100 protein-coding genes, 4 tRNA genes, 3 pseudogenes and 1 riboswitch (1 of these 108 running past the window's edge) are annotated in these 115,068 nt (G+C 59.4%); of the genes and pseudogenes, 39 read left to right on the plus strand and 68 right to left on the minus strand.

The features are described 5' to 3' along the window. The 7 genes from AC54XV_RS17840 to AC54XV_RS17870 all read right to left on the minus strand — a co-directional run. Positions 1-1,144, minus strand: the 5' portion of a protein-coding gene (locus tag AC54XV_RS17840; RefSeq protein ID WP_003404348.1) for a flagellar hook-associated protein 3. Its footprint begins 449 nt before the window's first position; only the first 1,144 of its 1,593 coding nucleotides appear in the window; it begins with the start codon at positions 1,142-1,144; the stop codon falls past the left edge of the window. Between the two features lie 13 nt (positions 1,145-1,157). Beyond that, positions 1,158-3,218: a flagellar hook-associated protein FlgK gene (gene flgK / locus AC54XV_RS17845; RefSeq protein WP_003404346.1), complete on the minus strand. Its 2,061-nt coding sequence runs from the start codon at positions 3,216-3,218 to the stop codon at positions 1,158-1,160. 10 nt (positions 3,219-3,228) lie between these two features. Continuing rightward, on the minus strand, positions 3,229-4,473 hold the full coding sequence (gene flgJ / locus AC54XV_RS17850; protein ID WP_024639346.1) for a flagellar assembly peptidoglycan hydrolase FlgJ: 1,245 nt from the start codon (positions 4,471-4,473) through the stop codon (positions 3,229-3,231). 10 nt (positions 4,474-4,483) lie between these two features. Beyond that, a complete protein-coding gene (locus AC54XV_RS17855) occupies positions 4,484-5,593 on the minus strand; it encodes a flagellar basal body P-ring protein FlgI (protein WP_003404340.1) in 1,110 nt (369 codons plus the stop codon). Between the two features lie 13 nt (positions 5,594-5,606). Further along, positions 5,607-6,320 carry a flagellar basal body L-ring protein FlgH gene (gene flgH / locus AC54XV_RS17860; protein ID WP_011268457.1) on the minus strand — a complete coding sequence of 238 codons (714 nt, stop codon included), beginning with the start codon at positions 6,318-6,320 and terminating at the stop codon, positions 5,607-5,609. A gap of 84 nt (positions 6,321-6,404) precedes the next feature. Continuing rightward, the gene (gene flgG / locus AC54XV_RS17865; RefSeq protein WP_003412455.1) at positions 6,405-7,193 is read right to left on the minus strand and encodes a flagellar basal-body rod protein FlgG; all 789 of its coding nucleotides are present in this window, start codon (positions 7,191-7,193) and stop codon (positions 6,405-6,407) included. 46 nt (positions 7,194-7,239) lie between these two features. Next, positions 7,240-7,980 carry a flagellar basal body rod protein FlgF gene (locus tag AC54XV_RS17870; RefSeq protein WP_003316785.1) on the minus strand — a complete coding sequence of 247 codons (741 nt, stop codon included), beginning with the start codon at positions 7,978-7,980 and terminating at the stop codon, positions 7,240-7,242. A gap of 283 nt (positions 7,981-8,263) precedes the next feature. Between AC54XV_RS17870 and AC54XV_RS17875 the strand changes: the two genes are divergently transcribed. Then, the gene (locus tag AC54XV_RS17875; protein WP_024639345.1) at positions 8,264-8,455 is read left to right on the plus strand and encodes a hypothetical protein; all 192 of its coding nucleotides are present in this window, start codon (positions 8,264-8,266) and stop codon (positions 8,453-8,455) included. On the opposite strand, the gene AC54XV_RS17880 is transcribed toward AC54XV_RS17875, so the two are convergent. The 7 genes from AC54XV_RS17880 to cynS all read right to left on the minus strand — a co-directional run bounded on the left by AC54XV_RS17880 (position 8,456) and on the right by cynS (position 14,542). Continuing rightward, positions 8,456-10,204, minus strand: a complete 1,749-nt coding sequence (locus AC54XV_RS17880) for a flagellar hook-basal body complex protein (RefSeq protein WP_003404337.1) — start codon at positions 10,202-10,204, stop codon at positions 8,456-8,458. Between the two features lie 197 nt (positions 10,205-10,401). Beyond that, positions 10,402-11,730: a flagellar hook protein FlgE gene (gene flgE / locus AC54XV_RS17885; protein WP_003404334.1), complete on the minus strand. Its 1,329-nt coding sequence runs from the start codon at positions 11,728-11,730 to the stop codon at positions 10,402-10,404. Positions 11,731-11,755: 25 nt separating this feature from the next. Continuing rightward, on the minus strand, positions 11,756-12,445 hold the full coding sequence (gene flgD, locus AC54XV_RS17890; RefSeq protein WP_003404333.1) for a flagellar hook assembly protein FlgD: 690 nt from the start codon (positions 12,443-12,445) through the stop codon (positions 11,756-11,758). A gap of 15 nt (positions 12,446-12,460) precedes the next feature. Next, positions 12,461-12,901 carry a flagellar basal body rod protein FlgC gene (flgC, locus tag AC54XV_RS17895; RefSeq protein ID WP_002554316.1) on the minus strand — a complete coding sequence of 147 codons (441 nt, stop codon included), beginning with the start codon at positions 12,899-12,901 and terminating at the stop codon, positions 12,461-12,463. A 3-nt stretch (positions 12,902-12,904) separates the two neighbouring features. Continuing rightward, positions 12,905-13,312: a flagellar basal body rod protein FlgB gene (gene flgB / locus AC54XV_RS17900; protein WP_003370068.1), complete on the minus strand. Its 408-nt coding sequence runs from the start codon at positions 13,310-13,312 to the stop codon at positions 12,905-12,907. A 278-nt stretch (positions 13,313-13,590) separates the two neighbouring features. Then, complete coding sequence (locus AC54XV_RS17905) at positions 13,591-14,064, minus strand: nuclear transport factor 2 family protein (RefSeq protein ID WP_004416966.1); 474 nt, start codon at positions 14,062-14,064, stop codon at positions 13,591-13,593. A gap of 10 nt (positions 14,065-14,074) precedes the next feature. Beyond that, positions 14,075-14,542, minus strand: a complete 468-nt coding sequence (gene cynS, locus AC54XV_RS17910) for a cyanase (protein WP_003404332.1) — start codon at positions 14,540-14,542, stop codon at positions 14,075-14,077. A gap of 73 nt (positions 14,543-14,615) precedes the next feature. Here cynS and cynR point away from each other — a divergent pair, with 73 nt between their 5' ends. Further along, positions 14,616-15,530, plus strand: a complete 915-nt coding sequence (cynR, locus tag AC54XV_RS17915; protein WP_054091707.1) for a transcriptional regulator CynR — start codon at positions 14,616-14,618, stop codon at positions 15,528-15,530. Positions 15,531-15,623: 93 nt separating this feature from the next. Here the strand turns inward: cynR and cheR are convergent, their stop codons facing one another. Both cheR and AC54XV_RS17925 read right to left on the minus strand, forming a co-directional pair. Next, on the minus strand, positions 15,624-16,451 hold the full coding sequence (cheR, locus tag AC54XV_RS17920) for a protein-glutamate O-methyltransferase CheR (RefSeq protein WP_003347319.1): 828 nt from the start codon (positions 16,449-16,451) through the stop codon (positions 15,624-15,626). Between the two features lie 51 nt (positions 16,452-16,502). Further along, positions 16,503-17,429 carry a chemotaxis protein CheV gene (locus tag AC54XV_RS17925; RefSeq protein WP_003316772.1) on the minus strand — a complete coding sequence of 309 codons (927 nt, stop codon included), beginning with the start codon at positions 17,427-17,429 and terminating at the stop codon, positions 16,503-16,505. Between the two features lie 77 nt (positions 17,430-17,506). Between AC54XV_RS17925 and flgA the strand changes: the two genes are divergently transcribed. The 4 genes from flgA (at position 17,507) to AC54XV_RS17945 (ending at position 20,087) form a co-directional block, all read left to right on the plus strand. Next, the gene (gene flgA / locus AC54XV_RS17930) at positions 17,507-18,265 is read left to right on the plus strand and encodes a flagellar basal body P-ring formation chaperone FlgA (protein ID WP_011268462.1); all 759 of its coding nucleotides are present in this window, start codon (positions 17,507-17,509) and stop codon (positions 18,263-18,265) included. Between the two features lie 161 nt (positions 18,266-18,426). Continuing rightward, positions 18,427-18,741 (plus strand): flagellar biosynthesis anti-sigma factor FlgM, encoded by a 315-nt coding sequence (gene flgM, locus AC54XV_RS17935; protein WP_003404324.1) that lies wholly within the window; start codon positions 18,427-18,429, stop codon positions 18,739-18,741. A 49-nt stretch (positions 18,742-18,790) separates the two neighbouring features. Then, the gene (locus AC54XV_RS17940; RefSeq protein WP_003404322.1) at positions 18,791-19,258 is read left to right on the plus strand and encodes a flagella synthesis protein FlgN; all 468 of its coding nucleotides are present in this window, start codon (positions 18,791-18,793) and stop codon (positions 19,256-19,258) included. Between the two features lie 82 nt (positions 19,259-19,340). Further along, positions 19,341-20,087 carry a flagellar brake protein gene (locus AC54XV_RS17945; protein ID WP_003404320.1) on the plus strand — a complete coding sequence of 249 codons (747 nt, stop codon included), beginning with the start codon at positions 19,341-19,343 and terminating at the stop codon, positions 20,085-20,087. Positions 20,088-20,149: 62 nt separating this feature from the next. Here the strand turns inward: AC54XV_RS17945 and AC54XV_RS17950 are convergent, their stop codons facing one another. The 3 genes from AC54XV_RS17950 to AC54XV_RS17960 all read right to left on the minus strand — a co-directional run bounded on the left by AC54XV_RS17950 (position 20,150) and on the right by AC54XV_RS17960 (position 23,981). Then, positions 20,150-21,571, minus strand: a complete 1,422-nt coding sequence (locus tag AC54XV_RS17950) for an MFS transporter (RefSeq protein ID WP_011268463.1) — start codon at positions 21,569-21,571, stop codon at positions 20,150-20,152. Between the two features lie 54 nt (positions 21,572-21,625). Then, positions 21,626-22,867 (minus strand): glutamine synthetase family protein, encoded by a 1,242-nt coding sequence (locus tag AC54XV_RS17955; RefSeq protein ID WP_161633392.1) that lies wholly within the window; start codon positions 22,865-22,867, stop codon positions 21,626-21,628. A gap of 202 nt (positions 22,868-23,069) precedes the next feature. Continuing rightward, positions 23,070-23,981, minus strand: coding sequence for a methyltransferase domain-containing protein (locus AC54XV_RS17960; RefSeq protein WP_011268465.1), 912 nt, complete (start codon positions 23,979-23,981; stop codon positions 23,070-23,072). A 235-nt stretch (positions 23,982-24,216) separates the two neighbouring features. Between AC54XV_RS17960 and AC54XV_RS17965 the strand changes: the two genes are divergently transcribed. Beyond that, complete coding sequence (locus AC54XV_RS17965; RefSeq protein WP_011268466.1) at positions 24,217-25,026, plus strand: glycosyltransferase family 2 protein; 810 nt, start codon at positions 24,217-24,219, stop codon at positions 25,024-25,026. Positions 25,027-25,089: 63 nt separating this feature from the next. On the opposite strand, the gene AC54XV_RS17970 is transcribed toward AC54XV_RS17965, so the two are convergent. The 3 genes from AC54XV_RS17970 to AC54XV_RS17980 all read right to left on the minus strand — a co-directional run bounded on the left by AC54XV_RS17970 (position 25,090) and on the right by AC54XV_RS17980 (position 28,460). Next, entirely contained in the window at positions 25,090-25,785 is a 696-nt protein-coding gene (locus AC54XV_RS17970; protein WP_003404311.1) for a sensor histidine kinase, read from the minus strand. Next, positions 25,782-27,383, minus strand: coding sequence for a tetratricopeptide repeat-containing response regulator (locus AC54XV_RS17975; protein WP_011268468.1), 1,602 nt, complete (start codon positions 27,381-27,383; stop codon positions 25,782-25,784). The genes AC54XV_RS17970 and AC54XV_RS17975 overlap by 4 nt, the downstream gene beginning before the upstream one ends. Positions 27,384-27,785: 402 nt before the next feature. After that, on the minus strand, positions 27,786-28,460 hold the full coding sequence (locus AC54XV_RS17980; RefSeq protein ID WP_003316760.1) for a TIGR04211 family SH3 domain-containing protein: 675 nt from the start codon (positions 28,458-28,460) through the stop codon (positions 27,786-27,788). A 452-nt stretch (positions 28,461-28,912) separates the two neighbouring features. Between AC54XV_RS17980 and ppnN the strand changes: the two genes are divergently transcribed. After that, a complete protein-coding gene (ppnN, locus tag AC54XV_RS17985; protein WP_024659436.1) occupies positions 28,913-30,286 on the plus strand; it encodes a nucleotide 5'-monophosphate nucleosidase PpnN in 1,374 nt (457 codons plus the stop codon). A 51-nt stretch (positions 30,287-30,337) separates the two neighbouring features. Here the strand turns inward: ppnN and AC54XV_RS17990 are convergent, their stop codons facing one another. Further along, positions 30,338-31,207, minus strand: a complete 870-nt coding sequence (locus AC54XV_RS17990; protein WP_024639338.1) for a helix-turn-helix domain-containing protein — start codon at positions 31,205-31,207, stop codon at positions 30,338-30,340. 153 nt (positions 31,208-31,360) lie between these two features. Here AC54XV_RS17990 and pobA point away from each other — a divergent pair, with 153 nt between their 5' ends. The 4 genes from pobA (at position 31,361) to AC54XV_RS18010 (ending at position 38,519) form a co-directional block, all read left to right on the plus strand. After that, entirely contained in the window at positions 31,361-32,545 is a 1,185-nt protein-coding gene (pobA, locus tag AC54XV_RS17995) for a 4-hydroxybenzoate 3-monooxygenase (RefSeq protein WP_060409368.1), read from the plus strand. Positions 32,546-32,749: 204 nt separating this feature from the next. Continuing rightward, positions 32,750-34,075 (plus strand): MFS transporter, encoded by a 1,326-nt coding sequence (locus AC54XV_RS18000; protein ID WP_032656999.1) that lies wholly within the window; start codon positions 32,750-32,752, stop codon positions 34,073-34,075. Between the two features lie 306 nt (positions 34,076-34,381). Next, positions 34,382-37,762, plus strand: coding sequence for a T6SS effector BTH_I2691 family protein (locus AC54XV_RS18005; RefSeq protein ID WP_060409369.1), 3,381 nt, complete (start codon positions 34,382-34,384; stop codon positions 37,760-37,762). Between the two features lie 4 nt (positions 37,763-37,766). Then, on the plus strand, positions 37,767-38,519 hold the full coding sequence (locus tag AC54XV_RS18010; RefSeq protein WP_241490142.1) for a permease: 753 nt from the start codon (positions 37,767-37,769) through the stop codon (positions 38,517-38,519). A 47-nt stretch (positions 38,520-38,566) separates the two neighbouring features. On the opposite strand, the gene AC54XV_RS18015 is transcribed toward AC54XV_RS18010, so the two are convergent. The 7 genes from AC54XV_RS18015 to AC54XV_RS18045 all read right to left on the minus strand — a co-directional run bounded on the left by AC54XV_RS18015 (position 38,567) and on the right by AC54XV_RS18045 (position 46,573). After that, positions 38,567-40,804, minus strand: a complete 2,238-nt coding sequence (locus AC54XV_RS18015; protein ID WP_032657005.1) for an ATP-binding protein — start codon at positions 40,802-40,804, stop codon at positions 38,567-38,569. Further along, the gene (locus tag AC54XV_RS18020; protein WP_011268476.1) at positions 40,801-41,415 is read right to left on the minus strand and encodes a biliverdin-producing heme oxygenase; all 615 of its coding nucleotides are present in this window, start codon (positions 41,413-41,415) and stop codon (positions 40,801-40,803) included. The genes AC54XV_RS18015 and AC54XV_RS18020 overlap by 4 nt, the downstream gene beginning before the upstream one ends. A gap of 351 nt (positions 41,416-41,766) precedes the next feature. Further along, positions 41,767-43,800, minus strand: coding sequence for an LTA synthase family protein (locus AC54XV_RS18025; protein WP_058823128.1), 2,034 nt, complete (start codon positions 43,798-43,800; stop codon positions 41,767-41,769). A 10-nt stretch (positions 43,801-43,810) separates the two neighbouring features. Beyond that, complete coding sequence (locus tag AC54XV_RS18030; RefSeq protein WP_024641199.1) at positions 43,811-44,431, minus strand: hypothetical protein; 621 nt, start codon at positions 44,429-44,431, stop codon at positions 43,811-43,813. Beyond that, positions 44,428-45,726: a sialidase family protein gene (locus AC54XV_RS18035; RefSeq protein ID WP_024640431.1), complete on the minus strand. Its 1,299-nt coding sequence runs from the start codon at positions 45,724-45,726 to the stop codon at positions 44,428-44,430. The genes AC54XV_RS18030 and AC54XV_RS18035 overlap by 4 nt, the downstream gene beginning before the upstream one ends. A gap of 38 nt (positions 45,727-45,764) precedes the next feature. After that, the gene (locus AC54XV_RS18040) at positions 45,765-46,310 is read right to left on the minus strand and encodes a cytochrome b/b6 domain-containing protein (protein ID WP_011268480.1); all 546 of its coding nucleotides are present in this window, start codon (positions 46,308-46,310) and stop codon (positions 45,765-45,767) included. Beyond that, entirely contained in the window at positions 46,310-46,573 is a 264-nt protein-coding gene (locus AC54XV_RS18045) for a PepSY domain-containing protein (protein ID WP_003406383.1), read from the minus strand. The genes AC54XV_RS18040 and AC54XV_RS18045 overlap by 1 nt, the downstream gene beginning before the upstream one ends. Before the next feature lie 167 nt (positions 46,574-46,740). On the opposite strand from AC54XV_RS18045, the gene AC54XV_RS18050 reads away from it, so the two are divergent. Beyond that, positions 46,741-47,403: a response regulator gene (locus AC54XV_RS18050; protein ID WP_003406384.1), complete on the plus strand. Its 663-nt coding sequence runs from the start codon at positions 46,741-46,743 to the stop codon at positions 47,401-47,403. Continuing rightward, positions 47,400-48,773, plus strand: a complete 1,374-nt coding sequence (locus AC54XV_RS18055; RefSeq protein WP_024652803.1) for a sensor histidine kinase — start codon at positions 47,400-47,402, stop codon at positions 48,771-48,773. The genes AC54XV_RS18050 and AC54XV_RS18055 overlap by 4 nt, the downstream gene beginning before the upstream one ends. A gap of 11 nt (positions 48,774-48,784) precedes the next feature. On the opposite strand, the gene amaA is transcribed toward AC54XV_RS18055, so the two are convergent. Both amaA and amaB read right to left on the minus strand, forming a co-directional pair. Next, complete coding sequence (amaA, locus tag AC54XV_RS18060; protein WP_024640428.1) at positions 48,785-50,071, minus strand: L-pipecolate oxidase; 1,287 nt, start codon at positions 50,069-50,071, stop codon at positions 48,785-48,787. Positions 50,072-50,113: 42 nt separating this feature from the next. Beyond that, complete coding sequence (gene amaB / locus AC54XV_RS18065) at positions 50,114-51,604, minus strand: L-piperidine-6-carboxylate dehydrogenase (protein WP_024640427.1); 1,491 nt, start codon at positions 51,602-51,604, stop codon at positions 50,114-50,116. Positions 51,605-51,858: 254 nt separating this feature from the next. Between amaB and AC54XV_RS18070 the strand changes: the two genes are divergently transcribed. The 3 genes from AC54XV_RS18070 to AC54XV_RS18080 all read left to right on the plus strand — a co-directional run bounded on the left by AC54XV_RS18070 (position 51,859) and on the right by AC54XV_RS18080 (position 56,748). After that, positions 51,859-53,106, plus strand: coding sequence for a 2-aminoadipate transaminase (locus AC54XV_RS18070; protein WP_024640426.1), 1,248 nt, complete (start codon positions 51,859-51,861; stop codon positions 53,104-53,106). Between the two features lie 23 nt (positions 53,107-53,129). Then, entirely contained in the window at positions 53,130-54,521 is a 1,392-nt protein-coding gene (gene hglS / locus AC54XV_RS18075) for a 2-oxoadipate dioxygenase/decarboxylase HglS (RefSeq protein WP_060409370.1), read from the plus strand. Positions 54,522-55,419: 898 nt separating this feature from the next. After that, the gene (locus tag AC54XV_RS18080) at positions 55,420-56,748 is read left to right on the plus strand and encodes a DUF3100 domain-containing protein (RefSeq protein ID WP_060409371.1); all 1,329 of its coding nucleotides are present in this window, start codon (positions 55,420-55,422) and stop codon (positions 56,746-56,748) included. Between the two features lie 25 nt (positions 56,749-56,773). On the opposite strand, the gene AC54XV_RS18085 is transcribed toward AC54XV_RS18080, so the two are convergent. Then, complete coding sequence (locus AC54XV_RS18085) at positions 56,774-57,685, minus strand: LysR substrate-binding domain-containing protein (RefSeq protein ID WP_003406407.1); 912 nt, start codon at positions 57,683-57,685, stop codon at positions 56,774-56,776. Between the two features lie 129 nt (positions 57,686-57,814). Here AC54XV_RS18085 and AC54XV_RS18090 point away from each other — a divergent pair, with 129 nt between their 5' ends. Then, positions 57,815-59,191, plus strand: a complete 1,377-nt coding sequence (locus tag AC54XV_RS18090; RefSeq protein WP_060409372.1) for an L-serine ammonia-lyase — start codon at positions 57,815-57,817, stop codon at positions 59,189-59,191. A gap of 140 nt (positions 59,192-59,331) precedes the next feature. Here AC54XV_RS18090 and AC54XV_RS18095 read toward each other — a convergent pair whose 3' ends face one another. The 3 genes from AC54XV_RS18095 to AC54XV_RS18105 are packed head-to-tail and all read right to left on the minus strand — an operon-like array spanning position 59,332 to position 62,905. After that, positions 59,332-60,489 (minus strand): M20 aminoacylase family protein, encoded by a 1,158-nt coding sequence (locus AC54XV_RS18095; RefSeq protein WP_060409373.1) that lies wholly within the window; start codon positions 60,487-60,489, stop codon positions 59,332-59,334. A 4-nt stretch (positions 60,490-60,493) separates the two neighbouring features. After that, positions 60,494-62,011, minus strand: coding sequence for an aldehyde dehydrogenase family protein (locus AC54XV_RS18100; protein WP_060409374.1), 1,518 nt, complete (start codon positions 62,009-62,011; stop codon positions 60,494-60,496). 3 nt (positions 62,012-62,014) lie between these two features. Then, complete coding sequence (locus AC54XV_RS18105; RefSeq protein WP_003406412.1) at positions 62,015-62,905, minus strand: NAD(P)-dependent oxidoreductase; 891 nt, start codon at positions 62,903-62,905, stop codon at positions 62,015-62,017. Positions 62,906-63,066: 161 nt separating this feature from the next. Between AC54XV_RS18105 and AC54XV_RS18110 the strand changes: the two genes are divergently transcribed. Both AC54XV_RS18110 and AC54XV_RS18115 read left to right on the plus strand, forming a co-directional pair. After that, positions 63,067-63,972 carry a LysR family transcriptional regulator gene (locus AC54XV_RS18110; RefSeq protein WP_024660739.1) on the plus strand — a complete coding sequence of 302 codons (906 nt, stop codon included), beginning with the start codon at positions 63,067-63,069 and terminating at the stop codon, positions 63,970-63,972. Positions 63,973-64,076: 104 nt separating this feature from the next. Continuing rightward, a complete protein-coding gene (locus AC54XV_RS18115) occupies positions 64,077-65,312 on the plus strand; it encodes a zinc-dependent alcohol dehydrogenase (RefSeq protein ID WP_011268492.1) in 1,236 nt (411 codons plus the stop codon). An 848-nt stretch (positions 65,313-66,160) separates the two neighbouring features. On the opposite strand, the gene AC54XV_RS18120 is transcribed toward AC54XV_RS18115, so the two are convergent. Together AC54XV_RS18120 and AC54XV_RS18125 are read right to left on the minus strand one after the other, a co-directional pair. After that, on the minus strand, positions 66,161-66,892 hold the full coding sequence (locus AC54XV_RS18120) for an aspartate/glutamate racemase family protein (protein ID WP_003406417.1): 732 nt from the start codon (positions 66,890-66,892) through the stop codon (positions 66,161-66,163). Positions 66,893-66,902: 10 nt separating this feature from the next. Beyond that, positions 66,903-67,622, minus strand: a complete 720-nt coding sequence (locus AC54XV_RS18125; RefSeq protein ID WP_003406418.1) for a GntR family transcriptional regulator — start codon at positions 67,620-67,622, stop codon at positions 66,903-66,905. 344 nt (positions 67,623-67,966) lie between these two features. Here AC54XV_RS18125 and AC54XV_RS18130 point away from each other — a divergent pair, with 344 nt between their 5' ends. The 6 genes and pseudogenes from AC54XV_RS18130 to AC54XV_RS18155 all read left to right on the plus strand — a co-directional run bounded on the left by AC54XV_RS18130 (position 67,967) and on the right by AC54XV_RS18155 (position 75,070). After that, positions 67,967-69,418, plus strand: a complete 1,452-nt coding sequence (locus AC54XV_RS18130) for an NCS1 family nucleobase:cation symporter-1 (protein ID WP_011268495.1) — start codon at positions 67,967-67,969, stop codon at positions 69,416-69,418. Between the two features lie 287 nt (positions 69,419-69,705). Then, complete coding sequence (locus AC54XV_RS18135) at positions 69,706-71,781, plus strand: hybrid sensor histidine kinase/response regulator (RefSeq protein WP_060409375.1); 2,076 nt, start codon at positions 69,706-69,708, stop codon at positions 71,779-71,781. A gap of 1 nt (position 71,782) precedes the next feature. Continuing rightward, the gene (locus AC54XV_RS18140) at positions 71,783-72,106 is read left to right on the plus strand and encodes a hypothetical protein (RefSeq protein WP_032635823.1); all 324 of its coding nucleotides are present in this window, start codon (positions 71,783-71,785) and stop codon (positions 72,104-72,106) included. Positions 72,107-72,268: 162 nt separating this feature from the next. Then, a pseudogene (locus AC54XV_RS18145) lies at positions 72,269-73,303 on the plus strand (HAMP domain-containing protein); the annotation flags it as partial. Between the two features lie 90 nt (positions 73,304-73,393). Beyond that, positions 73,394-74,158: a methyl-accepting chemotaxis protein gene (locus AC54XV_RS18150; protein WP_370661158.1), complete on the plus strand. Its 765-nt coding sequence runs from the start codon at positions 73,394-73,396 to the stop codon at positions 74,156-74,158. Between the two features lie 117 nt (positions 74,159-74,275). Then, positions 74,276-75,070 carry an NYN domain-containing protein gene (locus tag AC54XV_RS18155; RefSeq protein WP_003406424.1) on the plus strand — a complete coding sequence of 265 codons (795 nt, stop codon included), beginning with the start codon at positions 74,276-74,278 and terminating at the stop codon, positions 75,068-75,070. Here the strand turns inward: AC54XV_RS18155 and AC54XV_RS18160 are convergent. Together AC54XV_RS18160 and AC54XV_RS18165 are read right to left on the minus strand one after the other, a co-directional pair. Then, positions 75,040-75,459: a hypothetical protein gene (locus AC54XV_RS18160; protein WP_003406425.1), complete on the minus strand. Its 420-nt coding sequence runs from the start codon at positions 75,457-75,459 to the stop codon at positions 75,040-75,042. The genes AC54XV_RS18155 and AC54XV_RS18160 overlap by 31 nt on opposite strands. A gap of 217 nt (positions 75,460-75,676) precedes the next feature. Further along, a complete protein-coding gene (locus tag AC54XV_RS18165; protein WP_003406426.1) occupies positions 75,677-76,540 on the minus strand; it encodes an alpha/beta hydrolase in 864 nt (287 codons plus the stop codon). A 118-nt stretch (positions 76,541-76,658) separates the two neighbouring features. Between AC54XV_RS18165 and AC54XV_RS18170 the strand changes: the two genes are divergently transcribed. The 3 genes and pseudogenes from AC54XV_RS18170 to AC54XV_RS18180 all read left to right on the plus strand — a co-directional run. Further along, positions 76,659-77,261 carry a TetR/AcrR family transcriptional regulator gene (locus AC54XV_RS18170; protein ID WP_003406427.1) on the plus strand — a complete coding sequence of 201 codons (603 nt, stop codon included), beginning with the start codon at positions 76,659-76,661 and terminating at the stop codon, positions 77,259-77,261. Positions 77,262-77,517: 256 nt separating this feature from the next. After that, positions 77,518-78,306 (plus strand): SDR family NAD(P)-dependent oxidoreductase, encoded by a 789-nt coding sequence (locus AC54XV_RS18175; protein ID WP_024642778.1) that lies wholly within the window; start codon positions 77,518-77,520, stop codon positions 78,304-78,306. Between the two features lie 59 nt (positions 78,307-78,365). After that, positions 78,366-78,569, plus strand: a pseudogene (locus AC54XV_RS18180) (alcohol dehydrogenase catalytic domain-containing protein); the annotation flags it as partial. A 38-nt stretch (positions 78,570-78,607) separates the two neighbouring features. On the opposite strand, the gene AC54XV_RS18185 reads toward AC54XV_RS18180, so the two are convergent. Continuing rightward, positions 78,608-79,749 (minus strand): IS3 family transposase gene (locus AC54XV_RS18185; protein WP_239987110.1). Its coding sequence is split into 2 segments (ribosomal slippage): positions 78,608-79,497 and positions 79,497-79,749, totalling 1,143 coding nucleotides; the frame shifts between segments, so codons are not numbered across the junction. A gap of 65 nt (positions 79,750-79,814) precedes the next feature. Here AC54XV_RS18185 and AC54XV_RS18190 point away from each other — a divergent pair. Next, a pseudogene (locus tag AC54XV_RS18190) lies at positions 79,815-80,618 on the plus strand (NADP-dependent oxidoreductase); the annotation flags it as partial. 64 nt (positions 80,619-80,682) lie between these two features. Continuing rightward, positions 80,683-81,495 (plus strand): oxidoreductase, encoded by an 813-nt coding sequence (locus AC54XV_RS18195; protein ID WP_011268502.1) that lies wholly within the window; start codon positions 80,683-80,685, stop codon positions 81,493-81,495. A gap of 80 nt (positions 81,496-81,575) precedes the next feature. On the opposite strand, the gene AC54XV_RS18200 is transcribed toward AC54XV_RS18195, so the two are convergent. After that, a complete protein-coding gene (locus AC54XV_RS18200; RefSeq protein WP_003406431.1) occupies positions 81,576-82,325 on the minus strand; it encodes an SDR family oxidoreductase in 750 nt (249 codons plus the stop codon). A gap of 193 nt (positions 82,326-82,518) precedes the next feature. Between AC54XV_RS18200 and AC54XV_RS18205 the strand changes: the two genes are divergently transcribed. Then, positions 82,519-83,406, plus strand: a complete 888-nt coding sequence (locus tag AC54XV_RS18205; RefSeq protein WP_475245948.1) for an AraC family transcriptional regulator — start codon at positions 82,519-82,521, stop codon at positions 83,404-83,406. A 16-nt stretch (positions 83,407-83,422) separates the two neighbouring features. Here AC54XV_RS18205 and AC54XV_RS18210 read toward each other — a convergent pair whose 3' ends face one another. After that, positions 83,423-84,397 (minus strand): saccharopine dehydrogenase family protein, encoded by a 975-nt coding sequence (locus tag AC54XV_RS18210; protein ID WP_058398739.1) that lies wholly within the window; start codon positions 84,395-84,397, stop codon positions 83,423-83,425. 102 nt (positions 84,398-84,499) lie between these two features. Continuing rightward, positions 84,500-85,243: an SDR family NAD(P)-dependent oxidoreductase gene (locus AC54XV_RS18215; protein ID WP_496717121.1), complete on the minus strand. Its 744-nt coding sequence runs from the start codon at positions 85,241-85,243 to the stop codon at positions 84,500-84,502. Between the two features lie 138 nt (positions 85,244-85,381). Between AC54XV_RS18215 and AC54XV_RS18220 the strand changes: the two genes are divergently transcribed. Then, positions 85,382-86,290: an AraC family transcriptional regulator gene (locus tag AC54XV_RS18220; RefSeq protein WP_277249318.1), complete on the plus strand. Its 909-nt coding sequence runs from the start codon at positions 85,382-85,384 to the stop codon at positions 86,288-86,290. A 21-nt stretch (positions 86,291-86,311) separates the two neighbouring features. Here AC54XV_RS18220 and AC54XV_RS18225 read toward each other — a convergent pair whose 3' ends face one another. After that, positions 86,312-86,875: a TetR/AcrR family transcriptional regulator gene (locus AC54XV_RS18225; protein WP_024639130.1), complete on the minus strand. Its 564-nt coding sequence runs from the start codon at positions 86,873-86,875 to the stop codon at positions 86,312-86,314. A 210-nt stretch (positions 86,876-87,085) separates the two neighbouring features. After that, positions 87,086-87,787, minus strand: a complete 702-nt coding sequence (locus tag AC54XV_RS18230) for a glutathione S-transferase family protein (protein WP_003406441.1) — start codon at positions 87,785-87,787, stop codon at positions 87,086-87,088. A gap of 335 nt (positions 87,788-88,122) precedes the next feature. Between AC54XV_RS18230 and AC54XV_RS18235 the strand changes: the two genes are divergently transcribed. Beyond that, complete coding sequence (locus AC54XV_RS18235) at positions 88,123-90,534, plus strand: DUF3772 domain-containing protein (RefSeq protein WP_496717122.1); 2,412 nt, start codon at positions 88,123-88,125, stop codon at positions 90,532-90,534. 12 nt (positions 90,535-90,546) lie between these two features. Here the strand turns inward: AC54XV_RS18235 and AC54XV_RS18240 are convergent. After that, positions 90,547-90,623: transfer RNA gene (locus AC54XV_RS18240), tRNA-Arg, on the minus strand. Positions 90,624-90,940: 317 nt separating this feature from the next. Here AC54XV_RS18240 and AC54XV_RS18245 point away from each other — a divergent pair. The 3 genes from AC54XV_RS18245 (at position 90,941) to AC54XV_RS18255 (ending at position 92,158) form a co-directional block, all read left to right on the plus strand. Then, positions 90,941-91,180 carry a hypothetical protein gene (locus tag AC54XV_RS18245; protein ID WP_024639118.1) on the plus strand — a complete coding sequence of 80 codons (240 nt, stop codon included), beginning with the start codon at positions 90,941-90,943 and terminating at the stop codon, positions 91,178-91,180. Positions 91,181-91,216: 36 nt separating this feature from the next. Next, positions 91,217-91,402, plus strand: coding sequence for a PA3371 family protein (locus AC54XV_RS18250; RefSeq protein WP_003406456.1), 186 nt, complete (start codon positions 91,217-91,219; stop codon positions 91,400-91,402). 429 nt (positions 91,403-91,831) lie between these two features. After that, a complete protein-coding gene (locus AC54XV_RS18255) occupies positions 91,832-92,158 on the plus strand; it encodes an Arc family DNA-binding protein (protein WP_002554423.1) in 327 nt (108 codons plus the stop codon). A gap of 186 nt (positions 92,159-92,344) precedes the next feature. On the opposite strand, the gene mgtE is transcribed toward AC54XV_RS18255, so the two are convergent. Then, positions 92,345-93,787, minus strand: a complete 1,443-nt coding sequence (gene mgtE, locus AC54XV_RS18260) for a magnesium transporter (RefSeq protein ID WP_003412626.1) — start codon at positions 93,785-93,787, stop codon at positions 92,345-92,347. Positions 93,788-94,112: 325 nt separating this feature from the next. Between mgtE and bamE the strand changes: the two genes are divergently transcribed. Next, on the plus strand, positions 94,113-94,604 hold the full coding sequence (gene bamE, locus AC54XV_RS18265) for an outer membrane protein assembly factor BamE domain-containing protein (RefSeq protein WP_003406463.1): 492 nt from the start codon (positions 94,113-94,115) through the stop codon (positions 94,602-94,604). A 44-nt stretch (positions 94,605-94,648) separates the two neighbouring features. Here the strand turns inward: bamE and AC54XV_RS18270 are convergent. The 7 genes from AC54XV_RS18270 to ltaE form a co-directional block, all read right to left on the minus strand. Further along, positions 94,649-94,725, minus strand: a tRNA-Arg gene (locus AC54XV_RS18270). Between the two features lie 87 nt (positions 94,726-94,812). Next, positions 94,813-94,889 (minus strand) — tRNA-Arg (locus AC54XV_RS18275). Between the two features lie 109 nt (positions 94,890-94,998). Then, positions 94,999-95,089, minus strand: a tRNA-Ser gene (locus AC54XV_RS18280). A 62-nt stretch (positions 95,090-95,151) separates the two neighbouring features. Beyond that, positions 95,152-95,340: a carbon storage regulator CsrA gene (gene csrA, locus AC54XV_RS18285; protein WP_002554426.1), complete on the minus strand. Its 189-nt coding sequence runs from the start codon at positions 95,338-95,340 to the stop codon at positions 95,152-95,154. Positions 95,341-95,509: 169 nt separating this feature from the next. Continuing rightward, positions 95,510-96,742: an aspartate kinase gene (locus tag AC54XV_RS18290; protein ID WP_003369901.1), complete on the minus strand. Its 1,233-nt coding sequence runs from the start codon at positions 96,740-96,742 to the stop codon at positions 95,510-95,512. Positions 96,743-96,833: 91 nt separating this feature from the next. Then, positions 96,834-99,458: an alanine--tRNA ligase gene (gene alaS, locus AC54XV_RS18295; RefSeq protein ID WP_024642718.1), complete on the minus strand. Its 2,625-nt coding sequence runs from the start codon at positions 99,456-99,458 to the stop codon at positions 96,834-96,836. Between the two features lie 144 nt (positions 99,459-99,602). Then, positions 99,603-100,607: a low-specificity L-threonine aldolase gene (gene ltaE / locus AC54XV_RS18300; protein WP_058398736.1), complete on the minus strand. Its 1,005-nt coding sequence runs from the start codon at positions 100,605-100,607 to the stop codon at positions 99,603-99,605. 212 nt (positions 100,608-100,819) lie between these two features. Then, a riboswitch (FMN riboswitch) is annotated at positions 100,820-100,985 on the plus strand. A 126-nt stretch (positions 100,986-101,111) separates the two neighbouring features. Here ltaE and AC54XV_RS18305 point away from each other — a divergent pair. Then, positions 101,112-101,624: a 6,7-dimethyl-8-ribityllumazine synthase gene (locus AC54XV_RS18305; RefSeq protein WP_003406469.1), complete on the plus strand. Its 513-nt coding sequence runs from the start codon at positions 101,112-101,114 to the stop codon at positions 101,622-101,624. A 106-nt stretch (positions 101,625-101,730) separates the two neighbouring features. Here AC54XV_RS18305 and astE read toward each other — a convergent pair whose 3' ends face one another. The 13 genes from astE to AC54XV_RS18370 all read right to left on the minus strand — a co-directional run bounded on the left by astE (position 101,731) and on the right by AC54XV_RS18370 (position 114,934). Next, positions 101,731-102,738, minus strand: coding sequence for a succinylglutamate desuccinylase (astE, locus tag AC54XV_RS18310; RefSeq protein WP_058398735.1), 1,008 nt, complete (start codon positions 102,736-102,738; stop codon positions 101,731-101,733). An 11-nt stretch (positions 102,739-102,749) separates the two neighbouring features. Continuing rightward, positions 102,750-103,037: a hypothetical protein gene (locus tag AC54XV_RS18315; protein WP_003314741.1), complete on the minus strand. Its 288-nt coding sequence runs from the start codon at positions 103,035-103,037 to the stop codon at positions 102,750-102,752. Positions 103,038-103,098: 61 nt separating this feature from the next. Then, positions 103,099-104,445 (minus strand): N-succinylarginine dihydrolase, encoded by a 1,347-nt coding sequence (gene astB / locus AC54XV_RS18320; RefSeq protein WP_054091886.1) that lies wholly within the window; start codon positions 104,443-104,445, stop codon positions 103,099-103,101. Between the two features lie 48 nt (positions 104,446-104,493). After that, positions 104,494-105,963, minus strand: coding sequence for a succinylglutamate-semialdehyde dehydrogenase (astD, locus tag AC54XV_RS18325; RefSeq protein ID WP_161633403.1), 1,470 nt, complete (start codon positions 105,961-105,963; stop codon positions 104,494-104,496). Next, positions 105,960-106,985, minus strand: a complete 1,026-nt coding sequence (gene astA, locus AC54XV_RS18330) for an arginine N-succinyltransferase (RefSeq protein ID WP_058398734.1) — start codon at positions 106,983-106,985, stop codon at positions 105,960-105,962. Before astA ends, astD begins: the two co-directional genes overlap by 4 nt. A gap of 63 nt (positions 106,986-107,048) precedes the next feature. Then, positions 107,049-108,080 (minus strand): arginine/ornithine succinyltransferase subunit alpha, encoded by a 1,032-nt coding sequence (gene aruF, locus AC54XV_RS18335; protein WP_003404093.1) that lies wholly within the window; start codon positions 108,078-108,080, stop codon positions 107,049-107,051. Between the two features lie 133 nt (positions 108,081-108,213). Beyond that, positions 108,214-109,431, minus strand: a complete 1,218-nt coding sequence (locus AC54XV_RS18340; RefSeq protein WP_011268516.1) for an aspartate aminotransferase family protein — start codon at positions 109,429-109,431, stop codon at positions 108,214-108,216. A gap of 236 nt (positions 109,432-109,667) precedes the next feature. After that, the gene (gene argR, locus AC54XV_RS18345) at positions 109,668-110,660 is read right to left on the minus strand and encodes a transcriptional regulator ArgR (RefSeq protein WP_024639109.1); all 993 of its coding nucleotides are present in this window, start codon (positions 110,658-110,660) and stop codon (positions 109,668-109,670) included. 135 nt (positions 110,661-110,795) lie between these two features. Continuing rightward, entirely contained in the window at positions 110,796-111,560 is a 765-nt protein-coding gene (locus AC54XV_RS18350) for an ABC transporter ATP-binding protein (RefSeq protein WP_003404100.1), read from the minus strand. Between the two features lie 22 nt (positions 111,561-111,582). Then, complete coding sequence (locus AC54XV_RS18355; RefSeq protein ID WP_054091889.1) at positions 111,583-112,695, minus strand: succinylglutamate desuccinylase/aspartoacylase family protein; 1,113 nt, start codon at positions 112,693-112,695, stop codon at positions 111,583-111,585. A gap of 1 nt (position 112,696) precedes the next feature. Beyond that, entirely contained in the window at positions 112,697-113,395 is a 699-nt protein-coding gene (locus tag AC54XV_RS18360) for an ABC transporter permease (protein ID WP_003314733.1), read from the minus strand. Beyond that, a complete protein-coding gene (locus AC54XV_RS18365) occupies positions 113,392-114,081 on the minus strand; it encodes an ABC transporter permease (protein WP_003369874.1) in 690 nt (229 codons plus the stop codon). The genes AC54XV_RS18360 and AC54XV_RS18365 overlap by 4 nt, the downstream gene beginning before the upstream one ends. Before the next feature lie 76 nt (positions 114,082-114,157). Next, the gene (locus AC54XV_RS18370; RefSeq protein WP_003404105.1) at positions 114,158-114,934 is read right to left on the minus strand and encodes an ABC transporter substrate-binding protein; all 777 of its coding nucleotides are present in this window, start codon (positions 114,932-114,934) and stop codon (positions 114,158-114,160) included. Positions 114,935-115,068 lie beyond the last annotated feature (134 nt).

A 115,068-nucleotide genomic window follows, 5' to 3' on the forward strand; every position in this document is an offset into this window, starting at 1 on the left:
TCGAACCAGTCATGGTGCCACTGGACACTGGCTTGCTGCTGCTGGTCAGTGGCGCGGCGTACAGGTCGTAATCGGTCGGGCTGGTGAACTTGAGGATTGCGCCGTCTGTCGGGAAGGTATTGTTGAAAGCAGTCCGGTCCGCAGCGGTATTGCCCACGACAGAGCTACTGACGGTCGCCGTTGACGTATTGCCGGCGCTGCGCGAGGTGGAAACACTGTCCGGTGTCGACGCCAACTGGTAGCTGCGATTGGCCAGCGCCGCATCTGCGGTAGCGTCCGAAACCCGGTCAGCGGCTGGCAGGTTGACGTTGAGGGTCATTTCCACGCCGCGGAAGGTGAACGTCTGGGCATCGAACGAGCCGTGGGAAAACTTGCCGCCAGACGACGTATCGGAACTCACGTCAGTGCCACTGGCGTCAGTGATCTTGAACTGCGTACCGCTGAGAAAGGTCAGCGTGTAGGGCTCACCGGCCTGGTAGCTGGCGTTATAGGTCGGAGTGGACGTCACCAGGCCACTGCTGAGGCCGATCTTGCCGTCATCGGTTGCAGGCGAGAGCAGTGTGGCAGACGTACGGGTTGTGTTGACCGACTGTTCGAAGGCCTCGAAACCTGACGTGTTGCTGGCCATCACCAGACCATCGCCTACCGCCAGATTGACGCTGGTCTGATCGCCCTTGTAGCTGTAGGAGCCGTCGGCGTTCAGCGAGTACGGTGGCGTAGAGGCCTTGGAACCGGAAAATATGTACTGACCGTTCGGGTCCTGGCTGTTCATCAGGCCCAGAATCTGACTCTGGTACTGCTTGAGGGCCGAAGCCTTGGCGAGCCGGTCCGAGTCGGTAAAGGCGCCACTGCCTGCAGAGACGATCTGCTCACGCGCGGCCTGCATCGTGTCGATGATGCTGGTCAGCGTCGTTTCGGTGGTCACCGCATTGGTATTGATCGTGCCGATATTGGTTTCGTACTGGGTCAGCATGGAGTTCTGCTGGGTCAGTTGCAGTACGCGCGCCGCACCCACCGGATCATCGCCCGCAGTATTGAGCTTGATGCCGCTGGAAACCTCTTCGCTGGTCTTGTTCAGGTTCGAATAGTTACGCTGATAATTGGTGTTCGTGGATTCGAAGAACTGGGTAGTCGAGATACGCATGGCTCACGATTCCTTAAAGACTGTTGATCAGCGTGCTGAAAATGGTTTGTGCCGCCTTGATGATCTGCGAAGAGGCGGTGTAGTACTGCTGGTACTTGATCAGGTTGGACGCTTCTTCATCGAGCGATACACCCGAGACCGAATCGCGTGACGACTTCGCCTGGCTGACAACGGCCGCTGTGGCGGTCACATCGTTCTTGCTCTGGCTCGCCAGCGTACCCACAACAGACACCGTATCTGCATACGAACCGGACAGGCTGGTACCCACACCACCGTTGACGACGCCGACAGTCTTGGCAGTCTGCAGGCCGACCACCGCCAACGCATTGCGGTTATCGGACGAGCCGCCGCCGGTCATGCCGATGCTGAACGTGTCATTGGCAACCGGCGAGCCGGAAATGGTCATTTGCAGTTCAAAAGCGGTTTTGCTGCTCGGCGTTGTCGTGGTGTCGGTATAGCCAACGTTCAATTTGACGGTGTTGGCCTGACCCTGAATGATCGAACCACTGACGGCGTTGCCATTCTGGTCAAGCACCGCCCCGCCACTCGCATTGATCAGGGTATAACTCTGCACGCCGGTGCTGCTGACCGCACCCATTACCAGTTTCATCGGGGTGGAGTCTTTGAGCGCATTGCGCAGGTCAGCGGTCTGGGTGCTGTCGTAGATATCGGACTTGGTGTTCAGCACCGGCTGAGTGAAGCCGCCGGTGCCGGAGTTGCTGCTACCCGCGGTTGCCGTCAACGGCGCGGCAGCTGCAATGTCCTTGGCATCGGTCAGCACCACCGAAATCCCCGAGGCGCCAGTACGGGTAGGGATGACCTTGAAACTGTCACCGGCGGCCAGCGTATTGCCGTTGAGGCTCACACTGAAGCCATCGAACTGCTTTGGCGGATTGTCAGCCAGCGAACCGGCACCCACGCTCTCGCCATTGGGCAGACGGCGCACGCTGAAATTCGATGAATCGCTGAACGTCACTTCATAATCGTTGGCGGTCAGCTTGCTGGTGTCGCCGATCGTCACGTTGAGGTTGCCGGAGCCGACACTGTTGGTGGTTTTGCCGACGCTGCGCTGGGTGATGGCATCCGCACTGTTGATGCTGGAGAACAGGTTCGAACCGAAGTTGCCCTTGCTGTCGATACCCTGGCTCATCTGGCTGTTGACCTGATCGGACAGCACCATCGCGGTACGGCCCAGTTCATTGGTCGCGGGCACCAGCACTTCGTTGCGATAACGCAACAGACCACCAATCGAGCCGCCAGTAAGCACCGAGGTCACATCGGTCTGGGTCTGGCCGTAGGCAATCTGCACGTTGTACTGCAACGGATCGGACGGGCTCGGGCTGGCCGACATCTTGTAGGACGTGCCGCCACTGACCAGCGATTGTCCGGTGCCGGTATAAATGTCGAAGTTGCCGTTGTTCTCGACCACTTTCACGCCAACCAGCTCGTTGAGCTGACGAACCGCTTCACTGCGCGAGTCAAGCAGGGTGTTAGGCGTGGCATTGCCCGCCGACGCTTGTGTAATCTGCTTGTTCAGGCTCGCCAGCGTGGTGGTCAGTTCGTTGACCTGTTTGGTGAAGGTGTTGAGCTGCGTGTTGACGTTATCGTTCTGCGTGGACAACTGCGACGACACCGAGTTGAAGCGTGCGCTCAACGCGCCAGCCTGGGTCAGGAACGACGAGCGTTCTGCCGACTGCGTGGCGCTGGTGGCGATGCCCTGCATCTTGGTGAAGAAATCCGCCAGCTGCACGGAGATCCCCGTCGCACTGTCGGACAGCAATGTATCGGTCTTGCTGGCCTGACCGGAATAAGCCACTGCATCCGCGCTGAGGGCGGTGCTCGATTGCAATTGGGTGTCCAGATAGCTGTTGTAGATGCGACGTACGTCGGACAGCGTGGTGCCGGTACCGATGTAGCCCACACCCTGACCAAGAGCGATCTGCGCCGAAGCCGTGGTCAGCACCTGCTGACGCGAGTAACCCGCGGTATCCACGTTGGCCGTGTTGTTACCGATGGTGTTGATCGCGGCACTGCTGGCATTGATACCTGAGAGCCCAATTGAAATCAGCGACATGAGTCAAACCTTATAAAGTCGTGGAAGAGCCCGCTGCAGCGGCGTAAGTCTGGTAACTCTTCATCTGCTTGGCAATCTGCGAAATCTTGCTGGCATAGTCCGGGTCAGTGGCGTAACCGGCTTTCTGCAATTCTTTTACAAACTGTTCCGGTTTATCGGCCGAATTGACCACTTCTTTATAGCGACTGTTGTTCTGCAACAGACTGACCAGGTCGTGGAAGCTGTCGGCATAGGAATCGTAGGAACGGAAGTCCGCGGTTTCCTTGACCATCTTGCCGTCGCGGAACTCGCTGGTGATCGCGCGCGCTTCGGCACCCTTCCAGCTGCCTGCCGCCTTGATGCCGAACAGGTTGTAACTGCTGCTGCCGTCCTGCTGACGCATGATCGATTTGCCCCAACCGGTTTCCAGTGCCGCCTGCGCCACCAGCATGACCGGGTCAACGCCGATACGTGCTGCGGCTTCCTTGGCCAATGGCAGCATGGTTTCGACGAACTGATCGGCGTTGCTGAACGCACGCTTGGCCGGTGCCAGCGGTGGCTGGGCCATGGAACGCACGTACTCGGGCGCTGGCGCCAGGTTCGGATCGAGTGTCCAGTCGCCGTTGTTGCCTGTGCTGCCGGCTGTCGCGCGAGCGGGTACCGGGCTGTTGCTGACGGCGGTTGTAGCGGACGGCACGATGCCAGCCAGCAGACGATCGGTGAGCTTGGCGGGCAGGGACAGACGGCGGGCGTTGAGCAGCGCCATGTCATTGCGCCCTTCTCCGGACGCCGATGCCGCAGCCGCCGCCTGATCGGCAGCCGCCGAGCGCGTGGCCCACAATGGACGCTGGTAGACACTGGTCGCCAGACCGGTCTTGGCCGGCGCAGCGTCAGTAGCGGCCGTTGCAGCGTCGGTCGTATTGACCGGCGCGGCATGGTTTATCCCCTTGTCTTTCGACAATTGGCGCATCAGCACATCCTGCAGACCGATACCGTTGCCACGCGTGGAGAGTGTAACCGCCAGCTGCTGGTCATACATATCCTGATACTGCCGCGTGGCAGGGGTGTTCATCGGATTGTCCTTGGCCAGCACTTCGTTGGCCGAGCGCATGGCCTTGAGCATCTGGCTGACGAACAGCGACTCGAACTCGCGGGCCACTTTCTTCTGGTTTTCCACACTGTCCTTGTCGCCATGCTTCAGCGACGCCAGACGGTTGACGTCGGTGTACGCACCCGAGTCGACCGCTGACGAAATTCCGCTCTTGGGCATATCCATGCTCGAATCCTCAGATCACGATCAGGTCGGCTTGCAACGCGCCGGCCTGTTTAAGCGCTTCGAGAATGGCCATCAGGTCACCGGGCGCAGCGCCCACCTGATTGACCGCGCGAACGATCTCATCCAGCGTGGTGCCTGGACCGAACTTGAACATCGGGTGCAGCTCCTGCTGGGCATTGACCCGCGAGCGAGGCACTACCGCAGTCTGACCGCCGGACAATGCGCCCGGCTGGCTGACGATCGGGTCTTCGGTGATGGTCACGGTCAGGCTGCCGTGGGTTACGGCAGCAGGCGACACCTTGACGTTCTGGCCGATGACAATCGTGCCGGTACGCGAATTGATGATGACCTTGGCAGCGGTCTGGCCGGGATCGACTTCCAGGTTTTCCAGAATCGACAGGTAGTCGACACGCTGACCCGGATCAAGCGGCGCGGTCACACGCACCGAACCACCGTCCAAGGCCTGAGCGACGCCCGGGCCCAACAATTCGTTGATCTTGTCGACTATCCGCTTGGCCGTAGTGAAGTCGGAACGGTTCAGGTTCAGGGTCAGGGTATTGCCCTGATTGAAGCCGCTCGGCACCGAGCGCTCGACCGAAGCGCCGCCAGGAATGCGTCCCGACGACGGGACGTTGACGGTAATCTTCGAACCGTCACGGCCTTCCGCATCGAAACCACCGACCACCAGGTTGCCTTGAGCGATGGCGTAAACGTTGCCGTCGACACCTTTCATCGGTGTCATCAACAGCGCACCGCCGCGCAGACTCTTGGAGTTACCGATCGAGGAAACGGTGATATCGACCGTCTGCCCCGGCTTGGCGAAGGCAGGCAGATCCGCATACACAGCGACCGCCGCGACGTTTTTCAGCTGCACGGTGCCCGAACCCGACGGCACCTTGATGCCGAACTGCGACAGCATGTTGTTGAAGGTCTGCAGGGTGAACGGGGTCTGGGTGGTCTGGTCACCTGTACCATTGAGACCCACGACCAGACCGTAACCGATCAACTGGTTGGCCCGTACGCCAGAGATGCTCGCGATGTCCTTCAGACGCTCGGCGTGGACGCCGAACGCTGTGGACAACAACAAGGTCGCCGCTATCAGTTGCTTGAGCTTGATCATGTCTATCCCGCTATCAGAAAGGGAACAACGGGCTGAGGAAGAACCGGTCGAACCAGCCTGGCTGGCTGGTATCGGCAAAGGCTCCGGTCCCCGAATAGGTAATACGTGCATCAGCGATACGGGTGGACGACACAGTGTTGTCGGTGGCGATATCGTCAGCCCGGACCAGGCCGGCAATCCGCACCAGTTCATCACCGGTATTGAGGGTCATCCACTTTTCACCACGTACCGCCAGAATGCCGTTGGGCAGCACATCCGCAACCGTCACGGTGACCGAACCGGTCAGACTGTTGCTCTGTGCAGCCTTGCCATCACCCTTGGTGGTCCGCGCACCGTTGTAACCGGCATTCAGACTCAGGTCGTTGCCGCCAATCGGGTTGTTGGTGGTCAGACCCGAACCGAACAGCGAGGTCAGACCAATGCTGTTGGTGCTGTCCTTGGACATTGCCGAAGTGGCCGCCTTGCTCGCCGCCATACGCTCGGAGAGCGTGATGGTAATGATGTCGCCAATACGGAAGGCCTTGCGGTCGCCGTACAGGTTCTGCTCGAAACCGGCCTGATAGATGGCGCCATTGTTGGCAGCCGCCGACATGGGCGTACGCGGCAACACCGGAGCGTAATAAGGGTCATTGGGCTTGGCCGTCGGCGCAACACAGCCGGACAGCAGGGTGATCCCGCACAATGAAGCGATCAACACTGAAAAACGCGGAACACTAAGGCGGTTCATGACACTTGAAACCTCGCGGTGTAACAGGCGCTTATCAGGCGCCCCATCGGATTGAGCGGTTCTACGAGCAGCGACATCAAGGCCTTACAGGTTCTGCGTCAGGTTTTGCAGCATCTGGTCAGCGGTCGAGATCACTTTGGAGTTCATCTCGTAGGCGCGCTGGGTAGTGATCATGTTGACCAGTTCCTCAACGGTGCTGACGTTGGAGTTTTCCAGGGTGTTCTGCAGGGTCGGACCCAGGCCGTTAAGGCCAGGGGTGCCGATCTGCGGCGCGCCGCTCGAACCGGTTTCCAGGTACAGGTTGCCACCGATGGCCTGCAGGCCGGCCGGGTTGATGAAGTCGGCGGTCTGGATATTGCCGATGATCTGCGGCGTAGCGGTTGCGCCTGCCAGCGTGACGGAAACAGTACCGTCCTGACCGACCGTGAAGGTCTGGGCGTTCTGCGGAACGACAATCGCAGGCTCAAGGGCATAACCGTTGGCCGTGACGATCTGGCCGTTGGCGTCGAGGTGGAACGTACCGTCACGGCTGTAGGCAATGGTGCCGTCCGGCTGGGTCACCTGAAAGAAACCACGACCGTTGACCGCCAGGTCCAGCGGGTTGTTGGTGGTCTGCAGGCTACCGGCAGTGAAGTTCTTCTGCGTGCCGACAATGCGCACACCGGTACCCAGTTGCAGGCCGGAAGGCAGTTCGCTGTCCTGAGTGGACTGGGCACCCGGCTGGCGTTTGATCTGATACAGCAGGTCCTGGAACTCGGCCCGGTCACTTTTGAAACCGGTGGTCGAGACGTTCGCCAGGTTGTTGGAGATGGTGGTCAGGTTGGTATCCTGAGCGGCAAGGCCGGTTTTGGCGACGTATAGAGCAGGAAGCATGTGTGTTCTCCTCGAGCGCCGGTTTGTCGGCGCAAGCTGTCATTGATTAGCCAAGTTGCAAGACGCGAGCCATAGACTGATCGTCTTCTTCGGCGGTCTTCATCATCTTGACGTGCAATTCGAATTGACGGGACAAGGCCAGTACCGAGGTCATTTCCTCGACCGCATTGACGTTGCTCGCCTGCAGAAAGCCGGACTCGACCTGAACGGTGGCATCTGCGTCGGCAGGCCGGCCGGTCTTGGTATGGATCAGACCGTCAGGGCCCTTCTCCATGGTCTTCAGGTCAGGCCTGACCAGTTTGATGCGGTCGACCTGCGCCATCACCTGCGGACTCTCGCCCAGCGAACGAATGCTGATCGTGCCGTCGGCGCCGATCTCGATCTGCTGCTGAGGCGGCACGGCAATCGGACCGCCGTTGCCCATAACCGGCAAACCGCTGCCGTCGCGCAACACGCCCAGGGCATCGATGTTCATGCCGGAACTGCGGGTGTAGGCTTCACCGCCGTCAGGCGTCTGCACCGCGATCCAGCCATCACCCTTGACAGCGATGTCCAGCTCACGACCGGTCTGCACCATGGCGCCGGCGGAAAAGTCGGTCCCGGGACGCTCGCTCATGGCGTAGGCACGCGATGGCATGACCTCGCCAAACACCGGCATCGAGCGGGCCTGTTCAAGGTCACGCATGAAACCGTTGGTCGAGACGTTTGCCAGGTTGTTGGCATGAGCCTTTTGCGCGATCGCGTTTTCGGATGCACCGCTCATTGCGACGTAAAGCAACTTGTCCACAGTCTTCCTCCTCCGACAGACGCTTGCCGCCTGTAGCTGTTCTGAAAGGGTTAAAGCAATTTTTGAACCAACTTGTCAGGCTCGATACAAATGCCTGATTAGCCAGTAAAAACCGGCATTCGCCGACGGCCTGAGGAGCGCGCGTCAGCCAATAGCGGCGGTGGACTGCCGCCTGCCGCTTGCCAGACCGGAAACACCGCCAAAAAAACTTCATCGAACTGCGCCGAGAACCGGATCGACAGTGATAACCTTGCCGACACCGCAACCCTGAACGGGAACCGTCATGCCTTTTCGTGCGTGCATCATCGGTATCGCGAGCGCGAGCCTGATGACCCTTGCCCTGCTCTCTCAGGCCGATCCCGCCCACTATTACAAATGGCAGGGCGACAGCCGGATCGTCTGCGCCCAGGCCAGCCCGGGCCCAGGCTGGAAACGCTTGAAAGGCCACTTCATCAAAGCCGACTGCTCGATCTGATCAGGTCGACTGAATCAGCGTCTGCATCAACGTCACTTCGGTGGATATCGCCTTGGAGTTGGCCTGATAGGCCGTCTGGGCCTGGATCAGCGCAATCAGCTCATCGGCCAGCACGACGTTCGAACCCTCCAGCGCGCCACTGACGATACTGCCCAGCGTACCGACGCCCGGCACATCATATTCAGCCACTCCGGAATCAGCGGTGGCGGCCCAGCGTGTATCGCTACGCGGCTGCAAGCCATGGGGATTGGCGAAACTGGCGAGCATCACCTGACCGATATCTTTAGTCATGCCATTGGTAAACCCGGCACGCAGAATGCCGTCCCGGCCAACGTCGAGACTTTTCAACTCCCCTGCCGAATGGCCATCCACGTAGGCGGCGGAGCGCGAACTGGCAGCGTTGTGCTGAAGCAGATGGGTGAAGTCGATGGTGATGCCGTCAGCGCTGCCGGCCGCCCCGTTGGCTATCCAGCGCTCACGACTGGTGCCAGGATCAACCGCCATCACCGGCGACCAGCCCGTGAGTTTCAGCTGATTGCCATTGCTGCTGCTCAGACCCGGACTGCCGGTCAACGACGCAACAGTGCCATGCGAATCGAAGACGATATTCGCTGTCAGCGGCGTGGTGGAAGCGGAGTTCTGCGGGTTTCGATCGTCGATCAGCACGTGCATGCGCCAGCTGTTGGTGCCGTCCTTCACGAAATACTGTTTCAGCTCATGGGTGTTGCCCTGACTGTCAAAGATCTGGTTACCGAACATCCTGCTGTAAGTGTTCAGATCTGCGGGATTGAAGTGCGGAACCGGCCGATGCATGACCGTATCGCCCGGGTCGAGCAGACTGGTCCCGGCATCGCTCAACGGCAACGAAACAGCCCCGCCGTTCAGCGAGCCGTTCGCCGCCCACGCGCCATTGATCTGCGTGGCAGGTACCCAACCCTGCAAGGCAAATTCGGTGTCCGAGACTTTGCTCAGGTGCTGATCATTGCCGCTGTACGACAGGGAGCCGTCAGGCTTGAGCTCAAGGCTCACCTGCAACGGCGCTACGCTGTCGGGATCCACCGGATTGCGCCCGTCCACCAGCACATACATGGACCATTGATTAGCCTCGGTCTTGACGAAATACTGCTTGAGCTCATGATCGGCTGCGGGCACCGGAGTGATGCCCACATCCTGGATGGTCCGGGTGGCGACCCGTGTGTAGGTCGCGGGGTCGGCCGGGTCAAAGGTCGGCAAGCGGGCGAGCGAAGGCAGCGAGGCATCCAGATTGATAGTTTCAGCCACCGTGGTCGTGGCCCTGGCACCGACGTTGGACGTATCGATCTGCAGGTCCGTGCGGATACCACTGGCAATCTCGCCCTTGTCGTTTGCGGCGTAACCCTGCAAGCGCCCGCCATCGCTGTCGACGACAAAGTTGGCAGCATCCTTCAAAAAGGCGCCGGCCCGCGTATAGGCCAACGAACCCTGATCACTGACCACAAAAAAACCGTTGCCCTGAATACGCATATCCAGCGCATTGCCGGAACTGATCACGGTTTCACCCTGATTGAAATTCTGCTGCACCGAAGCAAGTCGTACGCCATCGCCGACAGCGTGCTGTCCGGCCCCCAACTGTGCGGACGCATATAAAGCAGAAAACTGCGCACGAGACGACTTGAACCCCAGGGTACCGACGTTGGCAATATTATTGCCCGCCACTTCCAGTCGTTTATTGGCAGCATGAATACCGCTGATCGCTGTATTGAATGACATGAGAACTCCCTTGCCGCACAGGCAATTCATAGAGGAGTTTTATTCTCACATCATCGTGCGTAGGAAGTTTCCAAGTAGGATGCGGGAGTCATCCGTAACTTTCAGTACTAAAAAAGACATAACAAAATACTTTGCAGACACCCATAAAAAAGCCCCTTTTTACAGGGGCTCTTTCAACACGCATCCAACAACACGTGTTACGTCATCTGAATAGTGGTCTGCATGATGGTGCTTTGTGTGGAAATGGTCTTGGCGTTAGCCTGATAGTTGCTCTGCGCCTTGATCAGGTTAACCAGTTCCATGGTCAGGTCGACGTTGGATTCTTCCAGCGCCTGACCGGTGATGTAACCCAGCGTACCCGACTGTGGAGCGCCGCTCACCGGGACGCCGGAAGCGAACGTTTCACGCCAGTTGGTGCCGCCGGCCTGCGCCAGACCCTGCACGTTGGCAAAGCTGGTCAGCGAAGTCTGACCGATCACCTGCGACTTGCCGTTGGTGTAAGTGGCGAACAGGTTGCCGCTCGAGTCAACGTTCATGCCGCTCAGCTGGCCAGTGGCGTAGCCATTCTGATCCTGCTTGAGCAGACCGGATACCGAAGCGGTCTGGGTAGTGCTCGACATGTCCAGCTTGATCGAAGCAGCGCCCGTCGCACCGTTGGCTGCCCAGGTAGCTGTCGTGCCAGTACCGACCTGCACGCCAGGCACCCAGTTGCTCACGGCGAATGTACCGTCAGCGTTGAACTTGATGTTGGCGCTGTCGGTAGGAACAGAGCCGCCGGCAGTGGTCACCAGATTGCCCGAGGAGTCGAATGTCAGGTCATTCTTGTCCGGCGCGGTGGACGTCGGATCGGAAATGCTGCGCCCGTCCATCAGGGAATACATCGACCAGGTATTGGTGCCGGTCTTGACGAAATACTGATCCAGGGTGTGCGCATTACCCTGAGTGTCGTAAGTCGGGGTGCTGTACTTGACGTTGTAGCTATTGGTATCGGTCGCATCGAACGTCGCAACGGTCGGCAACGCAGTCGTCGAGTTCAGGTTGGCGGAGTTAGTGATCGTGGTCGTCGCCTTGGGCTCCAGATTGGACGCGTTCACACGCAGATCGCTGAGCGCGCCGGTCACCACAGCGCCATTGGCGTCAACGTTGTAACCCTGCAGCTTCATGTTGCTGCTATTGACGACGTAGCCTTCCTTGTCGGTGTGGAATGCACCGGCACGGGTATACAGCTTCTCGCCGTTATTGCTCATCATGAAGAACCCGTCGCCATTGATGGCCAGGTCCAGACTGTTGGCTGTTCCGGTGGTCAGGCTGCCCTGAGAGAACTGCTGGGAAACCGCAGCGGTTGTCACACCACTGCCGACGCTGGTATTGCCGGAAGTACCGCGAATCGACTGAGCATACTGATCAGCGAACTCGGCACGTGACGATTTGAAACCGGTTGTCGCGACGTTGGCAATGTTGTTGCCGGTAACGTCGAGACTTTTGTTTGCAGCATAGAGCCCACTAAGGCCGATATTGAAAGACATGTTTCACTCCTGCGCCGTAGCGGCTCTACAATCCGATAGTTTGAACTTTGGACAGGGCAACACTGCCGCTGGCCAGGTTAAGCGTTGTTTCTGCGCCATTGACACCCAGCGTGACACTGTTGACCGTGGCGGGCAGGTAAGTTGAAAACTGTGTGTTCTTGCCTTCGACCGAGCCTTCAGCCTTGAAGCTGTAAGTGCCCGATGGCAGCTGGGTACCGCTTGAGTCCGTACCGTCCCAGGCAAAGCTGGTGGTACCGGCTTTTTGCGTGCCCAGGTCGACACTGTCGACCAGATTCGATTGCGCGTCGTACACCTTGACCGTCGTTAGCGAGCTTTCGCTCGGCACCACGATCGAACCGGTCAGGCCTTTGGTGGTATCGACCGAGGTGCTGCTCGCATCGATGATCACTGAGCGACCGACCAGTGACGAGGCCTGCAAGGCCTGCGACGACTTGTAGCTGCTGGCGATCGTGTCCACCGTCGACGTCAGGTTCTGCATGCTTTCAAGGCTGCTGAACTGCGCCAGTTGCGCCACGAACTGCGTGTTGTCCTGTGGATCCAGCGGGTTCTGGTTCTTCATCTGCGTCACGAGCAACTGCAGAAAAGAGTCCTTGCCCAGCGTGCCGGTAGAATTCGTCGCGGTCGGCGTCGGATTCTGCAGCGTATTCAAAAATGTCGATGAAACGCTGTTTGCTGCGGTGCTATCAACGGCCATAACGTTCGCCTTCTATCACTGACCGAGGGTCAGAACCTTCTGCATCATGGATTTAGCGGTGTTCATGATTTCTGCGTTGGTCTGGAAAGACCGGCTGGCAGAAATCATGTCGGCCATTTCTTCCACGACATTGACGTTGGGGTAGTAGACATACCCGTCCTTGTCAGCGGAAGGATGATTGGGCTCGTAACGTGCTTCCAGGTTCGAGCTGTCTTCGATGATGCCGTTGACCTGAACACCCTGCCCGGCTTCGCCCTGGTCCTGGAACAGCGAACCACCTGTGGACTGCTGACCCTGCATCACGGTGGCGAACACCGGGTGACGGGCGCGATAGGTCTGGTCCATGCTCGAAGACACGGTCTCGGCGTTGGCGATGTTACTGGCCGTGGTGTTCAGACGCGTGGTCTGGGCACTCATGGCGCTACCGGCAATGTTGAACACATTGGCTAGTGACATGAATTATTCTCCGCGAAGGGCTGCAACCAGCCCCTTGAACTTGCTGTTGAGCAATGTGAAGCTGGCCTGGAAGCCCATGGCGTTCTCGGTGTAGCTGGCCTGCTCGACCTGGGAATCAACGGTGTTCTGGTCCAGCGAAGGCTGCGACGGCGTGCGATACATCAGCGTCCCGTCGTCATTGCCCATGCCCTCGGCTTCGATATGGCGGCTGTTGGTCTTGTTCAGCGCGAAGTGACCGTTCTGGACCTTGTCGTTTTCGGCAGCCAGCACCGAAGAGAAGTCCAGATCGCGAGCCTTGAAATTCGGGGTGTCGGCGTTGGAGATGTTGTTGGCCAACACCTCTGCACGCTGAGCCCGGAAGTTCAGAGCCTTTTCATGTATGCCTAGCGCTTTATCGAAGCTGATGCTCATTTCGGGAAACCTTTGCCGGTTGACCTGATTCTGTTGTTACTGACAAAGCAATCGGCGTGCCATGTTGTAAAAGCCAATGTTTGCAGGGTCCACAGGCGGCGGCGAGGCGGCAATGCCAGAAAAGCGGCAAGGCATTTCCGCTGTGGAGGGGTAAAGCGGCAAGGTGGGTGCCGTTTTTTTGCCAGTACCGGCTTGCCGCCTGGCAATCGTGGCCCTTCATCATTGCCTCAACCGGACACCCAATAAAAAAGAGACCCGAAGGTCCCTTTGACGATTGATCAGAGGCCAAGCTCGCTCAACCCCGGGTGATCATCCGGTCGGCGCCCCAGCGGCCAATGGTATTTGCGCTCGGACTCGGCGATCGGCAAATCATTGATGCAGGCAAAGCGCCGTTGCATGAGGCCGTTTGCAGCGAACTCCCAGTTTTCATTGCCATACGAACGGAACCAGTTGCCGGAGTCGTCATGCCATTCGTAGGCATAGCGCACGGCGATGCGGTTATCGGTGAATGCCCAGAGCTCCTTGATCAGCCGGTAGTCCAGTTCCTTACGCCACTTGCGTTCCAGAAAGGCCTGGGCCTCTGCGCGACCATTGACGAACTCGCTGCGGTTACGCCAGTAGGTGTCTTCGGTGTAAGCCAGTGCGACTTTCGCCGCATCGCGTGAATTCCAGCCATCCTCGGCGCCACGGACTTTCTGGACTGCAGTCTCCAGGGTGAAGGGTGGCAATGGCGGTCTTCCTTTATCACTCATCTCAGCGTCCTCAGAACGGTTTGTAGGGCAGGAATTTTCCATCGAGGGTGATCACGGCTCGCTCTCCCCCTTCCGGATCGTCGACTTTCTTGATGTCGAGCTTGAAGTTGATTGCGCTGATGATGCCGTCGCCGAACTGCTCATGCACCAGTGCTTTCAGCGTTGTGCCGTAGACCTGAACCATTTCATGGAAGCGGTAGATGGTCGGGTCGCTGGAGACGTCTTCGACATTGCCGCGCAACGGGATGGTTTGCAGTTCGGCGACCGCGTCCCGGTCCAGTCCGAGACGCTCGGCGACCACCTCGGCCACCGCCTGCGGCAAAGGGTGCTGCCCGAGCAATGCAGCGGTGACATACACCACGCTCAACCCCGTACCTTCTGCAAGTCCCGCCCAGGTCAGGTTCTTCGCAGTCTTGGCCTGCAGCACACGTTCAGTCAGATGCTGGCGCGGCGCTCGGGAAATATTGCTGTGCGGCATAGGTAACCCTCCGGAATGAATTCACATCACTCACAGGATCGGCAACTATCACCATAAGATCCAAGACTGATTTATGATCATCGCCATAACCCTGACTTATGGTGATGCTGTGCTGTTACGCCATATACGTTATTTGCTGGCAGTCGCCGACCATGGCAATTTCACCCGGGCGGCCGAGGCCCTGCATGTCTCGCAACCGGCGTTGTCGCAACAGATCAGGCAGCTGGAAAGCAGTCTGGGTGTGCAACTGTTCGACCGCACCCGCCGCAGCGTCGTGCCGACCGATGCCGGCCGCGTGTATCTGGACCACGCGCGTCGCTGCCTGCTTGAGCTGGATGCCGGGAAGCGTGCGCTCAACGATGTCAGCGACCTGTCACGCGGACAATTGCGCCTCGGCGTCACGCCTACCTTCAGTGAATACCTGATAGCGCCGCTGATCGACCGCTTCAGCGCGCTGTATCCGGGAGTGGCAATCATCCTCACGGAGCTGCCTCTGGAGCAGATTACCGAGGCACTGATCAGTGACGCGCTCGATCTGGCCATCGGTTTTGCCGGCAGTCACGCTGTCGAGATAGACAGCCAGCCGCTGTTCGATGAACAACTGTGCCTGGTCATGGCCAAACCTGCCTCCGAGAAGCAGGCCGCGCTGACACTTGAGGACCTGCAAGCGCTTCGCTTCGCCTTGCTGGCCCCCGGATTTGCCACTCGCCAGCTGCTGGATGCCTGGTGCCAGATGCAGAACTTCAAGCCGATCATTGGCCTGGAAGCGAACTCGATTGCCATTTTGCTCAAGGTCGTCGCCCAGGGCCGCATGGCGACCATTCTTCCCGATGCCATCGTTCGCAAGCAGCCCGGGTTGTGCGAAGTCCAGACGATCCCTGCCCTGCCTGGGCGAACGGTTGCGCTGCTGCGGCGTAAAAACGGCTACCAGAGCGCCGCCGCCAAGGCTTTTGCAAAACTGGTGAACGGCAGTAGTACGCAAACCTGAGCCCGATGGGCAGACGGTCAGAGCTATTTTCGACCGCGCACAAAAAAAGAGACCCGAAGGTCTCTTTGTTCATGACAGGCCACTGACAGACCGTCACTTGGCCTTGTAGATGATCCCGGGGCTGCACTGAACCATCTGATAGTGATCCGGCAAACCATTGAGCGCTTCGGAAGCCCCGAGAAACAGGTAGCCGCCTGGCTTGAGCGTGCCGTGGATGCGCAGCAGGATGTCTTTCTTCACTTCGGCGGAGAAGTAGATCAATACGTTACGGCAGAAAACGATGTCGAACTTGCCCAGCGAGGCGTAGCTGTCGAGCAGGTTGAACGAGCGGAACTCCACACGACTCTTGATCGGCGCCTTGACCACCCAGCGGCCCGGACTTTTTACGTCAAAAAAGCGCTGCAGACGGTCCGGCGACAGGCCGCGACCGATGGCCAGGCTGTCGTACTCGCCGGTCTTGCAGTTATTGAGCATCAAGCCCGACAGATCGGTTGCGACGATCTGCACGCCCGATTTGAGCTGTCCCTGATTGGCTCGCTCGAACTCATCGATGGACATCGACAGCGAATACGGTTCCTGACCCGACGAACAGGCGGCCGACCAGATGCGCAGACGCTGACCAGGACTGGCCTTGATCTGCTCGGGCAAAACCTTGTTCTTCAACACTTCGAACGGATAGGTGTCGCGAAACCACAGGGTTTCGTTGGTGGTCATCGCATCGACCACCTGCTCGCGCAAACCACTGCGCGGCTGGGTCTGAATGCGCTGGACCAACTCGCCAAGCGACTTGATGCTTTGCTGCTCCATCAATTTGTTGAGGCGGCTGGACACCAGGTACTGCTTGTTTTCCCCAAGCAGAATGCCACAGGCTTTTTCCAGAAATACCCGGAACTGATCAAAATCCAAATTACCCGTAGACAAAGTGCCGCCTCTCAAATCATGTGAATCACCGGGGACGACGCCCCCGGCTGGTTATTCTGCTGCCTTGATCCGCGCAACGACCCTGGCCGCCAGATCATCAGGCCTGAATTTCGCGAGAAAATCATCCGCGCCGACTTTCTTGACCATCGCCTGGTTGAATACCCCTGACAGCGAGGTATGCAAAGTGATGTGCATCTTCTGCATGCGTGGATCATTGCGTATTGCTGCGGTAAGGGTATAGCCATCCATCTCCGGCATTTCAATGTCGGAGATCATCATCAGGAACTCTTCTTCAGGTTTTTTGCCTTCTGCGACCATCTTGAGCAGGTAATCCAGCGCCTGACGACCATCGTTGAGCGCTACGACTTCCACCCCGACGGTTTCCAGGCAGCGGCTCACCTGCTTACGGGCCACCGACGAGTCGTCGACCGTCAGCACGCGAAGGGAGACAGCCTTGTGCTGAACCTCGGCGTCAATGACACCGACCGAGATTTCTTCGGACACTGGCGCGACTTCGGCGAGAATTTTCTCGACGTCGATGATTTCCACCAGCTGGTTATCAACCCGGGTCACGGCGGTCAGGTAATGATCGCGCCCGGTGCCCTTGGGTGGTGGATGAATCTCTTCCCAGTTCATGTTGACTATGCGTTCGACAGAATGCACCAGAAAGCCCTGAACCTTGGTGTTGTACTCGGTAATGATGACGAAGGAATTAACCAGCGAAATCATCCCTGTGGAACCTGTCGCCATTGCCAGATCCATGATCGGGATCGTGCCGCCACGAATATTGGCCACGCCCCGAACGATCTTGCTCGATTTGGGCATGATGGTGAGTTTCGGGCATTGCAGTACTTCTTTTACCTTGAAGACGTTGATCCCATAGAGCTGCTTGCCGTCGAGACGGAACAAGAGCAGCTCCAGGCGATTCTGACCCACCAGCTGAGTTCGCTGGTTTACCGAATCCATTACACCTGCCATGCCGAACCCCCTTACAAAATGACCGCCGCCCAGACACCAGATCAACAAGCGGCACGGGCTTTGCTATTTATTACTTCATGAACGCAAAGACGACAATTTCTCGACACCTCGCATTAGAAACCCGCAGGCTTCTGTGCGCAATCGCCCTGCTGTGCCTTTCCAGCACGGTGACCCTCGCTCGTGCCGAGAATTTCACACTGCCTGAGCAGCTTATCGGCGTCACCCAAGGGTTTCTTGAGTTCACAGTAGAAGACTATTTGGCAACCAACCAGATTGACGGGCGTCATGAGATACAGGTCAAGCAGCTCGACCCGCGTTTAAGGATGGGTGCCTGCGACAAGGATTTGACAGCCACACTGGAAAGTCCGCGCCCGGTTGGCCGGGTTACCGTGCGGGTACGCTGCGAAGGTTCTTCGCCCTGGACGGTGTTTGTGCCCGCCCAGGTGTTGCTGTATCGCAACGTCGTGACCGTGATGCGCCCGCTCAAACGTGACGCGATCGTCACCGAAGAAGACGTTGCGATGCGCGAGCGGGATGTCAGCAGCCTGGGTCAGGGTTTCCTGGCATCGCTGGATCAGGCAGTCGGTCAGAAGGTTGTCCGACAGATGGTCATCGACCAGGTCATCACCCCGGTGGCGCTTGAGCAGCCACAAATGATTCACAAGGGCGATCAGGTGGTGATCATCGCCCGCAGCGGCTCGCTGGCGGTGCGCATGCCCGGCGAAGCGATGTCCGATGGAGGCTTCAACGAACAGATACGGGTGAAAAACCTCAATTCCCAGCGGGTGATCAAGGCAAGTGTCACCGGCCCAGGGCAGGTGGAAGTCGCTATGTAGTGCATTGATGGTGGCGCGAAGGGTGTGTTTTTTTTAGACTGCGGGGAATGCCCGACGGCAAATGTCGTCTATTGGGAAGCTTTCTCACAATCAGCCTAAAGTTTGATGGGGGTTGGCCGAAAACAAGGCAAGCGTCCAAACACCCAGAGGTTTTTTCAATCATGGTCATAGATTTCAGTCGCCTTAACAACTCACAGTCTGTTGCCGGTGCTTCACGTACCAGCGCCAGTAAAGACACCGCCAAAACCGATGCTCCAGCCCCTGCCGTCACCGCAGGTGTCAAAAGCACCGGGGAAACTTTTTCCTTGAGCAGTGAGGCTCAACAGTTGCAGAAAATCACGGACAAGCTGACCGATCTGCCAACCGTCAACAGTGCTCGGGTTGCCGAGCTCAAACAGGCCATCGCCGACGGTAGTTACACAGTGGACAGCAACCGTGTCGCCAGCAAACTGTTGAATTTCGAAACCCAACGCTAAGCCAAGGCTGGCGCTGGATATTCTGGACGCTTAAAAACCAGAGCATGCGATGCAAGACACTACTTTGCTGCAGATGATCACTGACGACATGGTTTCGGCCCGACAGCTTCTTGAGCTGTTGCAGGCCGAATCACTGATTCTTCACGGCCGCGACATGGGCGAGATGGAGCAGGTGCTGGCGCAGAAACAGGCGCTGGTCATTCTTCTCGACCAGCATGGTCGCAAACGTAGCCAGGTGCTTGCGGGCATGGGGCTGCCTGCCAATCGCAGTGGTCTCCAGCAACTGGCCAGCCAGTCGGATATCGGTGAGCAATTGCTGCTGGCCGCCGACGAACTGAATACGTTGATCAACGAATGCCAGACGCTCAACGAGCGCAATGGTAGTCTGATCCAGTTGCAACAGGTCAGTACCGCTCACCAGCTTCGCATCCTGAACGGTGGCGATACGCCTACACTCTATGACAGCCGCGGATCGACTGCGCTTAGAGCAAAACCACGCCCTCTGAGCCAGGCGTAACTTCCTGTATCAAGGTTTCGTGCATAGTGGCAGAATGCCTGCTGTTGCGTTGCCGTAGTATTTTGCCTGGAGATTCAAGAACGTGAATGGCTCAAGCGCGGACGATGCTCCGCAGCCCCCGAAGGTTCTCAATACACCTTTGGAAATTGCCGCTAACCTGCGGCTGCTACTCGAGAGTCATGATCCTCTGATCATTACCTTTCACGAGCGTCCCCAGCGCTTTCAGAGTTATCTGCTTGAAGTCGACCGTGACAACAACGTCATGGCCCTCGACGAAATGATCCCCCGCGATGGCGAACGCTTTCTGAGCAACGGCGAATCCTTCCGTGTCGAAGGCTTTCATGACGGCGTGCGGATTGCCTGGGAAAGTACTGCGCAGATGGACATCCTCAGCACCGACGGTCAACGCATGTACCGCGGCCCGATGCCTGAGGAAGTGGTTTATCACCAGCGCCGCAACGCCTTCCGGGCCGCGCTGAAGCTGGCGCAGCTGGTCGACGTCGAAATCGGCGGTGACCGCCTGAAATTCACGCTGGCCGGCAAGCTGCTGGATATTTCTGCCACCGGTTGCAAATTGCGCTTCGAGGGCGACGTGTCCGATCGCATGCAATTGGGCCAGGTATACGAGCGTTTCGTTGCCAAGCTGCCTTTCGGCGCCATGACAGCACCTGTCGAGTTGCGCCACCTGCATTTCGAAGAACGATTCAACACCACCTTTGCCGGCGTGCGCTTCCACAACATGAGTGGGCTGGTGCAGCGTCAGGTCGAACGTTTCGTCTATCAGTTACAGCGCGAAGCACGGCGCTTCGACAAAGACGACGACTTCTGACGCTCACCTGAATCCCCCGGCGATTGCGGCATTGCTGCCGCAATCGTGCACTGCCCTACCCCTCAGGCCTTCCAGGTCTCGCTTTCACGCTCGCGTTCATGCTCATCGGCTTCGGTTGTTTCCGCACCTGCAGCCGGCTCGCTCTGCGCCAGAACCTCGCTTTCTGCCTCGGCCTCTGCTTCAGACACCACCTCGGGATCCGCCTCTGGCTCAGGCTCAACGGTTGCCTGCATCTGCTCCTGAACCACCTGCTCATCGACACGCGGGTCAAGTGCAACCACCAGTGGCGAACTGGACATACTGTCCGGCATCGCAACGTGGTGCAGCGGTGCGTTTTCGACCTGGTGCAGGTGAGTGACCGCCTTGGGCCTGATCAGCAGCACCAGAATCACACCCGCGCCACAGACGAACGCATAGAGCATGTGCCCGCCAAACAGCTTCATCACCACACCTGCGGCCAACGGACCGATACTGGCGCCAATGCCATAGGTCATGAGCAACATGGCCGTCAGCGACACCCGGCGCTCGGCCTCGACGTGGTCATTGGCGAAGGCCACTGCCAGTGGATAGAGGCAGAACTGCATCAGCGAAGCCAGAAACCCGACACCGAACAGCACCTCGACCGGCACGCTGGGAAACACCGCCAGCGGTAACGACGCCACCACCAGGGCGGCGGCAAAGATACGCATCAGTACGGAACGGTCATAGCGGTCGGACAGCAGGCCCAACGGCCACTGCACCAGAAACCCGGCCAGAATGCAGCAGCCCATGAACAGACCGACCTGCTCGGTGGACAGCCCCTGCTCGGCGGCGTAGACCGGCGCCAGGCCGTAGAACGAACCGATTATCAGACCGGCGCCCAGTACCGCCGTCAACGACTGCGGCACACGTTTCATGAAGAAGCGCGGCTCCAGTGGTGCCGGATGCAGAGGCGCCGGGTGAATCGCCCGGGTCATGGCGACGGGCACCAGGCACAGTGCGAAACACAGCGCTACCAGCATCAGCAGCTCAGGCCCCAGTTGCGGGTGAACCACCAGCACCAGCTGACCCAGTACCAGCCCCAGGTAGGATGCAATCATGTAGCCGCTGAAGACCATGCCGCGCTGTTTGGCGGCCGCCTGCTCGTTCAGCCAGCTCTCGATGACCATGTATTGGCACATCATGCCCAGACCGACGATCACCCTCAGCACCAGCCAGGCGGGCAACCAGCTGATCAGGCCATGCCCCAGCACCGCCGCACCGACAATGCCGGCACAGGTGGCGTAGGCGCGAATATGCCCGACACGGCCGATCAGGCGGTGACCGATCTTGCCGCCCAGCACCAGACCGAAATAGTTGGCGGCCATCAACGCACCGACCCACAGGCTGTCAACCTGATCGGCCGCCAGGCGCAGGGCCAGATAAGTGCTCAGCAGACCCGAGCCGATCAACATCATCAACGAGGCAAAATAAAGCGCTCGAAAGGACTTCCAGATTTGGCGCATCAACTTTCCAAAAATAGGGAGTCGCCCGACTGGGCGAGCCCGACACTGCGATTCTTAAACCTGAGCAGCCAGCACGCGCCGTTCCCAGGGGGTTATCTCGTCGAAAAAACTGGTCAGTTCCAGGGCCTTCGACGCAATGTAGCCTTCGATGAATTCATGACCAAACAGTTCCTTGGCCAACTGACTGCTTTTCAGACGCTCCAGAGCAGCGTGCAAGGTACACGGCAGTAACAATTCTTCCGGCACCTCCAGTTCGCCCTGCAGCGGCGGCGTCGGTTCCAGTCGCTGCTCGATGCCGTGCAACCCGGCCGCCAGACTTGCAGCGATGGCCAGATAGGGATTGGCGTCAGCGCCCGGCAGACGATTCTCCACCCTTCTGGCCGCCGCTGCACTCGACGGAATACGTAATCCGGCAGCGCGATTGTCGTAGGACCAGCAAGCGTTGTTGGGCGATGCATAAGGATGGCACAGGCGCTGGTAGGAATTCACATTGGGCGCGAACAGCGCGGTGAAGTCCGCCATGCAGGCTTGCTGGCCGGCAATGAAATGACCAAACGTGTCGCTCGGCTCACCCTGCGCATCACTGAATACATTCACTGCGCCCTCTGCTGCCACCACGCTCTGATGGATATGCATCGAACTGCCCGCCGTATGGGCGAGCGGTTTGGCCATGCACACCACGATGAGCCCGTGTTTGAGCGCAACCTCCTTGAGCAGGTGCTTGAACAGAAAAGTCTGATCGGCCAGCAGCAGCGGATCGCCATGCAGCAGGTTGATCTCGAACTGGCTGACACCCATCTCGTGCATCACCGTGTCACGCGGCAGCCCCAGCGCTGCCATGCAGGCATACACCTCGGCAAAAAAAGGCCGCAAGCCGTTGTTGGAGCTGACGCTGAATGCCGAGTGCCCCTGTTCGCGTCGCCCGTCCAGCCCGGTCGGCGGCTCGAATGGATAAAGCGGCTCGGGATTGGGCGCGAAGACAAAAAACTCGAGTTCGGTGGCCACCACTGGCACCAGGCCCCGCTCGGCATAACGGCCAATAACTGCCTTGAGCTGATTGCGGGTGGAGAGCATGCACGGCTGGCCATCGAGGTCCTGCGCATCGCAGATGGCCAAGGCTCGCGGCGACGTGCTCCAGGGTAGACGGTGGAGCTGCTGCGGATCACTGATCAGTGCCAGATCGCCGTCGTCACTGCCGTAAAAGCGCGCCGGCGGATACCCGCCCATGATGCATTGCAGCAACACGCCGCGCGCCAGCTGCAAACGGCGACCTTCGAGAAAACCTTCAGCCGTCATTACCTTGCCGCGCGGTACACCGTTCAAATCCGGGGTTACACACTCCACTTCATCAATGCCCATCAGCATTTCTTTCTGCGAATGGGGGTCATTGCCTGTCATGGGTCAGTCCTTTTAGTTGAGCAGCAGACGCCAAGCTTCAACCTTCAGACTGCAATCTTCAAGCACCGCGCTCCAGGCTGCCGGCCTGCCGCTAAGCGTGTCAGAGAACCGGGTTATGGAAAGGTGTCCCGGTCACTTCGATGAACTCCTTTCGGTAGTCTTCGTTTTCCGGGTCGACCACAAGGGCCTGGCGCAGGAATTCGACGCCTTCGGCCACATTGCCCAACTGACGACTCAGGGCGCCGGCGAGGTGCAGTCTGGTGGCATCGAAAAAATTGAATGACAGCATGATCTTGGTCAGCGTCAACGCGTTCTCGAGCTTGCCCGCCATCAACAACTGGTTGAACTGGGTGTTGAAGTCGCCGAGATCCTGCCACTTTTCGGCAGACAACCCTTCGACTTTGCGGAGCACGACGGTGTGGCCGTTGCCCACTTTCGAATCGGTCTCTTCGACGCACTCGATGTACCAGCAACCCAGGCCTGACGAGTTAACGTAATTGACCGCGCGGAGCATGCTTTGCAGGGAAAAGACCTGATAGTGACCGCGCCATTCACCTTCCGTGACGGTGGTCATGTCGACCTTGTTTTCATAGTCCTCGATCATCTGCGTCAGCGTCGTCAAACGACGCGCCCGATCGGTCTTGGCTGCCGTGCGCTTGGGAAAGATGCAGAAGAATACCCCGCCGTTCTTCAGCACTCTGAAGGATTCGACGTAGGCAGAAAACAGATTGGGGACGTGCTCGATGACGTGCGAACTGATCAGATAGTCAACCGACGAGTCCGGCGTATGGATGCATTGAAAATCGCCCAGCATGTCGACCTTCGAAACGTCGCCCGAGACTTTCATCTGCTCGACGAAGTACTGCTGATAGTCTTCCATGTCGCGGGGGTGCAGAAAATCCACACCGTTGCACGGCGCAACGTTGAGGCAATTGGCAAGGTTGAACGCGTTGTGAGCCGCTGCGCCCAACTCTATTCCGTGCCCCTGGCAGTACTTTTTAGCTAACAGCATCACCCACCCACCGCTCATCGTGATATCGAATACAGCCTTTCAACTATTTCGGCGGTGCCCGCTAAAACTTTAACCAGCACCACTCCAGGCCTTTGGCGTGCCAGCAATTGGCGCAAATATTGCAGTCCACCGCGTACATACATCGATTTACGTCAGCGCAGGCCTGAACCACCCGCCACGCGGCAACGCAAGTCAACAACAATCACGCTAACGCCCAAGAGAACAGAGGATCACCATGATCAATGGTCAAAAGGTTGGCTGCGGAATCGTCACCTACAATCGTCCTGCGCTGCTGAAAAAGCTTTACGATTCCCTGCCTGCCGAGATCATCGACTGCGTTGTCATCATCAATGACGGCGATGTGTACCCGGAGTTTTCCGCGTATGACAGCGAGGTGTTCTTCAATAACGAAACCAACCTCGGCGTTGGAAAATCCAAGAACAGAGCCTTGTCGCGACTCATGGATGCCGGGTGCGAGCATCTGTTCCTGATCGAAGACGACATCTATATAAAAAGTCCGGAAGTATTCGAGCTTTATATTCTGACCTCGACGCTGACCGGCATTCAGCACCTCAATTACAGCCAGCATGGTCTGATGAACAAGACGCCGTCGGGCGAGGCCAACGCGGTGTACAGGATTGACTACGGCAATGGCATCAACCTGCCCTTGTACCGCCATTGCGTCGGTGCGTTTTCCTACTACTCCAGACGCAGTCTGGAAGCCGCCGGCCTGATGGACGAGACGTATCACAACGCCTTTGAACACGTCGATCACACACTGGCCATCATCAACCAGAACATGCACCCGCCTTTCTGGTTTTTTGCCGACATCGATAATTCGCAACTGTACCTGGGGGACGAGCCCTGGACGCTCGAGGGCTCAACGATTTCGTCCGACACCCTGCACCGCAAAAACGCCCTCGCGGCCATTGAACACTTCACGCTCAAGCACGGCTGCGAACCGGTCAGACATCCGTTGGCGTCTGATCAGGAACTGATGGACAGCCTGAACAGTATCAAACAGAACTTCGGATTGAATATCTAAGCGCCGAACCTGCCCCGCAATCCTGACAAGGCGTTGCGGGGTACTCGTTGCAAGACCGCTGCCTCAGGGCAGGGTCATACTGAACATCGCCCCGCCCAGCACCCCGCCGTTGGCGATTTCAATGCGCCCGCGCATGCCGTTGCGTACATGCAACTGGGCAATGTGTGCAGCGAAGTACAAGCCCAGGCCAGTACTGCCGCTGCCCTGGTTGATGCCCTGCACGTATTCGGTCTGGCGCTCGATCAGATACGCCGGGTAACCGGGGCCGTCGTCATTGATGGTGATCTTCAACTGCCCGCCTTCATCACCAACACTGACAACGATCTGCTCACGGGCGAAACCGATGGCGTTGACGATGATATTGCCCACCACCGAGCCGATCAGTTCGCGGTCGAAAAAGCCCAGGGGGCTTGCCACATCGATCGCATGACGGGCGGCAATGCCGCGGCTGCCCAGCACGTCCTGATGATGGGCCAGTTGCGCTTCGATGAAATCGTCCAGTTCGTGGTAATCCGGACGCAACGGCATCTGGTTGACACCCAGTTTATAGAGGCCGAGCAACTGCACGAGCATGCCATTGAGGTTGGCAAACTCATAGTCGATGACGCCGTGCTCCGGCGTGTCACGCTGCTGCACCGAAAGCTTCGCCTGCCATTGGCTGTGCGCCTGGGTCAGCGTCGCCAGCGAGTTCTTCATGTCGTGCACCGTGGAGGCGATCACCATGGAAAAGTCGAGGCCCTGCTCTGTCTCTTCATTCATGCGCTGAACGCCCTCTCCCTGAGTTTGTGGTAGCGCTCATAGCGTGGATCGCTTTCCGGGATCTTGCCCAGCATGGTCAGGCTGGCACGACACTCGTCAATTCCGGCCTGGCCTAGATCCTGTCCAGGGTGAAGCAGCGACTGCACCATGTTCAGCACGATACTGATGTTCTTCGGCTGCAAGCCAAGCGCACTGCGGAAAAATGCCTGTGCTTCGGTGAGGTTGCCGGCCTTGTAGCTGCGCACGCCTTGCAGGTTGAAATCGACAGCCGCCTTGCTGGCCCCCAGAATCGCCGGATCATCGGTCATGCTGGCAATGCTTTTCATCACCGCAGGATCGTCGCCATAGGCTCCCGCACAACTCTTCAAGACGCCGGCACCGGCCTCTTCCTGACCGAGCTGCTTCAGTTGCGCAGCCACCATCAGTGCGGCGTCGGCACTGAGCACCTGCTCCATGCCATCCAGTCTGGCCATTGCCTGCTCGGTGAGCTTGGCTGCGGCTTCCGGGTCCGAATGCTGCAGGCTGGCCGCCTTCATCAGCCGGGTGCGCACTTGCAGACCTTGATCGTCGCCATGCTCCTTGGCAACGTCGACGAGGGCGTTGTTGATCTCGACGCGGGTGCGCGCATCAAGACCCTGATCGCCGCCCTTGCTGATCAACGCGTGAGCCAGCCCCAGATTGGTTTCCGGATCCTTGAAACGCGAATGCTGACCTTGGGAGACGGCCTGGCGATAGGCCTTGGAGGCACTTTCGAAGTCCTCGTTGCCCAGCGCTAGCTTGCCCAGCAGCTTCTGTCGACGCACCGCCAGCGGCGACAGGCGCACTGCGCTTTCCAGCACAGACTGCGCGCGTTTGCCATCGCCAAGCGCCACCAGCACATCAGCGAGGCCATCGAACAGCGCAGGCATGGTCGGAAACGCCTTGATCGCCTGCTCGTAGACAGCCTGTGCCTCGGCGGTCTTGCCGCGCTTGAGCAGCAGGCTGCCCAATGCACCGTAAGCCCACGGCGTGGCCCGATCAGCCAGAATGGTCTTGAGGAACGCTTCCAGGGGCTCGTTCTGCTTCAGATCACGCAAGGCATCGGCCTTGTAACGCAGGCACAACGGCGCATAACGCGGGTCCTGCTCGATCAGCTTGTCGCACGCGGCCAGCACCTCGGCCGGCTTGCGACGGTCGAGGGCCTGCAGAATCGGCTTGAGCAAGGTCTTGCGCTGCACCAGCTTTTCCAGCCGCTGGGCCAGCCCGGCGCGGTTGAACGGCTTGGTCAGGTAACCATCCGGCTCCCACTCAAGCGCACTCATGACCATCGCCTGACTGTTTTCGGCAGTGACCATGATGAATACGCTTTCGTAACTCAGCAGCCGCTCGATCATCAGGTCTTCCAGCACCTGCTGGCCGTTCTTGCGGCCATCACCCAGGTTGAAATCGTGCAGCACGAAGTCATAACGCTTTTGCGAGCACATGCGCAGAGCCTGCTCACCGGTATCGGCGGTGTCCACTTCCTTGACGCCCAGCTCACGCAGCATCGATCTCACTGAACTGCGAAAGTCAGAGAAATCATCAACGATAAGAAAGCTTTTTTGGTTGTACGCCAGCATCCGGATTCCTGCACAGGAGAGGGGTGAAAATATGAGACCCGTGGCCTGAAAACGATTCAGGCCCGACTCGGCAGCCCATTTTTCAGGACGCACATAATAACTGATGGCAAAGCGCCACAATACGACTTGCCGGTACCCTCCCCCTATGCGTCAAAGCGCGAGGGTGAGGGCAACACTCAGTTTTTCGACCATCCACGCAGAAACTGTAGAACGAACATCAACTTCGCACACGGACTCTGTGCCAGGCAGGCCTGAAGAGTGTGGGCCGGGTCGTGATTGCGGCAGGGGAAAGGCATTTTCGGAGAGGTTTGTCACACATCGGCTGTGCATTCGATACAACGCACAGCGTGGCGGAACGGCATGCCAGCGCGGCGCGCTGGCATGCGAGGTTGCACAGGTGGTTTACACCCAGCCGTCGTTCTTCTTGCGGCCCTTGGTCAGCGCCGGAAGGATCAGGCCGACCAGCAAGCCAGCACCGGCAATGCTGCCGCCGTAGACCATGTAACGCATCATCACCTGCTTGTTCTCGTCGCCAAGTCGCGCCTGAGTCGCACGCAACTCAGCCTGAGAGTCGGCCAGTTGATCGTTGAGGGTCTTGGTGCGCGCCTCCAGTTCGTCGACCAGCTTCTTGCGCGCGTCCAGCGTTTCCTGCATGCCTTGCACGCGGGTCTTCCAGGTGTTGTCGATGCCCGCCAGCTGCTCGGTCAGGTCGGCAACCTGCTGAGTCAGCTGCGGCACACGCTCGGCCTGGCCAGGGACTTCCTGCAAGTCGCTGCTGGGGATCCACACGGTGGAACCGCCTTCGCCACGCACCTGGCTGAACTTGCCCGAAGCGCTGAGCAGCTCGACCTTCTGCCCGGATTTCAGCGTCCCCACAATCCGATGATCATCGGTTGGTCCGCTGCGTACGTAGGTAGTGAGGCTGTCGCTGACCCAGCGATCGCTGCCGGCGGCCTGTGCGCTGCCAGGCATGACAACGGTCAATGCAGCGCCAACCAGGCCTGCGCCGAGCAAGCGACGCGAAACGGCGAACAGGCCAGGGGCTCGGGAAAGAAGTGCGGAAAAATGACGAGACATGGCGATAATTATCTTTATCTGAAATGAAAATAAAGCCTCGTTTAACGGGCCGGCTAAGGATGGGAGCGGCAAGTGATCAACGGTTTTGCAACTCCTGCCCGGACGGAATGTCTGCCTATCAGGCGCGTTGAAAAAGCACCTGATGATCCCTTTCATGCAGGCCGTCCAGAAAGTCCATCAGCTAACAGACTCCGTTAAAGGGGTCAGGTTCACTATTGCCCGTTGTCCGCGTCAAAATTCAGCCGCACGGTCATGCGAAGCAAGTGCCTGCTTTCAAAAGAATTCGCCTGCCGATTCAATCCTGCGATGACGCACAAGGGCTCAAACGAGGGACGTCGGCAGTCCGGCGTTTGCTTTCCCGGCCAAGTGCTGTAGAAAAGGCCCCACAGGGGTGAATCTTCTCGATATTCACCATCCTGATGCTCGACTGCATCGCTCTAATGGAAAATAGAATGATCCCAAGACAAGTGATTAACGCCACCGTAAGCCCGAAAGGCAGCCTTGAAACCCTGTCCCAACGTGAAGTGCAGCAGCTCAGCGCGGCCGGTTCAGGCAGCACCTATACCCTGTTTCGCCAGTGCGCCCTGGCCATTCTCAATACCGGCGCCCACGTCGATAACGCCAAGACCATTCTTGAAGCGTACGAGAGTTTTGAAGTCCGCATCCATCAACAGGACCGCGGGGTTCGCCTGGAGCTGCTCAACGCTCCGGCCGATGCCTTCGTCGACGGCGAGATGATCGCCAGCACCCGCGAAATGCTGTTCAGCGCCTTGCGCGACATCGTCTATACCGAAAGCGAACTGGACAGCCAGCGCATCGACCTGAGCAATTCCCAGGGCATCACCGACTACGTGTTCCATCTGCTGCGCAATGCTCGTACCCTGCGTGCCGGTGTCGAGCCGAAGATGGTGGTGTGCTGGGGCGGCCATTCGATCAATACCGAAGAATACAAATACACCAAGAAAGTCGGCCATGAACTGGGCCTGCGCAGCCTGGATATCTGCACCGGCTGTGGCCCCGGCGTGATGAAAGGCCCGATGAAAGGCGCGACCATCGCGCACGCCAAGCAGCGCATCGTCGGCGGTCGCTACCTGGGCCTGACCGAGCCGGGCATCATCGCCGCCGAAGCGCCCAACCCGATCGTCAATGAGCTGGTGATCCTGCCGGACATCGAAAAACGTCTCGAAGCCTTCGTGCGCGTCGGCCACGGCATCATCATCTTCCCCGGTGGCGCAGGCACTGCCGAAGAGTTCCTGTATCTGCTGGGCATTCTGATGCATCCGGACAACAAGGATGTGCCGTTCCCGGTGATCCTGACCGGCCCGAAAAACACCGAACCGTACCTGCAGCAGTTGCACGCGTTTGTCGGTGCCACGCTGGGTGAAGAGGCGCAGCGTCACTATCAGATCATCATCGACAACCCGGCGGACGTTGCCCGGCAGATGACCCAGGGCCTGAAGGAAGTGAAGCAGTTCCGCCGCGAGCGTAACGACGCGTTTCACTTCAACTGGCTGCTGAAGATCGAGGAAAGCTTCCAGCACCCTTTCGATCCAACCCACGAGAACATGTCGAAGCTGCATTTGAACCACGATGTGCCGACTCACGAACTGGCCGCCAACCTGCGCCGGGCGTTTTCCGGCATCGTCGCCGGCAACGTCAAGGACAAGGGCATTCGCCTGATCGAACAGCACGGTCCGTATCAGATCCACGGCGACCCATCGATCATGGGCCCGCTGGACAAACTGTTGCAGGCCTTCGTCGATCAGCACCGCATGAAGCTGCCAGGCGGCGCGGCGTACGTGCCGTGCTATCAGGTCGTAACCTGACCGCATAGCGACGTACGGCAAGCCGACGGGGTGCTCTTGAGCACCCCGTTTCTATTTTTGCTGGCGAAATGCCTTGGGCGACTGCCCGGTAGCGCGCTTGAAGAAGCGCGAAAAATACGCAGGCTCGGAAAACCCAAGGCTGTCTGAGACCTGATTGATGGTCAGGGTGGTGTAGATCAGGTTGCGCTTGGCCTCCAGCAACAAGCGCTCACTGATGATCTGCAAGGCCGACTGGTTGCACAGCCGCCGACACAGTGCATTCAAATGCGCGGCGCTGATACCCATCGCCTGAGCATGCTGGTCGATCGACCAGTGCTCGCGAAAACTCGCTTCCAGTTGATGCATGAACACCTGCAAATGCTCGCGGCCGCGATCCATCGCATGAGTCTCTTCTCCGGCATGCTCACTGCTGCGCCGACTGAGCCACACCGCCAGCACATTGACCAGCGAGTGCAGCATCAGATCGCGGCCCGCTCTGGGCTGCCGGTATTCATTGGCAATGGCATTGAACAGCGTGTCCACGTAATCGCCGTCCGCCCCGAGCGCATAGCAGCGTGCCGCGCTGAGGGCTGAGACGTCGAGCGCAGCCTCGAGTTGCTCCACCAAGGGTCTGGCCAGGCTGAGAATATGGCCCTTAATATCTCTGGAGAACCTGAAGGTGTGCACGCTCAGTGCGGGAACGACCTGCAACGAAGGCATCTCGACCTCGCTGACCCGGTCCTCGACCTTGAGCATCGCCTTGCCCGACTGCACGTAAAGCAACTGGACCAGATCGCCATGCCGATGCGGCTTGATCTCCCATTCGTGAATCCTGCTGCGCTCGGGGATCGACTCGCAGTGGATCAGGTCCGGGGTCGGCCAGGCCGTGGTTTCCCCGTAGAGCTTGAACACCGGTATCGCTGCTGTGGCAGGTCTGGCCATGTCGCCCTCTCTCGTCCAGACCCTCGAAAAGTCCAGATAATGCAGCGGATATTGCCTTCTTATCTCGACGGCATCCATTAAAAATGCAGGAGACAAAAATAAACACTTCCCGCTGATTAAACCTGGCAGGGATCAAAAGACAGGACTATCGCCATGAAGACCAAGGTTGCCATTATCGGTTCAGGCCCTTCCGGGCTGCTGCTGGGCCAACTGCTGCAGCGTGCCGGCATCGACAACGTCATCGTCGAGCGCAAGGACCCCGATTACATCCTTTCGCGCATCCGCGCCGGCGTGCTGGAACAAGGCATGACCGACCTGTTGCGTGAAGCGGGGGTCAGTGAACGCATGGACGCAGAGGGCCTGATCCATGACGGTTTCGAGCTGGCGTTCGCCGGTCGCTGCGAGCGTATCGACCTGAAGAGTCATGCCGATGGCAGGACGGTGATGGTCTACGGCCAGACCGAGGTCACCCGCGACCTGATGGCCGCGCGCGCCGCGACCGGAGCAATGACGATCTACAACGCTACGGACGTCAAAACGCACGAGCTCAAGAGCGATAGTCCGTACCTGACGTTCGTGAAAGACGGCGAGACCGTGCGCCTGGACTGCGATTACATTGCCGGCTGTGACGGCTTTCACGGGGTCTCACGGCAATCGATTCCCGCTGACGCCCTCAAGGTATTCGAACGCGTCTATCCGTTCGGCTGGCTCGGCGTACTGGCCGACACGCCGCCGGTCAACGAAGAGCTGGTCTACGCCAATCACCCGCGCGGCTTTGCCTTGTGCAGCATGCGCTCGGCCATTCGCACCCGCTATTACGTGCAGGTCAGTGCCGACGAGAAGGTCGAAGACTGGTCGGACGAGCGCTTCTGGGATGAACTCAAATCCCGTCTGCCCGAGCATCTGGCAGAGCGACTGGTCACCGGCCCGTCCATCGAGAAAAGCATCGCGCCGCTGCGCAGCTTTGTGGTTGAACCCATGCAGTACGGCCGCCTGTTCCTGCTCGGCGACGCCGCGCACATCGTCCCGCCGACCGGTGCCAAGGGCCTGAACCTGGCGGCCAGCGATGTCAGCACGCTGTACCGCATCCTGCTCAAGGTCTATCAGGAAGGCCGCACTGACCTGCTGGAAAAGTATTCACAGATCTGCCTGCGCCGAGTGTGGAAAGCCGAGCGCTTCTCCTGGTGGATGACGTCGGTGCTGCATAACTTCCCCGACACCGACGCCTTCAGCCAGCGCATCCAGCAGACCGAACTGGACTACTACGTCGGCTCGGAAGCCGGGCGCAGGACCATTGCCGAGAATTATGTAGGCTTGCCGTATGAGGCTGTCGAGTAGAGCGTTGGCCCCGGCGCTGTGATTGAGCTGCGTACTCACAAGCCATAGGCTGCCCGTCGACATGCGTTGTGCAATCACACAACGCATGCTCCCCGCCGCCGTGCAAAACCCCAAAGCGTTTTCGACACTGCCCGCCTATGATCAGACGTGCGTCCAATAGCTATCTGGCTATATAAAAACAACAAGCACAGAGGAACACCCGCCATGACACCTGTTTCGACCCACGAGGTGGGCGACGCCGAAGGCAATCATGTCTACCGTCGCATCACCCTGCGCCTTATCCCGTTTATCTTCATTTGTTACCTGTTCAATTACCTCGACCGCGTGAACGTCGGCTTTGCCAAGCTGCAGATGCTCGATGCCCTGAGTTTCAGCGAGACGGTCTATGGCCTGGGCGCCGGTATTTTCTTCATTGGCTACGTGCTGTGTGGCCTGCCCAGCAATCTGGCGCTGAACCGCTTCGGGCCGCGTCGCTGGATCGGTCTGATGATGATTACCTGGGGAATCTTCTCGACCTGCCTGATGTTCGTCACCACGCCGGTCGAGTTCTACGTGCTGCGCTTTCTGACCGGTATGGCAGAGGCCGGTTTCTTCCCAGGCATCGTGCTGTACCTCTCGCGCTGGTATCCGGATCAGCGTCGCGGGCGGATCATGGCACTGTTCATGTCGGCCATCCCGGTCTCCGGCCTGCTGGGCGGCCCGTTTTCCGGATGGATTCTCAATCATTTCGCTGCGGGCCAGGGCGGCATGGCCGGCTGGCAATGGATGTTCCTGATTCAGGGCGTGCCGACCGTGGCGCTGGGTGTGCTGGCCTTCGTTCTGCTGTGCGACAAGGTCGAGGATGCCCGCTGGCTGACGCCCGGGCAGCGTCAGCGGGTCAAGACCGATATCACCAACGATGAACTGAGCCGTCCGGTGCACGGCAAAAGCTCGGTGGCTTCCGTGCTGAGCATGCCGTTCATATGGATCCTGGGCTTTATCTACTTCTGCATTCAAAGCGGCGTCTACGCGATCAATTTCTGGCTGCCGTCGATCATCAAGAACCTCGGTTTCAGCGATGCACTGGTGATCGGCTGGATCAGCGCCGTGCCGTACCTGATGGCGGGCGTGTTCATGCTGCTGGTCGGCCGCTCCGCCGACCTGCGCAATGAGCGCCGCTGGCATCTGGTGGTCCCGATGCTGATGGGCGCGACCGGCCTGATCATCGCCGCCAACTTCGCGACGCTGCCCATCGTTGCCATCATCGGGCTGACTATCGCGACCATGGGTGCGCTGACCAGCCTGCCGATGTTCTGGCCATTACCGACCGCCCTGCTGAGCGCCAGCGTTGCCGCAGGCGGGCTCGCGCTGATCAACTCGATTGGGCAGATGGCAGGCTTTCTCAGCCCTTACCTGGTGGGCTGGATCAAGGATCAGACCGGCTCGACTACCCTGGCGCTGTATTCACTGGCCGCGCTGACCATCGTCGGCAGTCTGGTGGCACTGCGGGTCAGTCGGTCGTCGGCAGTCAAGGTGGCAGGGACCGCCTGAGCGCCATTGCCGAAGACAGCTTGATCCTGCGCAGCTGGCGTGGAGCGGGATGCGCAGATTTTTGCGCACCCGATACCCGCATGAAACTGACCAAGGCTTGTATTTAAAGCGCTGCAACACACAGGTATGAGTCAGCGCATGTGCGCAGACGTTTGCGCACTATTTCATGCTTTTTTGCTCGATATTTTTGCTTTAAATCTCTATCTCTTTGTTTTATATCGATAAATAGACAGTCGGCACATATCTTGGAATGCACCTCTGCACACAACGCGCGATATCGCCCGTTTCTGCGCAGAGATTCCATGCATGACCGACAAATCCGGCACCCATACTCAACGACGTGCTGCAACGTTCGCCAAAACTCCCGCCACGGCCACCAGCCTGTGTCCCTTCCGGGGACCTGACGTCGCCATCGTGCCAGTGCGCTACGCGCTGGACCGCTCCCGCTACGATGCCGCGCCCGAGAAGCTGAAACCGCTGCTCAAGGGCAGCCAATGGGCAGTGATGCCCAAGCTGAAAACACGAAGCTATACCCTTCGCCAACTGTATGACGGCTACGTGTATGTTTATGACGAAACGGCCGGGACCTTTCATGAGTACGTCTCGTCAGCTGCCAATGGTTATCTGAGCCGCATCATCTGGACAGACGCACAGATCGGCAGTGACCGGCGAAGCGGTGCCGACGATGGCAAACCCTTCCTGCTCTATCCGCGAAACAACCGGCTTCACATCGCCTTTTCAGCGCAGCAGTGGACCTGGCGAATCTGCGAACACCTGCGCTCCAGTCCGGCAAGCCGCGCTTCATGGATGAAAGCGCTAGATCTGAAACGCTACTGCACGACCATGGCCGAGCCGGATACCTTGCCATTGAACCGTATCGCCGAGGCGGTGGCGGACATCGACAAGGAGTATGTGGTTGACGATGACCGCTTTGCAGACTCGGCGATCCCCACATCCAGGGCCTCCAGCGAGGAAGCCGATCCGCTGTTTTCGCCAATCGGCGCCGACGTTTTCTGGCAGGGCAGCGTTGAAGATCAGGACAGCTCCCTGCTCATCGCCCTTGATGATCCGCTGGCCATTTTCAACGATCTGGGCATGCAACTGGCCGCCGATCAGGCCGCTTACCGCAACTGGCAAGCCGAGCACGAACACAAGATCCAGATCGCCCAGACTGTCACCGCACTGTGTGGCGCTGAAAGCGAGCCGGAGAAACTGCCGGCATCGGTGCGCGGCAATGCGGCGCTCACCCATCAGTACCTGAGCGACGTCGAAGCCTATTTTGAACAATGCATGTTTGAACAAGAGCAGATCGGCAACAACACCGCTCCCGGAGGCGTGCTATTGCTACCGGATATTTTCAAGAGTCCGCAGATGCGCAGATCGCTTGAAATGCGATACGGCAGCGCGCCCTCCGACGAGGCCCTGCAAGCCTGGAAAGATCGCCACAAATGGCGGCGCGAGGTCGACCTGAGCGGCGCGCGTGCGTACCTTCAGCAGCACCTGCCGACCGGCGACACACTGCTGAAACAGGTGCGTGACACGCAAAGCGATTTCCAGCAATGGACGACCCATCTGGGTACGGAACCCCTCAAGCTGTTTGTCGACACCGCACACCCTGAAAGCCTGCTTTATCTACAAACGCTCATGCTCAATCTGCAGATCATCTACGCTCAGGACAACGCCGCCAGCGCCTGGCTTGCCGAGCAGGAAGCCAACGACAGCAGCCTGTTTGGCACGTTGCGCTACGGCTTCTCACCGGCGCTCAAGCACGCACTGCACCAGGAGGCCAACGCGCTGCTGAACGGCCTCGGCGACATCACCAACCTGGCCACCCGCATCGGTGAACTCAACGGCACGCTCAATCACCAGGGCTTTGCCGAAAAGCCGTGGATGAAGGCGCTGAAACAACCCGTTCAGGACACCTTCAAGGCCCTCGGCCAACTGGCCAGCGATGCTGGCAAGGCAACGTTCGAAAGCATCCTGCTGGCCTGGGTGCCCATTGACAGCCGCCTGGCAGTGGGCAAGCAGCAGAACATCGTGGCACTGATTCGCACACTGTTGATTGGCCAGATTTTGCTCGATTCAAAGGCGCGTATCGCGATCGATCACAACATGCTCGCGAAGCTGAAAACCTGGGTCAGTGAGTGGCAGGTACTCAACAAACAGATCAGCGACACCCGTCGCAGCTGGCTCTACCCAACCGCTTACAACCCCCGCAAAAGCATCGCCAGCAACCTGCGCGTGCTCGAGCAAAAACTTCGTCTGCACGAACTGAGCATGCCCGCCCTTCTGGACTATCAGAACAACCAATACGCCAAGCAGTTGCAGGACGAGATTCGCCTGCACGTCCAGTCCGGCAAAGCCATCACCAAAGACTGGCTGACCAGCGCCAGGCGCTGGCTCGATGGACTGGGAGGCATTGCCGGTTCGATCACCTGGGGCGTGATCATGCTCAACTTCATCAACACCGCCTTTACCTATCGCGACCTTACTCGGGATGGAGACTTCAGTGCCAAGGACCTTGGCAAGGTGACGTATGGATTGGGATATAGCTTTAACTTGTTGATGGCGGTATTTGTTGAAGCGCCGTGGGCGGTTATCAGTACGGCCAAGCCTCTTTCCATTGGCGGCTATGACATAGGCATTCTCGATAAATCAGCGGCTTACTGGAAAGCACGGGGTAATGCGGTTTGGGGGGATGCTATACGTGGGTTTAGAGGTTCGATGGTGGCGATGGGGGCATTTGGGATAGCGGCGGCCATGCTGGAAATTCTGGATATAGGAAATGATCTAAACAAGGTCAAAACAAGCGAAGAGCGGATAGCGAGTGAGATAAAAATTGCGTCGGTCGCCATGATGCTACTCGGCAGCGCCATTCAGCTCAGCGCTGGTCTCTTCCCGACAACTTTTCTCGCTGCGTTCGCAATGGCCTCATGGTTCAGTGCTGTACTGCTGCTGACTGGTGTCGTGTATCTGCTCGCCACAATGGCGTTGAACCACTTAAAACAAGACAGTATAGGACGGTGGCTAAGAAAATGTTGCTGGTCAAAGTCAATCGAATATCGATACTCTACAAATGGAGAAGGCCAACTTGAAGAAAAGCTTGCTCTACTCACGATACAGCTCAGTCCTCAAGTTTATGTGAAGAGCACCACACGTGATGCAACCCGCTACCTCGGCAAAGGTGATTACTACAGCACCCCGGAGCAGTATGGTGCTGGTGTTCAAATCCTCTTGCCCAAAGTGGTGCGCGGTCAGTCGGTGCATTTCAACGTCATCAGTAGTAAACGTCCCTGGGGCGTGCTTCCCGTGAAAAAAATTGATTCTTCAATACATGAATCATTTCTTAGTAGGGGTCAATTCAAAAAGACTGATCAGTTTGGAAAACTTGCTAATCTACCCGCTCGCAATGCTGAGGAAGATTTTACATTTCCTCGCATGCCTCCAGAAAGTGAGGATCTGGTTTGGGAAACCTGGGTGCCACTCGAGAAAGAAGCAGCATACCTAGAACTACAAATATGGTATTCAAACAACCTACTGAACTCAGATCCACAGGATATTGGCTACCTGTTTCAGCTTGAGCTAAGCGGTAAGGGCGAAACCGCTATCAATGGGGTAGACGCCACCGAGCTTGAAGTAAAATCAGCAAGTTTAATCAACGCGCTGACTCTTGAGATTGCGGATTAATAACATGACCGAACAAAAGACATCCGCCACTTACACACACAAAAGCGAAACACCTGTGAGCGACGTGCTAAAAACTCAAAATAAAAACCTGCCCCATAATAGTAAAGACCTATTGAATTGGACAATAAAAACCATTGCAAGATCACCAAAAGAAACCCTAATATCTGAGCTAAGTGTTATTTGCTTATGCGCTCTTGTACTGAGCTTTACTTTATGGATAAGCTGGGATCACTACATAGAAAACCCAATGGACTCGAGCTACCAAGTAATTACGTTAACTGGAGCTGCAATCTATATCATCGCGCTAGGTGTCCGCCAAAAAACCATCTACAACTACACCCTGAAAACCGACGGCGCCACGGTCGAGTATTACCTCCACTACCCCGACTTCGCCTCAAGCTTCTTCAAAGGCATCGCCATTTTCGTCATGCTGGTATTCGGATTCGTCGCCATCCTGACCGGATCGTTGCTCTTTCTGGTCGGTCCGGTGGCGATGGCCTTCATCGCCGCCATCAAACTGCTGAACTGGGAAAACCCTGTCAACCATCGACAAACCGCCCCATGGCAGCTGCACGAATTTGTCACGGTCGATCACAAACGCCTGATGGTCATTATCCATTGCGACGATATCACCACCGGCTTCGCGGCGCGCTTTCCCAGCAAGGCGCTGATGGACAAATACCTCGCCTTTCTGCGCGAGGTACTTCCAGCGAACGTCGAATACATCGAAAAGACCACCCACTGGCATCAGGGCTGATGCAACTCAGGCTTGAGCTGAAACTCACTGCAAGCCTGAGCAAGCGATCAAACCGCCATGGGCACCGTGAAGCGGAACTCGCTGCCCTCGCCCACCCGGCTTTGCGCTACCAGTTCTCCACCATGGGCCTTGACGATGCCCTGGGAGATGTAAAGGCCCAGGCCGGTGCCGGTCGGGTTGCCTTCCTTGACGGTCCAGTAGCGTTCGAAGATATGCGGCAACTGCTCGGGAGGGATGCCCTCGCCGGAGTCCCGCACGGTGAACACGATTTCAGTGCCGTTGGACATTGCCGCCACACCGATCGTACCCATTTTCGGGGTGAACTTGATGGCGTTGCCGATCAGGTTGGACAGCACCTGGAAAAGACGCTCCGGGTCGGCCTGCACCTTGAGGTCAGGCTCGGCGTTGAAGGAGATCTCGATGGATTTGTCCATCGCCAGCGGGGCCAGCAAGGTATAGGCCTCCTCGAATATCTGGCTGACTTCCAGTGGCTGCGGCGTAATCGTGTAGCGGCCCGCTTCGATTTTCGAGGTGTCGAGCAGGTCTTCGAGTAACACATTCATGCGGCTGGCCGCTTGCTGCATGGTATCGATTGCCGTGGAAATACGTCGCGACGTATGCGGCCCATCGGAGCTGAACGACTTCTGCATCATCCCGCAGAGCATGGAAATGACCGTCATCGGGTTACGCAAGTCATGGGACACGACCGCTACCAGCTCGTCACGCGCGCGAACAGCCTGTTGCTCCCTGCGCACCTGACGGGCGAGGTCATTTTCCAGGGCGGAGCGGCGCAGATCATTGGCGGCGAACACATCGCCGTAGCTCCACTTCGTAGCGATCCCGGTCATCTCGACCTTCCAGATCTCAAACGAGGTACGCGGCCGAAGACGCATGCCGCCCGCCGAGCTTTCCATGTTCAATGGCTTTTTAGGATCACCGCTCCACTGAACCGTTTCCTTGACCTCGGGACGAAACCAGATAACGCCATTGTCGACCGGCTTTGGCAGGCTCATCGCCAATACGCCGCTGGCGACTGGCTGATAAGCCTCGGCAGGCGCATAGACACTGGATAGATGATGACTGGCATACACTGGTTCGCCACCAGCGATCATCCAGGCATGCAATGCACGTATGTCGGACGGCTCAGGGCAGATGCCGAAACAATGCGTTTGCCGGTCTTCGATGATGGCGACGCCGGTCGCGCCGACCAGATCCATCAACAACTGGGGTTGCTGCGCCAGGCCATCGAAGACGTTTTCTTCGGACCCGGCCATGGCCAGATTCAATTGCTCGAGCGCCCTGACCTTCGCCTCTCGCTGACGGCTTATTTCCAGCGCTTCCATGGCGCTGATCTGCAGCGACAGCACCTGGCCTATCGCCTGGCAGGCACTGCGCAATTCGTGAGACACGTACAGCGGCGTGCGGTTGCCGCAACTGATCAATCCCCACAACTTGCCGCCCTGAATCAGCGACACACTCATGGACGACAGCACGCCCATGTTCTTCATGTACTGGCAGTGGATCGGTGAAACACTGCGCAACGTCGAAAAACTCAGATCAAGCTGCTGCTGAGTGTCCGGGCGCAGTTGAGGCACCAGGGGCACCGGGATGTAATCGGCATCGGGAATAATGCGCAGCCAGTTGCGGCGATACAGTTCGCGTGCCTGCTCGGGAATGTCCGATGCCGGGAAAAACAGACCGTTGAAAAGCTCCATGGACGGCGCCGACGCTTCGGCGATCACCTGGCCATGGCCCTCCTCTTCGAAGCGGTAGATCAGCACCCGGTCGTAACCGGTCATTTTCTGGATCTCGCGGACACTGACTTCATACAGGGTCTGCAGATCACTCGCAGCGTGCAGTTGACGCAACATGCGCCCCATGTTGCCGGTGCGCTCGGAATAACTCACCGACTGCGCATCCTTGCCCTGAATTTCGAGTTCCAGCACCAGAACGCCCTGATGACGGTGTAACAAGGCTTCGAACTCGATGCCGTTGATCGACATCAGCAGGCGTTGCGCGTCGATGAACGAATCATGGGCACTGGCGCTTCTGATCACCTCGGCCCAGCCAGCGCCCAGCACACAGTCCAGCCCCTTGCCGAGCAACTGCTCGGGCACATGACCCAGCACAGTCTGCACGTTGGCGCTGACTTGCAGGATCGTCAGCTCGGGCTCTGCAAGGGTAAACAGCAGGCCATGGGGTTGAATGGCGCCGGGAAACTGAATGGGCTCATCCGCACAATTGGCCAGAAGGACTTCAAAGGCGTCTTTGTCGAGTTGGCTCATAACAGTACCTTTTGACCCTCGAGCCAGTGCTCGAAACATGCAAATGTGGAGTGCGCTGCAAACGCGGCAGCATCATTAAAAGCAACTTCCCGCGACACTTCATCCAGATGGTTCAGAAACGCCTTCCAGCGAGGTCCGGTGCGGGCACCATACACATCGAGAAAGGCCGTTCCACTTTGCCCATCCAGACCCAGACGCTTGTTTATTTCGCGTCGCAACACCTGCCCGCCCAATGTCGCCCCTTCCAGTACATACATCACACCCAGGCAGGCGCCGGGAGAATCAATGGCGGGCAACTGTTGGCAGCGGGGCAATTGCCCGATGTCGTGATCGGACATCCCCAGCGCACGAAGATCCTCGACCAGCACAGGTGTTTTGACCCTCTCGGCCGGGACAAGCTCCGCAGGTACCAAGGCACTGCCGTGCAATACCGCTTCAAGCGGTGCATAAAAGCCGTAATAGGCCTGAAGCAGGCGCAGGTAAAGAGCGTGATCGAGAGCGGATGAAAAAAACGGCATGCGTTTTTCAAGCCTGACGTGCAACTGACTGGTTTCAGCACGCAGTGCATCAAGCAGTTTCGGCGGGGTAACACGTGGAAAACTTGCCGGCATCCAGGAAGGCTCTTGAGTGTGCAATGGGCAGAAAACGCATCCGAGCGAAAACAGGCCGCCAAAATACAGATTCAGAGCAAAATCTGACAGGTTTTTCCTGCGTTTGCGATGAAATACCACAATCCATAAAGAAAAACAGTCAGCGAAATAAGACGACGGTTTGCCACCGCCCGAAAATCCGCTATCGACCAAATAACGATAGTTGAAAACCGAACCCTATACGCGCCAGATGCGCGAGCGGTTCACAGAGGCAAGCACTTTAACATCATCCAATAACGATGCCATCCTCACGCAAGCCCCTGACTCGACCAGCGGCTTGCGTGACAACGCTGAAAAGGCCAGCTCGCGTGGTCATCGCACGTTCTGATACAGCATCATTCGCGAGGTTTCATGCAGACCGCGGGTCAGGTCGCGCAGCCGCTCGAACTCTTGCGGATTCCGTTCGGCAACGTTATCCAGCGGCGTGGGGGAAGACAGGTCGTGGAGCGTTGGCGAACTGCCGTCGTGTTCCATTTGCAGCAGGTAGTTGCGCGTGACACCGCCGATCAGCGGGAACGTACCTTCGCGCAGTACCAGCGGCACTACGCGTTCACCTTCAGGAGCCGCCTGCTGAATGTCGCGGCCCATGGTGCCGCTGGTGAAGTCCATTCCGGCCATCCCCGCCAGTGTCGGCAGCAGGTCGGCAAGGCCGACCGCTTCGTCGACGACCCGAGTGCCCAGCAGGCCAGGGGCGTGAATCAACAGCGGAACGTTGTTGCTCTCCAGGCCCAATTGCTCGAACGCTGGCGCCATGTGCGGGATCTGGCTGATGCGCGTGTTGTGATCGCCAAACAGCACGAAGATGGTGTTTTCGTAGTAACCGCCCGCCTTGGCCAGCTCCATCAACCGCCCGATATTGAAATCCAGCAGGCGCACCGCGTTGTACTGCTCCACGCTGCGCGAACCGGCGGCCTGGACCTGCTCCACGGTCTTGTCGCTGACCTGAAAACCGTCGTTGTCTTTGGGAATGGTAAACGGCCGGTGATTGCCCGCAGTCTGCACGTAGGCAAAGAACGGTTTGTCGGCTGGCAACGCACGCAGGATCCGGTCACTCTCCTTGAACAGGTCCAGGTCGGAAATCCCCCACACATCCACCTGCGGTGACTTCCAGTCGCGCTCGTCATACAGCCGTACGTCGTCGATACTGCGACGGATCAGGGCGTTCATATTGGCCCAGCCGGAATTGCCGCCAATCATGTACAGCTTCTCGTACCCTTTGAAGTCGTTGATGATGGTGTTTTGCCGGGTGAGCAGCGGATGACGTGTAGCCGTTTCCTGCCGGGTCACGTCGGGTACCCCGGTGATGCTCGCCCAGACCGTTTTCGCAGTGCCGGTAACCGGCACGTAAAAGTGCTTGAAGAACCAGCTTTGGGTGGCCAGATGGTCCAGGTTCGGCGTCGGGTTCAGCGGGTTGCCGTAGGCGCCGACGGCACTGGTGCCCAGCGATTCGAGCATGACGAACATGACATTCGGCGGCCGCTCGCCCGGCAGCCGGTAAGGCTGCACGGGCTGATGACGCTTGAAACTCAACCCCTGCACGTCTGGCTGGCGGACGCCCAGATAACGCGCGACTTTTTCATAATGCTTGCGCACCTGAGGCTCATCGAAGTTCGACTGCGAGACCTTGAGCGTATCGTACAGAAACAGCGCCGGATTAAGCCCCAGCGCCGCCACCTGACTGTTGCCGGAGAAGAACGCATCGCTCCAGCGCAGCGGTACCGGGTTTTCCAGATTGAGATTCTCCACCCGGCCCAACAGGCCGAGGAAGGTTGCACAGATCATCAGTGCCGAACCCCAGACCGTGGACCAGCGTTTGATCGGTCTGGCCTCACGGTCCAGGGTGACACGCTCAAGCCTGATCAATACCCAGCCGAGCACTGCGACCGTGAGCAGCCAACCGACAGTGATCCACACCACTGGATAGGTCTGCCAGAGCATGTCCCGGGAAATCTGCGCATCCTCCAGATAGCGCAGCACACTGGCGTTGAGCCTGACGCCGAGATAGGCGTAATGACCGAAATCGACGATGTAGATCATCGTCAGAATCGCCAGCGTCACGATCAGATAACCTCGCGCCAGCCAGCGCAAGGCACGCACGCTGATCAGGTTCCAGCCCGGCAACCAGAGCAGCACCGCGACTGGCAGCAGTATCAGCAGCGCCAGGCGCAAGTCGAAACGCAAACCGATGCCCAGCGTCTGGGCGACCTCGCCATGCGTGAACAGCGTGCCCGGTTCGATGCCGGAAAACCCGTAGAAGAACACGCCCCTCAGCAACGCCGACAGCAGGAACACCACCATGACCGCGCCCAGCCAATAATGCAGGCGTCGCGATTGCAACCAACTCATCGTCATTCCTCTAGACATTGCCGACAGACAGAGCGGCCGGACGGCGCGTCTGCATTGCCCGGCGATAAACAAAACGGATAGCCAGAATCAGCAAGGCCCCACAACAGTAAAGGCCAAGCAGCGGATCAATCAGGTAATCCCAATAATTTTCCGATGGCTTGATGCGAAAAGTGAAGGCCAGCGTCGCCGCGCTGAGCATCACGGCGGCCAGCGCATTGCGCATAAAGACCAGCCCCAGCGCGATGACAGCGACAATCATGATCATCGGCCGCGGGTTGTAGCCCCAGCGGTACGGATCGAAATAGGTCAGGCCCAGCGTGGCCGGGTACAGGGTCAGTGCCAGCGCAGCGAACACCACCAGCATCACCCCGCGTCTGGGCGCTGCCAGCGGCTGGAGCACACCGAGTCGCTGCAGGGTCAGCCAGCCTAGGAGCACCAGGCTGCTGATGGCCAGGTCATCGGTCAGGCTACGGGCATAGGACGCCATCGACAGCCCGTCGATTGAGATCACACTCAATAGCGAGGCGGCGGCCAGCAAGCCGCAGCGCCACCATAACGATGCGGTCAAGGGTGCCAACAGCACAAACAGGGTCCAGGCAAACGCCAGATGAGCCAATCCCAAAGCGATCATAAAAGTTGCTCCGCCAGCCAGGCCTCGTTGAAGCTGACATGCTTGATGAAGGTGTTATTCCATGAGTAGACTAGGTGATACAGGCCGTCCGGACTGCGGATGAAGTACGGGTATTCGTATTCGAAATCGCAGCCCTGAGGCGAGCAGACGCGTTGGTCCAGATTGCTCAGAAACGCCTCTTCCATCGGTTGACGCAGGGCACCACTGGAGCTGCGGAAGCCCTCGCCGATCACCTCCTTGTACGCCTCAAGGGTAAACGGCGTGCCCAGCGGATCGGGCGACTTGTCGAAATCCATCAATGGCCGCCAGACGTTCATCTCCTCGTCAGTCCCGTACAGACTGAGTTTGAAGCGCCCCTCGCGCAAGTCATTGAGCGCCACCAGCAGGCCCTTGCCCGGCACACCGACCGCAGCCAGCGAAGAATTGGGGTTGCTCGGGGTCAACGGATACGGCTCGCTCCAGCTCTGCCCGCCGTCTTCGGTGCGGCTGGCCAGCACCCGGTGGAACGTCTCGCCGGCATAGCGCAGCAAGGCCACGGCACGCTGCCCATCCAAAGGCACGACGGTGGGCTGCAGGGAATTGTTGCCACGGCTGATGCGAAACTTGTCGATGACCTCACCGTCGGCGCTCAGGTACAGGTATTCGGCAAACTTGCCGAGAAACTCGTGGTAGACCGGCAGGCCGATCGAACCGTCGGCATGAAACACCGGCGCACCGCGTACCAGCGTACTGATGTTCAGAAACGGTGTTGTCACCAGTTGCCACGGCGGCGACCAGCTGGCGCCCATGTCGCTGGAGACCATGGCGTTGACCGTGCTGCCCGCCCAGCCGCCGACCGAGACTGAAACGTAGAACAGCCACAGGCGATTGTCCGGAGCCAGGGCGATCACCGGATTGCCCAGTTTGCGGATGTATTTGCCGGTGCCCGCCTGGGTGGACTCGCGGGTTGCCAGCACCTGCTCGCCGCCCCACTCGCCACTGGCCGCATCGAAGCGCGAGGTGCGTATTTCAACGTCGCCCGCCCCTTCGCGAGAGCCGGCGAACCATACCGACATCAGGTCGCCGCCGGGCAACGCCGTCACGGCTGAAGAATGCACGAAATCGTCCAGGTCGGAAGACGCGAAGCGCGACATATAGGACGCCTTGGGCGCCACGCTCTCAGCGCCAACTGGCGCCGGGCTGACCGCAAAGGGCGCAATACGGTGCTGTGGATGGCTGAGCCACGCACTGAGAAAAATCGCCACAACAATCAGGCCTGCGCTCCATGCAGCCACGTTTCGGGAAATAACACGCATCGGGAGGCATCACTGTAAAGAGGAACAAAGGTGTGGTTTCAGCGATGGCGATCTTCGGGCAACGGACGTCGCTTGCCTGTCAGCATCGACAAGGGCAGGTTGTCACGTACCTGAACGCTTTCGAAGATGGCGGCGGCCATGTGCAGCACCACCAGGGCACACAATGTGTTGGCGAGAATTTCATGGATGTCCTGCGGCCAGTCGGCGCCCCACAAGGCATCGACCTCTTCCATCAGAAAACCGGTCAGGCCCATGCCGAAGATCAGCACCATCATGAGTACCATGACCAGCGCGCCGAGCGGGGAATGGCCGAGCCGATGCATCGGCCGCCGCTCGATCAGCGAGCGGATGTGCGTACGCAGGCGCGCCGGATTTGGCCAGAAATCACTCCAGCATGCGCTGCGTGGCCCGATGAATCCCCACACCACTCGCACCGCCAGCCAGGCAACCGCGTAATAGCCCAGCCAGATATGCCAGTCGCCACCGGCTTCATTGAAGAAATAATTGGCAACAAAAACACCCGCGATCGAGACGTGAAACAGCCTGACCAGCGGGTCCCACAGGCGCAGGGAACCACGGTTCATTACTTGATCTCGGTCTTCACCGCTTTACCCGTCACCGGATCGTGATAGATCTCGACCTTGCGCTTGTCCTTGTCGAAGCCATAGATTTCGTAGCAGTTGCCATCGGTCACCTTGAACTTGCTGATCTCGTAACCCTGAGCCTTGAGCTGCTCCTGGAATTTGGCCTGATCCTGCCATTGGGACTTGTCAGCGGTGGTGCATTGCGGGCCGGCAAGTGCCAGCGGGCTGGCCAGACACAGGGAAATCAGCAGGACTTTACGCATGACAGAGACTCGCAAGCAGTTAAGGAGCGCCTACTGTGCGAAACGAATCTTAGGAAAAGCTTAATACGTAACAGCTCGTAACATCTTCCCGGACACACGGCACTTCGCGCTGCTGTCTGCTGACGGCATCATGGCGCCCTTCTCCCCACACTCACCGGTCAAACCCTATGCGCCTGCTTCTCGTCGAGGATGATCGAGCCATTGGTCAGGGCATCCGCGTGGCCCTGAATACCGAGGGCTATACCCTCGACTGGCTGGAGGACGGACTGAGCGCGCTGCACGCTTTGCGCAGCGAGCCATTCGACCTGTTGCTGCTCGACCTCGGCCTGCCGCGCCTGGATGGCCTGGACCTGCTGCGCCAGTTGCGCGCCGAAGCACTCACCCTGCCGGTGCTAATCCTGACCGCGCGCGACGGGACTGCCGACCGTATTGCCGGTCTGGATGCCGGTGCGGACGATTACCTGATCAAGCCATTCGACGTCGATGAACTGAAAGCCCGGGTCCGCGCCCTGCTCAGGCGCAGCCAGGGCCGTGCGCAACCGCTGCTGGAACATGCCGGCATCAGCCTCGATCCGGCGTCGCAGCAGGTCAGTTTCCAGGGCAGCGAAGTACCGATGACGCCCATGGAGTACCAGTTACTGCATCAACTGATGATCCGCCCCGGCAAGGTGGTCACCCGCGAGCGCTTGTCCAATACCCTGTACGGTTGGCAGGACAAGGTCGAAAGCAACACGCTGGAGGTACTGATTCACAACCTGCGCAAGAAACTGTCCACCGAGCTGATCCGCACCGTGCGCGGCGTCGGCTACCTGCTGGAGCTCAAGGCATGACCTCGGTACGCGCGCGCATTCTGGTCCCGGTGCTGATGCTGTTGCTGCTCGGCGACCTGACCATCAGCCTGCTCGCCCTGCGCGACAGCCATCACGAAATCGAAGAAGTCTACGACGCACAGCTGGCCCAAAGCGCGCGCCTGCTGCAAGGCGTACTGCATCAGCGCGCAGCGGGTGAACAGGACCTCGACAAGCTGTATCAGGCGTTCGATCAGGCCATGAGCCGGGTCGGCACCAGTGGCGTGGCCCATCCCTACGAAACCCGGCTGACCTTTCAGGTCTGGCGAACCTCGGGCGAGCTGCTGGTGCGCTCGGCCGAAGCGCCGCTGCTCAGCGCACCTCCGGCAACCGAAGGCTCCCATGATCTGGTCGAGAACGGCCACGAGTGGTGCGGCTTTCTCCTCGCCGATCCACAGCAAGGTTTTCTCATTTGGGTGGGTGAGCGCGATGACGTGCGCCAGGACCTGATTCAGCGCATTGTCAGTCACACGCTGTGGCCGACGCTGATCGGTGTGCCGCTGCTGGTGGTGGCGATCTGGCTGGCCATCGGCTGGGGCCTGCGCCCGCTGCAAGCGATGGCCAGAGTCATCCGCAAGCGCGATGCCGAAAGCCTCGAACCGCTTGCTGTAACGCCCCTGCCCAAAGAGCTGGAGCCCATGCAGTACGCGCTCAACCGCCTGCTGACCCAGATCGAGAGTGTGCTGGAACGCGAGCGACGCTTCATCGCTGACGCGGCGCACGAACTGCGCACACCACTGACCATCCTGCGCATCCACGCGCAGAACGCGCGCCAGGCCGAAACCCCGGAGCAACGCCTGGAAGCACTGGATTTCCTTGTGCATGGCGTCGACCGCGCCGCCCGCCTGGCCAGTCAGTTATTGACCATGGCACGCCTGGAACCGCGCCTTGAAGTCAGCCAGTTACAGACCTTCGAGCTGAACACGCTGGTACGCGAGGAAATGGCCGAACTCACGCCGCTGGCCCTGGAGAAGCGCGTCGATCTGGTGTTCGAGGAAGGCGAGAATTGCGTGATCCGCAGCGACCCGGCAGCCATCACCATTGCCCTGCAGAACCTGCTGACCAATGCGCTGAATTTCGCCCCGACCGCCAGCGAGATACGCGTCGCTCTGCACACACAGGAAGATGGCAGCGCGCACCTTTCAGTCGAAGACGCAGGGCCGGGTATCGACGAACAACAGAAGGCGCGCCTCTTCGAACGCTTTTACAGTCAGGGTCACAGCAATGGCGCAGGGCTAGGGCTGGCGATCGTCGACATGATCGTGCGCAAACTGGAAAGCAGCCTGCACCTGCGCAACTCGGCGCAGGGCGGACTGTGTGCAGAGCTGCGCATCAAGAGCAGGACGAGCTGAACCCGCTCGGTTCAAAGCACCACGCGCAGGCATTGCCCGGCGTGATACAGGGTGAAACCCGTGTCGTAGGCGAGGCTGCGCAGCGAACTGCCCGAGACCTTTTTGCCGCTTGAAAAACTCATCGGCAACGCGGTCGCATCGTTGCTCAGCAGGTAATCGGCAAAGCACTTGCCCACCAGTGTCCCGGTGGTCACCCCCCGACCATTGAAACCGGTCGCCGCCAGCAAGCCTGGCGCGGGTTCGAAAAGGCGCAACAAGTGGTCCGGCGTAAAGCCGATGCGCCCGGTCCAGGTGCTCTGCCACTCGACCCGGCCCAGTTGCGGGAAGTAATGCTGCTGGACGCGATCCGCCCACTGACGAATGAACCACAGCGGATAATTGCCGGCGTTACCCAGGCTGCCCAGCAGCAGGCGCCCGTGAGCGTCGCGACGAATGTTGCTGAGCACCGTGCGCGTATCCCACGAACCCTGACCGCCAGGCAGAATCTGCGCCTGCTCGGCACCGCTGAGTGGCTGCGAAGCGACCTGATAGTAGTACCCCGCGAAGATGTGATCCTTGATATCGGTCCACTCGCCTTCGGTGTAGGCATTGGACGCGATGATCACTTTCTCGGCACGTACACTGCCCGCGGCAGTAGAGACCTTCCAGCCATCAGCGGTGCGTTGCAAGCCGTTGACAGGAGAATCGCCGAACACTTGCCCACCCTGCGCCACCACGTTGAGCGCCATGCCCGAGACATAGGCCATCGGGTTCACCGTGCCGGCGCGGTGATCGAGCAAGGCACCGCTGACCTTGTCGGTGCCACAAGCTTCTTCGCAGGGTTTGCCGGTCAGCAATTCGACGTTGGCACCGCGCCGTTGCCACTGTTCGGCACGGCTGCGCAGGTCAGCCAGACCCTTGGCGTTATGCGCCATGTGCAGGTTGCCGGTGCGCGTGTCCTGGCAATCGATGCGGTACTGGTCGATGGTCGCGAACACCAGAGCCGGCGCCGCGCCCAATGCGCTATTCAGTCGGCTGGCCTCGACGCTGCCCAGTACCTTGTCCAGTTGATCGGGCGCCACCCAGGTCCCGGCATTCACCAGACCGACGTTGCGTCCGGAACCGCCATGGCCGACCTGGTGCGCTTCGACCACGCACACCGACTTGCCGCCTTCCAGCAAGCGCAACGCCGCCGACAGACCGGTGAACCCGGCGCCAATGATGCACACGTCGGCGCTCCGCTCACCGCTCAGGGCCGGGCTGACCGGACGTTGCGGAGTCAATTGTTCCCACAGACAGCCTTCAGCAAACTGCACCATCGAAAAACTCCAGCAATGTCGGTAATAAGTGCCCGGTTCACATCAGTCGAAAACAATGCCCTGAGCCAGCGGCAACTCGCGGGAGTAGTTGACGGTGTTGGTCTGCCGGCGCATGTAGGCGCGCCACGAATCGGAGCCGGACTCGCGACCGCCACCGGTTTCCTTCTCGCCGCCAAATGCCCCGCCGATTTCGGCACCGCTGGTGCCGATATTGACGTTGGCAATCCCGCAATCGCTGCCCGCGGCACTCTGGAAAGCCTCGGCCTCACGCAGATCAGTGGTGAAAATGCACGACGACAGGCCCTGCGGTACTTCGTTGTTCAGGCGCAGGGCCTCTTCGAAGTCGTCGTAGGCCAGCACGTAGAGAATCGGCGCGAAGGTTTCGTGACGCACCACTTCACTCTGGCCAGGCATTTCGGCAATGGCCGGCGTGACGTAGTAGCCGTTCGGGTATTTGTCCTGCAACTGACGCTCGCCACCGAACACCTGCCCGCCTTCGTCGCGGGCCTTGGTCAGCGCGTTCTGCATGGCCGAAAACGCTTGCTGGTCGATCAGCGGACCGATCAGATTGCCTTCGCGCGGATCACCGACGCGCACCTTGGCGTAGGCGGCCTTGACGCGGGCGACCACTTCGTCCTTGATCGAACGGTGCACAATCAGGCGGCGCAACGTGGTGCAACGCTGACCGGCGGTGCCTACCGCGCTGAACAGAATGCCGCGCACGGCCAGGTCCAGATCGGCGCTCGGGGCCAGAATCATCGCGTTGTTGCCACCCAGCTCCAGAATGCTGCGCCCGAAACGCGCGGCGACACGCGGACCGACTTCACGGCCCATGCGGGTGCTGCCGGTGGCGCTGATCAGTGGCACGCGCGGGTCATCGACCAGCGCTTCGCCGGCGTCACGAGCACCAATCACCAATTGCGCCAGCGCTGCGGGGGCATCACCGAAAATCTTCAGCGCCTTGTCAAACAGTGCCTGACAGGCCAGTGCCGTCAGCGGAGTCTTTTCCGAAGGTTTCCAGATCACCGGGTTGCCACAGACCAGCGCCAGCGTGGTGTTCCAGGCCCAGACTGCGACCGGGAAATTGAACGCGCTGATCACGCCGACCACACCCAGCGGGTGCCAGGTTTCGCGCATGTGATGGCCGGGACGCTCGGAGGCAATGGTCAGACCGTACAGCTGACGCGACAGACCGACGGCGAAGTCGCAGATGTCGATCATTTCCTGCACTTCACCCAGACCTTCCTGAGTGATCTTGCCAGCCTCGACCGACACCAGTTCGCCCAGATCAGCCTTATGCTCACGCAGTACTTCACCAAAGATCCGCACCAGCTCGCCACGCCGTGGGGCCGGTACTGTGCGCCACTTCAGAAACGCGCTGTGGGCGCTGTCGATACGCGCTACGACCTGTGCCTTGCCTTCAAGCGTGACCGAGGCAATCCGGCTGCCATCAATCGGGGTGTAAACCGGATAGTCCCCTTGGGTGTGGGCACTGTTCGCCACGCCCAGACGTGCTAGTAACTCGGCAACCATGTTGATTCTCCTGTCATGAACCACGGTGGAAATCATCGATGAGCTCAGTATCAAGCCACTCGGGGCTGACCTACAAACGACGTTTTTGAAAAACATGATTCCTTTTAGGAATGAACTTTTGATCATTAGCAGCCAGAAAGGCCACTACATTGGGAATTATTGGAATGACCCGGTGATTTTATTTCGTTTGCGAGCGCTGCCCGATGTTTGTTTGGATAAGGCCATCATGATCACCCGGAGTCGGGGCCAGACCGATGAGCGAACACATCAGCGAATCCATTTCGTTTGTCCACAACATGACGCTGTCCCACGGCCGCAACGCTGAAGTCTGGGACACCGCCGGCAAGCGCTACATCGACTTTGTCGGCGGCATCGGGGTGCTCAATCTGGGGCATTGCAACCCGCAAGTGGTCACGGCCATTCAGGACCAGGCGGCAAAACTGACCCACTATTGCTTCAACGCCACGCCTCACGACCCGTACATCCGCTTCATGCAGCAGCTCACGCAGTTCGTACCGGTCAGTTATCCCCTCAGCGGCATGCTCACCAACAGCGGTGCGGAAGCGGCCGAAAATGCCCTGAAGATCGTACGCGGCGCCACAGGGCGCACGGCGGTCATCGCCTTCGACGGTGGCTTTCATGGCCGCACGCTGGCGACCCTCAACCTCAACGGCAAGGTGGCACCCTATAAACAGAAAGTCGGCGTGCTGCCCGGCCCGGTCTTTCACGTTCCGTTCCCCAGCAAGGACAACGGCGTGTCCACCGAGCAGGCGCTCAAGGCCATGGACCGGCTGTTCAGCGTCGAGATCGACGTCAACGACGTGGGCTGCATCATCTTCGAGCCGGTGCAGGGCGAGGGCGGTTTTCTGGCCATGCAGCCGGACTTCGCTCAGGCATTGCGAGCGTTCTGCGATGAACACGGCATCGTACTGATCGCCGATGAGATCCAGTCCGGCTTCGGCCGTACCGGGCAGCGTTTTGCGTTCAGCCGTCTGGGCATCGAACCGGATCTGATTCTGCTGGGCAAAAGCATTGCGGGCGGCATCCCGCTGGGCGCGGTGGTGGGTCGCAAGCCGTTGCTGGACAACCTGCCCAAGGGCGGCCTGGGCGGCACCTATTCCGGCAACCCGATTGGCTGCGCAGCAGGCCTCGCTTCACTGGCGCAGATGACCGATGCCAACCTGTCCAGTTGGGGCGAGCAGCAGGAGCGCGCCATCGTTTCACGCTATGAAGCCTGGCGGGCGAGCAAACTGTCGCCGTACCTGGGCAGGCTGACCGGGGTCGGCTGCATGCGCGGTATCGAACTGATCACGCCGGAAGGCGAGCCCGGCACCCGACAGCTCGCAGAACTGCTGAGCTCAGCGAGGGACGCCGGGCTGCTGCTGATGCCCAGTGGCAAATCGCGACACATTATCCGCCTGCTGATCCCGCTGACCATCGAACCCGACGTGCTGCACGAAGGGCTGGATATTTTCGAGCGCTGCCTGGCAGCGCTGGCTTGAACCCGCACGGAGAAAACACCCTGATGAGCACATCACGCTTTGCCGACCCGGACCAGATCCGCGCGGGCTTTTCTCGCGCCATGTCGCAGATGTACAAGCACGAAGTGCCGCTGTACGGCACGCTGATGGCGCTGGTGAGTGAAGTCAACGAACAGGTCATGAGCCATGACAGCAGTGTGCTGGACAGCCTGCGCCAGACCGGTGAAATCCAGCGCCTGGACATGGAACGGCACGGTGCGATCCGCGTCGGTACGGCACAGGAACTGGCCACCCTCGCCCGCCTGTTCGCGGTCATGGGCATGCAGCCGGTGGGTTACTACGACCTGAGCGCGGCCGGCGTGCCGGTTCACTCCACCGCCTTTCGCGCCGTGCATGAGCAGGCGCTGCAGATCAGTCCGTTTCGGGTGTTCACCTCGTTGCTGCGTCTGGAACTGATCGAAAGCGACAGCCTGCGTGAGTTCGCCGGTCAGGTGCTGGGCAAACGCAGTATCTTCACGCCCGGCGCCCTGGCGTTGATCGAGAAGCATGAAGCAGACGGCGGCTTGAGCGAAGCCGATGCGGCCGAGTTCATTCAGCAGGCGCTGGAAACCTTTCGCTGGCACAACACGGCGACCGTTTCGCTGGACGACTATCAGAAGCTGAACACGCAGCATCGTCTGATCGCTGATGTGGTGGCGTTTCGTGGCCCGCACATCAACCACCTGACGCCTCGCACGCTGGACATCGATGCGGTTCAGGCCGGCATGCCCGGCAAGGGCATCACCCCCAAAGCGGTGGTTGAAGGGCCGCCACGTCGCCAGTGCCCGATTCTGCTGCGCCAGACCAGCTTCAAGGCGCTGGAAGAACCGATTGCCTTCATCGGTCAAGGTGGCAGTCAGTCGGGCAGCCACTCGGCACGCTTCGGCGAGATCGAACAGCGTGGCGCCGCACTGACGCCCAAAGGCCGCGAGCTGTATGACCGGCTGTTGAGCGAAGCCCGCGACGCGCTGGGCGAGTTCCCCAATGAGGCCAATGCCGTGCGCTATGCCGGGCTGCTGGAAGAGACGTTCAAGGCGTTCCCGGACAGCCACGCTGAAATGCGCAGGCAGGGTCTGGCCTACTTCCGCTATTTCCCGACCGAATCAGGCATTGCCGAGCGCGCACCCGGCAGTCTGGAGCAGCTTGTCGAAGCCGGTCATGTGCGCTTCGAGCCACTGGTGTACGAAGACTTTTTGCCGGTCAGCGCGGCGGGTATCTTCCAGTCCAACCTAGGCGATAACGCACAGGCGCATTACGCGACGAATTCGAATCAGCAGGATTTCGAGCGGGCGCTGGGACGCGGGACGCTTAACGAACTGGACCTGTATGCCGATACCCAGCGGCGCTCCCTGGAGGAATGCGCCAAGGCGCTGGAGCTGAGCAGTCCCGCCTGCTAATTAGTGAGAGCGAGCTTGCTCGCGAAGACGATGTTTCAGGCGATGCATTTTGGCGCCCATACCGACTTTTTCGCGAACAAGTTCGCTCCTACGGCCTTCGGCCAGAATCAAACGCGGACTTGTGTATAACGATGAGCGCTCTGCGTCACATTCCCGGTTCGCTACCCCTTTGGCAAAAGGCCGTTTTGATTCTGCCCAACGGGCGTAGGAGCGGACTTGTCCGCGAAGGGGCCGCAAGCCTTCCCGAGAATGTATCGCCTGAAACATCGTCTTCGCGAACGAGTTCGCTCCTACGGCCTTCGGCCAGAATCAAAAGCGGACTTGTGCATAACGATGAGCGCTCTGCGTCACATTCCCGGTTCGCTCCCCCTTTGGCAAAAGGCCGTTTTGATTCTGCCCAACGGGCGTAGGAGCGGACTTGTCCGCGAAGGGGCCGCAAGCCTTCCCGAGAATGTATCGCCTGAAACATCGTCTTCGCGAACGAGTTCGCTCCTACGGCCTCCGGCCAGAATCAAAAGCGGACTTGTGCATAATGATGAGCGCTCTGCGTCACATTCCCGGGGCGTTCTGTGTTCTGTTTAAAGCAACGATAAATAAAATTCGCAATATTGGTGTGCAACCTCGCGCTATGCATACTGCGATTGCGTGTGGATAGCAAAGTGCCGTATTCAAAGGCTCATCCCTTCAAATAGCGCACCCTGTGATCCCCTTGCAAAGGCTCGAAGCAGCCTGGGTCTGGATCACATTCAGACCTCATAAAAATACCTGGCCGGATAACGGTCTCCATGACTTCATGGACTTTCCAACGCTGCCCTGGCGCTTCACCGCGCCGACCTGAAAAACAGAATAACGATTGATAAGGCCTGAAAAAGGTCATTCAGCAGGCAAGGGGATCATCATGCAAAACTCACACGCTGCAGTGTCGGGTGACAATCAGGCCGTTTCATCGACGGTGAAACTGTATGTCTGGGCCGCCATTATCCTCACCATTGCCGAAATGATCGGTGCAGTCAGTATTCCGCTGGGCCCCGGCAAGGTGGTGCTGTTGCCGATGGTCTGGGCGCTGCTGCTGGGCGCGATGATCGGCCTTGCCAGCCGTCGTATGCCGGGCACCATTGGCATTGACCACGGCACGCAATTGCGCTCGGCCTCCATCCTGCAACCTGCCCTGCTGCTGTTCATCGCCAAGCTCGGTCTGGTCGTCGGTGGCTCGCTGCCGGTGGTGTTCGCTTCCGGGTGGGCGCTGATGTTTCAGGAGTTCGGCCACTTCGTCGGTACCGTGATGCTCGGTCTGCCGGTGGCGTTGATGCTCGGTATCAAGCGCGAAGCCATTGGTGCGACCTTCTCGGTCGGCCGTGAGCCGAGCCTGGCAATCATCGGCGAGCGTTATGGCATGGACTCACCGGAAGGTCGCGGCGTATTGGCCGAGTACCTGACGGGCACCCTGTTCGGCGCGCTGTTCATTGCCATTGTCGCCGGGTTTATCGCCAGCCTGGGGATCTTCCATCCCAACTCGCTGGCGATGGGCTCAGGCATCGGCTCGGGCAGCATGATGGCCGCCGCTGCCGGGGCGATTGCCGCGCAACAGACACCGGAAGTCGCCAAGGAAGTCATGACCCTGGCAGCAGCCTCGAACCTGATCACCACCACCATCGGCACCTACTTCACCCTGTTCATCTCCCTGCCACTGGCGGTCTGGGGCTATCGTGTGCTCGAGCCGCTGATAGGCCGTACCACCAAAGCCTCCATGAGCGAGGAAGGCCTGCGCCACAGCGACGTGTCGCTGGAGGTGCCGGAACTGGGCTGGTCGGGCAAGATCAGTGCCTGGCTGGCGGCGGGGGCACTGGCGCTGATTGCCAACTATGTCGGCTACAGGACACTGTCAGGCGATGCCTTCACCGGCATGGGCATTATGATTTTCTGTGCCTTCGCCGGTGAGGTGCTGTGCAACCTGCTGCGCCGCAAGATCCCGGCGGTGTGCATGGTGTCGCTGGTAGCGATGTTCCTGACGTCGCCGGCCTGCCCCTGGGCCGCCGAGATTGCGCGGATCACCGGCTCGATCAACCTGCTGGCGGTCATCACCCCGATGCTGACCTTCGCCGGCCTGTCGATTGCCAAGGACCTCCCGGCCTTCCGCCGCCTGGGCTGGCGGATTGTGCTGGTGTCGTTCCTCGCCAACTTCGGTACGTTCATCGGCGCGGTATTGATCGCCGAGCTGTTCCATTGATCCGCAACGCCTGATTCGGCGCGAGTCAGCCCTGCGCCTCGTTCACCAGCCAATCATGCACTGCGCGACGTGACGGGGTGCTGAGCGCCCCTTCACGATAGGCCAGCACGTATTTCTTTCTGGCCTTGATCGGATGACCGAACGGCACGATCAACAAGCCCTGCTCCAGCTCATCGGTGATCAGCGCCTTGCGCGCAATAGCCACACCCATACCCATACGCGCGGCGTCGATGGTCAGGTGATTACGGTTGAACGTGTGGCCGCGACGCACGTCGATACCATCGGCACCGATGGCCGTCAGGTAGAACTCCCACTCCGCATACTCATAGCTGCCGCGCCAGGCAGTGATGTCGTGCAGCAACGGGAAGTGCACCAGCTGACTGGGCGTATCCAGCGGCGGCTTGCCCACCAACAGGTCTGGCGAGCAGACCGCAAACAGCTCCTCCTCCAGCAAGGGCGTAGTCGACAACCCCGGATAGCTGCCGTCGTTCAGGTCGATGGCCAGATCGAAATCGTCATCACGCAACGAGCCGCTGCTGTCCTCGGCAATGATCCGCAACTGGATGTCCGGAAACGCCGCCTGCAAGCGTGGCAGGCGCGGCATCAGCCATTTGCTCAGGAATGATGGGATGCAACGCAGCTTGAACACCCCGCCGATACGCCCGGAATACAGCAGGCGCAGTTCTTCGCTGATACGGCTCTGCACTTCGTTGGCGACCACCGCCAGACGCTGACCTTCAGCGGTCAGCTCAAGCCCGCGCCCGACCCGGTGAAACAGCGCAAAGCCCAGGCGCTCTTCGAGCTGGCGCATCTGCTGGCTGATCGCGCCGGGGGTGACGTGCAATTCTTCCGCGCAGCGGGTGAAGGACAGGTGACGGGCCGCGCAGGCGAACACCTGTAGCCAGGCGTGCATCTGTGCGTTGAAGATTCTGCTCATTGAAGAGTTCCGCTAAAGCGTTGCATAGCAACAATCGTTTGTCGTTTCGACAGCCGAAGCCAAAGATGAGTAACAGAAAAAGGGGAATACCAAATTCCCGTGCATCATCTCACCTGAAGGACCTTCGTGATGGCTATCAGCGTCTTCGACATGTTCAAAATCGGCATCGGGCCGTCCAGTTCCCACACCGTCGGGCCAATGCGCGCCGGTGCGCTGTTCGTGACCGAGCTGCGCAACCACAACCAGTTGCACAGCGTAGAACGGATCGAGGTGCGATTGTACGGTTCTCTATCGGCCACGGGCATCGGTCACGGCAGCGATCGCGCAACGGTCATGGGCCTGATGGGCGAATGGCCGGACCAGATCGACCCCAGCCAGGTCAACCAGCGTATCGACGCGCTGCGTGCCGATAACCAGCTGATGCTGGCGGGCGAACAGGCCATCACCTTCGTCTGGGAGCGGGACATGTGCCTGCTCGATGAAAGCCTCCCCTACCATCCCAACGGCATGACCCTGTGTGCCTACGGCAAGAACGGCGAACTCCACGAGCAGACCTACTATTCGGTGGGCGGCGGCTTTGTGATCGACGCCGAACAGGCCGCCAGCGGCGTGCTGGACAACGACACAACCGTCCTGCCCTATGATTTTTTCAGTGGCGCGCAGTTGCTAAAGCTGTGCAAGACCCACGGCATGAGCATTTCCGAGCTGATGATGGCCAATGAAAAGGTCTGGCGCAGCGAGGAAGAAATCCGCGAGAAAATCATGGTGATCTGGGCCGCAATGCGCGCCTGCGTCGACAAGGGCCTGGTGGAAACCGGCATCCTGCCCGGCGGCCTGAACGTGCGGCGGCGTGCCTACCGCCTGCATCAGAACCTGCAGAACCTCGATAACCCCAACGTGATCGGCTCGACCCTGAGCGCCATGGAGTGGGTCAACCTGTTCGCCCTCGCAGTCAACGAAGAAAACGCCGCAGGCGGGCGCATGGTGACCGCGCCCACCAACGGCGCAGCTGGCATCGTGCCCGCCGTGCTGCATTACTTCATGAAATTCAAGCCCACGGCCAATGACGATGACGTGGTGCGCTTTTTCCTGAGCGCCGCTGCGGTCGGCATTCTGTGCAAGAAAAACGCCTCGATTTCCGGTGCCGAAGTCGGTTGTCAGGGCGAGGTAGGATCGGCCTGCGCAATGGCCGCTGCCGGTCTGGCAGAGATCCTCGGCGCGACGCCCGAGCAGGTAGAGAACGCTGCCGAGATTGGCCTGGAGCATAATCTGGGGCTGACCTGCGACCCGGTCGGCGGGCTGGTGCAGATCCCCTGCATCGAGCGCAATGCGATTGCTGCCGTAAAGGCCATCAATGCCGCCCAGATGGCCCTGCGCGGCGACGGCGAGCACCACATCTCGCTGGACCACGCCATCCGCACCATGCGTGACACCGGCGCCGACATGCACGACAAATACAAGGAAACCTCACGCGGCGGGCTGGCGGTCAACCTGATCGAGTGCTGACAGACATCCACCGGCGTCGCGACGTATTCGAGAGCGTTCGGGGCGGTACATCCCCTGCGGAGGTACCGTCCTTTTCGCGAACCGCGTCGCTCCTATGACCTACGGCCAGCATCAAAGGCAGGCGTAAGCGCGAGAGCCATTCAAGCCACAGGCAAACACTGCTCCACCAGCGACGTCCAGACCGCAACGCCGGGCTCAATCACCTGGTCGTTGAAGTCGTAGTAAGGGTTGTGCAACGCCGCTGACGGCTTCTCGCCGTCGACGCCCATCCAGATGTAAGCACCGGGACAGGCATGCAGCATGAAGGCGAAGTCTTCAGAGGCCATCGACGGGTTGCAGCCCCACTTAACGTTGGCCTCGCCGACTGCGGCGACTGCTGCACGACGGATCGTGGCAGCCGCTTCGACGTGGTTTTCGGTCACCGGGTAGCCGACGTTGTAAACCAGCTCGCCGCGCACGCCGAAGGCCGTCGGCAAACGCTCGACGAACTCGCCGATCAGTTGCTGAACCTTTTCGCGCACAGGGGTTTGCAGGCAGCGCACGGTGCCACGCAACGTGGCGGTTTCCGGGATCACGTTGATCGCCTCGCCGGCATTGAACTGAGTGATGCTGACCACCGCCGAATCGAGCGGCGACAGGCGCCGGGAGACAATGGTTTGCAGCCCCAGCACCAGCTCGGCCGCGGCCACGATCGGATCATTGCCCTTGTCCGGCATGGCCGCGTGGCTGCCTTTGCCGGTCAGGGTGATTTCAAAGGTGTCGAGCGACGCCATCATCGGCCCCGGATTGATCACCACCTTGCCCGCAGGCACGCCCGGCCAGTTGTGCAGGCCGTAGATGGCTTCCATCGGAAAGCGTTCGAACAGCCCGTCTTCGATCATTCGCTGTGCGCCGCCGAGGTTCTCTTCGGCAGGCTGGAAGACGAAATGCACCGTGCCGCGAAAGCGCCGAGTCTCGGCCAGATGCCTCGCGGTGGCCAGCAGGATAGCGGTGTGGCCATCATGGCCGCAGGCGTGCATGCAGCCCTTGTGGGTCGACTTGTGAACGCTGTCGCCCAGCTCCTGAATCGGCAAGGCATCCATGTCGGCACGCAGGCCGATGGTCGGACCGTCACCATTACGCAGGGTGCCAACCACACCAGTGCCGCCCAGCCCACGGTGGATCTCGATGCCGAAACCGCTCAGCAACTCAGCCACCTTGTCAGAGGTTCTCAGCTCCTGAAACCCCAGTTCCGGCGCGGCATGGAGGGTGCGGCGCCACACAGTTGCTTCGTCAATCAACGTCTTTGAAATGGACATGTGCTTACTCCAGACTCGCGCCGTAGCCAAAGCTGGCGGCTGGCTTGGCGGCGGTTTCGACCCAGACGCTTTTCACTTCACTGTACTCGCGCAGGGCATCCAGACCGGAAGACCGGCCATAACCACTCTCACCATAGCCGCCGAACGGCGAACTGACGTGAATAGTCTTGTAACCGTTGACCCAGAAGGTCCCGGCTCGCACTTGTCTGGCAACGCGGTGAGCACGACCGACATCGCGGGTCCAGACACCACCGGCCAGGCCGAAACGGCTGTCGTTGGCGATGCGGATCGCGTCCTCTTCGTCTTTGAATGGAATCGCCACCACCACCGGGCCGAAGATTTCTTCCTGCGCGCAGTACAGCGCGTTGGTGCCTGCCAGGACGGTCGGATTGATGTAGTAACCGGGTTTTTCCGGGATCGGATCAGCGTGCTCGCCCACCAGCTTCGCGCCGTCTTTGAGCGCCTGCTCGACCATGTTTTTCACGTGGTTGTATTGCTTGGCGTTGTTGATCGGGCCGATCTGGGTTTCCGGATCGCTCGGATCACCGACCTTGAACTGCGTCGCAGCCACCGCCAGGGCATTGGTGAACTTCTCGAAGATCGATTCCTGCACCAGCAGCCGCGAACCGGACACACAGCTCTGCCCGGCACCGGAAAAGATCGCGGCCTGGGCACCGCGCAAGGCGACTTCCAGGTCGGCGTCGTCGAACACGATGTTGGCCGACTTGCCGCCCAGCTCCAGCACCGCAGGAATGCAACGCTGCGCCGCTGCCACGGCGATATGCCGGCCAGTGGCTGGCGAGCCGACGAACACCACCTTGCGAATGTCAGCCTTGGCGATGAACGCCTGGCCGATGGAATGACCGAAACCGGCAATCACGTTGACCAGCCCTTTCGGCACGCCGGCCCGCTCGATCAGCACGCCGACCATCAGCGAGCTGAGCGGGGTCAGTTCCGACGGTTTGAGAATGACCGCGTTGCCCGCTGCAATCGCCGGGGCGATCTGCCAGCCACAGGTGAAGATCGGCGCATTCCAGGGCGTAATCTGCAACACCGTGCCCAGCGGTTCGTAGGTCACATAGTTCAGGTGCGTGGTCGGCACCGGGATGATCTCGCCGTGCAGCTTGTCAGCCCAGCCGGCGTAATATTCGAACATCTCGGCCACTTTCAGGACTTCGACGCGGGCGTCACGGATCGGCTTGTTGGCGGTCAGGGATTCGATCTGCGCGAGGTTTTCCAGCTCGTCACGAATCAGATTGCCCACCTGGTACATGGCACGGCCACGCGCCTGGGCGGTCAGCGCCCACCATTGTTGTTGCGCAGCCCTGGCAGCCTTGTCGGCCACTTCAACCAACAACTCGTCGGCGTCCGGGAAACTCAGCAGCAGGCTGTCGTCATGGGCATTGCGCACTTCGACGGGCGCGCCGTGGCCTTCGATGAACTGGCCGCCGACGTAACTGGCGATGACACTGCGATCGCCCCAGTAAGGACGCATCAGTTCGAGGATTTTTGCAGTGCTCATCGCTTATTCTCCATGACCGTAAAGTTTGCCATCGGTGCGTTGCACGATGGCGCAGAAGTCTTCGTTGTCCGCCAGGGTTTCACTGCTGGCCTGCCACAACTGCGCGACGACGCGCGACAGCGGCAGGTCCATGTCCAGGCTGTCCGCCAGATCGCTGGCCAGGCCGACGTCCTTGCGCATCAGGCCCATGGTGAAGCCGGAGTCATAGGCCTTGTTGAGTACCCAGGTCGGGAACATCACTTGCGTGGCACCGCTGCGTCCGGAACCGGCATTCAGACCCTGCAGAAGTTTTTCCGGATCGACCCCTGCACGCGCGGCCATCGCCACGGCTTCGGCAGTGCTGATCAGGTGACAGGCAGCGAGCATGTTGTTGGCGATCTTGGCGACGTTGCCAGCGCCACATTGCCCGACGTGTACGCGTGTCCCGCTCATGCCTTCCAGGACCGGCATGGCGCGCGCCAGGTCAGCGTCCTCGGCACCGATCACCATCGACATGCTGCCGGTGGCAGCGCCTTTCGGGCCGCCAGACACCGGCGCGTCGATGAAGGCGATGCCGTTCTTCGCCAGTTCGGCGGCGACCTTACGGCTCATTTCCGGCGTCGACGTCGTGGTATCGACGACGATAAGGCCCTTGCGACCCACCTCGTTGATGCCACCCGCGCCGAGGCACACCGACTCCACGTGCTCGGCCTTGGGCAGCGAGAGGATCAGAATGTCCACGCCTTGAATCAGTTGCGTGCGATCGGCAACCGGCTTGACGCCCTTGCTTTCGGCCTGGGCCAGCGCGGCCTGCGACAGGTCGAAGCCGCTGACATCAAAGCCCTTGCCGGCCAGCGTGGCCGCCATGCCGCCGCCCATGTTGCCCAGTCCGATCACACCTGCTTTCAAAGTCATGTCTGCATCCCGATCAAAGATTTTGTACGAATTAGAGGATGACGCTGCGGGCCCCTGCGGCCGGCAATGTGCTGGTGATTCGAGTATGGACAGCGCTCTCCCCTCTCAGCAATAATCCAAAAATCGAATTTATGTTGCCTTTAGCGCAACACTGGAAGCCCATGAGCCTCGTTCAAGATCGACGCATCCTTTACTTTTTCGAAGCCGTACGATTGGGCAGCGTCCGGGCTGCCGCCGACTTCCTCAACGTTGCGCCTTCGGCGGTCAGCCGCCAGATCGCGCAACTGGAACAGGAGCTGGGTTCCCCCCTGCTGGAGCGCCATCGACGCGGCGTCAAACCGACCGAGGCGGGCGACAAGGTGCTGGCCTATTACCGCCAGCGACTGACGCAGCAGGAGGTCCTGCTGGATTCGATTCAGGCGCTGAAAGGCTTGCACAGCGGCTCGGTGACGCTGGTCTCCGGGGAGGGGTTTCTGGAAAGTCTCGCGCAGCCGCTGGCCCGGTTTTCCGAGCTGTACCCCAGGATCGAACTGATCGTGAACGTCTGCGGCAGCAACGAAGTGATTCGCCAGGTGGTCGAGGATGAAGCGCACATCGGCCTGGTCTTCAATCCGGCTGCCGACCCGAAAATCCGCTCGCATGCGCATCAGCGTCAACCGGTCTGTGTGATCACCGCGCCTGATCACCCGCTGACCGACGAACCAGGCCCGATACAGCTGCGGGCACTTGAAGACTACCGTGTCGCCCTGCCTGCGGTGTCTTACGGTATCCGCCAGATTCTGCTGCAAGCCGAGCACCAGCTGGGCATCACCGTGCAGCCGACGCTGACCTGCAGCACCTTCGCGATGCTCAAGCACTTCGCCATGCAAGGGGGCGTCACGCTGCTGCCGACCTTTGTCGTGGAGGAAGAGATAAAAGCCGGCACATTGCGTGCCCTGCCCTTGCAGCATGAGGTGTTCAGCAGCCCGCAAACCCACCTGATCAGCCGCCTGGGCCGTCAGCTCAGCGTTGGTGCCAACCGCCTGATGGGCATGCTGTTGCAGGATATGACAGCGTTCCGCAACTGACCTACCGTTAGTCCGCGCGTCAAGCAATCGCGCTGAACCAACAAAAAGCTCATGGTTCATCTTCAGTAACGGAGCGGAATTCCTGCTGCCACTGAGGATTGATCATGAGAGCTTTGACTTACCACGGCGCGAACAGTGTAAAAGTCGATACAGTGCCGGACCCTGTGATCGAGCAAGCGGATGACATCATTCTGCGCGTAACGGCGACCGCTATCTGCGGTTCCGACCTGCACTTGTATCGCGGCAAAATCCCTACGGTTGAACACGGCGACATCTTCGGTCACGAGTTCATGGGCGTCGTTGAAGAGACCGGCTCGGCCGTCACGGCTGTAGCCAAAGGCGATCGCGTGGTGATCCCGTTCGTCATCGCCTGCGGCAGCTGCTTTTTCTGCAACCTCGACCAGTTCGCGGCCTGCGAAACCACCAACACCGGACGTGGCGCGATTCTCAACAAAAAGTCGATTCCACCAGGGGCGGCGCTGTTCGGCTTCAGCCATCTGTATGGCGGCGTTCCGGGCGGCCAGGCTGAATACGTGCGAGTACCCAAGGCCAACGTTGGTCCGTTCAAGGTGCCAGGCACGCTGGCTGACGAGAAGGTTCTGTTCCTCTCCGATATTCTCCCCACCGCCTGGCAGGCTGTACTCAACGCCGGGATTGGCCAGGGTTCGACGGTTGCCATTTACGGTGCTGGCCCGGTCGGCCTGATGAGCGCGGCGTGCGCAAAAATGCTCGGTGCGGAAAAGATCTTCATGGTCGATCACCATCCGTATCGTCTGGCCTATGCGCAGAAAACTTACGGCGTGATCCCGATCAATTTTGATGAAGACGATGATCCGGCTGACACGATCATTCGCCAGACCGCCGGCATGCGCGGGGTGGATGGCGTAATCGACGCGGTGGGTTTCGAGGCCAAGGGCAGCACCACGGAAACCATTCTGGCAACGCTAAAGCTGGAAGGCAGCAGCGGCAAGGCATTGCGTCAGTGCATCGCAGCAGTACGCCGCGGCGGCGTGGTCAGTGTGCCAGGGGTATATGCCGGGTTCATCCATGGCTTCATGTTCGGCGATGCGTTCGACAAGGGCCTGACCTTCAAAATGGGCCAGACCCACGTGCATCGCTTCATGCCTGAATTGCTGGAACACATCGAGGCCGGCCGCCTGGAACCCGAAGCCATTATCACGCACCGGATGTCACTGGAAGATGCTGCAAAGGGCTACAAGCTGTTCGACAAGAAGGAAGAGGATTGCCGCAAGGTTATCCTGACGCCTGGCAACAACACCATTGTGGTGCCGGACGACACGACCGAAGCCCTGGTCGGGGGTGGCGTGCCGGCTATGTAAGGTACGGGTTCGCCTTTGATTCTGGCCTAAGGCCGCAGGAGCGAACGTGTTCGGGAACGGTATTGCAGACGATGTATGTTCATCGTTCATGCCACCCCTTTCGCGAACAAGTTCGCTCCTACGCCCTGCGGGCAGAAGCTTGAAAACGGTGTTTCAGACGATGTATGTTCATCGTTCGTGCCGCCCCTTTCGCGAACACGTTCGCTCCTACGCCCTCCGGGCAGAAGCCTGAAAACGGTGTTTCAGACGATGTATGTTCATCGTTCATGCCGCCCCTTTCGCGAACAAGTTCGCTCCTACGCCCTCCGGGCAGAAGCCTGAGAACATTTCAGACGATGTATGTTCATCGTTCATGCCGCCCCTTTCGCGAACACGTTCGCTCCTACGCCCTCCGGGCAGAAGCCTGAAAATGGTGTTTCAGACGATGTATGTTCATCGTTCATGCCGCCCCCTTCGCGAACAAGTTCGCTCCTACGCCCTCCGGGCAGAAGCCTGAAAACGGTGTTTCAGACGATATATGTTCATCGTTCATACCGCCCCCTTCGCGAACAAGTTCGCTCCTGCGCTCTGCGGGCAGAAGCCTGAAAACGGTGTTTCAGACGATGTATGTTCATCGTTCATACCGCTCCCTTCGCGAACACGTTCGCTCCTACGCCCTGCGGGCAGAAGCTTGAAAATGTCACTACCACGCAGAGCGCTCATCGTTATGCGCACGTTCGCTTTTGACTCTGGCCGTAGGCCGTAGGAGCGAACTTGTTCGCGAACGGTATTGCAGACGATGTATGTTCATCGTTCATGCCGCCCCTTTCGCGAACACGTTCGCTCCTGCGCCCTGCGGGCAAACGCCATCACCGGCTCAGGTAGGCAAACCGGCCTTTGAACGGTTTGCTGATGGGGTCGGCCAGGTCGCCGTGTTTGCTGGTGGTCAGGCCCAGATCCACCAGCGATTCGGCCAGTTTCACTGCCGCTGCCACGCCGTCGATGACCGGCAGGCCTATCGCTTCGCTCAACTGCCTGCCCAGATCCGCCATCCCGCCGCAACCCAGCACAATGGCTCCCGCCCCTTCTTCGTCACGGGCGCGACGGGCCTGTTCGGCCATGCATTCGATGAGCTCCGGTCCGCTTTCCTCCAGCGCCAGCACCGGCAGATCGATACAGCGCACCGATGTGCATAACTCACTGAAGCCATAACGCTGCAGCAGATGCTCGGCAATGATCCGCGTGCGGGTCAGCGTGGTGACCACGGCGAAACGGGTAGAAATCAGGCTGGCCATATGAAAGGCCGCTTCGGCGATGCCGATCACCGGAGCGCTGGCGTACTCGCGTGCCGCCAGCAGGCCGGGGTCGCCGAAACAGGCGATGATGTGCGCGTCGACCTGTTGCTCGCGGCCCTTGCGCACTTCTTCCAGCACGCCCAGCGTTGCTATCGCCTCATCGAAATGGCCTTCGATGGACACCGGGCCATCCGCCGGACTGCAGGCGATGATCTGTGTGCCTGGGCGCGCCACGGCTTGCGCGGCCAGACCGATCTTGTGGGTCATGGCTTCGCTGGTATTGGGGTTGATCACTTGAATACGCACCGGAACTCCTTCAGCGCCGTTTGAAAATGCTATGAAAATCCACTGTCTCGCTGAGCGGCGCATCCACATTCAGGCTGGCGCGGATGCGGCGCAAATGCTCGGCCATCCATTCGCGCGCCTGTTCGCCCTGCCCGCTTTCGAGCAAGGCCAGCAAGTCGACATGCTGGCCACAATCACACCCGACACTGCGTCGCGAACCGTACACCGCAACAATCAACGAGGATCGCGTGGTGAGCTGCGCGACCTGTTCGGTCAACACCTGATTGCCCGCCAGCGCGCTCAACTGCACATGAAAGCGCGCCGACAGTTGAATCGCTTCGCTGTGGCGCCCGGCGTGTTGCGCCTCATGCTCCTGATCGCAAAGCGCACGCAGTGCATCCAGACGCCGGCCGCCGACTCGCGTGGCGATCTCGGCCATCAGCGCGGGCTCGATCAGTTGCCTGGCACCCAATACATCCTGTGCTTCCTGAGCCGACGGTTGCGCGACCTCCGCGCCGCGCTTGGGGCGCAGGGTCACCAGCCTTTCCAGCGCCAGACGCTGCAAGACCTTGCGAATGCCGGTGCGGCTGATCTCGAACACTTCGGCCAGTGCGTCCTCGGGCAAGCGCGTTCCCGGAGCGAGCCGGTGTTCGACGATGGCTTCCAGAACATGCTGGTAAATCTGTTCATCACGGCCCTTTTCAGCGGCAGAAGGCGTGAGAAACAACGGGGCACTGTCAGGTCGGATCATGGCTTCACATCACATTGGCATTACAGATCGTATACAAGAATAGTGCCTGATACGGAACATGATGAGTAGCGCGATTTGAATAACTGGCCAGAGAGCCACTCAACTGAAAACGAATAAATCGCACCGTAAATGAGCAAAAGCGCCCTGTTTACGTGCACTTCAAATCACTGCTCGGACTTGCCCGTTTTACCCGCCTGTCTCAGTAAAAACGCCCTAAAACAAGACTCGCAGCCGTTCCCTACCAACGAGAAATCGTATGGCACATGTTTTGCGTACACGATCGTATACAAAAAAATCATCGATCGTACTCCGATCCCGTCACGACACACCGAGGGAGTCACGCAATGACAGATCAACGCCCGGCCGGGTACAGCCCGCGCCTGCACAACCACGATCTGGGGCCGGTGCCGCAGAAGTGGACCTGGTACAACATTCTGGCGTTCTGGATGAGCGATGTGCACAGCGTTGGCGGCTACGTTTTTGCCGCCAGTCTGTTCGCCCTGGGCCTGGCCAGTTGGCAGGTGCTGATCGCCCTGCTGGTGGGGATCTGCATCATTCAGGTGATTGCCAACCTGGTCGCCAAACCCAGTCAGCAAGCCGCCGTGCCCTACCCGGTCATCTGCCGCCTGGCTTTCGGCGTGTTCGGTGCCAACATTCCCGCCATCATTCGCGGGCTGATCGCGGTGGCGTGGTACGGCATTCAAACCTACCTGGCGTCCAGCGCACTGGTGATCGTGGTGCTGCGCTTCTTCCCGGAACTGGCCGTCTATCAAAGCGTGACATTTCTCGGACTGTCCTGGCTCGGCTGGTTCGGCTTTCTGGCGTTGTGGGTGGTGCAAGCCGCGGTGTTCTGGACGGGTATGGAGTCGATCAGGCGCTTCATCGACTGGGCCGGCCCTGCCGTTTATGCGGTGATGTTCGCTCTGGCAGGCTGGATTGTCTGGCGTGCCGGCTGGGACAACATCAGTTTTACTCTGGCTGAAAAGGAGTTGTCCGGCTGGGCAGCGTTCGGCCAGGTGGTCATGGCCATTGCGCTGGTGGTCTCGTATTTCTCCGGGCCGACGCTGAACTTCGGTGATTTCAGCCGCTATTGCCGCAGCATGGCCGACGTGCGCCGCGGCAATTTCTGGGGCTTACCGGTGAATTTTCTGGCGTTTTCACTGGTAACAGTGGTGATCGTCTCGGGCACGTTGCCGATTTTCGGTGAGATGATCCACGACCCGATTGCGACCGTCGCGCGCATCGACAACACCACGGCCGTGCTGCTCGGCGCCTTCACCTTCGTCACCGCCACGGTCGGCATCAATATCGTCGCCAACTTCGTTTCCCCCGCCTTCGACTTCGCCAACGTGGCGCCCAGCCGCATCAGCTGGCGGGCAGGCGGCATGATCGCAGCGGTAGCGTCGATCTTCATTACGCCCTGGAACCTGTTCAACAACCCTGAAGTGATTCACTACACCCTCGACGTGCTGGCGGCCTGTATCGGCCCACTGTTCGGCATCCTGCTGGTGGATTACTACCTGATCAAGAAGCAGCAGATCGATGTGGATGCCCTGTTCGATGACACGCCAAGCGGTCGCTACTGGTACACCAACGGCGTGAACTGGATCGCGGTCAAGGCATTGCTGCTCACCGCACTGGTCGGTCTGTGCTTCACCTTTGTCGAGTGGTTCAAGCCGATTGCCAACTTCGCCTGGTTTACCGGCTGCATCCTGGGCGGCGCAGTGTTTTACGCGTTGACCCGCTGGTCGCCCGTACAGGCTGCCAACCTTCCTGCGCCTGTCGGCCAGCATTGAGACGTCGCAAGACGCCAATACCTGAATGAAACCAGCGCTTTCAGAGGATTCGCCAAGCCCGGCATGACCTGAAAGCGCCGCCCTGCCTGCTCCGCTGAAAATAGCGCACGCACCAAGTGATATTAATTTAATATCATCCACTCCAGAATCATTGAATGATCGAGAGTCACTCATCGTTTTGTGAGGCCTGAAGCACAAAATAGAATAAATTTTGTACAACTTTCAGGCCGCTGCGCTGCCCTATGACTGAGTCTTTGTGAACCAGGCGTTCAAGTGGGTCGATAGTGATGAGCAATGATGTTTTTGGCGGCAGGCCAGTCGCCCCCCAGCCACCCGTTCCCTCGGCGCAGGAAGCAGCCGAGCGGCTGCAACTTGCCCTGGAGTCAGGGGCGGTTGTCGGTACCTGGGTGTGGGACATCATTGCCGATCAGTTGACCGGCGATGAGCGTTTTGCCCGGACCTTCGGCTTGTGCCCGAAGCTGTGCGCCAAAGGTTTGCCACTGGAACTGGTGATTGCCTCCATTCATCCTGACGATTCGGCCAGAGTCGACAAGTCAATCGAGGAAGCGCTGCAGAGTAGCGAAACCTATCGATGCGAATACCGGGTTCTCCATGAAGACGGTATTTATCGCTGGATCGAAGCCAGCGGAAGAATCGAACGCGACAGTCGTGGCAAACCCATTCGCAGTCCGGGTGTATTGCTTGATATAGACGGCCGTCGCACTGCCGAAGACGAGCGCGACCGCCTCAACGAGTTGCTGAGAATATTCACAGCTGCCGTTCCCGGCGTTGTCTACGCCAAGGATCTCGAAGGTCGAATGCTGGTCGCCAATCGTGGCACCGCTGACCTGATCGGCAAGCCGCCCGAGTTTTTCATTGGCAAGACGGACCTGGAATTTCTGGATGATCAGGAACAGGCGCGGACGCTCATGGAAACCGACCGCCGGATCATGCAGAGCAATGTCAGCGAACAGATCGAAGAACAGGTCAACCTGGCTGACGGCTCTGCAGCGATATGGCTCTCGACCAAAGCGCCGCTGCTCGATGCCAGCGGCGACGTGATCGGTCTGATCGGCTCCTCTATCGATGTAACCGCCAGAAAAAAAGCCGAAGAAGCGGTCAGAGAACTCAACCAGACACTCGAACAGCGCATCGAACAAGCGGTTTTCGAACGCGAGCAGATCGAAGACGCCCTGCGTCACTCGCAGAAGATGGATGCCGTCGGACAACTGACGGGGGGCATCGCCCATGATTTCAACAACTTGCTGGCCGGCATTTCCGGCAGCCTGGAACTGATCACCAAACGCCTGGCCCAGGGCCGCGTCGGTGACGTCGACCGTTACGTGTCGGTCGCCCAGGGCGCAGTACGCCGCGCCGCATCGCTGACCCACCGCCTGCTGGCGTTCTCAAGACGCCAGACACTGTCGCCAAGAGTCACCGACGTGAACGGGTTGATTCATGACATGGAAGAGTTGATCGCGCGCACGGTCGGCCCGGAGATAGACATCAAGGTCGTCGCCCATGATGACCTGTGGCCCGCGCTGATCGATCATGCCCAGCTGGAAAGCTCGCTGCTTAACCTGTGCCTGAACGCCCGTGACGCAATGCCCAACGGCGGGCGCATTATCATCGAGACCGCCAATGCGTCCCTCGAAGAGTGCACCGACCCGGATCACGGCATTCCTGCCGGCGAGCACCTGAGCATCCGCGTGACCGACACGGGCATCGGCATGAGTCCGGACATCGCCGCCAAAGCCTTTGAACCGTTCTTCACCACCAAGGCCATCGGTGCCGGCACCGGTCTCGGGCTGTCGATGGTGTATGGCTTTGTGCGCCAGTCCGGCGGGCAGATTCGCGTCGAGTCGGTCGAAGGCCAGGGCACCAGCGTAGTCATGCACCTGCCCCGCCACACCGCTGAAAGCGCTCCGCGCCCCGTTGCGCCGGAAGTCATCGAAGAGCCGCCGCATCACACCGGCGAAACCGTTCTGGTCGTAGACGACGAACCCTCGGTGAGGATGCTCGTCGCCGAAGTCATCAGCGGTCTGGGCTACAACTGCCTGGAAGCGGCAGACGCACAATCGGGCTTGCAGATCCTGCAGTCGGACACACGCATCGACCTGCTGATCAGTGACATAGGCTTGCCAGGCGGCATGAACGGCCGGGAAATGGCTGATGCGGCCGGTGACTGTCGACCAGGCTTGCCGACCCTGTTCATCACCGGTTATGCCAAGACATCCGTGCTGGACGATTGCCACCTGCGGCCTTGCACGCAAGTGCTGACCAAGCCGTTCGGGCTGGACGCCCTGGCCGGGCGAGTGACAGGCCTGATCGGCGCTGACGCGGTCGCCCGCGGGTATTCGTGAGGTGAACCCGACCACGCCGGATGGTCGGTATTTCGTGGTCAAGGGGCAACTCTGGCGGTGCTCCAATCCCTCGTTGAGCGACGACGTCCGCCAGAATCTGGTGGATGAGCTGATGGCTGCACGTCGTGCAGTCAAGGCCGCCAAGGCATCCGAAGACCCCGCAGCCCTGAAGGCGGCTCGGGCCAGTGTCGACAAGGCCAAAGTTGCGCTGGGCGAGCGCGGTGAAGTCTGGTGGACCGATGGCACCGAGGATTTCAATCGGCGCAAGGTGAAAAACACGCCCTATGCCCAGTGGTACCTCGACCTGAATCACCCTGCCATCTGAAGCTGCCAGCCTGATTGGGGGCTGAAAGATGAAAAAATCAGGCCTTTTGTCATTTATATGACACATGACATTCATAAACGCCGATTCCCGCCGATAACCACCCCTGCTCCACCCACTACCTATGACCCCTTGCGCAATACCCCTCTAAAGGCTCATATCGGCATGAGAAAATCTTTAAAATTCAGCCATAAAATTCTCTTGGCGGCGTCCCTTGTGGTGATCGCCGCATTCACGCTATTCACGTTCTATAACGACTATCTGCAGCGCAATGCGTTGCACGTGCAGCTCAAGGAAAACCTTAACCAGACGAGCGAAAGTACCGCCGGCAATATCCGTAACTGGCTTTCAGGGCGAATTCTTCTGGTAGAGAACCTGGCGGAAAACGCGTCTTCGCCTCAGTCCCCGCAAGAGCAGAATCGGGTACTCGGGCAACCCACGCTGATCGCCACCTTCATGAGCATTTACCAGGGCAGAAGCGATGGCTCCTTCGTCACCCAGCCGCCTGATGACATGTCGGCCGACTACGACCCAAGAACCCGACCGTGGTATGTCGATGCCCTTCGCGCCGGCAAAACCATCCTGACCGAGCCGTATCTGGACGCCGTGACCAAGGGCCTGGTCGTGACCCTTGCCACACCGATCAAGGGAGACTCCGGCGTGTCCGGTGTAATTGGCGGCGACCTGAGCCTGGAAATCCTGGTGAAGATGATCAGTTCGCTGCGGCTGCACGGCGACGGATACGCGTTTCTGGTCGACGCGAATGGCCGCATCCTGGTCCATCCGGACACCTCACTGGTGATGAAGACGCTGGCCGAAGTCTACCCGGCGAACACGCCCAGGCTGTCGCAAGACCTGAGTGAAAGCGAGTATGCCGGCAAGACCCAGATCCTGACCTTCGCTCACGTAGACGGCCTGCCCTCGGTCAACTGGTACGTCGGCGTAGCAATGGATAAAGACATCGCCTACGCGGCCCTGGGCGAGTTCAGAAACTCGGCCATCGTGGCCACTGTGATTGCTGTGGTGCTGATCATCCTGCTGCTGGGCATGCTCCTGAGTGTCCTGCTGCGCCCACTGAACCTGATGGGCCGCGCCATGCACGATATCGCTGCCGGCGAAGGTGACCTGACCAAGCGCCTGGTCATCGAGAGCCAGGACGAGTTCGGGCATCTGGGCAATGGTTTCAACCTCTTTGTAGAGCGAATCCATGACTCGATGCGTGAAGTCGCCTCCTCCACCGTGCAGCTCAATGAAGTTGCCCTGCGGGTACTGAATGCATCCAACTCGTCGATGCTCAACTCCGATCAACAGTCCCACCGCACCAACAGCGTCGCCGCAGCCATCAATGAGCTGGGCGCCGCAACGCAGGAGATCGCCCAGAATGCCGCGCGCGCCTCGGGTCACTCCAGCGATGCACGAACGCTGGCGTCGGACGGGCAGGACGTGGTCGGGCAGAACATCGAGGCCATGAGCCGTCTTTCCAAGCGCATCAGCAGCGCAAGCGGGCAGATCGAAACGCTGAACACCAAGACAGCCAACATCGGCCAGATCCTCGACGTGATTACCGGCATCTCGCAGCAGACCAATCTACTGGCCCTCAATGCGGCCATCGAGGCCGCGCGTGCAGGTGAAGCCGGCAGAGGGTTTGCCGTGGTTGCTGACGAAGTCCGCAGCCTGGCGCACCGAACGCAGGAATCAGCGAGTCAGGTGCAGGAGATGATCGAGCAACTGCAATCCGGTGCCCGTGAAGCCGTGTCGATCATGAACGACAGCCAGCGCGAGAGCGTTGAAACGGTCGGCATTGCCAACAAGGCCGTTGCAAGCCTTGAGCACGTGACCGAACGCATTGGCGAAATCGATGGCATGAACCAGTCGGTCGCTGCAGCCACCGAAGAGCAGACCGCCGTCGTGGAAGCGATCAACGTGGACATCACCGAGATCAATACGCTGAACCAGCAAGGCGTAGAGAACCTGAACGCGACCCTGCGCGCGTGCACTGACCTTGAACAGCAGTCCACCCGACTGACGCAGTTGGTGGGCAGTTTCAGGATCTGATGTGCCAAGGCCGCTGCCGGGAAGCGTTCGGCAGCGGCCTGCCTTGCATAAATATCGGGGAATAGCGCCAATCTCTCGTTTTGGCGGTATGGTTACGCTTTCGTACGAGGGTGATCCATGGCCGTCCAAAACCCCAACAGTTCTCAAAAGCACCTGGCGGTGCTGATCGATGCCGACAATGCGCCAGCAGCTATCGTAGAAGGTCTTTTCGAAGAGATCGCCAAATATGGCGTGGCCAGCGTCAAGCGCATCTATGGTGACTGGACCGGCCCGCAGCTCGGCGGCTGGAAGAAAGTTCTGCTCGACTACTCCATCCAGCCCATCCAGCAATTCGCCTACACCAAAGGCAAGAATGCGACTGACAGCTCATTGATCATCGACGCGATGGACTTGCTCTACACGCGTCGTTTCGACGGGTTCTGCCTGGTGTCCAGCGACAGTGACTTCACACGCCTGGCCTCGCGCCTGCGTGAGGAAGGTCTGACCGTTTATGGCTTTGGCGAAGAAAAGACACCCAAACCCTTCGTGGCGGCCTGCGACAAGTTCATCTACATCGAATTGCTTCGCGAAGAGATCGCCGTACCCGCCAGCGCAGACCCTGCATCGGACGCCACCGCACCTGCAGACAACGTCAAATCCGTTGCCGCCGAGCCGAGCAAGAAGCCCAAGGCCCCAGTGGCTTTCATTGCGAAAATCATGGACGACATCGCTGATGAAGACGGTTGGGCGCACTTGAGCGCTCTGGGCACAAACATCACCAAACTGCGGCCGGAGTTCGATCCTCGTACCCATGGCTACAAGAAACTGAGCGATTTGATCAAAGGCTATCCACAAACGTTCGAGCTACAGGCCCGTGCGGCCTCTGGCGGAACAGCAGTGCTTTATGCGCGGCATAAGCTGCAGGGCAAGTGAGGTTTGTCAGTCCTGGGCTGACAGTTGCGACTGTCAGTTCTTTCCTGACGCTGTAGCTGGGACGGCACCGTCGAACACATGTAAAAAAGGTCAGCCTGAAAACGCCGGTCTTCCAGTACGGCCGCACCTGTTTCGGTAACACCAAGAACAATGTGCTGGACATAGGGAAACGAGATGTCGTGATCCAGCACAGCGGCTGAAACCAGCAGTCCCTCTTTGACCAGCTCATCAATCATGGCCATAAAATCCCCGGCCGCCGGAACGTCTGATTGAAGACGTATCAGCGCGAGATAAATTTGCCCAGACGTCAACTTTCCAGGGCGAACGAAGTTGGCGCTGCGGACGATTTCAAGCACCGCCAATTCATCGGAAAAATTATTAAAACCCATAGCGGCCTCCAGCTTCTGAAGACGCTGACCCGCCTGTCCGGCTACGTCAGGACTTTTAAAAGAAGCTCAGCTCGTGATGAGCGGAAACGCATCTGGCTTCCGTTATTCATCTTGCAATTAAACGAGCCAGGTCCAACTGGCACATACGGATTTCATGAAGCTGCGTGTAGACGCTTTAGAGTGGAATCGTTGGAAAGGCCATCCGTTGCGGATGCCGTTAACGATGATCCGGTTTCAGAAACTTCATCACTTCGTCTATCACCGATGGATGATCAATCAACCGATTGTGGCCAAGCCCTTCAGTAGTAAACAGACGCGCCCCCGGCCATAGTTCTGCAAAACGAGCGCCCTTTTCCCACGGTGTTTCGCGGTCACGGCGGTCATGAATGATCAGGGCGGGACGATCAAGCAGCGGCAGTCGCGAAGTGGCGTCGTAGTCTGCAAAGCGGCGACCGGTCAGCGAATGCAGGACGGCCTCGAAAGGTTTGAATACTTTGTGGGCAACACCGACTGAATCGAACTGTTGAAATACGCTGTCCGTAGGTGCCAGGAGCGGCGCAATCAGGATAAAACGCTCGGGGCGCCACGACTGTTCCTGAGCGAAAACAATCGATGAAGCGCCGAGTGAATGCGCTATCACCGCCGAAGGCTTTCCGAAATGGCGTCCCACGTGCTGCTGCACAGCCACGAACTGGGTCATATGACTGATGCTGCCCGCGCTCAACCCGTGCGCGGGCTGATCGAACCCCACCACGGCGTAGCCCATGGAGCGCAGTAACGGCACCCATCCGATAAACCGCATCGCGTAACTTGACCAGCCGTGGGCCAGCAACACATACGGCTGGCTGGAGGGATCGCCCCAGACATAGGTGGCAATTCTGATGCCGTCCAGTTCAAGGCTACCGGTTTGCACATCCGTCGCTGTACTCAGAATTTCAGCAGCCTTGGCACGTCCGGACGCCTGCGGAGTCACAAAACGTCGAGCGAGATATCTTCCAGTGATGCCCGGTAGAATACGGCTGATCAGCGTGAACGTGCCGCGCAGCGTCAATAGTCGAAGCCTCTTGATGATGTCGCTCATCGGTATTCCCCACACCCGTCAGATGATTCTGGCACCATTAGAACAGCCTATCTTGTCACTGACAAGATAGGCTGAGCCGACGGGAATATAACTTTTGTTTCATGATAGGGAGCCTTACATGTCGACTTCAGACACCCCGCGGACCTACCACCACGGCAATCTGCCTGCCGTTCTGCGTCAGGCCGCCTGGGATATCGTGGGTGAATCGGGAGTGCGCGGGATGTCACTGCGCGAGTGCGCCAGACGGGCGAATGTCTCTCACGCCGCTCCCGCTCACCATTTCGGCTCTCTGGAAAATCTGCTGGCAGAGGTGGTGGCCGATGGATATGAGCGCATGGCCGACGTCATCATTGCCGTCCAACAGGAACTTGACGACACCCTCCTGGGCTGCGGCATTGGTTATGTAAGTTTCGCCAAAAGTTACCCGGAGCACTTCCGATTGATGTTTGGCGCGGGTGTAAACCGCACGTTGCCCAGGCTGCTTAAATCGGGTGAACGTACGCTGCAAGTGCTCCGCCAGTCGATACGCAACGCCTGGGTAGCGAAATACGGTAGCGAACCCGAGCCGGAACTGCTTGAACAGCGCACCTTCCTCGCCTGGAGCACCGCACATGGTTACGCGTCCCTGATAATCGACAGAAAGGCGGATCAATTCCCTATTCCCTCTGCCGAGTCGATATTCCAGTTGGTGAAACGCTCCGTGCTTACGCCGTCAGACTGAAAACAGGCGTACTGACTCCACCTGATCGACACACAACCGCCGTCGTGACTGCGCTTGCGCAGAAGCGGTTTCGACGGTGTGCATGCAATTTGCCAGGACGTCTTTCGATGATGCTCTCCACGTCCCCTTCCGAAAACTGAGCTCGATCGGCATCGAGTATTTTTTGATGTCGATCAACATCAATACGTTGACATTTTAGATTTCGATCGTAATCATAAGTGCGACCTCCTCAACGCACTTTACGAGTACATCCTCCATGACAACGCCATCCACTGTTCTCATTACCGGTGCCTCCAGCGGCATCGGCGCGGTATATGCCGAACGATTTGCCCGTCGCGGTCACAATCTCGTGACAGTCGCTCGTGACAAGGCACGTCTTGATGCCCTGGCAGCGCGCCTTCGTGAAGAAAACGGCGTTGCCGTTGAAGTCATTCAGGCTGATTTGACTCGATCTGCCGACCTCACGGCTCTGGAAACCCGTCTGCGTGAGGACACCAGCATCGATGTGCTGATCAACAACGCTGGCATTGCTCAATCCGGAGGGTTCGTCCAACAGAACGCCGAGTCCATCGACAAGCTTGTCGCACTCAATATCGTCGCCCTGACACGCCTTGCGGCCGCCGTAGCCCCGCGTTTCGCGCAGTCCGGCTCAGGTTCGATCGTCAACCTCGGATCGGTGGTGGGCCTTGCGCCAGAGTTCGGCATGTCGGTCTACGGTGCGACCAAGGCCTATGTGCTGTTCCTTTCCCAGGGAATGAACGTGGAACTGGCGCCCAAGGGCGTATACGTCCAGGCGGTGCTCCCGGCGGCCACCCGTACCGAAATCTGGGAGCGCGCGGGAATCGATCTGAACACTATTGCAGAGGTGATGGACGTCGACGAACTGGTTGATGCGGCACTGGTGGGCTACGACCGCCGCGAACAGGTGACCATTCCGCCGCTGCATGTGGCGGGTCGTTGGGACTCGCTGGATGAGGCGCGACAAGGGCTGTTGTCGGACATTCGACAGGCCCGGGCGGCCGAGCGCTATCGCCCGCAAGCCTGAAGCGGATCAAGCCGTGGCAGGCGTCCATCCTTGTTCGACGACACTGGAATCAGAGCGTCATGAAAGCACTGACATTCGAGAACTACGGCAAATCGCCGGAGATTGCGATTACCCACGTTCCCATACCGGCCATCAAACCTGATGAACTGTTGGTGGAAGTTCACGCGGCCGGGTTGAACCCGATCGACAACATGATCACTACGGGTGCTTTCAAGACTGTGGTGAAGCTGCAACTACCGGCCATCATGGGCAGCGATCTGGCAGTGATCTGGTCAACTGATTCCGGACACAGTTATAGAAGCTACGCCGCCATTTTTTCCTGATCCACTGGCGTGCGGTATTCGTTGTAGCTGTGCAGCCTGACCTGATTGTAGTGATGGATTACGTAACGAAGCACATCAGGGCGTGCTTCCTCCTCGTTCCGATAGCCCTTTTTCGGTATCCATTCGGACTTCAGGCTGCCGAAAAAGCGTTCCATCGGGGCATTGTCCCAGCAGTTTCCGCGACGGCTCATGCTCTGCTGCATACCGAGCGACTCAAGTTTAGTGCGGAACATCTCGCTACTGTACTGGCAGCCTTGGTCGGAGTGAAACATGACCTTGTGTGGCTTTCCTCGAGCTTCATGAGCCAATGCCAGCGCCTTGCAAGTCAACGTTGAGTCTGGTGTGCTGGAAATCGCCCAACCCACTATCCGCCTGGCGTACAGGTCAAGCACAGCCGCCAGATATACCCAGTGCGTACCAGCCCAGATATACGTTATATCTCCGCACCAGACCTGATTGGGGGCTGATACTTCAAATTGGCGTTCCAGCAAATTCTCGGCGAATCGGGATTGCACGACGCTATGCCGATAAGGCCTCGGTCGACGCTGACAGCTTTGCAAACCCGCCTCGGCCATCAGACGACCAGCCAAAAACCTGCCAACCTGCTCACCCCGGGCTTTCAAGGCCGCTGACAAACTGCGAGCTCCCATTGATCGGCGACTTTGAGTGTGCAATTGAATCGCCTCGACCTTGAGCCGTTCTCTGTCGGGATCAACTCGATCCCGCTGCTTCAGATAGTCGTAATACCGGCTGCGGTTCATTCCAAACACACGGCACAAGTCAGTCACAGTAAAACGCTCACTCAACTTCTCGATCAGAATCACCGATCGAGGGAATCGGACATCAAGAGAGCGGTAGCCTTTTTTAGGATTTCCTTCTCGATTTCAAGCTTGCGAATTTTGGCATGCAGAGCCTGGATCTGTTGTTGTTCAGCGGTCATGGCATTAGCCGTTTCAGGCGTTACTCCCCCGCGCTCCTGCCTTAACTGTTCAACCCAGCGGCGCAGTGCTGTTGCCCCGACACCCATAGCCTCGCAGGCCTGAGCGGTTGAATAATTGGCATCAAGAACAAGGCGGGCAGCCTCAAGTCTGAACTCGGTTGGAAACTGACGTTTTGACATCGGACACCTCATCGTTGAGCGGTAGGGTACCGCTCCTTTGGGTGTGTCCGGAATGATTAGGCCACATCACAGGCGTGGTCATTCAGGTGGGCAGCGCAGTCACTCGATTCAAGGAAGGCGACGCGGTATTCGCGAGCCTGTTCGAGCTGGGTGGCGGCGCAATCGCCGAGTTCGCCGCCGTGCCGGAACACGCTGCCGCCCGGAAGCCCGCCAATCTGGACTTTGTTCAGGCAGCCTCCATTCCGATGGTCGGGCTTACGTCGTGGCAGGCATTCAAGGAGCGCGCCTCTCTTCAATCGGGCCAGAAAGTGTTCATACCGGCCGGGGCTGGAGGTATCGGCACCTTCGCCATCCAGCTGGCCAAACACCTGGGCGCCGAAGTGGCCACGACCACCAGCACAGGAAATATGGCGCTGGTTCGCAGCCTGGGCGCAGATGAAGTCGTGAATTACCAAGAGCAGGCATTCGAACAGTTGCTGCACGACGTTGACCTGGTCCTCGGCACCACCCGGGGAGACGACCTTGCAAGAGCTGTCGGCATCCTCAAGCCCGGCGGCAGGATCGTATCACTGGTCGGTCCGCTGGATGCGTCATTCGCCAAGGCTCGGCGGATGAATGCGTTCTTCACCTTCGTATTCGGGTTGATGAGCCGCAGGATCACGCGTCTGGCCAGAAAGAAGAATGTGTCGTACTCGTTTCTGTTTGTTCGCGCGGATGGCGCTCAACTTGGCGAGATTGCCAGGTTGCTTGAACGTGGCCAGATAACACCGGTGATTGACAGGGTCTTTGCGTTTGAACAGGCCCGCGAAGGGCTTGAATACCTGGGTCAGGGCCGCGCCAAAGGCAAGGTCGTCGTGAAGATCAAGTAAGCGCTTATTAAAGCCCCGCCCAGCCACCCTTCAGGCACGCGCCTGTTGAGCATTGGAGTATCGAATGAACACCTCTTCCAAAAGAACCGCCATCGTCACGGGTGCATCATCGGGCATCGGTCGCGCCACCGCCGAGGCGCTGGCGCGCGCCGGGTATACCGTGTTTGGCACGAGCCGCAAAATCGGTGACAGTGATGCACAGGTCTCCATGCTGACCTGCAATGTCACGGCTGACGATTCTGTCCGCGCGCTCGTTGCTGCCGTCCTCGCGCAAACCGGGCGTATCGACCTGCTGGTCAATAATGCCGGCATCGGCATGCTGGGCGGCGCCGAGGAGTTCTCGATCCCGCAAGTGCAGGCCCTGTTCGACGTCAATCTGTTTGGCGTCATGCGCATGACCAACGCGGTATTGCCGTCGATGCGCCAACGAGGTCAGGGGCGCATTATCAATATCGGCTCGGTTCTGGGGCTGATACCGGCGCCCTACTCGGCGCATTATTCGGCGGTCAAACACGCCCTGGAAGGCTATTCGGAATCGCTCGATCACGAAATTCGCGCCTTCAATGTCCGGGTCTCGGTCATTGAGCCGGCCTACGTACGCACCGTCTTCGATCAAAATGGCATCGAGCCGGACTCGCAGTTGCAGGCGTACGATCAGGCGCGAGCCGGGGTCCGTGCATTGCTCGCCGATGTCATGCCGACAGCCGACTTGCCCGAGGTTGTCGCAGCGGTGGTGCTGAAAGCGGCGAGCGATGTTCGTCCCCGGCATCGATACACCGCCGGCAAGACCGCCCGACAAATCAGCCTGCTACGGCGCTTCGCACCTGCCGGGGCGTTCGATAAGAGCTTGCGCAAGCAGTTTCGCTTGCCGGAGTAAATGGCATGGGTCGGGATGGAATGGTAAGTTGCCAAAGCGCCCTCTCCGGTCCATGCGCATCCTTGGTTCAACCGATAGCGTCAGTAACCGACGCCCCTGACCCCGCCCGAAGCGCGGATGGATTCGCCGGTGACCCAGTGCGAGTCCTGCGACGCCAGAAACACAGCCAAGGGGGCGATATCTTCGGGCTCTCCAAAACGACCCAAGGGTGTTCCAGCCAGAATCTTCTCACCTAACTCACCGGCAAAATGCCCATGGGTTGCCGGGGTGTTGGTGTGCCCCGGCAGGATCGAGTTGACCCTGATGCCCCGCGCGCCCAGCTCTCTGGCCAGCGCGAAGGTCAAGGTATCGACCGCGCCCTTGGTCGCCGCGTACACGCTCGACGCCAGGTAAGGGTCGGTGCTGAGAATCGAGCTGATATTGATGATGCTGCCGGTCGGCCCCAACAATTTGACGGCCTCTCGCACTGCAAGCAGGTAGCCCAGCACGTTCAGGTTGAATTGCGTGTGGAAAGCCTCTTCAGTCAGGTCGTCGATCATCTGGAACACAGCGACACCCGCATTGTTGACCAGAATGTCCAGAGCGCCGTACTTCGTGCCGACCGTTTCGAACAGGCGTATCACGTCTGCTGACTGGCTCATGTCTGCCTGTACCGCAAACGCGGAGCCGCCGTGCTCTGCGATCCAGGCGACGACGGCGTCCGCATCCGCCTTGCCGGAAGCGTAGTTGACGATGACGGTCGCGCCCTCGGCGCCCAGTGCTTTGGCGATCCCGGCACCTATGCCTTTGGACGCCCCCGTGACAACCGCTATCTTTCCTTCGAGTTTCATAAACCGGCCTTCTTCAAGTGATGTGGTATGAGGCCTCGTTGCAATCGGATCATGAATGACCGCCAGGCAACCAGCCGCGTGTCATCAGTATTCGGCCATCGAGGGGCACAACGTTTGCCGGTTAGTCGCAGATCCTTGCCTGTTCCTCTCAAGTTGCTTGCCATGCCTCGGGATATGGCCCACGGTGGCCTGTATGGAGAAATCATTGGCAGAACTGCGCTGCATCGTGATGCGCGCACAGGACAAGTGGACCGACACCGGGTTGCCTCGGGTGTCAATGGTCCGGGCCGAGGCCTGTGCGGATCAGGTCTATCAGCCGATGCTGCACTTGGTGCTTCAAGGCACCAAGACCCTGTCGATCGGCGAAGATGCGTCCAGATACACCACGGGGCACTACTTTCTGGTGCCTGTCGATGTGCCTGCGACGGGGCAGATTCACGCCGACACGCCGGACAAACCTTATCTTGCGGTCAGCCTGACCCTCGATCCGGAAGTAATCGCCACGCTGCTGATGGCCGAAGGCAGAGCACCTGAAGCGCCCCAGAACGCCTGCTTCGAGAGCGTCATCGCGCCAGATGAAATGATCGATGCGTGGTTGCGCATGCTGCGACTCATGGACCGCCCGCACGAAGCCGCAATCCTCGCGCCCATGATCGAACGGGAGATTCTGTTCCGGGCCTTGCAGGGACCACTGGGTGGCATTCTTCGTGACGTTGCACGCCCGGATGGCCGACTGACGCAGATCCGCCGCGTCACCCAGTGGATTGGTGAGCACTACACCGAGCCCTTTCGCGTCGAACCGCTCGCGCAGATGGCCGACATGAGTGTTGCTGCCTTTTACAGGCACTTCAAATCCGTCACAGCGATGAGCCCGATTCAATATCAGAAGCGCCTGCGCCTGCTGAAGGCGCGCTGGTTGCTGCTTTTCGACACACTGGATGCGACCTCCATCGCTTATGCCGTAGGGTACGAAAGCGCTTCGCAATTCAACCGGGAGTACGCGCGGCTGTTCGGCCTGCCGCCGGCGCGGGACGCTGCAAGATTCAGGACGCCCGCAGATGAATTGACGGCCGTGTCGTGAGCCGTCGCCCCAGTTGTTACATGTCGGTCACGAGCGTACCGGCAATGCTCTCGGCGAACCCGCCGCCGAAGACCTTGGCCGGTGTGACAAAACCCGGCAGCCGTTCGCCGTCGAGCACGCGACGCGCAGCCTCTACGGCCGCCAGCGGCGTATAGGTATAGCCGTTCACGGTCTCGATCATGGAACGTGCGATCGCGCCCTTCGCATCGGTCACTTCAACCACAGCACGCGCCCGATGCGCCTCCCTTTGCTCGGGCGTCGGGCCATCAGGCAGTTGTGACAGATCGCCTTGCGGGAACGCGTCCCCGGCGATATGCACGAACATTGCAATGTTGCGGATGCCGGTCGAATGCCAGGCGGTGACCAGATCACCGAATGACAACGGTACGCAAAGGACCGGGCCCTGACCAAAATCAAAATGACGCGGCTCGGCATCCGGCATTGCAACAAGTTCGCCATCGATTCTGGCGAGCACGCCTGCACCGATGATTTCGCTGACACTCATGGCAGACCCGCGGGACATCGACCCTGGCACCTGCAGCGCCATGTTCAGCGCCGTTGGCCCCTGCACGCGCCCGGCAACCTGCACGGCCAGCGAATCGGTAGGCACGACATCCCAACCGACACCCGGCAACAGCATGACCTGACTTGCCGCCGCTTCAGCGCCCAGCCTTTCGGCCAGCCGGTAAACGTTGATCTCGGCGGTGATGTCGAGGTAGTCGACACCGGCCTTGATACAGGCGCGCATCAACGGCTCGGCGGTCTGCACAAATGGCCCTGCGAAGTTGAGCAACACCGAGATGCCGGACAAAAAACCCTCGGCCTGGTCGGCATCGAAAACCCGGTATTTCACGTCCAGCTGCGCAGCGAGGGAGACGAGGCGCTGCTGATTGCGTCCGGCGATTTCTACATTCAGGCCGAGCGCCCTGGCCCGCTCTGCGGCCATACGCCCGGTGTAGCCCGTAGCGCCATAAATCAGAAGTGTGCTCATTGGACGTGCTGCCTTTTTTTGGAGACGAAGTCGGGGCTGTAGCCATCGGGGTACAGAACGGCTGGTGCGCGTAGAACGCTATGATCGAGCATGGGGTGGCCCTCAGATGTTGTAGCCGCCTGCGACTTCGATAGTCTGCGCATTGATCCAGCCGCCTTCTTCGGACAGCAGCATGGCGATGACGCGTGCCACATCCTGCGGCTCGCCAACCCGGCCCAGGGCCGTCTGCGCCGCCAGCATCGCCTCGAACTCATCATTGAGCCCACCGCCCAGTTCGGTACGAATGGCGCCGGGCGACACAGCGTTGGCCCGGATGCGTCGACCGGCAAACTCGGCCGCCATATAGCGGGTCAAGACTTCAAGCCCGCCCTTGAACGCCGCATAGGGAGCGACACCGGCAGTGGCCACGCGAGTAGTGGCACTGGTCAGGTTGACGATGCTGGCGTTTTCCGCCATCAGCGGCAGCAATGTCTGGGTGAGGAAAAAAGGGCCTTTGAGATGCACGTTGAACAGGCCATCGAACTGCGCTTCGCTGACCGTCTCCAACGGATTGAACAGCCCGTAACCCGCGTTGTTGACCAGACCGCTCAGTGTTGCGACGCCCCAGACGTCTTGCAGGACCGAGCACACTGACGCTCGAAACGCCTCGAAGCTGCCGACGTCAGCGACATCCAGCCTGAGCGCAACTGCCTTGCCACCGGCCTGCGCGATACGCTCGACCACCGTTGCGGCGGCCTCCGGGTTGGCGTTGTAGGTAAGGATGACCCCCATCCCGCGTCGGGCCACGTGTTCGGCTGCACTTGCGCCGATGCCACGGCTGCCGCCAGTGATTACGATGACGCCCATGTGATGTTCCTCTGTGGTTTGAATGTGTCTCCACAGTACCCAGCGCCATCACCGGGAGCGTACCCGTTCCTGCTCGAAACCTGCCTGTTTCTGCTTTTCGCTTGCGCGGCGCCATGCCCAGCCCTCAGCATGCGAAGCATGGACAATCAACTCGATGAACTGCGGCTGCTCGCGGCCAAGGCTGAAAATCGCCGTACTGAAACAGGCATACCTCGTGTGGCCATGGTTCAAGGCAAAATCCCCGAGCATATGCTGGCAGCGGTCTACGACCCGATGATCAATGTGATCCTGCAAGGCAGCAAGCACATGACTGTCGGTGACAGCACGCTCGAATATGACCCGGCGACCTACTTCGTCATGTCCATCGACCTGCCTGCCGTGGGCTCGGTACGTCCCGCCCGGTCCGGAGAACCCTATCTGGCGGTGAGCCTGACGCTGGATCCTGCGGTGTTATCCACACTGTTCGCCGACTTGCCCAAACCTGCCAGCCGCCTCGAGAACAGTCCCGGGTTCTCAGTGGCGCCGATGACCACCAAACTGATGGATGCGTGGGTGCGAATGCTGCGCCTGATGGGCGACCCGGACGCCATCGCCGCGCTGGCGCCGGTTTACGAACGGGAGATTATCTTCCGGGTACTTCAAGGGCCTCATGGCTGGATGCTCCGCGAGATCGCCGCACCGGATACTGCGATGGCCAGAGTCAACATGGCGATCCAGTGGATCCGCCGCGACTTCGCTGAGCCGTTAGGCGTGGAGCGTCTGGCGGAACGCGCGTCGATGAGCGTCTCGGCGTTTCATCGCCACTTCAAGGCCGTGACCAACCTGAGCCCTTTGCAGTACCAGAAGCGGGTACGTCTGCTGCACGCCAGAACGCTGATGGTGGCCAACGCCAAAAGTGTCATGGCGGCAGCCTTCGAGGTGGGCTATGAAAGCGCCACGCAATTCAGTCGGGATTATTCGAGGGTGTTCGGACTTCCGCCGGCCCAGGATGCCGGGCGGATCCTCGAGGCTACGAGGGGCGCGGCAGTTAATCAGCCTCTCGCCTGATGCACGCAGAGCGGCGGGCCTCTAGGCCGGAAGCGGCCCACAGGCACGATAGGTGTCGATCAACGTGTCAAAAAGGGAAATATCCGACCTGCTTCTGGCCACCAGTTGAGCGCCCGCCACAGCGGAAAAAATGGCCTGCGCCCGCACCTCGCTGTCCGAGGGCGCGCAAACCTTCGCAGCCACCAGAAGCTTGCTCAGCCAGGCAATGTTGACCTGGGCGAATAGCTGCATTTCCTCGGTCATCTCAGGCGGCAGGTTGTCGGTTTCAGCACCGACGAAAGTGCCCAGGCAAAGGCGGTTTTCAACTTCCAGCGAACGCCGGAAAATTTCCGGGAAACGCTGTAACGCTTCGCCGGGATCGGGGGTTTCTTCGCAGATCGTCTCGAGTGCAGCGGCACCGTCCTGCCAGTATCGCCTGGCAACCGCGACACCCAGATCAGCCTTGCTGGGGAAGTGGTAGTAAATACTGGCCGGCTTGATTCCGACCTGGGCGGCCAGATCGCGAAAGTTCAGGCCGTTGTAGCCCTGCGACTGGGCAATGTTTCTCGCAGCAAGCAGGATCGCCTCACGGGCGTTGATGGTCATCGTAGTGCCTTGTACTTCGGACGCGTTTCTGGAGACCGACACATGCTAATTCAAAAACCTGCCTTTTGTTAGGTAGAAAGACGGTGTGGGCATGGCAGCGGTCATCCGCTGCTGAACGGCCATCGTCGGTTTCTCCCAAGCTGCAACGGCTATCGCCGGGAACATCCTGCTTGACGTTCCCGGCGATAAGGTGCACGTACAACCGCTCAATCATTCGGCCGGCGAGTCCAGCTCAGGAATACCGCTGCTGCGATCAGCATAAGCGGCCTGGAAAGCCGGACGCTTCTGCCAGCGCTGCCAGTACAGATCCAGGAACTCGAAACGCTCATCCAGTGGCGTGGCATTGACCGGGAACTTGGAGAAGGCAATGGCGGTTGCAAGCGTGATGTCCGCGAACGTTGGCGCATCGCCGCCCAGCAGCCACTCGCGGCCATCGGACAGGTGACGATTGACTAGTGCCGCATGGCTCAGCGCCTCTTTGCGGCAATGCTCGCCCCATGCTTCGTTCTTGGTCAGTTCAAGCTTGAAGCCGAGGCCGGTGTGCAGCACGTGAAAGGCCGTAACGATCCGGTAGAGGATATGCACCCAGATGCGGTTATCCCACATGTTATCGAGGCCCTGCTCCAGGGCGCCCTCGCCCATGATCTTGCGGCCCGGATAAGCCTGATCCAGGTAACGCGCGATAGCAGCCGTCTCGGAAATGAAGCTGCCGTCTGCCAGTTCCAGGGTCGGTGTTTCACCCCACGGGTTCATGTTCAGGTGACGCCAGCCACGCTGCTCTCCACCCGGCGTCATGTCATAAATGGTTTCGTCGAACTGATCGGCAATGCCTTTTTCGTGGATGAACAAACGCAGGCGTTGAGGATTCGGAAATGCCGAAGGAGAGGTGAAAAGTCGCAATTTGGAGGTCATGGTCGGGCCTGTGAGGTAGGGTAAAAAACCTACCTAACTATCGTTAGGTAGCCATACCGTAGCGGTACTTTTTCGCTGAGTCAACGTCTACCTAACATTTGTTAGGTAGACAATATCTGGCTCGGCTGACCAGCAAGCCTAGCAACCGGACAGGATTGTGCTGAAAATGCAGCCCTCAGGCATGGGTTGGCCCGCATTGACAGCGCTCGAACGTGAGCACCTTGATATCCTGTCCGCTGATCTCGGGCGGCCAGTGCATGCCGCTCAAACACAAGACCCAGACTCGAACCACAGGCCTCGCCAGGCCGCATCGCGCAGAGAAAGAAGGAAAAAGAATGCAGTACGCTTCGCTGAACCGTTTTCGTACCGGGTTGCTCGCCTTGCTTTTGCTGTGCGTGACCTTGCCGGCCCTGGCCCAGAATGCCCCCGCCCCCCAAGCCGATAGTGCCAGCAGCGCAGCACCTGCCGTGGAAGCCCCGAGCCTGGATGATCTGAACCAACAGCTCGATCAGATCCGTCAGAAAGTGACGGTCAGCGCCAACGATGACCTGCTTTCAAGCCTGCGCCAGGCGGCTTTGCAGGTCCAGAAACAAGCTGACAATCTGGTTGCTCAGCAGGCTGTCGACATCGAACACCTGAATGATCAGCTCAACATTCTCGGGCCGGTGCAACCGGACGAAGCGCCAAGCCTGACCAGTCAGCGCAAGACGTTGACCGCGCAGAAAAACGCGCTGGTCAATGATGAACGGCAGACCAATGAGCTAAGCCAGTCAGCCCGGGATCTGGCTACGCAGATATTCAACCTGCGCCGCAGCCTCTTCGATTCACAGATCAGCACGCGCACCGCGAGCCCGCTCAGTTCGGCATTCTGGTCCACGCTGATTCGCCCGACCGATGACGACCTGGGACGCCTGAACAGGCTTCTGGTGGATGTGCGCCAGGTGCTCAACAACGCGATGGCACCGGAAAACCGTGTGCAATTCATCAGCGTGGTGCTGGGCGCGTTGTTCATCTGGGTAGTTGTCCGGCGCCTGCTGGAGCGCCTGCTGATCTGGGCAATGATTCGCTGGCTGCCCGAAGGCCGCCTGCGCCGCAGTGCTCTGGCCCTGGCTGTCGGGCTGTCGACCATTCTCACCATCACCATTGCCACTTCCTTGCTGCGCTGGGGGATCGTCCACAACGCGGTACTCAGCAACGACGTAGTCAATCTGCTCGATCAGGTGCAGACGCTGATTACCTTCTGCGCCTTCATCGTCGGTCTGGGCCGTGCGCTGTTGATGCTGGCACACGCCTCGTGGCGCCTGCCGCAAATTCCTGACCAGATCGCCATCGCATTGGGTCGCTTCCCCCCTGCCCTGGCGCTGGCACTGATGGTCATCGGCACGCAGGAACGAATCAACAGCGTGATTGCCAGCAGCCTGGCCCTGACGGTTGCGGTCAATGGCCTGACGGCACTGGCGGTTTCGCTGGTGTTCTTCTATGCCCTGTTGCGCTACCGCCGCACCCGCCGACGCTTTGAGCTGGAGCGCCCGGCGGGCTTCGCCGGGCTGATTCCGTTTATCGTTGCGGTGTGGGTCGGCCTGAGTTTGCTGGCGTTGTTGAGCGGCTACCTGACGCTGGCGTACTTTCTGGCAGTGAAACTGCTCTGGGTGAGCGTGGTAGCGTCCACTGCATACCTGCTGATCGCCTGCTTCGGTGACATCTGCGAAACCCTCTTGTCGCCCAAGCAACCCGGCGGCCTGGCGCTGGGTTCCGCGCTGGGCTTGTCCACTCGCCATCAGGCGCAGGCAAGTACCGTACTGGCCGGCATAGGCCGCACCTTACTGCTGCTCACCGCTGTCCTGCTGGCGTTCCTGCCTTCAGGGTCAAGCCCGGGCGATCTGCTCGCCAGCTTTACTCAGCTGGATGTCACCTCCAAATCCATGGGCAACCTGAACATCGTCCCCGGCGACATTCTGGTAGCACTGGTGTGCCTGGTCGTCGGCCTGCTGAGCGTGCGTGTCCTCAAGGAGTGGTTTGGAGAACGCCTGCTGCCCGAAACCAACATGGACGCGGGCATGCAGGCCTCGCTGGTGACCCTGATCGGATACATCGGCTTTGTGCTGGTGGTGGCCGTGGTGATGTCCACACTCAACATCAGCCTTACCAACCTGACCTGGGTGGTCAGTGCGCTGTCGGTGGGGATAGGTTTCGGCCTGCAAGCCATTGTGCAGAACTTCATCTCCGGCCTGATTCTGCTGACCGAGCGTCCGGTCAAAGTCGGCGACTGGGTAAGCCTGGCGGGGGTCGAAGGCGATATTCGCCGGATCAACGTCCGCGCGACCGAAATCCAGATGGGCGACCGCTCGACAGTGATCGTGCCGAACTCGCAATTCATCACGCAGAACGTCCGTAACGTGACCATGGGCAACGCGCTGGGCGTAGTCGGAATCACCCTCACCCTGCCCCTGGAAACAGACGTTCTGCAAATACGCGAACTGCTGTTGCAAGCCTTCACCGAACACGAAGCGATACTCGATGCGCCAGCGCCTTCAGTCACCTTCAAGGACTTGACCAATACCGGTTTGATCATCAGCGCCAGCGGCTACGTGAACAGCCCACGCTCGGTGGGTGGCGCACGGAGTGATCTGTTGTTTACGGTCTTGGGGCGTCTGAGGGAATTGGGTGTAGCGCTGTCTGCACCGCAGAGCATGGTGTTGATTAATGAGGGGGCTGGGAAGGAGGCGGCGGAGGAGGAGAGTCAGTGATGCTTGTTTATATGGTGTCCCAGGCGGGGTTCGAACCTGCAACCTTCCCCTTAGGAGGGGGATGCTCTATCCAATTGAGCTACTGAGACACTGCGTGCCGACACACCGATCGGTGCCAGCGAGGACGGCGTGCATCTTAGCGGCATGTGGCGCTTTTGTCATGTCGTCATTGCCCTTCGACCCTGTAGCCGATGTCGCCTGGAAACACGGCCCGATAAACCGATCATGCAATTTGCAATACCCCAAAAAGCCATCATTGCAAAACGCACTGTAGAGCACTTTTTTTAATTTAATAAACCATTGATTTAAAAGGATTTTTTATCATTTTCTGATTGGCATGCAGACTGCATTATTGATATCTGTGGAACACATCTCATCCCAAACGGTCGGGCACAGGTACTGGAAAATGAACAAGACTCTCTCAGCGTTGAATGCGGCAGCTCTGGTGGCTCTGGTGGCATTTCATTTCCAGGATTCTGGTATCAAGGACGCTCAGGCCATCACGCCTGCTCCTGTGCACCACCAGATCAGTCAGGCGCCAAAGCTGGCAATCATGACTGACCGCGTTGCAAGCGCGGCGATGCTGGCTAATGACGATGATGAGTCACTTCAGTTTCCACGCGCCGAACAGCGCTGGGTTTTCTGATAACGCCCGCAACGAGCCTTTCAAGAGAGAGTAGCCATGTCAAAATCCGCGTTGTCATTTCTGGTCCTGACGATCATGGCTGTCGTTGCCGACCTTTTGCTTCCTGTTAATGCACAAGCCATGAGTATCGCTGCAAATATCGCCGCCGGCGTATTCGCCAGTCTCTTCGTGGTTGCGCTGTTCGTCGGTCGTCGCTTCAAATTCGACCCGGTGCTTCGCTGACAGCGAAGCTACCTGCGCCAATTTGCCCGGTCGTCTGACCGTTCGCATCCAGAATCCCCCCTCCTCCAAAAGAACCTTCCTGCACCGCAGCCAACCCTTTGTCGGCTAACCTCGCTCACGCTGAATTTAGACGCATACTCAGAGTCAAATGGCCATGATCGCTAAAAGGCTCGGTGGCGTGCCCTTTTATCCGGGGACAAATGCGATGACTTTGCAAATTCGCTCGCATTTCTGATAATTGGTGCTGGCAATACGCCGCTACCTGAGTCAATATTTGTCACAGAATTGACGCCAAGGATTCGACGTAATACGGCATGATGTCGGCCCCTTGGAACCCCGGTTGAACATTTGGCCAAAATGATTGTCAGACTGTGACAATCTTGCGGCCACTTGCTAGAACCGCTTCCCCTGAACTAACCGGTTAAATATATGAGCCCTATGAAACAGGCTACTTATTCCAGCCGCACGGCTGACAAGTTCGTCGTTCGCCTACCAGACGGCATGCGTAATCGCGTGCAAGAGGTAGCCAAGAATCATCACCGCAGCATGAACTCGGAGATCATTGCTCGTCTCGAACAAAGCCTGATTCAGGAAGGTGCTCTTGGTGATGAACCAAGCCTGCGTCTCGATAGTCCTGAGCTGTCCTTGCACGAACGCGAGCTGCTGCAACGCTTTCGTCAGCTTTCACATCGTCAACAGAACGCCCTTGTTTCGCTGATTGCTCATGACACGGAACTCGCTTCCGAAGAGTCCTGAGATTTGACGTAACAGACAAAGGCCAGCGAAAGCTGGCCTTTTTCGTTATAGCCTTTTTGTAGTCTTTTTCTTTATTAGTCGTCGGCTTATTGTGTTACACAGCGACATGAAGACTTGGCCGAAGCATAAAAAAACCGCCTGATCACGGCGGTTTTTTATTTCAAAAGACTGTAATAGTCGCGAGACTTAGAGCAGAAAAATCGTCGCCAGCCCTAGAAAGATGAAGAAGCCGCCGCTGTCGGTCATCGCCGTAATCATGACGCTTGCCCCCATCGCCGGATCTCGTCCCAGGCGGGAAAGCGCCATGGGAATGGAAACGCCCATCAGCGCTGCCAGCAACAGGTTGAGCGTCATGGCTGCGGTCATGACCACACCCAGCGACCAGCTGTCATAAAGCAGGTAGGCGACCACGCCGATCACACCCCCCCAGATCAGGCCGTTGATCAGGCCGACAGCGAGCTCCTTGCGCAGCAATCGCGCGGTATTACCGGTATTGACCTGGTCCAGCGCCATCGCGCGCACGATCATGGTGATGGTCTGATTACCGGAGTTGCCACCGATCCCGGCCACGATAGGCATCAGCGCAGCGAGCGCCACCAGCTTCTCGATGGAGCCTTCGAACAGGCCGATCACACGCGAGGCCAGAAACGCGGTTACCAGGTTGACTGCCAGCCAGGCCCAGCGGTTGCGCAGCGAACGCCATACCGACGCGAAGATGTCTTCTTCTTCACGCAGACCCGCCATGTTGAGGACTTCGCTTTCGCTTTCCTCACGAATCAGATCGACCATTTCATCGATGGTCAGACGGCCAATCAGCTTGCCGTTCTTGTCCACGACCGGCGTGGAGATAAGGTCGTAACGCTCAAACGCCTGTGCCGCATCGTAGGCATCGTCTTCCGGGTGAAAGCTGACCGGATCGTTGGCCATGACTTCGCCAACCTGCTTCTCCGGATCATTGACCAGCAGACGCTTGATCGGCAGCACGCCCTTGAGCACACCCTCGGAATCGACTACGAACAGTTTGTCGGTGTGACCGGGCAGCTCTTTGAGCCTGCGCAGGTAGCGCAGCACGACTTCAAGGCTGACGTCCTCACGGATCGTCACCATCTCGAAGTCCATCAACGCACCGACCTGATCCTCGTCATAGGACAGGGCCGACCGCACGCGCTCACGCTGCTGTGAATCCAGTGTCTCCATGAGCTCGTGAACGACGTCGCGGGGCAACTCGGGAGCAAGGTCGGCCAGTTCGTCGGCGTCCATGTCCCGTGCCGCCGCGAGCAACTCATGATCGTCCATGTCGGCGATCAGGGTTTCACGAACGGAATCGGATACTTCAAGAAGAATGTCGCCGTCGCGATCGGCCTTGACCAGCTGCCAGACGGTCAGACGGTCTTCCAGGGGCAAGGCTTCAAGGATATAAGCGACGTCGGCAGAGTGAAGGTCTTCGAGCTTGCGTTGCAACTCGACGAGGTTCTGCCGGTGAACCAGGTTTTCTACACGGTCCTGATGCTGACCTTCCTGACGATGGGTCAGGTCTTCAACAATACGCTGGCGCTGCAGCAGATCGACAACCTGAGCCAGGCGATCCTGCAAGCTTTCCTGCGTTTTTTTTACTTCTCTTTCGGTCATAGGCGAACTCCACTCCCAGCAGCGGGGCACGCCGGGAGATCAATCAGTTAATTCATGATTGTTGAAAAACATTATCGAGTAACGACTGGGTATGTCCATGGAGGTGTTCCACAAGCCCCGGCGGAGCTGACGGGCGCAATGATACACCGCTTTGAGCGAAGCGCACGCGAGAAAATTCAGCTCAGAACAACCGTTTGCAGTGCAAACCTGCGCAACTCCGTAAGCCAGCCAGGGTTCGACGTCACATTCAGCCAATAAAACACGCTCGCCCCGTCCAAAGGCGGGAGTTAGCCTTTGCTGACACCCGTCACGGAGGACCCTGGGCATGCGACCTGCCAATCATCTACTGCTGTGGAGCGCCCTGCTCTGCATTTCTGCAACTGCAACCGCCAGCAGCGTGCATCGCTGCGAGGATGCATCCGGAAAGATTACGTTTACCACCCTGGGATGCCCGGATGGGCACAGCAGCCGTCTGCAGAAAGCCTTCAATGCGCCGCCGGGAACCCGTATCGATGTGCTTCCGCCCGCCGACACTGCGCATACTGTGCGTGAAAAACCGGCAGACCGGACAGTTGTCGTGGTCGGCACACGCGATGATGGCTGCGGCAACCGCCTGAGCGCCGAACAGCGCCGGACTGCGATCATCAACCAGCGCACGCCTCCCGGCATGACGCAGCGTGATGTCGAGAGCCTGCTGGGGCGCCCCGACAAAGTCACCCACCGCAACGGAGAATTGCATTACGTGTACAACCAGAAAAAAGGCCGCAGCCATAAGGTGACATTTGACGAGCACGGATGCGTTAAAGGAAAACGCTAGAAAGCAAAAAGCCCACATCTTTCGATGTGGGCTTTTCGTTTGTATGGTGCACTCGACAGGATTCGAACCTGTGACCGCTCGGTTCGTAGCCGAGTACTCTATCCAGCTGAGCTACGAGTGCATTGGTGTTTTTAGACCAGATCACCTCTGGTTGGAGCCAGTTATCGGAAACCTTGTAATTGCTTACAACACTTCAAACAACTTTAAATGGTGCACTCGACAGGATTCGAACCTGTGACCGCTCGGTTCGTAGCCGAGTACTCTATCCAGCTGAGCTACGAGTGCATGTGTTGGTGCCGCGCATTATAGGTCGTAAGATTGTTTAGTCAAGCACTTTTTCTAGTAAATTCAACAACTTACAGATCAAGCCCAATCTTACGCACTACATAAATAATGGCGGAGAACGGGGGATTCGAACCCCCGACACCCTTTTGAGGTGTACTCCCTTAGCAGGGGAGCGCCTTCGGCCACTCGGCCAGCTCTCCGCAACACGGGGCGTATAATAACCACCCTTTTCCCCGTTTGCAAACCAAAAATTCAATAAAAATTAATGGCTTGGTTCTTCGTCCTTCTCTTTCTTGATACGCAGGTAAATCTCTTCACGGTGGACAGCGACTTCCTTGGGCGCATTGACACCAATACGCACCTGATTACCCTTCACTCCGAGCACGGTGACGGTGATTTCACCATCCCCAATGATCAGGCTTTCCGCGCACCGACGAGTCAGAATCAGCATACTTTTCTCCTTACGCCTTTATTCAGGGACAACAGTCTGCAACCTATAGGCAGTGACACTAGCAAAACGCCATGACCACTACCTGTATATCGACTAACGCAAAGAAAACAAAAGCCCTTCTGCGCAGCACCCGAAAGACGCGGCCACGCCGCGCCCTTCGATGACAGGGTCATTCACCCTGCCGCGGAGCATCCAGCTCAAAGGCCGTGTGCAATGCGCGCACAGCCAACTCCAGGTATTTCTCTTCGATGACCACGGAAACCTTGATTTCCGATGTGGAGATCATCTGGATATTGATGCTCTCCTTGGCCAGCGCTTCGAACATACGACTCGCAACGCCGGCATGCGAGCGCATGCCGACGCCGACGATGGACACCTTGGCGATCTTGGTATCGCCGGACACTTCACGCGCGCTGATTTCACGCGCGGTGGCTTCGAGCACCTGCAAGGCCGCCTGATAGTCGTTGCGATGGATCGTGAAGGTGAAATCGGTGGTGTTATCGTGCGAGACGTTCTGCACGATCATGTCCACTTCGATATTGGCCGCGCTGATCGGGCCGAGAATCTTGAACGCCACGCCGGGGGTGTCTGGCACACCACGGATGGTCAGCTTGGCTTCATCGCGGTTGAAGGCGATGCCGGAAATGATCGGCTGTTCCATGGATTCCTCTTCATCGATTGTAATAAGGGTGCCCGGCCCCTCTTTGAAGCTGTGCAGAACGCGCAGCGGGACATTGTATTTGCCGGCGAATTCGACCGCACGGATCTGCAGCACCTTGGAACCGAGGCTGGCCATTTCCAGCATCTCTTCGAAGGTGATCTTGTCGAGGCGCTGGGCCTGCGACACGACACGCGGATCGGTGGTGTAGACGCCATCGACGTCGGTGTAGATCTGGCACTCGTCCGCTTTCAGCGCCGCCGCCAGGGCAACACCGGTCGTGTCCGAGCCACCACGGCCGAGGGTGGTAATATTGCCGTGTTCGTCGACACCCTGGAAACCGGCGACCACCACCACACGACCCGCTTTCAGGTCGGAGCGGATCTTCTGGTCGTCGATCTGCAGAATGCGTGCCTTGTTGTGCGCGCTGTCGGTGAGAATACGCACCTGATTGCCGGTGTAGGACACCGCCGGAACGCCACGCTTCATCAAGGCCATCGCCAGCAGCGCGATGGTCACCTGCTCGCCCGTGGAGACAATGACATCCAGCTCACGGGGAACCGGCTGATCACTGATCTGCCTGGCCAGCTCGATCAGACGATTGGTTTCACCGCTCATGGCCGACAGCACGACCACCAGGTCGTCACCCGCCTCACGGAATTTCTTGACCTTGTCGGCCACCTGCTCGATGCGCTCTACAGAGCCCACGGAGGTGCCGCCAAATTTCTGTACGATTAAAGCCATCTCAAAGCCGCCTCAAATCCCGTTAAGAGCACCCATTAACATTCGAGTCCAGGTGCGGCCTGCCGGTGTGCGGCAGGCCCGCTGACCCGACTCAGATACCCTGCTCTACAAAAGGAACGGCCAGTGCCAGCGCTGAATCCAGCGCACCGGCATCGACACCACCGCCTTGAGCCATATCAGGACGACCACCACCTTTACCACCTACGGCGGCAGCTGCCTGCTTCATCAAATCACCGGCTTTGAGTTGGCCAGTCAGGTCCTTGGTCACGCCTGCGACCAAGACAACCTTGTCCTCATGAACACTGCCGAGCAGGATCACTGCGCGGCCGAGCTTGTTCTTCAACTGATCGACAAGCGCCAACAGCGCCTTGCCGTCCTGACCATCCAGGCGCGTGGCCAGAACCTTGACCCCTTTGACATCCAGCGCCGCTGACGACAGGTCGTCACCGGCGGCACTGGCTGCCTTGGCTTGCAGTTGTTCCAGTTGTTTTTCCAGCAGACGGTTGCGTTCAATCACCGCCGTCAGCTTGTCCAGCAGGTTGTCGCGATTGCCTTTGACCAGCGTCGCGGCTTCCTTGAGTTGATCCTCGGCCGAATTCAGCCAGGCCAGCGCCGCAGCGCCGGTGACGGCCTCGATACGGCGCACGCCTGCTGCAACACCGCCCTCACTGACGATCTTGAACAGCGCGATGTCACCGGTACGGCTGGCGTGAATGCCACCGCACAGCTCGACGGAGAACTCGCCGCCCATGCTCAGCACACGAACGCTGTCACCGTACTTCTCGCCGAACAGCGCCATGGCGCCCTTCTTCTTCGCCGTGTCGATATCGGTTTCTTCGGTCATTACCTCGGTGTTCTTGCGAATCTCGGCGTTGACGATATCTTCCAGCGCGCGCAGTTGCTCGGCCTTGATCGCTTCGAAGTGGCTGAAGTCGAAGCGCAGGCGCTGACTGTCAACCAGCGAGCCTTTCTGCTGAACGTGCTCACCCAGCACCTGACGCAATGCGGCGTGCAGCAAGTGAGTGGCCGAATGGTTCAATTTGGTTGCATCGCGAACTTCATCAGCCACTTGTGTTTCAACCTGCGCGCCAACGCTCAGGCTGCCGGACGCCACAACGCCGTGGTGCAGGAAGGCACCGCCGGTCTTGGTGGTATCACTGACGTCAAAGCGCGCGTCACCGGCCTGCAGGAAACCGCTGTCACCGATCTGACCGCCCGACTCGGCGTAGAACGGGGTGATGTCGAGAATCACCACGCCCTCTTCGCCTTCATTCAGGTGAGAAACCGACTGGCCTTCCTTATAGAGGGCCACGACGCTGGCGCTGCCAGTGGTCGCCGAGTAACCGGTGAACTGCGTGGCCACGTCGACCTTGACCAGGCTGTTGTAATCCATGCCGAACGAGCTGGCCGAACGGGCGCGCACGCGCTGGGCGTCCATTTCACGCTCGAAGCCTGCTTCGTCGAGGGTCAGGTTACGCTCGCGGGCGATATCACCGGTCAGGTCCATCGGGAAACCGTAGGTGTCGTACAGCTTGAACACCACTTCGCCCGGAACCACCGTGCCTTTGAGGTCGGCCAGATCCTGCTCGAGAATTTTCAGACCTTGCTCGAGGGTCTTGGCGAACTGCTCCTCTTCGCCTTTCAGCACGCGTTCGATGTGCGACTGCTGTTGCACCAGCTCAGGGAACGCAGACCCCATCTCGGCAACCAGCGCGGCAACGATCTGGTAGAAGAAGCTGCCCTTGGCACCCAGCTTGTTGCCGTGACGGCAGGCGCGACGAATGATGCGGCGCAGTACATAACCACGCCCTTCGTTGGACGGCAGCACGCCGTCGGCGATCAGGAAGCCGCACGAACGGATGTGGTCAGCCACGACTTTCAGCGAAGCCTGGTTGTCATTGCTGCAACCAATGGCCTTGGCCGACGCAGCCAGCAGGCTCTGGAACAGATCGATTTCATAGTTGGAGTGCACGTGCTGCAGCACCGCACTGACACGCTCCAGGCCCATGCCGGTATCGACCGACGGTGCCGGCAGCGGGTGCAGCACGCCATCCGCAGTCCGGTTGAACTGCATGAATACGTTGTTCCAGATTTCGATGTAACGGTCGCCGTCTTCTTCCGGCGAGCCTGGCGGGCCGCCCCAGATTTCCGGGCCGTGATCGAAGAAAATCTCGCTGCAAGGACCGCACGGGCCGGTATCACCCATGGTCCAGAAGTTATCGGAGGCGTACGGTGCGCCTTTGTTGTCGCCAATACGGACCATGCGCTCGGCGGGCACGCCGATCTCCTTGGTCCAGATGTCGTAGGCTTCGTCGTCAGTGGCGTACACCGTGACCCAGAGTTTTTCCTTGGGCAGGTTGAGCCATTTTTCGGAGGTCAGGAAGGTCCAGGCGTAGGTGATGGCATCACGCTTGAAATAGTCACCGAAGCTGAAGTTGCCCAGCATTTCGAAAAAAGTATGGTGACGAGCGGTATAGCCGACGTTTTCCAGGTCGTTGTGCTTGCCACCGGCACGCACGCATTTCTGACTGGTAACGGCGCGGGTGTAGGCACGCTTTTCCTGGCCCAGGAAGCAATCCTTGAACTGGTTCATGCCTGCGTTGGTGAACAGCAGGGTTGGGTCATTGCCCGGAATCAAGGAGCTTGAAGCGACACGGGTGTGGCCTTGCTCTTCGAAGAAGCCAAGGAAGGCTTCACGGATTTCTGCGCTTTTCATAGGTTCTTCCACGGAGACTGCGGCCAGAGGCAAGTGCAAAACGTCAAATGACGTAGCGACGGCAAAGGGCCGCATTATATAGGCGTTGCGCCCTCGGTACAGTGTGTTTGTGCGATAGAAACAAGTAACTGGATTATCGGCATGTCATGAATGTTCAAAGACTGCGAATGCGGCGATGACCTGTTCGACCTGAGCGCGCGACACGTTCAGGTGGGTCACCATGCGTAGCCGCGACGCGGCCGTGAGTACGATGCCCCGCTCGGCGCAGAACGCTTTGAGCGATGCCGCGCGTTCGCCGATCTGCACATAGACCATATTGGTCTGTACCGGCTCGACAGGGTAGCCAAGCCCGCTCAGGCCTTCAGCCAGAAACGCCGCGTTGGCATGGTCATCTGCCAACCGCTCGACCTGATGATCCAGCGCATAGAGCCCTGCCGCAGCCAGCCCTCCAGCCTGACGCATGCCACCGCCAAGCATCTTGCGCAAGCGGCGGGCCTTGGCGATCAACGGCTGCGAACCGCACAGCACCGAGCCGATCGGCGCGCCCAGCCCCTTGGAGAGACAGACCGAAACCGAATCGAAGTGCCGGGTGATCTCATGGACATCGACACCCAGCCTGACCGCGGCGTTGTACAGCCTCGCGCCGTCCAGATGCAGGGCGAGCCCCTTTTCCAGGGTCAGGGTACGCGCGGCAGCCAGATAGTCCAGGGGCAGCACCTTGCCCTGCATGGTGTTTTCCAGGGCCAGCAGGCGCGTGCGGGCGAAGTGAAAGTCATCGGGCTTGATGGCGTCGAGCACCTGCTGCAGGTCCAGGGAGCCGTCGGCCTGCACCTCCAGCGGCTGCGGCTGAATGGAGCCCAGCACTGCCGCACCACCACCCTCGTACTTATAGGTGTGGGCCTGCTGACCGACGATGTACTCATCGCCACGCTCACAGTGCGCCATCAGTGCCAGCAGATTGCTCATGGTGCCCGACGGCACGAACAGCGCGGCATCGAACCCGAGGCGTCCGGCAAGCGTCGCTTCGAGCAGATTGACGGTAGGGTCCTCGCCGTAGACATCATCGCCAACGGGCGCACGTGCCATGGCATCGAGCATGCCGGCCGTGGGCAGAGTCACTGTGTCGCTGCGCAGATCGATGACAGTCACGAAAAAGCTCCCTGAAGTTGAAGATCGATAATGCATGCAACCTTTGGCTTGCAACAAGGCATTACTGAGGCTGCAGTACATGATAATCAAGCGCCGCCGCTCTCGATACTCCGAGCCCTTATAAGAAAAAGGCAGGTATACCGTACGAAAGTGTCCATGCATGATCCAGCGAACTATGATAAAAATCTCGCGCCGGCCACGTAAAGTGACGGCAACGTTCTCAGGGCGGGGTGCAATTCCCCACCGGCGGTAATGACGCGCAATGCGTCTAGCCCGCGAGCGCTTGGGGGTCGTGGCTTTGGCTGCTATCTGCAAGGTCAGCAGACCCGGTGTGATTCCGGGGCCGACGGTCATAGTCCGGATGAAGAGAGAGCGGGATTGGTGTCAGCAAGAACGTCTGTAAAACCTATCCATGAACGACATCGTTCAGGAGGCTTTCCTACGCAGCTTGAATCCCTTTCGATCCAAATGCCCTGTTTTTTCCATAAACAGGAGTCAGAACACGTGCAACCAACTGCAATCGACAGCAAAAGCAAAAGCCACGCAAACGAGCGTGTCGCGTTCATCCAAGCCTGTTGGCACAAGGATATCGTCGACCAGAGCCGTAAAGGTTTTATCGCCGAGATGGCCAATCAGGGCTACGCCGAAAGCGATATCGACATCTTTGAAGTGGGCGGCGCCTTTGAAATCCCGCTGCATGCAAAACTGCTGGCCAATACCGGCCGCTACGCTGGCATCGTCGGCGCCGCACTGGTAGTGGACGGCGGCATCTATCGTCACGAATTCGTCGCGCAGTCAGTGGTCAGCGCATTGATGCAGGTTCAGCTGGAAACCGAAGTACCGGTGTTCTCCGTGGTCCTGACACCGCATCATTTCCATGCGGGCGAAGAGCATCAGAAGTTCTTCTTCGATCACTTCGTGCACAAGGGCGAAGAAGCGGCCAAGACCTGCGCTGACACCCTGACCAAGGTACGCAGCCTGCGCCGTCTGGATGCACAGCAGAAAGCGGCCTGCTGAGACGCAGCATCGGTAAGTGTCCTCCCGGACACCTACCGTTCCTCACGCTCCAGCGTGGGAATGCCGTTCTGGACGCTCTGCGTCCGGTGTTCAGGGTGCGGAGCGATCAGCCGAGGCTATCCGCATCAGTGGGTACGATCAGAATTCCCGCACGCAGGCCGTTTTTGACCCTGGGGTTGGGGAAGATGATCCTCGCGCCCTCTTCTTCCACTACCCAGCGTGAACCACCCGCGTCTTCGGCCAGCACGTAGCCTTTTTCCAGCGAGGAGAAGTTCTCGACGTCATCGGCCAGGTTGAAGGTGAACGCATCGGTGCGCTTGATCACTTCCCGCGCCACGCTGAACAGTTGCAACCCTTCAAGATCGTCATCCCGCTCGGGCTCGGTGCCCTCGATGAGCTGCTCGATACACACGCGCAGCGGCCCAAGGTTGACCTGCTGGTTCTGCCCGAACGGCCGCGCCTTGCCCAGTTCCAGAGTGAAAGCCTCGGCCCCCAATTGATCGTAGGTGTAGGCGCTGAACACAATGGAAGGCTTGTTCTGCAGCAACACCGCACTCATGCCCGCCGCCCGCAGCCGGGCCAGCTCGAGCCGGGAATGCTGACGTCCTTCCTTCCACGGGTACAGCGCGAACTGCTCGATCGTCGAGCCACGAATGGCCGTGTGCAGATCGTAATGCAGCCGATAGCGCTCCGGCAGGCTGAAAAAGCTGGCGGCCAGTCGTTCCAGCTCGCAGGCCCGCAAGGCCTCGGCACCACCGCTTTGCAGATGACGGCCGTTGAACAGCCGGTTGACATCCTGCTCGACAAAACGCGCCCCGCGTCGCATCGCATCGGGATTGCCGAACAGGAACAGAATACGTGCGCGCGGTTTCAGGTCGCCGCGCGCGATGCTGCGGATCAATTCATCCAGCAGCTCGATGGGTGCAGTCTCGTTGCCGTGGATGCCGGCAGACAGCAGCAGGTCAGTGCCATTGTCACGAGCCTCTGGCGGGCGGACTTCCAGTGCGCCCTCGCCCATCCAGCGCATGCGCACGCCTTCGACGGTCAGTTGAGTCTTCTCCGCCGGCTCACGTCCAGCCAGGGTCAGTTCAAGCAGTTTGCCGAGGGCGAGCATGGCGCGCTTCCTTAGTGGTTGCAGTCAGGACCGTGAACGTGACCGTCTTCCTCGACGCCCATGTCGGCTGGCTCCATTTCCAGTTGCAGGCTGACCAGGTTGGTCGCCAGCGGACGTAGCAGCAGGTTGGCGTATTCGGCATCGTCTTCTTCGACGTCAACGCCGATCAGCAACTGGCCACGGCCATCCTGCTGAATCCACAATTCCTTGCCCTGCCAGATGACGGCAACGCGGGTGCAGGACGTTTCCAGCTGGGTGCCATCAGTGTCTTCAAGGATCAGTTGCAGGGCGTCGCTCATATAAAAATGCTCTCTATCAAGGAAATAGTGCGCCGGACAGTGGCCCGACGCGCAGGATGCTTCAATTCAGTTGAAACGGATAAACCGCGCCCAGTTTAAGGATTTGCGTCAGTTCATCCAATGCCGTGCGGCATTCGTTGAGCAATCGGGGGTCGGCCAGATCGCTTTCACTCATGCGGTCCCGGTAGTGCCTGTCGACCCACTGCGTCAACGTTTCGTACAACGGCGCAGTCATGATCACCCCCGGATTCACCGCCGCCAGCTCGGTGTCATTGAGCGCCACCCGCAGGCGCAGGCAGGCCGGGCCACCGCCGTTCTGCATACTTTGCTTGAGGTCGAACACCTTGACCTCGGCAACCGGGCTGTCATCGACTATCAGTCGTTGCAGGTAAGCCCAGACGCTCGCATTAGCCTGGCACTCCTGCGGCACGATCAGCAGCATCGAGCCATCGGGACGCGACAACAGCTGGCTATTGAACAGGTAGGAGCGCACGGCATCCTGAACCGAGACCTCGGCACGCGGTACGCAAATCGCCCGCAACTGCCCGCCGACACGACCGAGTTTGTCGCGCAGCTCATTGAGCATCGGTTCGGTATTGAGGAACGCGTCCTGGTGATAGAACAGCACCTCACCGTTGCCGACCGCAATCACATCGTTATGGAACACCCCCTGATCAATGACCGCCGGGTTCTGCTGACTATAGACCACGCCGGCCTCGCTCAGACCGTGCAGCCGCGCAACGGCGCGTGACGCCTCCAGGGTCTGACGGGCCGGGTACTTCTGCGGTGCCGGGTAGCGCGTGTCGAACGCACTGCGGCCAAACACGAAAAACTCCACACCGGCCTCGCCGTAATCACGACAGAAACGGGTGTGGTTGGCAGCGCCTTCATCGCCAAACTGCGCGACAGCCGGTAACGCAGGGTGATGAGCGAAATGTTTTGCATCCGCGAACATGGCGCCGAGCACGCGAGTGGTGGTCGGATGCTCGATGCTGCGGTGGTATTTACAGTTGAGATTGGCCGCCGTGAAATGCACACGCCCATCGGCAGTGTCGGCACTGGGGCTGACCGTGGCCGCGTTGGCCACCCACATGCTGGATGCCGAGCAACTGGCGACCAGCAACGGCATGTCCTGACGGGCCGCTTTTTCAATCACCTGCTCATCGCTGCCGGTGAAGCCCAGACGGCGCAGGCCGGACACATCAGGACGCTCCTGCGGCGCCAGCACGCCCTGGGTAAACCCCAGGTCCATCAGCGCTTTCATTTTCGCCAGGCCTTGCAGCGCCGCCTCACGCGGGTTGGCGCTTTGCTGGCTGTTACTCTGGGAGGCAACGTTACCGTAGGACAACCCGCCGTAGTTGTGGGTTGGCCCGACCAGACCGTCAAAATTCACTTCACAGGACTTCATCGGCAAGGCTCCGTGGATCTGTTTTTATAAGCAATCGTGCGCACACTGTCAGCTCAACCTGATACCGGGAGTCAGTGTCGCAGGCAGCGTCAGGCTGCCCGCCTCCAGCGAAGCCACCGGATAGGCGCAGTAATCGGCCGCATAATAGGCGCTGGCGCGGTGGTTGCCCGAGGCGCCTACCCCGCCGAACGGCGCACTGCTGGCGGCTCCGGTCAACGGCTTGTTCCAGTTGACGATCCCGGCACGGCTGTGCAGCCAGAACTGCTGGTAACGCGCTTCGGAGTCAGACAGCAGACCTGCCGCCAGGCCATACCGGGTGGCGTTGGCTTCGGCGATGGCGGCATCGAAACCGGCGTAGCGGATGACTTGCAGCAGCGGGCCGAACAGCTCTTCGTCGGGGCGCTCGGGCACCGCACTGACATCGATAATGCCAGGCGTCAGCAATGCCGCGCCGGGCTGCGGCTGGCGCATTTCCAGCAGGGTCAGCGCGCCGTTGGCGAGCAGATTGCGCTGCGCGTCGAGCAAGGCGCGTGCAGCCTCCAGCGAAATCACCGAGCCCATAAACGGCGCAGGCTGCTGATCGAACGCCCCGGCTTCGATAGTAGCGCTGACCCCAACCAGTCGTGCCAGCAGGGCATCACCCCAGTCGCCTTCGGGCACCAGCAGACGACGCGCACAGGTGCAGCGCTGGCCTGCGGAAATGAAGGCCGACTGAATGATGGTGTACACTGCGGCATCGATGTCCTGAACCTGATCGACGATCAACGGATTGTTACCGCCCATTTCCAGCGCAAGGATCTTGTCCGGCCGACCGGCGAACTGCTGGTGCAGCGCATTGCCGGTGCGGCTCGACCCGGTGAAGAACAGGCCGTCGATACCCGGATTGGCGGCCAGCGCGATACCGGTTTCGCGACCGCCCTGCAGCAGGTTCAGAACCCCGGCAGGCAGTCCGGCTTCGATCCAGCACTTGACGGTCAGCTCAGCGACTTTCGGTGTCAGTTCGCTGGGTTTGAACAGCACCACGTTGCCCGCCAGCAAGGCCGGGACGATATGCCCGTTGGGCAGATGCCCGGGAAAGTTGTACGGGCCGAACACGGCGACCACGCCGTGCGGCTTGTGGCGCAGTACCGCAGTGGCGTCGCCCAGTGGCCCGCTCTTTTCACCGGTTCGTTCGCGATAGCTCTGCACCGAGATGGCAATCTTGTTGACCATGCTGGTCACTTCGGTCGCCGACTCCCACAACGGTTTGCCGGTTTCTTCACCGATGCACTGCGCCAGCGCGTCGGCGTGATGCTTGAGACGTGCAGCGAAGGCCTCCAGTACCGCGATGCGCTGATCCAGAGACAGCAGTGCCCAGCCGGGAAATGCCTGACGCGCCGCCTGCACCGCCTGCTCGACCTGCGCGGCGCTCGCGCCACGCCCGGACCACAGCACCTGCTGGGTCACCGGGTTCAGCGAATTGACCACCTCACCCTGCCCGTCCTGCCACACACCTGCGATGTAAAGGCTATTCATCAAACGCCCTCCCGCGCCGCAGACAAGGGCACCGCGCGCACATTGTCGCCCGCACTCATGCGCAGCCGCCTGGCAGTCTGCGGAGCGACGACCAGCGTGCCGGCAGCAAAACGCGCAGCGCCTACCGTGATGCGGCAGTCTTCACGCTTGCGGTTGTAGATCAGGAACTGTGGAGCGTCGTCACCTGGCGTGCCGATGGCCAGCACCAGCGCCTGGCTGTCCTTGATTGCGCGAATCTTGCCGGTCTCGCACTCGATGGCCGGGCCGGCATCGAAGATGTCGACATAACCCTGATACGAAAAGCCTTCGCTCTTGAGCATGGTCAGCGCAGGCTCGGTGTCGGCATGCACCCGACCGATCACGTTGCGTGCGTCTTCGGAAAGAAAGCAGCTGTACAACGGAAACTTGGGCATCAGCTCGGCGATGAATGCCTTGTTGCCCACGCCGGTCAGGTAATCGGCCTGGCTGAATTCCATCTTGAAGAAGTGCCGCCCCAGACTTTCCCAGAACGGCGAACGGCCCTGCTCATCGGACATGCCGCGCATTTCGGCAATGATCTTGTTGCCGAACAGCTTGGGAAATTCGGCGATAAACAGCATCCGCGCCTTGGACAGCAGGCGGCCGTTGAGGCCGTTACGCGAATCACTGTGCAGGAACAGCGAGCACAGCTCGGCATTGCCGGTCAGGTCGTTGGCCAGGAACAGGGTCGGAATTTCCCGATAGATGTTCAGTTCCTGTGAAGCGCTGACGGTCAGGCCGACCCGGTAGTTGTACCAGGGCTCACGCAGACCGACCGCTCCGGCGATGGCGGAAATGCCCACCACCCGGCCGTCATCATCTTCCAGCACGAACAGGTAATCGGCATCGCCGCGCTCGGCTTCGCCGCGAAAGGTCTTTTCAGCCCAGCCTACCCGGTGCGCCAGACGCTGCTCATTGGCGGGCAGGGTCGTCAGACCGGCGCCGGTGCTGCGCGCCAGCTCGATCAACGCGGGCAGGTCGCTGCTGCGTACAGGACGAACGATCATGTTATCTCCTCAGCGGCTCATCGAGAGCCTTGAAACTCGCTAATCGGCTATCGAACGTCCGGTTCAGACCGCGACAATCCGCACACTGGCACCTTCACCAACACCCAGGGCATCGGCAGCCTGGAGGCTCAACACCACCGGCCTGCCGGGCGCCCAGTCCAGTTCCAGCAGCACCGCGCGGTAGTCCTGCAACAGGCCATTGGCGATCAGATACAGACGCCCGCCCTTGCCGACATCGCTGCTTTGCCCGGCCTCGACCTTGACCGGAACCAGACGGCTCTGGGCAATCGAGCGAATCCCGGACACCCGCGCATGCAGCGTCGGCCCACCGTCGAAAATGTCGATGTAGTGATCGGTTTCAAAGCCCTCGCGCATGAGGATGTCGAAGGTGATCTGCGCACGCGGATGCACCTGCCCCATGGCTTCCTGCGCCGCGTCGGGCAGCAGTGGCACGTAGATCGGGTAATGCGGCATCAGCTCGGCGAGGAAGGTCCGGCTTTTCAGCCCGCACAGGCGTTCGGCAGCGGCGTAATTGATATCGAAGAAGTTGCGCCCGATGGCATCCCAGAACGGTGAGTCGCCCTGCTCATCGCTGTAACCGACGATCTCGGTGACCACCGAATCGGCAAAGCGCTCGGGGTGACTGGCGACAAACAGCAGGCGGCCGCGCGAATTGAGCTCCGACCATGCCGTGCCGACCAGCTCCGGGACCACGTAGAAACTGGTCAACAGGCTGTTACCGGTCAGGTCATGACACTGCGACAGCACGTGAATCTTGTTATGGATCTTCAGCTCGCGGGAAGCATGCACGAAGGTTTCGTTGCGAAAACTGTAGAACGGCTCGGAGTAGCCCGCCGAGGCGACAATGCCCGAGCAGCCCACCAGCTTGCCGCTTTCGCTGTCTTCGAGCACGAAGAAGTAGGTTTCTTCGCCGTTGAAGCTGACCTCGGCGGCAAACGACGCCTCCGACGAGCCGATCTTGTCGGTCAGGCGGCCAGCATCGTCGGGCAAGGACGTGACACCGATAGGGCTGTCGGCAGCGAGGCGTTGAACCTCGGCCAGGTCAGCCATTTGCGCAGGGCGCATTACCAGCATGGTGCCACTCCTTGTAGATCGACCAGCCTTTACGACCGGCGCTAGTAAAAGCACCACACGGCGTCAGGCCGCATGGCGCAGGAAACAGGTGCGGCACCCGCCATCAGGCGGACGCCGCAAGGCTGCAAGCGAGTCAGGATGTCAGTTGGGCGATGGCGCGTTCAAAGCGGTTCAGGCCCTCTTCGATGTCCGCGTCTTCAATCACCAGGCTCGGCGCGAAACGAATCACGTCAGGGCCGGCCTGCAGGATCATCAGGTCCTGAGCCTCGGCCGCATTGAAGATGTCCTTGGCCTTGCCCTTCCAGGCATCGGACAACACACAACCGATCAGCAGACCCAGACCGCGCACTTCGCTGAACACGCCGTATTGCTGGCCAATGCTTTGCAGACGGGTCTTGAACTGCTGATGCTTGCGCTGTACGCCAGCCAGCACTTCAGGCGTATTGATCACGTCGATCACCGCCTCACCGACCGCACACGCCAGCGGGTTGCCGCCATAGGTGGTGCCGTGAACGCCGACCGCAAAGTGCCTGGCGAGCTTTTCAGTCGTCAACATCGCCGCCAGCGGGAAACCGCCGCCGATGCTCTTGGCGCTGGAAAGGATGTCCGGGGTCACGCCGTAATGCATGTAGGCGAACAGATGACCGCTACGGCCCATGCCGCTCTGCACTTCATCGAACACCAGCAGGGCGTTGTGCTCGTCACACAGTTTGCGCGCACCTTGCAGGTATTCCAGCTGACCCGGCAGAACACCGCCCTCGCCCTGGATCGGCTCCAGCACCACGGCACAGGTCTTGTCGGTCACGGCGGCCTTCAGTGCGTCGAGGTCGTTGTACGGCACATGGCTGATGCCGGTGATCTTCGGCCCGAAACCATCGGAGTACTTCGGCTGCCCACCGACGCTGACGGTGAACAGGGTACGGCCATGAAAACTGTTCAGCGCCGCGATGATTTCGTACTTTTCCGGGCCGTACTGGTCATGCGCCACACGACGTGCCAGCTTGAAGGCGGCTTCGTTGGCTTCCGCACCGGAGTTACAGAAGAACACGCGCTCGGCGAACGTCGCATCCACCAGTTTTTTCGCCAGACGCAGGGTCGGCTCGTTGGTGAAGACGTTGGACACATGCCAGAGGTTATTGGCCTGCTCTGTCAAGGCACCGACCAGCGCCGGGTGGCAGTGGCCCAATACGTTGACGGCGATCCCGCCCGAGAAATCCACCAGTTCGCGCCCCGCCTGATCCCAGACCCGGGAGCCCGCACCGCGCACAGGGATGAACCCGGCCGGGGCGTAATTGGGGACCATTACCTGGTCGAAATCGGCGCGTTGCACCGCAGCATGCTCAACGGACATCGGAGTCTCCTGATGAGGAACGCCTGCCTGAAACTGGCGAGCGATGGAAAGATTGTAAGGACTGAATTGTGTTCGGCCTTGCCGCCAGGCGACAACTTGTTACAGCGCAAAACCGGGTTTTTTCAAGGTTTTCGGCAATGCGACAATTTGCGTCACAAAGGCGCAGTTTAAACGGATTGAAGCCGGCCTGTCTGGACCTGAGCTGTCGCGGCAGCACTTCTATCGCGACAAGACAATCAACCGCGTTCGGCAGGCACAGGGGAAAGTTCGAACGGGCTGCTGCTGCGTCGCTGATTGCGGTCTTCACGCGGCGTGGCACCGAAGAAATTGCGGTAGGCGCTGGAGAAGTGCGGCCCCGAGGAAAAACCGCACGAAAGGCCGATCTGAATGATCGACTTGCTGGTCTGCATCAGCATCTGGCGCGCCTTGTTCAAGCGCAGTTCCAGGTAATACTGGCTGGGCACACGGTTGAGGTACTGCTTGAAGATCCGCTCCAGTTGGCGACGAGACACGCACACGTGCTGGGCGATTTCGTCGGTGGTCAACGGCTCTTCGATATTGGCTTCCATCAGCAGCACCGCCTGGGTCAGCTTGGGATGGCTGGAGCCCAGACGGTTCTGCAGCGGAATGCGCTGACGCTCGCCGCCTTCGCGAATGCGCTCGACCACCAGCTCTTCGGAAACCGCCCCGGCCAGTTCGGCCCCATGGTCGCGGGACAGCACCGCCAGCAGCAGGTCGAGCACCGACATGCCACCACAGGCGGTCAGGCGATCCCGATCCCAATCGAACAAATGGCTGGTGGCGATGACCTTGGGGAAGCGCTCGGCGAAGTCGTCCTGCCAGCGCCAGTGCACGGCGGCACGGTAGCCATCCAGCAGGCCCAGTTGCGCAAGCGGATAGACGCCCGCCGACAGCCCGCCAATCGAACAGCCGGCACGCACCAGTTGCTTGAGCGCACTGCCCAGCGCCGGGGCCACGCCTGCCGGGGGCTCGTCAGCCAGTAAAAACAGCTTCTGAAAGCCCTCCAGTCGCCCGGCCCAGGGCTCACCCGGCAACTGCCACGCACCGGCAAGCGCCGCTGGCTCCGCGGCCTCGGCCTGTAGAAACGACAGCTCATAGACCACTTCAGGGTGAACGCGCTGCGCAACGCGCAAGGCTTCCTCGGCCAGTGCCAGGGTCAGGGCTCTGGTACCAGGCCAGACGAGGAAACCTATTCGATGGGCAGTCATTGGGAGATCCGATACGTATTGCCGCAAAAGCCGAGCCTTGGAAGATAGCTCGATCTGGAACATCCAGGTCGTGTCGCGCGTCGCGCAGCATGCCCTGTTCTGGCATAAAAAGGCATCGTCATGCGCTGCCGATCGTCACTTCAGGCTGCCGGACAGGAATTGCTGCAAACGCTCGGTCTGCGGATTGGCCAGCACTTCGCGCGGATTGCCACGTTCCAGAACGACGCCCTGGTGCAGGAAAACCAGCTGGTTGGAGACCTCACGGGCAAAACCCATTTCGTGAGTCACCACCACCATGGTGCGGCCTTCCTGAGCCAGGCCCTGCATGACCTTTAGCACATCACCGACCAGCTCCGGGTCCAGCGCCGAGGTCGGCTCATCGAACAGCATGACCTCGGGCTCCATCGCCAGTGCGCGGGCAATCGCCACACGCTGCTGCTCACCGCCGGACATGTGCCCAGGGTAAGCGTCCTTGCGATGGGACACACCGACCTTGGCCAGATAGTGTTCGGCCTTTTCCAGCGCTTCCTTTTTCGACACACCCAGCACATGGACCGGCGCTTCGATGATGTTCTGCAGTGCAGTCATGTGCGACCACAGGTTGAAGTGCTGAAACACCATCGACAGGCGTGAACGCATGCGCTGCAACTGCTTGGCATCGGCAGCTTTCAGGCCGCCTTCCTTGTTTGGCACCAGCTTCAACTCTTCGTTGTTGAGCAGGATCTTGCCGGCATGAGGCTGTTCGAGCAGGTTGATGCAGCGCAGAAAGGTGCTTTTGCCCGAGCCGCTGGAGCCGATGATGCTGATGACATCGCCGGCCTTGGCGGTCAGGGACACGCCCTTGATCACTTCGTGACTGCCATAGCGCTTGTGCAGATCCTGCACTTCCAGTTTGTTCATGCTTTGGGTTTCCACAGTACGGTCAATCACTGAGCAGACGTCCGTGACGCAGCGCCGTGCGCCCCGCCACCTTGGCCAGCCAGAAACCGGGTTGAGCGTAACGAAGCCGCTCGATGGCGAACAACACCCCGGCAGTATTCGCACAAATGGTACTGACCTGATCGGACAGCGGGTCGATCACTTCGAACAGCGGATCGCCCACCTCGACCCTGTCGCCTGCAGCGCGCAGGAACGTCACCACACCAGGGTGCGGCGCATAGAGCAATTCGGTGCCTTCGAACGGCAAGCCTTCGCAGGCTTGGTGCACCGGCTGCGGCCAATCACCACTGATGAAGCCCTGCTCGGCGAGGAACGCCAGGATACCTTCGGCATGCGCGATTGCCTGCGGCTTGCCGGTGTCGGCCTGACCGCCCAGTTCAAGAGTGGTGGCGAGGCAGGCCAGCGGGATCTGCGCCTGCGGAAAAATCCGCGAAAGGCGCAACCACGGCAGCGAGCAGGCCTCATCGAAGGAGCTGCCACCGGAATCTTCGGCGAGCAGCGCTACCTGAATATTCAGATGTGCCGACAGCGACCGCCATTGTGGCCAGTGCTGCGGCAAGGCGTACATGTGCAGCGCGGCATCGGCATCACAATGCAGATCGAGCACCACATCAGCGACGCAGGCATGACGGAGCAGGATGCGCTGCATGCCTTGCAATTCGCTCTGCGGCGCGGGCAGCCCTTCGAGCGCAGCGCTCATCGCCTGGCGAATCAGCCGGGTATTGGCGCGCGGGTCATCGCCCAACTGACCTTCCAGCAACTCGGCGACCGGCTCGCTCAGCTCGGTGAAGTCACGGTTGAAGTTCTTGCCACTGCCGAACTCGAAACGGCCCTGATGCGCGCCTTGCAGCAACTGCCCCAGGCCCAGCGGATTGGCCACCGGGACCAGTTCGACGACACCTTTGAGGAGGCCTTGCTGCTCCAGCTCGGTCAGGCGTTTTTTCAGCTCCCAGGCCGTGCGCATGCCGGGCAGTTCGTCGGCATGCAGGCTGGCCTGGATGTAAGCCTTGCGCTCGCCGGTGCCGAAGCGAAAGACACTCAGCGTGCGCTCGGTGCCGAGGGTGCTCCACGGCAATACATGATCGGTTCTTTGCATTTCAGACCTTCCGTGGGGCGAGGTAGCCCAGCCAGCGGCGTTCGGCGATCTTGAACAGCCGGACCAGAATGAATGTCAGGCCCAGATAGAAAACACCTGCGGTGATATAAGCCTCGAAAGGCAGGTAGAACTGCGCGTTGACCGTACGGGCCGCGCCCGTAATGTCGATCAGGGTCACGATGGACGCCAGACTGGTAGTCTGCAGCATCATGATGACCTCGTTGCTGTACTGCGGCAGTGCCCGGCGCAAGGCCGAGGGCAGCAGAATGCGCCGGTACATCTTGGCTTTCGACATGCCCATGGCCCGCGCGGCCTCGATTTCACCCGCCGGAGTGGCCTTGAGGCTGCCAGCGATGATCTCCGCCGTGTAGGCGCTGGTATTGATGGTGAATGCCAGGCACGCACAGAAGGTGGCACTGGACAGCCAGGGCCACAAAAAGCTTTCACGCACCGCGTCGAACTGGGCCAGTCCGTAGTAGATCAGGAACAGCTGCACCAGCATCGGCGTGCCGCGAATCACGTAGGTGTACAGCCAGGCCGGCATGTTCACCCAGGGGTTTTTCGAGACCCGCATCAAGCCCAGCGGCAATGCCGCCAGCAGGCCGAACGCGAGCGAAATCGCCAGCAGCTTCAGGGTGGTCAGCAGCCCGCCGAAGTACAGCGGCAGACTGTCCCAGATCACGTTGTAGTCAAAGATCATAGGTCAGCCGCCCTCACGCCTACCGAGTAGCGTTTTTCGAGGTAACGCAAGGCGAGCAGCGACACACTGGTGATCACCAGGTACATCGCCGCAACCGCCAGAAAGAAGGTGAAAGGCTCGCGGGTGGCATCGGCCGCCTGCTTGGCCTTGAACATCATGTCCTGCAGACCGACCACGGAGATCAGCGCAGTGGCCTTGGTCAGCACCAGCCAGTTGTTGGTGAAACCGGGAATCGCCAGACGAATCATCTGCGGCACCAGAATGCGGAAGAACACCTTGCCACTGCTCAGGCCATACGCCATGCCCGCCTCGGCCTGCCCCTTGGGGATGGCCATGAACGCACCGCGAAAGGTTTCCGAGAGATATGCACCGAAGATGAAGCCCAGCGTGCAGATGCCGGCCATCAACGGATCAAGGTCGATGTAGTCGTCAAACCCCAGCAACGGGGCGACGCGGTTGAGCAGGTCCTGGCCGCCGTAGAAAATCAGCAGAATCAGGACCAGATCGGGAATGCCACGAATCACCGTGCTGTACAGATCGCCCAGCCAGGCGATCCAGCGTACCGGAGACAGTCTCAGCGCCACGCCGATCAGACCGAGAACGATCGCCAGAGCCATCGACGACAGGGCCAGCTGCAACGTCAGCCAGGCACCTTCGAGGATGACAGCTCCGTAACCTTTCAACATGATGTGCGGTCCTCAAGCGTGGAATAAAAATGGCGCAAGCCAGGCAACCCTGTTTGCGCCATCTCGTTGCGACGACTTATTTGCCGAAGATATCGAAGTCGAAATACTTGTCCTGGATAGCCTTGTACTTGCCGTTGGCGCGGATCGCGGCGATGGCGGCGTTGAGACGGTCAAGGTTGGCCTTGTCGCCCTTGCGCACGGCAATGCCGATGCCGTCACCGAAGTATTTCGGATCGAAGAACGACGGGCCTACGAACGCATAGCCTTTGCCAGCATCGGTTTTCAGGAAGCCGTCCTGCAACAGCGTGGCGTCGGCGATAGTACCGTCAAGGCGCCCTGCACTGATGTCCAGATAGATTTCGTTCTGCGAACCGTACGGCGTCACTTCGACACCCTGCGGGGCCAGCACTTCACGGGCGAAACGCTCGTGAATCGTGCCACGCTGTACGCCGATCTTCTTGCCCTTGAGCTCAGCCAGGCTGTCGCTGACCGTAGTGCCGTCCTTCATCACCAGACGCGCCGGTGAATTGTAATACTTGCCGGTGAAGTCCACGGACTTCTTGCGGTCGTCGGTGATGGACATCGACGACAGGATCGCATCGATCTTGCGCACTTTCAGCGCCGGGATAAGCCCGTCGAATTCCTGCTCGACCCAGGTGCACTTGACCTTCATTTCTTCACACAGCGCATTGCCGATGTCGTAGTCAAAGCCGACGATGCTGCCATCCGGGGCCTTGGACGCGAACGGAGGGTAAGCCGCTTCGATACCGATTTTCAGTGGTTTTTCATCAGCAAAGATCGGCTGGGCGAGCACGGACAACGCCATCGCGCCAATAAGCATGAGCTTTTTCATTTCCAGGGACTCCATCGGTAAAGCACGACAAATGGCAAAGTGAGCAAGCGCCCAATGTGCGAAAGGACAATCTCGGGGAGGAGCGACGCCGGATGCGTGACACCGCGCTGGCGGTTCACAGCCCTCCGGCGAAT

It is taken from the genome of Pseudomonas fragariae (ex Marin et al. 2024) (genome assembly GCF_059621105.1).

Excerpts from the sequence above, each read along its gene's own strand:
- flgK (WP_003404346.1), bottom strand. The coding sequence starts at position 3,218 with ATGTCGCTGATTTCAATTGGGCTCTCAGGTATCAATGCCAGCAGTGCC.
- flgJ (WP_024639346.1), bottom strand. The coding sequence starts at position 4,473 with ATGGATATGCCCAAGAGCGGAATTTCGTCAGCGGTCGACTCGGGTGCG.
- AC54XV_RS17855 (WP_003404340.1), bottom strand. The coding sequence starts at position 5,593 with ATGATCAAGCTCAAGCAACTGATAGCGGCGACCTTGTTGTTGTCCACA.
- flgH (WP_011268457.1), bottom strand. The coding sequence starts at position 6,320 with ATGAACCGCCTTAGTGTTCCGCGTTTTTCAGTGTTGATCGCTTCATTG.
- flgG (WP_003412455.1), bottom strand. The coding sequence starts at position 7,193 with ATGCTTCCTGCTCTATACGTCGCCAAAACCGGCCTTGCCGCTCAGGAT.
- AC54XV_RS17875 (WP_024639345.1), top strand. The coding sequence starts at position 8,264 with ATGCCTTTTCGTGCGTGCATCATCGGTATCGCGAGCGCGAGCCTGATG.
- AC54XV_RS17880 (WP_003404337.1), bottom strand. The coding sequence starts at position 10,204 with ATGTCATTCAATACAGCGATCAGCGGTATTCATGCTGCCAATAAACGA.
- flgE (WP_003404334.1), bottom strand. The coding sequence starts at position 11,730 with ATGTCTTTCAATATCGGCCTTAGTGGGCTCTATGCTGCAAACAAAAGT.
- flgD (WP_003404333.1), bottom strand. The coding sequence starts at position 12,445 with ATGGCCGTTGATAGCACCGCAGCAAACAGCGTTTCATCGACATTTTTG.
- flgC (WP_002554316.1), bottom strand. The coding sequence starts at position 12,901 with ATGTCACTAGCCAATGTGTTCAACATTGCCGGTAGCGCCATGAGTGCC.
- flgB (WP_003370068.1), bottom strand. The coding sequence starts at position 13,312 with ATGAGCATCAGCTTCGATAAAGCGCTAGGCATACATGAAAAGGCTCTG.
- AC54XV_RS17905 (WP_004416966.1), bottom strand. The coding sequence starts at position 14,064 with ATGAGTGATAAAGGAAGACCGCCATTGCCACCCTTCACCCTGGAGACT.
- cynS (WP_003404332.1), bottom strand. The coding sequence starts at position 14,542 with ATGCCGCACAGCAATATTTCCCGAGCGCCGCGCCAGCATCTGACTGAA.
- cynR (WP_054091707.1), top strand. The coding sequence starts at position 14,616 with ATGATCATCGCCATAACCCTGACTTATGGTGATGCTGTGCTGTTACGC.
- AC54XV_RS17925 (WP_003316772.1), bottom strand. The coding sequence starts at position 17,429 with ATGGCAGGTGTAATGGATTCGGTAAACCAGCGAACTCAGCTGGTGGGT.
- flgA (WP_011268462.1), top strand. The coding sequence starts at position 17,507 with ATGAACGCAAAGACGACAATTTCTCGACACCTCGCATTAGAAACCCGC.
- flgM (WP_003404324.1), top strand. The coding sequence starts at position 18,427 with ATGGTCATAGATTTCAGTCGCCTTAACAACTCACAGTCTGTTGCCGGT.
- AC54XV_RS17940 (WP_003404322.1), top strand. The coding sequence starts at position 18,791 with ATGCAAGACACTACTTTGCTGCAGATGATCACTGACGACATGGTTTCG.
- AC54XV_RS17950 (WP_011268463.1), bottom strand. The coding sequence starts at position 21,571 with ATGCGCCAAATCTGGAAGTCCTTTCGAGCGCTTTATTTTGCCTCGTTG.
- AC54XV_RS17955 (WP_161633392.1), bottom strand. The coding sequence starts at position 22,867 with ATGACGGCTGAAGGTTTTCTCGAAGGTCGCCGTTTGCAGCTGGCGCGC.
- AC54XV_RS17960 (WP_011268465.1), bottom strand. The coding sequence starts at position 23,981 with ATGCTGTTAGCTAAAAAGTACTGCCAGGGGCACGGAATAGAGTTGGGC.
- AC54XV_RS17965 (WP_011268466.1), top strand. The coding sequence starts at position 24,217 with ATGATCAATGGTCAAAAGGTTGGCTGCGGAATCGTCACCTACAATCGT.
- AC54XV_RS17970 (WP_003404311.1), bottom strand. The coding sequence starts at position 25,785 with ATGAATGAAGAGACAGAGCAGGGCCTCGACTTTTCCATGGTGATCGCC.
- AC54XV_RS17975 (WP_011268468.1), bottom strand. The coding sequence starts at position 27,383 with ATGCTGGCGTACAACCAAAAAAGCTTTCTTATCGTTGATGATTTCTCT.
- AC54XV_RS17980 (WP_003316760.1), bottom strand. The coding sequence starts at position 28,460 with ATGTCTCGTCATTTTTCCGCACTTCTTTCCCGAGCCCCTGGCCTGTTC.
- ppnN (WP_024659436.1), top strand. The coding sequence starts at position 28,913 with ATGATCCCAAGACAAGTGATTAACGCCACCGTAAGCCCGAAAGGCAGC.
- AC54XV_RS17990 (WP_024639338.1), bottom strand. The coding sequence starts at position 31,207 with ATGGCCAGACCTGCCACAGCAGCGATACCGGTGTTCAAGCTCTACGGG.
- pobA (WP_060409368.1), top strand. The coding sequence starts at position 31,361 with ATGAAGACCAAGGTTGCCATTATCGGTTCAGGCCCTTCCGGGCTGCTG.
- AC54XV_RS18000 (WP_032656999.1), top strand. The coding sequence starts at position 32,750 with ATGACACCTGTTTCGACCCACGAGGTGGGCGACGCCGAAGGCAATCAT.
- AC54XV_RS18005 (WP_060409369.1), top strand. The coding sequence starts at position 34,382 with ATGACCGACAAATCCGGCACCCATACTCAACGACGTGCTGCAACGTTC.
- AC54XV_RS18010 (WP_241490142.1), top strand. The coding sequence starts at position 37,767 with ATGACCGAACAAAAGACATCCGCCACTTACACACACAAAAGCGAAACA.
- AC54XV_RS18015 (WP_032657005.1), bottom strand. The coding sequence starts at position 40,804 with ATGAGCCAACTCGACAAAGACGCCTTTGAAGTCCTTCTGGCCAATTGT.
- AC54XV_RS18020 (WP_011268476.1), bottom strand. The coding sequence starts at position 41,415 with ATGCCGGCAAGTTTTCCACGTGTTACCCCGCCGAAACTGCTTGATGCA.
- AC54XV_RS18025 (WP_058823128.1), bottom strand. The coding sequence starts at position 43,800 with ATGAGTTGGTTGCAATCGCGACGCCTGCATTATTGGCTGGGCGCGGTC.
- AC54XV_RS18030 (WP_024641199.1), bottom strand. The coding sequence starts at position 44,431 with ATGATCGCTTTGGGATTGGCTCATCTGGCGTTTGCCTGGACCCTGTTT.
- AC54XV_RS18035 (WP_024640431.1), bottom strand. The coding sequence starts at position 45,726 with ATGCGTGTTATTTCCCGAAACGTGGCTGCATGGAGCGCAGGCCTGATT.
- AC54XV_RS18040 (WP_011268480.1), bottom strand. The coding sequence starts at position 46,310 with ATGAACCGTGGTTCCCTGCGCCTGTGGGACCCGCTGGTCAGGCTGTTT.
- AC54XV_RS18045 (WP_003406383.1), bottom strand. The coding sequence starts at position 46,573 with ATGCGTAAAGTCCTGCTGATTTCCCTGTGTCTGGCCAGCCCGCTGGCA.
- AC54XV_RS18050 (WP_003406384.1), top strand. The coding sequence starts at position 46,741 with ATGCGCCTGCTTCTCGTCGAGGATGATCGAGCCATTGGTCAGGGCATC.
- AC54XV_RS18055 (WP_024652803.1), top strand. The coding sequence starts at position 47,400 with ATGACCTCGGTACGCGCGCGCATTCTGGTCCCGGTGCTGATGCTGTTG.
- amaA (WP_024640428.1), bottom strand. The coding sequence starts at position 50,071 with ATGGTGCAGTTTGCTGAAGGCTGTCTGTGGGAACAATTGACTCCGCAA.
- amaB (WP_024640427.1), bottom strand. The coding sequence starts at position 51,604 with ATGGTTGCCGAGTTACTAGCACGTCTGGGCGTGGCGAACAGTGCCCAC.
- AC54XV_RS18070 (WP_024640426.1), top strand. The coding sequence starts at position 51,859 with ATGAGCGAACACATCAGCGAATCCATTTCGTTTGTCCACAACATGACG.
- hglS (WP_060409370.1), top strand. The coding sequence starts at position 53,130 with ATGAGCACATCACGCTTTGCCGACCCGGACCAGATCCGCGCGGGCTTT.
- AC54XV_RS18080 (WP_060409371.1), top strand. The coding sequence starts at position 55,420 with ATGCAAAACTCACACGCTGCAGTGTCGGGTGACAATCAGGCCGTTTCA.
- AC54XV_RS18085 (WP_003406407.1), bottom strand. The coding sequence starts at position 57,685 with ATGAGCAGAATCTTCAACGCACAGATGCACGCCTGGCTACAGGTGTTC.
- AC54XV_RS18090 (WP_060409372.1), top strand. The coding sequence starts at position 57,815 with ATGGCTATCAGCGTCTTCGACATGTTCAAAATCGGCATCGGGCCGTCC.
- AC54XV_RS18095 (WP_060409373.1), bottom strand. The coding sequence starts at position 60,489 with ATGTCCATTTCAAAGACGTTGATTGACGAAGCAACTGTGTGGCGCCGC.
- AC54XV_RS18100 (WP_060409374.1), bottom strand. The coding sequence starts at position 62,011 with ATGAGCACTGCAAAAATCCTCGAACTGATGCGTCCTTACTGGGGCGAT.
- AC54XV_RS18105 (WP_003406412.1), bottom strand. The coding sequence starts at position 62,905 with ATGACTTTGAAAGCAGGTGTGATCGGACTGGGCAACATGGGCGGCGGC.
- AC54XV_RS18110 (WP_024660739.1), top strand. The coding sequence starts at position 63,067 with ATGAGCCTCGTTCAAGATCGACGCATCCTTTACTTTTTCGAAGCCGTA.
- AC54XV_RS18115 (WP_011268492.1), top strand. The coding sequence starts at position 64,077 with ATGAGAGCTTTGACTTACCACGGCGCGAACAGTGTAAAAGTCGATACA.
- AC54XV_RS18125 (WP_003406418.1), bottom strand. The coding sequence starts at position 67,622 with ATGATCCGACCTGACAGTGCCCCGTTGTTTCTCACGCCTTCTGCCGCT.
- AC54XV_RS18130 (WP_011268495.1), top strand. The coding sequence starts at position 67,967 with ATGACAGATCAACGCCCGGCCGGGTACAGCCCGCGCCTGCACAACCAC.
- AC54XV_RS18135 (WP_060409375.1), top strand. The coding sequence starts at position 69,706 with ATGAGCAATGATGTTTTTGGCGGCAGGCCAGTCGCCCCCCAGCCACCC.
- AC54XV_RS18150 (WP_370661158.1), top strand. The coding sequence starts at position 73,394 with ATGCTCAACTCCGATCAACAGTCCCACCGCACCAACAGCGTCGCCGCA.
- AC54XV_RS18155 (WP_003406424.1), top strand. The coding sequence starts at position 74,276 with ATGGCCGTCCAAAACCCCAACAGTTCTCAAAAGCACCTGGCGGTGCTG.
- AC54XV_RS18160 (WP_003406425.1), bottom strand. The coding sequence starts at position 75,459 with ATGGGTTTTAATAATTTTTCCGATGAATTGGCGGTGCTTGAAATCGTC.
- AC54XV_RS18165 (WP_003406426.1), bottom strand. The coding sequence starts at position 76,540 with ATGAGCGACATCATCAAGAGGCTTCGACTATTGACGCTGCGCGGCACG.
- AC54XV_RS18170 (WP_003406427.1), top strand. The coding sequence starts at position 76,659 with ATGTCGACTTCAGACACCCCGCGGACCTACCACCACGGCAATCTGCCT.
- AC54XV_RS18175 (WP_024642778.1), top strand. The coding sequence starts at position 77,518 with ATGACAACGCCATCCACTGTTCTCATTACCGGTGCCTCCAGCGGCATC.
- AC54XV_RS18195 (WP_011268502.1), top strand. The coding sequence starts at position 80,683 with ATGAACACCTCTTCCAAAAGAACCGCCATCGTCACGGGTGCATCATCG.
- AC54XV_RS18200 (WP_003406431.1), bottom strand. The coding sequence starts at position 82,325 with ATGAAACTCGAAGGAAAGATAGCGGTTGTCACGGGGGCGTCCAAAGGC.
- AC54XV_RS18205 (WP_475245948.1), top strand. The coding sequence starts at position 82,519 with ATGGAGAAATCATTGGCAGAACTGCGCTGCATCGTGATGCGCGCACAG.
- AC54XV_RS18210 (WP_058398739.1), bottom strand. The coding sequence starts at position 84,397 with ATGAGCACACTTCTGATTTATGGCGCTACGGGCTACACCGGGCGTATG.
- AC54XV_RS18215 (WP_496717121.1), bottom strand. The coding sequence starts at position 85,243 with ATGGGCGTCATCGTAATCACTGGCGGCAGCCGTGGCATCGGCGCAAGT.
- AC54XV_RS18220 (WP_277249318.1), top strand. The coding sequence starts at position 85,382 with ATGGACAATCAACTCGATGAACTGCGGCTGCTCGCGGCCAAGGCTGAA.
- AC54XV_RS18225 (WP_024639130.1), bottom strand. The coding sequence starts at position 86,875 with ATGACCATCAACGCCCGTGAGGCGATCCTGCTTGCTGCGAGAAACATT.
- AC54XV_RS18230 (WP_003406441.1), bottom strand. The coding sequence starts at position 87,787 with ATGACCTCCAAATTGCGACTTTTCACCTCTCCTTCGGCATTTCCGAAT.
- AC54XV_RS18235 (WP_496717122.1), top strand. The coding sequence starts at position 88,123 with ATGCAGTACGCTTCGCTGAACCGTTTTCGTACCGGGTTGCTCGCCTTG.
- AC54XV_RS18245 (WP_024639118.1), top strand. The coding sequence starts at position 90,941 with ATGAACAAGACTCTCTCAGCGTTGAATGCGGCAGCTCTGGTGGCTCTG.
- AC54XV_RS18250 (WP_003406456.1), top strand. The coding sequence starts at position 91,217 with ATGTCAAAATCCGCGTTGTCATTTCTGGTCCTGACGATCATGGCTGTC.
- AC54XV_RS18255 (WP_002554423.1), top strand. The coding sequence starts at position 91,832 with ATGAGCCCTATGAAACAGGCTACTTATTCCAGCCGCACGGCTGACAAG.
- mgtE (WP_003412626.1), bottom strand. The coding sequence starts at position 93,787 with ATGACCGAAAGAGAAGTAAAAAAAACGCAGGAAAGCTTGCAGGATCGC.
- bamE (WP_003406463.1), top strand. The coding sequence starts at position 94,113 with ATGCGACCTGCCAATCATCTACTGCTGTGGAGCGCCCTGCTCTGCATT.
- csrA (WP_002554426.1), bottom strand. The coding sequence starts at position 95,340 with ATGCTGATTCTGACTCGTCGGTGCGCGGAAAGCCTGATCATTGGGGAT.
- AC54XV_RS18290 (WP_003369901.1), bottom strand. The coding sequence starts at position 96,742 with ATGGCTTTAATCGTACAGAAATTTGGCGGCACCTCCGTGGGCTCTGTA.
- alaS (WP_024642718.1), bottom strand. The coding sequence starts at position 99,458 with ATGAAAAGCGCAGAAATCCGTGAAGCCTTCCTTGGCTTCTTCGAAGAG.
- astE (WP_058398735.1), bottom strand. The coding sequence starts at position 102,738 with ATGCTCGCCCTCGGCAAACTGCTTGAACTGACCCTGGCTGGACGTGAG.
- AC54XV_RS18315 (WP_003314741.1), bottom strand. The coding sequence starts at position 103,037 with ATGAGCGACGCCCTGCAACTGATCCTTGAAGACACTGATGGCACCCAG.
- astB (WP_054091886.1), bottom strand. The coding sequence starts at position 104,445 with ATGAAGTCCTGTGAAGTGAATTTTGACGGTCTGGTCGGGCCAACCCAC.
- astA (WP_058398734.1), bottom strand. The coding sequence starts at position 106,985 with ATGATCGTTCGTCCTGTACGCAGCAGCGACCTGCCCGCGTTGATCGAG.
- aruF (WP_003404093.1), bottom strand. The coding sequence starts at position 108,080 with ATGCTGGTAATGCGCCCTGCGCAAATGGCTGACCTGGCCGAGGTTCAA.
- AC54XV_RS18340 (WP_011268516.1), bottom strand. The coding sequence starts at position 109,431 with ATGTCCGTTGAGCATGCTGCGGTGCAACGCGCCGATTTCGACCAGGTA.
- argR (WP_024639109.1), bottom strand. The coding sequence starts at position 110,660 with ATGACTGCCCATCGAATAGGTTTCCTCGTCTGGCCTGGTACCAGAGCC.
- AC54XV_RS18350 (WP_003404100.1), bottom strand. The coding sequence starts at position 111,560 with ATGAACAAACTGGAAGTGCAGGATCTGCACAAGCGCTATGGCAGTCAC.
- AC54XV_RS18355 (WP_054091889.1), bottom strand. The coding sequence starts at position 112,695 with ATGCAAAGAACCGATCATGTATTGCCGTGGAGCACCCTCGGCACCGAG.
- AC54XV_RS18360 (WP_003314733.1), bottom strand. The coding sequence starts at position 113,395 with ATGATCTTTGACTACAACGTGATCTGGGACAGTCTGCCGCTGTACTTC.
- AC54XV_RS18365 (WP_003369874.1), bottom strand. The coding sequence starts at position 114,081 with ATGTTGAAAGGTTACGGAGCTGTCATCCTCGAAGGTGCCTGGCTGACG.
- AC54XV_RS18370 (WP_003404105.1), bottom strand. The coding sequence starts at position 114,934 with ATGAAAAAGCTCATGCTTATTGGCGCGATGGCGTTGTCCGTGCTCGCC.